We start from the raw sequence: 115,343 nt of genomic DNA, 5'->3' as shown, positions 1-115,343 counted from the left end.
GAGCCAGAGGGCGTCGATCCCGAGCCACTGCAGGTAGTCGAGCTTGGAGGCGAGCCCGTTGATGTCGCCGGCGCCGTCGCCGTTGGAGTCGTAGTACGACCGGATCATCACCTCGTAGAACACCGCCCGGCGGTACCACTGGGGGTCGAGGGCGAGTCCGGGGAGTTGGATCGGCGACGTGAAGCTCACGGTGCTCCTTCTGCTGCTGCCTGAGCGGATGACCGTCTCGCGAGACGGGTGGGCGGTGCGCCGTGTTGCGAGCGCGTGATCATGCTCCCGGCTCGGATCGAGGCCACGCAAGGCGTTGCGGCCAGATCTTCGACGGGCTTTCCCTACGATAAGGAACGCGATGACCACTCCCTCCCCCTACGCCTCCGATCTCGGCCGTGTCCCCGTCCGCGAGGCCGCGGTGGACGTCGCCGGATCCCGCACCGCCTACTGGACCTACGGCGCTCCGGACGCCTCGACCGTCCTCGTGCTGGTGCACGGGTTCCGCGGCGAGCACCACGGCCTCGAGCCCGTCGTCGCCCGTCTGCTCGCCGGGGGAGCGGACGTGCGGGTCGTCGCTCCCGACCTGCCCGGCTTCGGCGCCTCGACCCCGATGACGCGCCTGCCGCACGACGTGGACGGCTACGCCTCCTGGCTTAGCTCCTTCCTCGACACGCTGGGGCTCCGCGGCGAGGCGGCCGTCCTCGGCCACTCCTTCGGCTCGATCGTCGCGGCCGCGGCCGTCGCCGACGGGCTGCCCGCTCCGCTCCTGGTGCTGGTCAACCCGATCGGCGCGCCCGCCCTGCAGGGTCCGCGCGGAGTCCTGACCAGGCTCGCCGTCCTCTACTACCGGCTCGGCGCGCTCCTGCCGGGGCCCCTCGGACGCCGCCTGCTCAGCGACCCGCTGATCGTGCGGGTGATGAGCCTGGCGATGGTGAAGACGAAGGAGCCGGCGCTGCGACGCTTCGTGCACGACCAGCACGACCGCTACTTCAGCGCCTTCGCCTCCCGCGACACGGTCCTCGAGGCGTTCCGCGCCTCCGTCTCGCACGACGTCGGCGAGTACGCCTCCCGGATCGGCGTGCCGACGCAGCTGATCGCCGCGGCGCAGGACGACATCACTCCGCTCCCGGCGCAGTACCGCCTGCTCGAGAGGCTGCCGCACGCCCGCCTGCACGTCATCGACGGAGTCGGCCACCTGATCCACTACGAGACGCCGGACGAGGCCGCCGCCGTGCTGCGGACGGCCCTCGAGGAGGGGATCGACCGATGAGGATCGTCGTCGACTGCCGGTACACCCGGCTCGAGCGGCACGACGGGATCAGCCGCTACACCGCGGAGCTCGTCCGCGAGCTCGCGAAGCTGCACGACGTGACCATGCTGATCAGCGACCGCCGCCAGCTCGCGATGCTCCCGTCGCTCCCGTGGGAGCGCGTGACCGGGCCGACCAGCCCGTTCGAGCCGTTCGTCGCGCTGCTGGTGAACCGGCTGCGGCCCGACGTGGTCTTCTCGCCGATGCAGACCATGGGCTCGCTCGGCCGCCGCTACCGGCTCGTCCTGACCGTGCACGACCTCATCTACTACCGCCACCGCACTCCGCCGCGCGACCTGGCCGCTCCCGTGCGCGCGCTCTGGCGGCTCTACCACCTCGCCTGGTGGCCGCAGCGGAGGCTCCTTCAGCGCGCCGACGCGGTCGTCACCGTCTCGGAGACCACCCGCGACCTGATCCGCTCCCACCGCCTCACCACCCGGCCGGTGGTCGTCGTCCCGAACGCGGCGACCGAGCCCGACGAGGCGAGCGCCGCTCTGGCGGGATCGCTGCCCGACCGGTCGGCCGGGCGCTCGCTCGTCTACATGGGCTCGTTCATGCCCTACAAGAACGTCGAGACGCTCGCGCGCGCGATGCGGCTTCTGCCCGACTACGAGCTGCACCTGATGAGCCGGGCGAGCGACGAGACCGTCGAGACGCTCCGGGCCCTGGCGCCGACCGCGAAGCTGGTGTTCCACCAGGGGGCGCCGGACGCGGAGTACCGCGCGGTGCTCGCGCGGGCGACCGCTCTCGTGACGGCGAGCAGGGACGAGGGCTTCGGGATCCCGCTGGTCGAGGCGATGGCGCTCGGGACGCCGGTCGTGGTGAGCGACATCCCGATCTTCCGCGAGATCGCCCAGGACGCCGCCGTGTACGTCGACCCGTCGAGCGCGAAGGGCATCGCGGACGGTGTGCGGTCGCTCGAGGACGGCGCCGTGTGGCGGACGCACTCGGCCCGGGCGAGGGAGCGGGCCGCGGCCTTCTCCTGGCGCGACTCCGCCCGGGTGCTCTTCGGGCTCCTGCAGGACCTCGGCCGGCGCTGACGCGGGGCCGGCGATCGGACCGCCTCCGGGAGGCGGGCCGTCAGGCTCCCGGAGCCGGGCTGAGCACGTCGTCGAGGTCGACGTCCGCCACGACCACGTCGCCGGAGTCGTCGACGCCGACGATGCGCAGTGCCCCGTCGACGATCGCGAAGTCGTGCCGGGAGCCGTTGCCGACCGAGACGCCGTGCACAGGGAGGTCCTCGCTGCTGAGCGCGCGGATCAGGCTGCCGATGACCGCACCGTGCGTGGCGACGACGACGGACGCGTCGGGGAAGCGCTCGGCCACCTCGAGCAGCGCGGCGGTCGCCCGCTCGACGACCTCGGCGCGGGTCTCGCAGCCGGGGATCGGCGCGCGCTCGATGCCTCCGGGGAAGCGCTCGGCGAGCTCGGGACCGGTCATCCCCTCCGCCTCGCCGTAGGCGCGCTCGGCCAGGCCCGGCACCGCCAGCGGCTCGTCGAGTCCGAGACCGCGCGCAATGATCGCTCCGGTGTCGAAGGCGCGCTGCAGCGGACTGGCGACCACCGCGTCGAAGCGCCGTTCGGCGAGCAGCCGCGCCGCCGCCCGCGCCTGGGCGCGCCCGGTCGCGTTGAGCGGGATGTCGCTCCTGCCCTGGATGCGCCGGGCGGCGTTCCAGTCGGTCTGGCCGTGGCGGACGAGGGTGAGCTGGGTCACAGGGGCCTCTCGGGAGGTCGGGTGCGGAGCGGGCGGGAGCTCAGAGGGCGGCGGTGCGGCGCGCGGGCAGGCGCTCGGCGAGCTCGCGGAGCACCTCGCTGGTGCCGCCGTCGATCTTGATGCTCGCGCGCGAGTCACCCTTGGTGGTGCCGCGGTTGACGATCACGATCGGCATCCGGGCGCGACGGGCGATCTCGAGGAAGCGGATGCCGGAGTTGACCACGAGCGACGAGCCGGCCACGAGCAGGGCGTCGGCGCCCGCGACGATGGCGCGCGCCTCCTCGAACCGCTCGGTCGGGATGAACTCGCCGAAGAAGACGATGTCCGGCTTCAGGATCCCGCCGCAGACCGTGCACTCGGGGACGGTCATCGCCGAGACGTCGTGGACCTCGGCGTCGCCGTCGGGGTTGAGGGAGGAGACGTCGGGGTCGTCGAGCCAGGGGTTGAGCGCCTCGATCCGCTCGGCCACCGCGTCGCGGGCGAAGTACTGGCCGCAGGTCATGCAGCGCACACGGTCCGCCGAGCCGTGCAGATCCACGACGCGGCGCGAGCCGGCCCGGACGTGCAGGCCGTCGACGTTCTGGGTGACGACGCCCGTGAGCAGGCCGCGCTCCTCGAGCCGGGCCAGGGCCCGGTGGCCGTCGTTGGGGAGCGTGCTGGTGAAGCGGCGCCAGCCGAGCTGGCTGCCGGCCCAGTACCGGCGGCGGTAGTCGGGATCGGCGACGAACTGGGAGTAGGTCATCGGGCTGCGCACCGGTGCCCCGGCTCCGCGGTAGTCGGGGATGCCCGAGTCGGTGCTCATGCCCGCGCCGGTGACGGCGGCGATGCGGCGCCCGCTGAGGAGTTCGACGGCCTGCTCGACCGCGAGCGCCTCGGGGCCCTCGGCGACCGGTGTCGGACTCGACTCCATCCGCGCCTCCTTCGAGGGCCGTTCGAGCGGCCCCCGACGAGTTTAGTCCGCGCCGTGCCCTAGATTGCCGGGATGCCGATCGTGCACATCACCGACCTCGACCACCCGCTCCTCGCCGACTACCACCGCCTCACCGACGTGGCGCTGCGGCGGGTGCTGGAGCCGGAGGGCGGTCTGTACATCGCCGAGTCGGCCAAGGTGATCGAGCGGGCGCTCGACGCCGGGCACCGTCCCCGCTCGGTCCTGGTGCAGGAGAAGCGGCTGCCGGACGCGGCCGGGGTGCTCGAGCGTCACCCCGAGGTGCCGGTCTTCGTGGCGCCGGATCCGCTGATCGAGGAGCTGACCGGATTCCACCTCCACCGCGGAGCGCTCGCCTCGATGCACCGTCCGCCGTTGCGGCCGATGGCCGAGCTGCTGGAGGGCGCGCGCCTCGTCGTGATCCTGGAGGACCTGGTCGACCACACCAACGTCGGCGCCGTCTTCCGCGCCGCGGCCGGCATGGGCGCGGACGCGGTGCTCGTGACGCCGCGGTGCGCGGACCCCCTGTACCGGCGCAGCGTCCGGGTGAGCATGGGAACGGTCCTGCAGGTGCCGTGGACGCGCACCCCCGAGTGGGCACCGGCTCGCCGCGCTCTGGAGGAGGCCGGGTTCTCGGTCGCCGCCCTGGCGCTCGCTCCGGACGCGGTGCCGCTCGACGAGTACGCGGCGGCTCGCCCCGAGCGCGTCGCGATCGTCCTGGGCGCCGAGGGGGACGGGCTCAGCCGCGCGGCGCTGGACGCCTCGGACACCGTCGTCACCATCCCGATGCTGCACGGCGTCGACTCGCTCAACGTGGCCTCGGCGAGCGCCGTCGCACTGTGGGCGCTGACCCGCGGGCGCTGACCGCCCGGCTCCGGCGCTCGGCGGCCCCGCGGTGACCTGCTGCTGACGCTCCCGACGCTGGATCGGGGTCGGTGCCGCGCGTCACCCGCCGCGTCCGACGACGGGGCGGCGTCCGGGACGGGTGAGAGGCTCGCCCGTACGATGACGGGGTGACCTCCCCGACCCGATCCGACGACGCCCTCGACCTGTTCGGGGAGCCCGCCGCGCCGGAGCCGCGACCGCGTCGACGGCGCGGGGCGGTCGTCGCCGGTCTCGTCGCCGCGACCGTGCTGGTCGGCGGAGGCGGTGCCTACGCGACCAACGCGGCGACCGCGGAGCTGCCGACGGCGAGCGCCGTCGCGGTGGACCCCGTCTCGAGCACCGTCGACGCGCCCGCTCTGGCCTGGCCTGCCTACGGCTCCGGCGCCGTGGCGGCCGTGGGCATCGACGGGACGGAGGAGGACGGGCTGCTCGCCCGCTACGGCTCCACCGGAACCGTGCCGACGGGGAGCATCGCCAAGGTCGTCACCGCTCTCGTCGTCCTCGCGGCGAAGCCGATCGCGGCGGGGACGGACGGGGAGACCATCACCTTCACGAGCGCGGACGTGCAGTACTACAACGACACCCTGGCCGAGAACGGCTCGAACGCTCCGGTCACCGCGGGTCTGCAGCTGACCGAGCGGGAGGCGCTGACCGCCATGATGCTCCCGTCCGCGAACAACTACGCGAAGTCGCTCGCGATCTGGGCGTACGGCTCGGAGGACGCCTTCCTCGCCGCGGCGCGCGGCTGGCTCGACGGGCAGGGGCTCGAGCGGACCTCCCTCGCCGACACCAGCGGGCTCTCGCCGGCGACGGTCAGCACGACGGCCGAGATGGTGCGCCTGGGCGAGCTGCTGATCGCGGACCCGGTGCTCGCTCCGATCGTCGCGATGCCGACCGCGGTCATCCCGGGGGTCGGCGAGGTCGACAACACCAACTCGCTCCTCGGCCGCTCGGGAGTGGACGGGATCAAGACGGGGACGACCGACGAGGCGGGGTCGTGCCTGCTGTTCTCGCTCGACTCGACCGTCGAGGGCCGGCCGGTCACCCTGGTCGGCGTGGTGGTGGGCGCGCGTACGCACCCGCAGCTCGCCGCGGACGTGCTGACCCTCGTCCCGACCGTCGAGGCGGGCTTCCGGACCGTCCCGCTGACCGTCGAGGGGCAGGAGTACGGCACTCTCACGAGCGCGTGGGGGGAGACGGCGACGGCCGAGACCGCGGAGGCGCGGTCCGTGCTGGTGTGGGGCGCGGTCTCGACGACGACCACGGTCGCCCTCGATCCGCTCGAGACCGTCGCCGACGGTGAGCGCGTGGGGACCGCCGTCGTCGACGTCAACGGCACCCCGTACGAGCTTCCCCTCGTCGCCGACGGGTCGATCGAGGACCCGGGCTTCGCCTGGCGCCTCGGCCACCCGGCCGAGCTGTTCGGCTGAGCGCGGGGCGAGCTGCCGCCTCCCGGGAGCGGATCAGGCCAGGGGATCCGTGGCCCGGTCGTCGATGATCCGCACGCCCGCGGTCGCGATGTCCTCGGCGACCTCCTCCGGCGTCGCGTTGCCCGACACGACCGAGCCCGGCTCCGAGGCCGCGGGATCGGTGCTCCAGCGCTCGGCGGAGGGCCGCTTGGCGGTGATGAAGTCGCCGGAGGACTGGTGGCGGACGCGGCGCAGCACCCACGGCACGAGGTACTCCCGCGCCCACTGGATGTCCTCCGTGCGGGCGGCACGCCAGGTGCGGGCGTGCAGCGGCTCCGGGGCCAGGGGGCGCAGGTCGTTCTCGACGTTCAGCGACTCGAGGACCATGCGCGCGACCTCGTGGTGGCCGTGCGGGTTGAGGTGCAGGCGGTCCGGCGCCCACATCCGCACGTCCTGGATCTCCTGGAGGGACCACTGGTCGGCGACGATGCAGTCGTACCGCTTGGCCAGCGCCCGCAGGTTCTCGTTGTAGATCGCGACCTTCCCGCGGATCCGCCCGAACACGGGGGAGAAGCCCACATCCACTCCGGTGAAGAGGACGACGGTCGCCGCGTCGGAGCGGAGCCGGGCGAGGCCCGACTCGAAGCGGGACGCGATGTCGTCGGGGTCGGTCCCCGGGCGGATGACGTCGTTCCCGCCCGCGGAGATGGTGATGAGGTCGGGGCGCAGCTCCAGGGCGGGCTCGACCTGCTCGTCGACGATCTGCTGCAGGAGGCGGCCGCGCACCGCCAGGTTGGCGTAGGCGAAGTCCTCGTTCTGGCTGCCCAGGACCTCCGCCACGCGGTCTGCCCAGCCGCGGTGCCCGCCGGGGCTGCCGGGCTCGGGATCGCCGATCCCCTCGGTGAAGGAGTCGCCCAGGGCGACGTAGCGGGACCACGGATGACGCTGCTCGACCATCCCTCCATCATGCTCCGCACCCGGCCGCCGGTGGCACGGCGCGACACGCCGTGCGCCTCCCGGCGGGCCGCGGAGACCGAGCCGCTGTCGGAGGCGTCGGCTAGATTCGGTCCACGTGAACAGTCCCTCGAGCTTCGGTCATCAGGTCGGCACCTCCGCCGCTGAGCACCTGTCCCCGTCGTTCCCGGGCAGGGCACCGTGGGGTACCGCGAACAAGCTCCGCGCCTGGCAGGCGGAGGCGCTCGAGGCCTACTTCCAGCACGAGCCGCGCGACTTCCTGGCCGCCGCGACCCCGGGCGCGGGCAAGACCACCTTCGCGCTGCGGCTGGCCGCCGAGCTGCTGCACAACCGCACGGTCGACCGGATCACCGTGGTCGCTCCGACGGAGCACCTCAAGCGCCAGTGGGCCGAGGCCGCGCACCGCGTCGGCATCCGCCTGGACCCGACCTTCACCAACCGCATGGGCCGCCACGCCCGCCACTACCACGGCGTCGCCGTCACCTACGCGCAGGTCGCCGTCCGCGCCGAGCTCCACCGCGAGCTCACCCTGTCCGGCCGCACCCTCGTCATCCTCGACGAGGTGCACCACGCCGGCGACGCCCTCAGCTGGGGCGACGCGGTGCGCGAGGCCTTCGAGCCCGCGGTCCGCCGGCTCTCGCTGACCGGGACGCCGTTCCGCTCGGACACGGCGGCGATCCCGTTCGTCAGCTACCTGCCGGACGAGGAGGGCATCCGCACCTCGCTCACCGACTACGCCTACGGCTACGGCCGCGCGCTCGCGGACGGCGTCGTCCGGCCGGTGCTGTTCATGGTCTACGCCGGGCAGATGCGCTGGAAGTCGAAGGCCGGCGACGAGATGGAGGCGCGGCTCGGCGAGGGCAACACCAAGGACATCACCTCGCAGGCCTGGCGGACCGCGCTGGACCCGAAGGGCGACTGGATCCCCTCGGTCCTCCGCGCCGCCAACACCCGCCTCACCGAGGTGCGGCGCGCCGTGCCCGACGCCGGCGGCCTGGTCATCGCGACCGACCACTACACCGCGCGCGCCTACGCCGCGATGCTCCGCGAGATAAGCGGCGAGACCGTCACCGTCGTGCTCTCCGACGAGAAGGAGGCGAGCGACCGGATCGAGGAGTTCGCGAAGGACACCAGTCGCTGGATGGTCGCGGTCCGCATGGTCTCCGAGGGCGTCGACGTGCCGAGGCTCGCCGTCGGCGTCTACGCGACATCGGCGTCGACTCCGCTGTTCTTCGCCCAGGCGATCGGCCGCTTCGTGCGCGCGCGGCGCCGCGGCGAGACCGCCTCGGTGTTCCTCCCGAACGTGCCCGGCCTGCTCGCGCTGGCGGGCTCGATGGAGCTGCAGCGCGATCACGCCCTCGACCGCAGGACCTCCGACGACGAGGAGTACCCCGAGGCCGACCTGATGGCCGACGCCGAGCGCAGCGAGAAGGCGTCCTCGGATCTCCTGGAGGAGGGCCGCTTCGAGTCGATCGGCTCGGCCGCCACCTTCGACCGCGTCGTCTACGAGGGCGCCGAGTTCGGGATGGAGGTCGAGGTCGAGAGCGAGGAGGAGCTCGACTTCATCGGCCTGCCGGGGCTCCTCGAGCCCGACCAGGTGCGGGAGCTCCTCCAGCACCGGCAGCAGCGGCAGGCCAAGCGCGCCGGCAGCCGCGCGGGGGCGGCGGCCCCGGCCGAGCCGGTGAGCGAGATCCCGGCACCGCTCTACCGCACGCTCAAGGAGCAGCGCAGCCTGCTCAACTCCCTGGTCGGCCTGTGGGCACGGGGGACGGGCGAGTCGCACGGCCAGGTGCACACCGAGCTGCGCCGGCTCTGCGGCGGACCCGCGGTGGCGCAGGCGAGCGTGACCCAGCTGCAGGCGCGGATCGATCTCCTGCGGCGCAGGCTCGGCTCGCACTGATCGCGGTGCGGCGCCCCGGTCCGTGGCGACGTGGCCCTGACGACGGGGCCGATCGCTGCTCCCGCCCAGCCCGGCCGGCCCCTCCGCGTGCGCCGGACAGTCCCTCCGGCGCGTTCTAGCCGATGCACCCGGCGCGGCGCCAGCCCTCCCCGGCGGACCGGGCGCGACCGTACTGTTCGAGCGTGACCCACCGGAACGACCTGCCCGCTCACGCGCCCGCAGGACGAACCGGACGGCGGTTCCGGCCGCCGGTCGTGACCACCGGAGGAGGACCGCGCGATGAGCGCTGACCGTCAGGGGAATGCTCGAGACACGCTCGCTAAGCTGAGCAGTCGGTCCGTCGCGGAAGTGACGGACCATCACCCCCGACGTCGGGCATCCGCAGACCGCACATCGGCGTCTCCCGGACTGCCCGAGAACAATCCCCTGAGGAGTCTCGTGGAGACCTGGCCCGGAACCGCCTACCCGTTGGGCGCGACGTTCGACGGAAGCGGCACGAACTTCGCCCTGTTCAGTGAGATCGCCGAGCGCGTCGAGCTGTGCCTCTTCGAGGAGGACGGCACCGAGACGCGCGTCGAGATCCAGGAGTCGGACGCCTACGTCTGGCACTGCTACCTTCCGCAGGTCCAGCCGGGCCAGCGCTACGGCTTCCGCATCCACGGACCGTACGACCCCGATGCCGGCCACCGCTGCAACCCGAACAAGCTGCTGCTGGACCCCTACGCGAAGGCGATCTCGGGGGAGATCGACTGGGACCAGTCCCTCTTCTCGTACACCTTCGGCGACCCGGACTCGACGAACGACGAGGACTCGGCGCCGCACATGATGATGGGCGTCGTCATCAACCCCTTCTTCGACTGGGCCGGTGACCGCCGCCCGCGCACCTCCTACGACAGCACCGTGATCTACGAGGCGCACGTGAAGGGGCTCACCAAGACGCATCCCGACGTGCCGGAGGAGCTCCGCGGCACCTACGCCGGAGTCGCCCACCCCGCGGTGATCGACCACCTCAAGCACCTGGGCGTCTCGGCGATCGAGCTCATGCCCGTGCACCAGTTCGTGAACGATTCGACGCTGATGGACAAGGGCCTCTCGAACTACTGGGGCTACAACACGATCGGCTTCTTCGCTCCGCAGAACACCTACTCCTCCACGGGCGACCAGGGCCAGCAGGTCCAGGAGTTCAAGAGCATGGTGAAGGCGCTCCACGCTGCCGGCATCGAGGTCATCCTCGACGTGGTCTACAACCACACGGCGGAGGGCAACCACCTCGGCCCCACGCTGTCGTTCCGCGGCATCGACAACGAGGCGTACTACCGCCTCGTCGACGACGACAAGCGCTACTACATGGACTACACCGGCACCGGGAACACCCTGAACGTGCGCCACCCGCACTCGCTCCAGCTGATCATGGACTCGCTGCGCTACTGGGTGACGGAGATGCGCGTCGACGGCTTCCGCTTCGACCTCGCCTCGGCGCTGGCACGCGAGTTCTACGACGTCGACCGGCTCTCCACCTTCTTCGAGCTCGTCCAGCAGGACCCGGTGGTCTCGCAGGTGAAGCTGATCGCCGAGCCGTGGGACGTCGGGCCGGGCGGCTACCAGGTGGGCAACTTCCCGCCCCAGTGGACGGAGTGGAACGGCAAGTACCGCGACACGGTCCGCGACTTCTGGCGCGGCGAGCCGTCGACGCTGGGGGAGTTCGCCTCCCGCCTCACCGGCTCGGCCGACCTCTACGCGCACTCGGGCCGCTACCCGGTCGCCTCGATCAACTTCGTCACGGCGCACGACGGCTTCACCCTCCGGGACCTGGTCTCGTACAACGAGAAGCACAACGACGCCAACGGCGAGGACGGCAACGACGGCGAGTCGCACAACCGCTCCTGGAACCACGGCGTGGAGGGGCCCACGGACGACCCGCGGGTGCTCGCGCTCCGGGCGCGCCAGCAGCGGAACTTCCTCGCGACGATGCTGATCTCCCAGGGCGTTCCGATGATCCTCCACGGCGACGAGCTGGGCCGGACCCAGAACGGCAACAACAACACCTACGCCCAGGACAGCGAGCTGACCTGGATCGACTGGGCGCACGCCGACCGGCCGCTGCTCGAGTTCACCGCGGCGCTCATCCGCCTGCGCGCCGAGCACCCGACCTTCCGACGCATGCGCTTCTTCGACGGCCGCCCCGTCCTGCGCGGCGACGGCGAGCCCCTGCCCGACATCGTCTGGTTCACCGCTGCCGGCACCGAGATGTCCCCGTCCGACTGGGACTCCGGTCTCGGCCGATCGGTGGGCATCTACCTCAACGGCAACGGGATCCGCGAGCGCGACCAGCGCGGACGCCCCGTCACCGACGACAGCTTCCTCCTGTACTTCAACGCCGACGACGTCGACGTCGAGTTCGCGATCCCGAGCGACGAGTACGCGCTCGAGTGGAGCGTCCTCGTCGACACCGCCGGCGCCGAGGCGGACTCGATCCCGCGTCCGGCGGGGGCGGTGCTCACCGTCCAGGCGAAGTCGCTCGTCATCCTCCAGGAGCACAGCACCCCCGAGCCCGAGGTCGACCACTCGGTCGCCGCCTCGCTCGCGTCCCTGGCCGCCACCTCGGCCATCCCGATCGTCTCCTCGACGGGACCCACCAGCCCCCACGCCGAGTCGACCGACTCCGCGACCGCACCCTCGACAGGAGCCTGACGTGCGTCTGCCCGCCTCCACCTACCGCCTCCAGATCCGGTCGGCGTTCGACCTCGACGACGCCGCCCGCGTCGCCGACTACGTGCGCGCGCTCGGAGCGGACTGGCTGTACTTCTCGCCGCTGCTGAAGGCCGAGCCCGGCTCGGACCACGGCTACGACGTGGTGGACCACACCGAGGTCGATCCCGACCGCGGTGGCGCGGCCGGCCTGGCGAACGCCTCGGCCGCGGCGCGGGCGGAGGGCCTCGGCGTCCTCATCGACATCGTCCCCAACCACATGGGCGTCGCGACCCCGAGCGAGAACTCGTGGTGGTGGGACCTGCTGAGGAACGGGAAGTCCTCCCGCTACGCCACCGCCTTCGACATCGACTGGGAGGCGGGGGGCGGGAAGCTGCGCGTGCCGATCCTCGGCGACGGTGCGAGCGAGGGAGACAGCGACAGCGAGCTCGACGCGCTCGAGGTCGTCGGCGACGAGCTGCACTACTACGAGAACCGCCTGCCGATCGCGCCCGGCACCGCCGAGCCCGGCGACTCCGGCCGCACGGTGCACGAGCGCCAGAGCTACGAGCTCGTGAACTGGCGCCGCGCCGACGCCGAGCTGAACTACCGCCGCTTCTTCGCGGTGAACACCCTCGCCGCCATCACGGTCGAGCGGCCCGAGGTGTTCGACGCCTCGCACGCCGAGATCGTCCGCTGGTTCACCGAGGGGCTCGCTGACGGCCTGCGCGTCGACCACCCGGACGGCCTGGCCGACCCGGGCGGATACCTCGACGACCTGGCCCGCGCGATCGGCGGCGCCCCGGTCTGGGTCGAGAAGATCCTCGAGGGCGACGAGGAGCTCCCGCCGCACTGGGCGACCGTCGGCACCACGGGCTACGACGCCCTGGCCGACGTCGACCGCATCCTGGTCGACCCCGACGCCCGCCCCGTGCTGGAGGGCCTCGACGCCGAGCTCACGGGAAAGGGCGCCCCGCTGCAGTGGGCCGACCTCATCCACGACACCAAGCGCGGCATCGCCGACGGCATCCTCCGCTCCGAGGTCCTGCGGCTGGCCCGCCTGATCCCCGGCATCGAGGGAGCGGACGACGCGCTGGCGGAGCTCCTGGCGACCTACCCGGTCTACCGCAGCTACCTCCCCTACGGAGCGGAGCACCTCGAGCACGCCCGCGTCGACGCCGTGCGCCGCCGTCCCGAGATCCGCGCGACCATCGACGAGGTCGCCGCGGCGCTCGGCGAGACCGGCACGCCGGTGTCCGTGCGCTTCCAGCAGACCTCCGGCATGGTGATGGCGAAGGGCGTCGAGGACACGGCGTTCTACCGCTTCAGCCGCCTCACCTCGCTGAACGAGGTCGGAGCGGACCCGGACGAGTTCGCGATCGACCTGGTCGAGTTCCACCGCCGCCAGGCCGTGCGCCAGGCCTCGTTCCCCGCCTCGCTCACCACGCTCTCGACCCACGACACGAAGCGCGGCGAGGACACCCGTGCCCGCATCACCGCACTGGCCGAGGACCCGGAGGCGTGGGCGGCGACGCTCCGCGAGCTCCACGACCTCGTCGGCTTCGGCGACGGCCCGATCGAGCACCTGCTCTGGGAGGCCGTCGTGGGGACCTGGCCCGCCAGCCGCGAGCGCCTGCACGCCTACGCCGAGAAGGCGTCGCGCGAGGCCGACGACTCGACGCACTGGACCGCTCCTGACGAGCAGTTCGAGAAGCGGATGCACGCGGCGATCGACGCGGCGTTCGACGAGCCCGCCGTCCGCCGGCTGGTCGAGCAGACCGTCGAGCGGGTGTCGGCCGCCGGCTGGTCGAACGGCCTCGCCGCGAAGCTCGTGCAGATCACCGCCCCGGGCATCCCGGACGTCTACCAGGGCAGCGAGCTCTGGGAGACCTCCCTCGTCGACCCGGACAACCGCCGCGAGGTCGACTTCGGGCAGCGTCGAGCGCTGCTGGAGCGGATCGACGGCGGCTGGAGGCCCGCGATCGACGCCGAGGGAGCCGCGAAGCTCCTCGTCATCTCGCGCGCCCTCCGGCTCCGCCGCGACCGCCCCGAGCTGTTCACCCGCTATGCCGCCGTCCCCGCGATCGGGCCCGCCGCCGAGCACGCGATCGCCTTCGACCGCGGCGGCGCGCTGACCGTCGCGACCCGGCTCCCCGAGGGCCTCGCCGCTTCGGGCGGGTGGAACGGCACGGTCGTGGTCCTGCCCGGGCACCCGATGGAGGACGTCCTCACCGGCCGCACCTTCGCGGGAGGAGTGACTCCGGTCGCCGAGATCCTCGCCGACTACCCCGTGGCACTGCTCGCCCCGGTCTCCTGACCGGTTCCGCCACCGCACCGCAGACCGATCCGACCCCTCCTGGAGACAGCAGTGATCAGCACGACTCCCTACCGCTACGCACTCCCGACGACCGGGCCCGAGCGGTTCGACGTCTGGGCCCCCGAGGCCTCGACGGTCGAGCTCCTTCTCGGCGACGACTCGTCGCTGACGATGACCCGCCACGGAGACGACGGATGGTGGCGGGCGCCCGCGTCGGCTCCGGCCACCGGCGAGGTCGACTACGGGTACCGGGTGGACGGCAGTGGTCCGCTGCCGGATCCCCGCTCGCGCCGCCAGCCGAAGGGCGTGCACGAGCTCTCGCGCACGTTCGACCCCTCGGCGCACGAGTGGGGCGACTCCGCCTGGACCGGGCGCGAGCTCGCCGGCGCCGTCATCTACGAGCTGCACCTCGGCACGTTCACACCCGAGGGCACCCTGGACGCGGCGGGGGAGCGCTTCGAGCACCTGCGCTCGATCGGCGTGGACTTCATCGAGCTGCTGCCGGTCAACGCGGTGAACGGAACGCACAACTGGGGCTACGACGGCGTCCTCTGGTACGCCGTGCACGAGCCGTACGGCGGACCCGAGGCGTACCAGCGCTTCGTGGACGCCGCCCACCGTGCCGGCCTCGGCGTGGTCCAGGACGTCGTCTACAACCACCTCGGCCCGAGCGGCAACTACCTGCCGGAGTTCGGCCCGTACCTCAAGAACGAGAAGGCCAACACCTGGGGCAGCTCGATCAACCTCGACGGCGAGGGTTCGGACACCGTCCGCGGGTACATCATCGACAACGCTCTGATGTGGCTGCGCGACTACCACGTCGACGCCCTGCGCCTGGACGCGGTGCACGCCCTCTCGGACGAGCGGGCCGTGCACGTGCTCGAGGAGATGGCGAGCGAGGTGGCCGTGCTGTCGGCCCACGTCGGGCGCCCTCTGACGCTGATCGCCGAGTCCGACCTCAACGACCCGACGCTGATCACTCCGCGGGAGGCGCACGGCTACGGGCTCGACGCGCAGTGGAGCGACGACTTCCACCACGCGGTCCATGTCGCGCTGACCGGGGAGACCACGGGCTACTACGAGGACTTCGCGCCGCTCGGCGCCCTCGCGAAGGTGCTGACCCGGGGCTTCTTCCACGACGGCACCCTCTCGACGTTCCGCGGCCGTCACCACGGCCGTCCGGTGGACACCGAGCACATGCCGACCTGGCGCCTGGTGGTCTGCAGCCAGAACCACGACCAGATCGGCAACCGGGCGGTCGGCGACCGTCTGACGGCGTCCCTCGACGAGGGCCGTCTCGCGATCGCCGCTGCTCTGACGCTGCTGGGCCCTTTCACTCCCATGCTGTTCATGGGCGAGGAGTGGGCGGCGTCGACCCCGTGGCAGTTCTTCACCTCGCACCCGGAGAAGGATCTGGGCGAGGCGACGGCGAAGGGCCGCATCGAGGAGTTCGCGAAGATGGGCTGGGACCCGGAGGTCGTGCCCGACCCGCAGGACCCGGAGACGTTCCTGCGCTCGCGGCTCGACTGGTCCGAGGTCGGGGAGGGGCGTCACGCCCGCACCCTCGAGGTGTACCGCGAGCTGGCGGTGATCCGCCGCCGCTACCCCGAGCTGACGGACCCGCGCTTCGGGTCGCTCCGCGTGGAGTTCGACGAGGAGGCCCGCTGGCTTACTCTCGGCCGCGGTCGGGTGACCGTGGCGATCAACGTCGGCGAGTCCGCCGCCCGCATCGCCCTGCCGGAGGTGGCGGAGACGCTGCTCGGCGTCGGGGAGTACGCGGTGCAGCCCGGGGACACCGAGGTGGATCTCGGCGCCTCCTCGCTGCTGGTGACGCTGAGCGCCTGAGCGCCTGAGCACCTGAGCTCCGTGGCGGCAGGCTGTTCAGGTGGCCGGCCGCCGATGTCCTGAACGGCCGCCTGGGGCCCGAGCGCTCAGAGCGTGACCGCGGCGTACTCCGTCGCGGTCACGACCCGCACTCCCTCGTCGTGGACGAGCAGGAGCGCGCGGAGGGGGATGGCCCGCTTGTGGCACGCCGCCGCCAGGTGACGGGCGAGGACCCGATCGGTCTCGCCGAGGAAGGCGCGCCCGGGACGTTCCAGGGCGAAGGCGAGCGAGCCCACGTCCTGGTGCGCCACGGCCTTGGCGAGGGTGGCGACGATCCGCTCGGTCTTCTCCTCGTCGGGGTGCACGGGGAGTCCGTCCACCGGGTAGAGGATCGGCAGCTGCACGCCGTCGCGGTCGAGGAAGATCGGCCACAGGGCCCGGCGGTAGGCCGGTCCGATCAGCGAGGAGACGCGCTCGCGCAGCTCGCGGTCGTTCAGGAGCGGCGCATCGAGGTGCGGAGCGGGGGCGGCGTGGTCGAGAGTGGTCATGGTGTCGCTTTCTCGTGGGGCGAGCGGGCGGTGCCGCTGAGGGGTCATCGGAAGTTGCGGGAGGTGGTGCGAGCGCCGACCTTGAGGGTCTCGAACCTGTCGGCGATGAGGTTCGTCACCCCCTCGTCGGAGCGCTCGAGGATCCCCCTGACCAGCAGGGCGGGTGCCTCGCGGGCCACGCGGCGGTAGCGGTTCCATACTCCGACGGAGCAGATCACGTTGAGGATCCCGTGCTCGTCCTCGAGGTTGAGGAAGGTCACTCCACCGGCTGTGGAGGGACGTTGGCGGTGGATCACGACCCCGCCGACCTCGATCCGGGTCCCCGAGGGGATGGCGGGGAGATCGGCCGAGGAGCGGGCGCCGCGGCGAGCGAGTCCCTCGCGGAGGTGGCGCAGCGGATGGTCGTCGGGCGAGATGCCGGTGGCCCAGAAGTCGAAGACCACGCGCTCCTGAGGGGAGAGCATCGGCAGGAGCGGGGGCTGCACGACGACCGTGGAGCCGGCGAGGAACTCCTCGCGGTCGCCTGCGGCGGTGCCGGCCTCCCAGAGCGCCTGCCGGCGCTGCAGACCGAGCGAGTCGAAGGCGCCCGCGGCGCCGAGGGCCTCCAGCTGAGCCGCGGTCGTGCCGACCCGACGCGAGAGGTCGGCCATGCTCGCGTAGGGTCCGCCGCGTTCGCGCTCGGCGACGATGTGCTCGGCGAGCGCGGTGCCGATGCCCTTCACCCCGGCCAGCCCGAGCCTGATCACGAAGCCGCTGTCGCGCCTGTGGTCGTCCGTGTGGAAGTGCTCGGTGCGGTCGAACAGTCCCGTGGGCGGCTGATCGGCGCGGAGGCAGTCGTCGCTCCCGTAGGCGGCGCCGCTCCTCCGGCGTGCGGGGGCATCCTCCTTCGCCTCGAGCCCAGGAGGCGCCAGGGAGCGGTTGACGTCGGGCGAGACGACCTCCACTCCGTGACGCCGGGCATCGGCGACCAGGGTGTGCGGGGCGTAGAAGCCCATGGGCTGCGCCCTGAGCAGCGCGGCGGTGAACGCGGCGGGGTAGTGCAGGCGGAGCCAGGCGCTCGCGTAGACCAGCAGGGCGAAGCTGATCGCATGGCTCTCGGCGAAGCCGAAGTTCGCGAAGGCCTGGATCCGGAGGTAGATGTCGTCCGCGACCTCGCCCGTGATGCCGTTGCGGGCCATCCCCTGGTAGAGCCGCTCGCGGAGGGTCTCGATCTTCTCGGTGCCGCGCTTGGACCCCATCGCCCGGCGCAGCAGGTCGGCGTCCTCCGCGTTGCAGTCGCCGACGGCCACGGCCACCTGCATGAGCTGCTCCTGGAAGAGCGGCACGCCGAGGGTGCGCTTGAGCGGCGTCACGAGGAGGGGGTGCTGGTACGTCACCGGCTCCTCGCCGAGCTTGCGGCGGATGTAGGGATGGACCGCACCGCCCTGGATGGGGCCGGGGCGGATGAGCGCTACCTCGATCACCAGATCGTAGAAGCGGCGCGGCTGCAGCCGGGGGAGGGTGCCCATCTGCGCCCGGCTCTCGACCTGGAACACCCCGATCGAATCGGCGCGGCAGAGCTGGTCGTAGACGCCCTTCTCCTCCCGGGGGAGGGTGGAGAGGTCCCACTTCTCGCCGACGTGCTCGGCGACGAGGTCGAACGTGTACTGCAGGGCGGCGAGCATCCCGAGCCCGAGGAGGTCGAACTTGACCAGGCCCATCCAGGCGCAGTCGTCCTTGTCCCACTGCAGGACGGTGCGGTCCTCCATCCGGGCGGGCTCGATCGGGCAGACCTCGCCCACAGGCCGGTCGGTCAGCACCATGCCGCCGGAGTGGATGCCCAGGTGCCGGGGCGTGCCCAGCACCCGGGTGGTCAGGGCGACCACGTCCTCGGGGATGTCGTGGTCGGTGCTCTCGGTGACGGACCCCCACCGCTCGACCTGCTTCGACCAGCCGTCCTGCTGCCCGGCGCTGTATCCGAGGGCCTTGGCCATGTCGCGCACGGCGAACTTGGGCCGGTAGGTGATGACGTTGGCGACCTGGGCCGCGTTCAGACGTCCGTACTTCCGGTAGACGTACTGGATCACCTCCTCGCGCCGCTCCGAGTCGAAGTCGACGTCGATGTCGGGCTCCTCGTCGCGGATGCTGGAGAGGAACCGCTCGAACGGCAGGTCGTAGAAGATCGAGTCGACCGCCGTGATGCCCAGGACGTAGCAGACCGCCGAGTTGGCGGCCGAGCCGCGTCCCTGGCAGAGGATGCCGTTCCGCTTGGCGTAGTGGACGATGTCGTGGACGATCAGGAAGTAGCCCGGGAAGTCCTTCTGCTCGATCACCGCGAGCTCCTTCTCGAGGCGCGCGAGGACGTCGGCGTCGGCGCGGGGGTACTTGGCCGGCACGGCCTCGCGCACGAGCTCGCGCAGCCAGCTCATCGAGGTGTGCCCCTCGGGGACCTCCTGGCGCGGCAGCCGGGGCCGGACTCGGCCGAGCTCGAAGGCGATCTCGTCGGCGACGCGCACCGTGTTCTCCACGGAGCCGGGGTAGCGGCCGAAGCGCTCGGCCATCTCGGCGCCGGAGCGCAGGTGGGCGCCGCCCGCTGCGGGGAGCCACCCGTCCATCTCGTCGAGGCTCCGGCGTGCTCTGACCGCGGCGAGGGCCGTCTGGAGGGGGCGCTCCTCCGGCCGGGCGTAGTGCACGTTCCCGGTGGCGACCGTCCGCAGCCGGAGCTTCTCGGCGATCGCCGCCAGCTGGTCGTTGGCGCGCGAGGCGAGGGGATCCCCGTGGTCGTACAGCTCCACGAGGACGTTGGCGGGACCGAAGAGCCGGACGAGCTCGCGGACCTCCTGCTCGGCCGCGGCCACTCCTGCGGCGGCGAGCGCTTGACGGACCGCTCCCTTGCGGCAGCCCGTCAGCACGATCCAGTGGCCGTCGGCGGCGCGCGCGAGCTCCTCGAGGTCGTAGCTCGGCTTGCCCTTCTCGGCTCCGGCGAGCTGGGCGGTGGTGATCGCACGGGCGAGGCGGTGGTAGCCCTCCTCGCGGCGCGCGAGGACGAGCAGGTGGGTCCCCTCCGGATCGGCGACCCCGTTCTGAGGCGAGGTGAGCCCGATCGAGAGCTCGGCTCCGAAGGCCGTGCGGACGGCGTGCCCCTGCGCGGCCTCGGCCATCCTCACGATGCCGTAGAGGCCGTCGTGGTCGGTGAGCGCGAGAGTGTCGATGCCGAGCCGGACCGCCTCCTCGACCAGCTGTTCCGGCTTGCTCGCCCCGTCGAGGAAGCTGAAGTGGGAGTGGGCGTGCAGCTCGGCGTAGGGCACCGGATGAGCCGGCGGCCGGACGTCGTCCCCTGCCACGTAGGCGGGGCGCTTGTGCGACCAGGCCGGACTGTCGCCGCCGTCGCCCCGGACGACCGTGCCGTCGGCGCGCTTGCCGCTGGAGAGGCGGCGCTCGAACTCCGACCAGGGGATCGGTGGGTTGTTCCAGCCCATCGGGGCTCCTTCGGTGCTCGTTCGCGGTGGTGGAGGGATGCTCCGGTTCAGTCGTAGCGGGCCTCTGCGGCCCAGACCCCGTCGAGGCAGAGCAGCAGCCAGGCGACACCGGCGGCGTCGACCACCTGGAAGCGGTCGTAGCGGACGGCGGTGCTCGGATCCCACCAGCGCTCGTCGATCGGCCAGGGACCCGCCCATCCGGCGAGGGGCTCCAGGCGTGCCTGAGAGGTCCCGGGGGTGAAGTAGGCGGGCACGGAGCTGAGGGCGCCGCGCTCGTCGACCGCGACGGGTTCGCCCCTCGATCCGCAGACCAGCACGGCCGCGGGCTCCGCGAAGACCGTCGGCGGGAGGGGCGGCGGCAGGGAGCCGGGCCAGGGCAGGGTCCTCGGCCGTGCGTCGCCCGGCTCCCGGTCGCCCCAGGGGATCAGGTGCTGGCGGTCGCGGAGGGATCGACCCCCTCCGATCGACGCGGTCATCACGGCCTCGTGCCCGAGCATGCTCTGCACGCGGCTCAGCCCGTGGTGGACGCGCTCCTCCGGAGCGGTGCCCCAGAGACCCTGCTCGTGGTTGCCGATCGCGTCGACCGCCTCGGGCTCGACGCACAGCCGCGAGATCGGCGCTCCGAGACCGGTGTCGATCTCCCCGCTGCCCTGCAGCTGCCAGCGGACCCGGTCGAGCACGTCGCCCGGGGTGAACCATCTCGGGTGCAGCCAGCTCCGGGAGGAGACCTCACCGCGCTCGCTGACGACCTCGATGCGGATGGCGGTCGCGACCAGCTGTGCGCGGGTGAGCCCGGCGACGAACTCCTCCGCGGGGACGCGGAAGGCGAAGGCGGCCTGGTCGATGCGGTCCAGAGGGGGCTCGAACTCCATCGCCCGGTCGAGACGCTCCGGCGGGAGCCGGGGCACCACCGTCTCCGACTCCGCACCGGCGGCGAGGAGGTGCGCGTGGGCGCCCTCCGGTCCGAACCGGGCGGCGACGTCCTCGCGAGGGAGGGCGGCGAAGGCGCCGAGGGTGCTGACGCCGAGTCTGCGCAGGAGCGCCACCAGGTCGTCCCCCCGGCGGGGAACACGGGCAGGGGCTGCGACGGACTCGGTCTCGAGGGCGTCGAGCGGGAGAGGAGCGAGGAAGCCTGCCGCTGCTCCTGGGGGCACGACGGCGACGGGGCGGCCGGAGTGCTTCGCGGCGAGCTCGGAGGCGAAGAGCCCGTCGGCGATCCCGATGCGGGCGTCGGGGAGACCCAGCTCGGCCAGCCGCTGCAGGATCGCCTCGGCCGCGCTCTGCTCGCTCCCGTAGTAGCGGCGCGGACCGCGGGCGCGGATCGCGCACAGACCGGGCCTGATCAGCTGGACGCCCGGGGTGATCTCCTCGAGCGCCTGGATGAGCGGCTCGAACGCCCGGTGGTCGAGCACCGGGTCGTACGGGAGGACGGCGAGACCCGTGCAACGGGACTGCGCCTCGCGCACGCGCATGCCCCGCCGGACCCCCTCCGCCCGGGCAGCGGGGGAGGAGGCGAAGACCAGGCTCTTCTCCGTGAGGGCCAGGGGGTGCTCGGCGCCCAGGCCGGCGTCGGCGGCGGCCGCGAGGAGGGGCCAGTCGGGGCACCAGACGAGGATCGTCCGCCGCAGCTCGGGTGCGCTCGCCATCTCAGACCGCCCGCTCGTGCAGGCGGCCGTGCTCGACCCGGGAGCCGAAGGCGCTCTCGACGCCGGGCATGCTCATCCGCACCGTGCGCACCCGGGTGCCGGCCCGGCCGACCACATCGACCATCGCCTCCCGGGAGCGCAGGTAGCCGTGGCCGTCGCCGAGCCCCTCCCAGCGGCTGCTGCGGATGCTGAGCCGCGCCTCGGCCTGGGGCCACTCGCCGAGGACCACGAGCGCGGCACCCCGCTGGCGCAGTCGTGCTCCCAGACGCGAGACGTCGGCCGAGGAGACGGAGGCGGGCGGACGGGTGAGCACGACGGTCAGCACATCGACCAGAGCGGCGGTGACGGTGAGCCAGTGCTCGGCCGGTGCGGGCACGAGCACCAGGCGCTCGAGGTCGATCCCCATGCCGGCCGCGGCCTCGGCCCCGAACTCCGGGACGCCCACCACGCCGCACCACGAGCCCTCGGCGGACGGGCCGGCGAGCAGCCCCATCGCCAGACTCATCGAGCCCTCCACCGAGTAGGCGGCACCCTGCTTGAGCGAGCCGCCCGGGAGCACGGAGGAGAAGGCCGGCAGGGTGGCGAGGCTCCTGGTCTCGAGAGTGGTCGCCTGCATGTCCCGGATGCGGGACTGCAGCTCCTTCACCGACGCGAGCTGCCGCAGAAGGGGCTCTGCGGCCTCGGCCGTCTCCGCGGAGACGAGGGATGAAGGGGGGCTCATCTGCCCATGTTCGAACATGTGTTCGAGTATGTCAATCGCCACCGACATCCACCGGCGAGCCGCTCGGACCCTTCCGCGACCGCCCGGCGAGGCGCACTGAGGAGGAGGTTCCAGACGTCCCGGGCAGTCTCGCATCCGCCTCCGACATCCCCGTCCGGGGGCGTTCTCCACCGGGTCTCGGCGAGGGAGGGCCTCCTGCCGCGCCTCTACCATGGGAGCCATGTCCGACGCCCTGCCCGACCCCGCCGACTCCGACGCCACCGCCCCGGCCGCGCCGCGCAGAAGGACCCTCGTGGTCAAGATGGGGTCCAGCTCGGTCACCAAGCAGTCGGGTCCGGATCCAGTTCTCCTGGCCAGCGCGCTCGAGAGCGCCTTCGCCGCCCGCGCGCTGGGCTGGGACGTCGTGCTGGTCTCTTCCGGCGCCGTCTCCTCGGGCCGGGCGCTCTTCGCCCGCTCACAGGAGGAGCCGATCAGCGCCCGCCTGGCGGCAGCGGTGGGCCAGACCGTCCTGATGGGCTTCTACCGCTCGGTGGCCGAGCTCTCGGGCGCCCTGGTCGCGCAGATCCTCATCGGCGAGTCCGACCTCGCCTCTCCCCGGCAGATGGCACACGTCGCCGAGGCGATCTGCCACGCCCTCGACGCCGGAGTCGTGCCCGTGGTCAACGGCAACGACACGATCGACTCCGCCGGCTCGGACAACGACGGCGTCGCCGGCGGATTGGCGATGCTCCTCGGTGCCGACCTTCTGCTGCTGCTCACCGACGTCCCCGGCGTCTTCGCCGGCAGCATCGCCGAGGGCGTGCACCTCGAGGAGCTGGGCATCTCGGAGCTGCGCCGCATCGGCGTGCAGAAGGGCGGTACCGGCCGAGGGGGCATCCGCTCCAAGCTGCGGGCCGCCGAGCTCGCCGCGCACAACGGCGTCTCGACCAGGATCGCCGGGGCGCGCACCCCCGAGGTCATCCTGGGCGCCCTGGGAGGGCCGGGCCCGGGCACCCTCGTCCGCGCCGTGCACGCGCATCCGCCCGTGGAGCAGCGCTGGATCTCCGGAGTGGCCACCGGCCGCGGCCGCGTCGAGATCAACCTCGAGGCCGAGCGGAGCATCGGAGCCGGCTCGAGTCTGTTCGCCTCGGGCATCAAGCGCGTCTCCGGCGAGTTCGGCGGCGGCGACGTGATCGAGGTGCGCGCCCTCAGCGGAGAGCTCCTCGCGCGCGGCGTCTCCCGCGTCTCCTCGCGTCTGCTGACCCTGGTCCGCGCACTCCGGGTCGACGAGATCGCCCGCGTCTTCGTGGCGGTCCTCGGGCATGCCGCCACGACGGCGCCGTCGGCGAGTCCGGAGGGGGAGGAGAGGCCGCAGCTGACCCGCGCTCTGGAGTACGCGCGCACTCTCTCCTCCGAGCACGCGCGGGCCGTCGCGATGGAGATCGTCTCCCTCTTCCCCGCCGAGAGCATCTCGGCCCTGCTGGGACAGGGCGCGGGGGAGGGCGAGCTCGTCGAGCGCTACACCCGCCTCGTCCGCACCCTCGCCATCGTGGAGAACGAGAACCTGGCCGTCTTCCGCTCCTGACCGCCGGTGGCACGCCACTTCTCAGTGCATTTCGCGCCTTCGCGTCATGATCGCCGTTCTCCGGTGTCTTCCTGGTGATGGCGCCGCTCCTGGGCGCCCCCGACGGAACGGATCATCGATGAGCGTCCCCACTTCCACAGCCGGCCACTTCCGCGAGTCCGACATCACGCCCGAGAGCTTCGAGACCGAGAGGCTCGAGCGGCGGCTCGCCCTGCTCGAGGCCTCGATCGCCCAGGGGGAGCGGGCACTGCTGGGCCGGGTCGACCCGAGCAGCGGAGCTCCCCTCCCGGGCGCCTGCGGGGGGCACCGAGCCCAGCTGGTCAGCAACCTGACGACGGAGCGGGCCCTCGCCGACCGCATCCGGGAGATGCTCGCCGCTCGGAGCTGACGGGGTGCTTACGGCACGATGGGGCCATGGTCACCATCACCGTCGCCGGTCTCGCCCAGCACTTCCACCCCGCCGAGCGGGGCACCGTCCGCCTCGAGATCCGGCGCGAGTCGCGATCCCGGCCCCAGGCGCTCGCCGAGGTCACCGCTCTGCACGCGCGGGTCCGTGAGGAGGCGGCCGCCGAGCAGGCGTCCGGCGCCGCCACCTGGTGGTCCTCCGATCAGATCTCGGTCTCCTCGATCCGCCGGTACATCAAGGACTCGGACGTCACGCAGCTGTTCCATGTCGCGGCCGCCGGGGTCCGGGTGAAGTACCGGGACTTCGCGGCTCTCGGGCGCTGGGTCGGCTCGATCTCGGAGGTGCCGGGGATCCAGATCTCGGGGGTCGACTGGGACGTGACGGCGGCACGACGTGCGGGCATCGAGCGCGAGGTCCGCACCGCTGCCGTCCGCGACGCGCGCGAGCGGGCCGAGGCCTATGCGGCGGCTCTCGGCCTGACCGAGGTGCGGGTGCTGACCCTCTTCGAGCCGGGACTGCGGCCGCATACGCGCATCGAGGGCGGCTCGGCGATGATGAGCCGCGCCAAGGCGTTCTCCTCTCCTGAGGAGCCGCTGGCCCTCAAGCCGGAGGACATCGAGGTCACCGCCTCGGTCTCCGCCGACTTCGAGGCGCACTGACGCGGAGACGCGACCGGGCGACCGGTTCCGCTGCGGACGGAGAGCGCCTGCCTGCACCTGCGACCCGCTGATCGTCTGCATGGCGACCCCGAGAGTCGCCCCGAGGCGACCGACCATCGGCTCCACGACGACCCCTCTCCGCCCCGATCAGCGGGCACGCGACCACCATACGTGTATTGAGTACTCCTCGGGAGCGCTGTCGCGGTTCGGCGACCGCCGTGCACACCCTCCGGGAATAGCGGGGGACCCCCGGGCGCTGAGGCAGGCATGGTCTCGCGCATCGGCTTCCTCTCCTTCGGCCACTACCAGTCCGTCCCCGGGTCTCAGACCCGCTCTGCTCGCGACGTCCTCCTCCAGACGATCGAGCTCGCGGAGGCGGCGGAGGAGATCGGCATCGACGGCGCCTACGTCCGCGTGCACCACTTCGCGCCGCAGCTCGCCTCGCCGTTCCCGCTGCTGGCGGCGATCGCCGCGCGCACCCGCCGCATCGAGATCGGCACCGGGGTCATCGACATGCGCTACGAGAACCCGCTCTACATGGCGGAGGAGGCGGCCGCCACCGACCTGATCTCCGACGGCCGGCTCGAGCTCGGGGTCAGCCGGGGATCGCCCGAGACGGCCCTGCGCGGGTCCGAGGCGTTCGGCTTCGTCCCCCCGGAGGGGATGACCGACGCCGACCTCGCCCGGCAGAAGGTGCGGATCCTCCGGGAAGCGCTCGCCGGGGCGCCGGTCGCGCAGTCCGATCCTGCGATGACGCGCCAGTCGCTCCCGCTCTCGATCGAGCCGCGCTCGCCCGGCCTCGAGGACCGGATCTGGTGGGGTGCCGGCAGCTTCGCGACCGCGCGCTGGGCGGCCGAGCAGGGCATGAACCTGCAGTCGTCGACCCTGCTCCTGGAGGAGGAGGGCGTGCCCTTCGACGAGCTGCAGGCCCGCCAGATCCGCGAGTACCGCGCCGCGTGGAGCGAGGCGGGCTGGGAGCGCACCCCGCGCGTCTCCGTCTCGCGCAGCGTCCTCCCGATCACGAGCGATCTCGACCGCCTGTACTTCGGCGGCCGCGGCGAGCAGGACCAGGTCGCCACCCTCGAGGGCGTCCGCGCCCGCTTCGGCCGCAGCTACACGGGCGAGCCGGACGCCGTCGCCGCCGAGCTCGCTGCGGACGCCGCCGTGCAGGAGGCGGACACGCTGCTGCTCACCGTTCCCAACCAGCTCGGGGTCGAGTACAACGCGCGGCTCCTGCGCACTGTCGTGGAATCGATCGCTCCGGCTCTCGGCTGGTCGCCGGCAGCAGTGGGCGTCTGACACCGAGGCTCGGTCCGTGCGGGAGGGCCCTGCGGTGCAGGAGCGCCCGTCCGCTGCAGAAGCGCCGTCCGATGCAGCAGCCGCCCCGTCTCCTCGTGAGGAGCCGGGGCGTCTGCACTCTCCGCCCACAGCATCCCTCCCGCCGGCGCGAGGAGGGAGGTGCCGGAAACGACGGAACCCCCCGCCTCTCCGAGGAGAGACGAGGGGTTCCGATCAGTGTGTCCGAGGGGGGACTTGAACCCCCACGCCCTATACGGGCACTAGCACCTCAAGCTAGCGCGTCTGCCATTTCCGCCACCCGGACGAGTGTTTCCTTCGACCTGCGTTTCCGCGGCCGAAGAAGACATTAGCACGGTTCCGGAGCCTCTCACGCCACCTCCCGGCCCACCGTCCTCCGCGCGCCGTCGAGCCCGCGCCGGTACCGTTGCCCGCATGTCCGACAGCATCGACAGCGCGCCCGTGACCGACAGCACCCTCGACGAGACGGCGCTCATCGCGCGCGATCTCATCCGCTTCGACACCAGCAACTACGGCGACGGGAAGGCGGAGCCGGAGCGCCCGGCCGCGGAGTACGTCGCGGCGAAGCTGCGCGACCTCGGCCTCGAGCCCGAGCTGATCGACTCCGACCCGGGACGCACGAGCGTCGTGGCGCGGGTCGCCGGGGAGGACCGCGAGCGCGGCGCCCTCGTCGTCCACGGGCACCTCGACGTGGTGCCCGCCATCGCCGACAACTGGAGCGTCGACCCGTTCGGCGGCGAGATCAAGGACGGCATGCTCTGGGGCCGCGGCGCGGTCGACATGAAGAACATGGACGCGATGATCCTCGCCTCGCTCGGCGACATCCTCCGCGAGGGGCGGCGCCCCTCCCGCGACCTCGTCATCGCCTTCTTCGCCGACGAGGAGGCGGGCGGCGTGCGGGGATCGGGATTCCTGGCCCGTGAGAGGCCCGAGCTGTTCGCCGGAGCGACCGAGGCGATCAGCGAGGTCGGCGGCTACTCGATCGAGCTGGCCGGCAAGCGCGCCTACCTCGTGCAGACGGGCGAGAAGGCGCTGATGTGGCTGACCCTCCGCGCGCACGGCACGGCGGGGCACGGCTCGCAGATCAACTCCGAGAACGCCGTCACCCGGCTGGCGCAGGCGATCGCCCGCATCGGCAGCGAGGAGTGGCCCACGCGCCTCACCGACACCACGCGCGAGCTGCTCGACGAGGTCGCCCGCCTGCTCGGCCACGACCCCCAGCGCAGCACTCCGGAGGAGCTGGCACTCGCCACCGGCACCGCCTCGCGCTTCATCGCCGCGACGCTGCGCACCACCGCCAATCCGTCGATGCTGTCGGCCGGCTACAAGGCCAACGTCATCCCGGACACCGCGGAGGCCACCATCGACGTGCGCGTCCTCCCCGGCGAGGAGGATTCCGTGCTCGAGCGCCTGAAGGTCCTCGCGGGCGAGAACGTCGAGATCCTCGTCCAGCACCGCGACATCGGACTCGAGGTGCCCTTCGCCGGCCCCCTCGTCGAGAGCATGGCCGCCTCGATCCGCCGGTTCGATCCGGGCGCCGAGGTCCTCCCGTACCTGCTCTCCGGAGGCACCGACAACAAGGCGCTCTCGACGCTCGGCATCACCGGATACGGGTTCGCGCCGCTCCAGCTGCCGTCGACCCTGGACTTCCCGGCGCTGTTCCACGGGGTCGACGAGCGCGTTCCACTGGACGCACTAGTGTTTGGCAGGAAGGTCCTGACCGATCTCCTGCTGAGCTCCTGACGGCGCCGCGGACCGGGTCAGCACCGACCGATCCCGACCGACTGCTGGCCGACGACGCCCCAGCCCTCCTCGAAAGTGACGCATGGGCCTGCTCGACGCGCTGATCCTGGGACTCGTCCAGGGTCTGACCGAATTCCTCCCCATCTCCTCCAGCGCCCACCTCCGGATCGTCAGCGAGCTGCTGCCCGGTCTCGGCGGCCGCGACACCGGAGCCGCGTTCACCGCGATCACGCAGCTGGGCACCGAGACCGCCGTCATCATCTACTTCTGGCGCGACATCGTGCGGATCGTGTCGCACTGGGCGCGCTCCCTCGTCGGCCGGATCCCGCGCTCGGACCCGGACGCCCGCATGGGCTGGCTCATCATCCTGGGCAGCCTTCCGATCATCGTCCTCGGCCTCGTCTTCCAGGACGCGATCGAGACGACCCTCCGCTCCCTGTGGGTGGTGGCCACCACCCTCATCCTCTTCGGCATCCTGCTCGGCATCGCCGACGCGGTCGGCGCGAAGAAGCGCCGCCTGCGCGACCTGGGCGTCCGCGACGGCCTGATCTTCGGAGGCGCGCAGGCGCTCGCCCTGATCCCCGGCGTCTCGCGCTCGGGAGGCACCATCACCGCCGGCCTCTTCCTCGGGTACGAGCGCAAGGCGGCGGCGCGCTACTCCTTCCTCCTCGCGATCCCCGCGGTGTTCGGCAGCGGTCTCTACCAGCTGTACAAGAGCATCAGCGACCCGGTCGTGCTCCCGAACCAGGTCCAGGTCGGCGGGCTCGAGACCCTCGTGGCGACCATCGTCGCGTTCGTGGTCGGCTTCGTCGTGATCGCGTTCTTCATGAGCTACATCTCCCGCCGCAGCTTCCTCCCGTTCGTCGTGTACCGCATCGTGCTCGGCGTCGTCCTGATGGTCGCGCTCGCCACCGGCCTGATCGCCGCCTAGATGCGCGCCTGGACCGCCGCCGACGTCCCCGCCCTGCCCGGCCGGGGGAGCGCACCGCGCCTGCACGACACGGCGACCGCGGGCCCCGTCGAGCTCGACGCGCCCAGCGGAGTCGCGAGCCTCTACGTCTGCGGCATCACGCCCTACGACGCCACCCATCTGGGGCACGCGTCGACCTACCTCGCCTTCGACACGGTCCAGCGTGTCTGGCTCGACGCGGGCTACACGGTCGAGTACGCCCAGAACGTGACCGACGTCGACGACCCGCTGCTCGAGCGTGCGACGGCCACCGGTGTCGACTGGCGCGACCTCGCCGAGGAGCAGGTCGAGCTGTTCCGCGGCGACATGGCCGCCCTGCGCGTCCTGCCTCCGCAGCACTACGTCGGAGTCACCGAGACCGTGGATCCCATCGCGGAGGCGGTCGCCCGCCTGGAGCGCGACGGCGTCGCCTACCGCGTCGCTGCTCCGGACGCGGCGGAGGAGGGCGCGAGCGACCTCTACTACGACATCGCCGCGGCCGAGAGCGCCGTCTGGCACCTGGGCAGCGAGAGCCGGCTCGACGCGGAGTCGATGGCCCGCTTCTCGGCGCTGCGCGGGGGCGACCCGGAGCGCGCCGGCAAGCGCGACCCCCTCGATCCGCTGCTCTGGCGGGCCGAGCGCGCCGGCGAGCCCGCCTGGGACGCCGAGGTCGGCCGCGGCCGTCCGGGCTGGCACATCGAGTGCTCGGTGATCGCCCTCGACCGGCTCGGACCCGAGTTCACCCTGCAGGGCGGCGGCAGCGACCTGGTCTTCCCGCACCACGAGTTCAGCGCAGGCCACGCCGCTTCGCTGTCCGGCCGTCCTCTGGCCCGCGCCTACGCTCACGCCGGGATGGTCGCCTACCAGGGCGAGAAGATGAGCAAGTCGCTCGGGAACCTGGTGCTGGTCTCCCGTCTGCGGAGCGAGGGCGCGGACCCGCGGGCGATCCGCCTCGCGCTCCTCGCGCACCACTACCGCTCCGACTGGGAGTGGCTGCCCGAGGACCTGCCGTCGGCCGAGGCGCGCCTGGCGCGCTGGGAGTCGGCCCTCGCCGCCGTCGGACCGCGCTCGGCGCTCGAGGTGCTGGCGCAGCTGCGCGAGGCGCTGGCCGACGACCTCGGCACTCCGGCCGCCCTCGCCGTCGTCGACGCCGCACTGACCGAGGGCGTGGACGACCCGTCGCTCCTGCGCGACGCGGTCGACGCCCTGCTCGGGGTGCGCCCGGCCTGAACCCCGTCAGGCTCGAGTCCCGGACGGCTCGAGTCCCGAACGGCTCGAGTCCCGTCAGAGCGGCCCGGAGTGTCATCGGTCGGGAACAGTCCAGTGATCGACGACCGTCTCGGACGAGCGGGCGCCGGCGGAGGCTACGGCCGCCAGGGCTCCTCGCCGGAGCGGCCGTCGCCGCGCCGGCGCAGGTAGCGCTCGAACTCCTGGGCGATCGCCTCGCCGCTCGCCTCGGGCGAGTCGACGGTGTCGCGCGCCTGCTCGAGCTGGGCGATGTACGACGCCATCTCCTCGTCCTCGGCGGCGAGGGCGTCGATGCCGCGCTCCCACTCCTCCGCCTCCTCGACGAGGTCGCCGCGGGGGATCGCCAGGCCGACGACCTCCTCGAGCTTCTCGAGCAGCGCCAGCATCGCCTTGGGCGAGGGCGCGTTGTGCACGTAGTGCGGGACGGAGGCCCAGATCGAGACGGCCGGGATGCCGACCTTCTGCGCGGCCTCGCCGATCACGCTGAGGATGCCGACCGGCCCCTCGTAGCTGGAGCGCTCGAGCTCGAACGAGCTCCGCAGCTCCGCGTTCTCGCTCGAGGCGAAGATCGAGATCGGCCGGGTGTGCGGGACGTCGGCGAGCATCGCGCCGAGGAAGACGACGGCGGAGATGTCGATCGCGAGCATGGCGTCGACGACCTCGGCGGCGAAGCTCTTCCAGCTGCGCGAGGGCTCGGTGCCGATCATGAGGTACAGCGCGCTCTCGGCGTCGACCGAGGTGTCGGCCGGGCCGAAGATCTGGGTGCCGGGCCAGGCGAGGCTGCGGCGGCCGTCCTCGCCGATCGAGAGCATGGGGCGGGTGTACTGGAAGTCGTAGTACTGCTCGGCGTCGACGGCGAAGAGGGGCACGTACTCCCCGGCGTCCTTGACCAGCCGCAGCGCGCCGCTGGCGGCGTCCCCGGCGTCGTTCCAGCCCTCGAAGGCCACGACCAGGACGTTCCCCGTGATCACGTTCATAGGCAGGATCTCCGCGTTCGGCTCGATGTGCGGGGAGCGCACACCGCGCCTGTCCCTCCGTCCAGGATAGGACCGCCCCCGGCCCCGCCCGTCCCGTCCGGCGGGATCGGCCGCGCTGTTCGCTCTCGGCCCGCGGCCGGGGAGGGGCGCGGCCCTGCCGGTACCATGGTCGCTCGTGACTCCCGAGACCTCCGCCCGGCCGCTGTCCTCCGAGCCGCTCGGAGGAGCGTCCGCCCCCGCCGCCGTCCTCTGGGACATGGACGGGACGCTCGTCGACACCGAGCCGTACTGGATGGCGTCGGAGCACGCGCTCGTCTCCTCCTTCGGCGGAGTGTGGACCCACGAGGACGCGATGGGACTCGTCGGCTCGGGCCTGCCCGCCGCCGCCCGCATCCTGCAGGGCAAGGGCGTCGACCTCTCCGTCGACGCGATCATCGACCGGATGACCGACGAGGTCGTCGACCAGCTGGCCGTGAGCATCCCGTGGCGACCGGGCGCGCTCGAGCTGCTGCACGCGGTGTCCGAGGCGGGTGTGCCGCAGGCGCTGGTCACGATGTCGATCTCGCGGATGGCCGCGGCCGTCGTGGACCGGATCCCGTTCCCCGCCTTCGCCGCCGTCGTCAGCGGCGACATGGTCGAGCGCAGCAAGCCCCACCCCGAGGCGTACCTCCTCGCCGCGAGCACCCTCGGCGTCGACATCGCCGCCTGCGTCGCGATCGAGGACTCCCTCACGGGCCTCGGCGCGGCCGTCGCCTCCGGAGCCGCGGCGATCGGCGTCCCGCACCAGCTGGAGCTCGACCCCGCCGCCCCCTACGCCCTCTGGCCCACCCTCGCGGGCCGCACCGTCGCGGACCTCGCGACGGTGTCCTCCGAGCACCGCGGCTCCGGCCCGGCCACGACCGAGACGGAGGCCCGCCGATGACCGGTGAGGCACTGCAACATTCCGGACCCTTCCGCGCGGGGGACCGCGTCCAGCTGACGGGACCCAAGGGGCGGATGAACACCATCACGCTCGTTCCCGGCAAGGTGTTCCACACGCACCGGGGCGGCATCGAGCACGACACGGTGATCGGGCTGCCCGACGGCTCGGTGGTGACCAACACCGTCGGCGTCGAGCACCTCGCGCTGCGACCCCTCCTCGCCGACTTCGTGATGTCGATGCCCCGCGGCGCGGCGATCGTGTACCCGAAGGACGCGGCCCAGATCCTCGCCCTCGCCGACGTCTTCCCCGGCGCCCGCGTGGTCGAGGCCGGTGTCGGCTCCGGCGCGCTCTCGCTCTGGCTGCTGCGGGCGGTCGGTCCGACCGGCCGGCTGTCGTCGTTCGAGCGGCGCGAGGAGTTCGCGGATGTCGCACGGGCGAACATCGAGACCTTCCTCGGCTACACGCCCGACAACTGGAGCGTCACCGTCGGCGACCTCGTCGAGGCGCTGCCCGGCACGGTCCCGTCCGGCGAGGCCGACCGCGTCGTGCTCGACATGCTCGCGCCGTGGGAGTGCCTCGACGTCGCCGCCGAGGCTCTCACGCCCGGGGGAGTGCTCCTCTGCTACGTGGCCACCGTCACGCAGCTCTCGCGGACGGCGGAGGCGATCCGCGCCTCGGGCCTGTTCACGAACCCGTCGTCGAACGAGACCATGGTCCGCGGCTGGCACGTCGAGGGCCTCGCGGTCCGGCCGGACCACCGGATGATCGGCCACACCGGCTTCCTCATCACCGCTCGCCGGCTCGCTCCGGACACCGTGCTCCCCGAGCTCAAGCGGCGCCCGTCGAAGACGGACTTCAGCGACGAGGACGTGGAGGCCTGGACCCCCGGCGCGCTCGGCGAGCGCGCCGTGAGCCCCAAGAGCCTGCGCAAGCGGGTCCGCGAGTCCGCCACCAGCGCCGAGCTCTCCCGGGCCCGCGGGTTCGGCGAGGAGACCGCGGAGCCCGACGACGAGGGCATCCTCTAAGCTGTTCCCGGCCTCCGGGCCGTCTCCACCCCGGGCGTCACCGCTCCCCTTCTCTCGAATCGAGGACCCGTGCGCAGGACCACCGCGCTCATCGCCGGCATCGGCATCGTCGCCGCTCTCACCGGATGCACCGCGTCCTCCTCGCAGGCGGACTGCGACGCTCCGTTCTCCTCCGGCGACTCCTCGGCGGCGGTCAGCGCCACGGGCGACTTCGGAGCGAAGCCGGACGTCAGCGTCCCGACGCCGCTGAAGGCGGACGGCACGCAGGTCAGCACCCTCATCGAGGGCTCGGGCGCACCCCTCGAGAAGGGCCAGCTCGTCACCATCGACTACACCCTGGTCAACGGAGCGGACGGCACGGTCCTCGAGACCTCGCCCTACGACGGGTCGAGCACCGCCCGCTTCGGCGTCGGCGGAGCCGGGCTCGTCGGCCTGAACGAGGGCCTCCTCTGCACGCAGGTCGGCTCGCGCGTCGCCATCGCGATCGCCCCCGAGGACGGCTTCGGCCAGTCCTCGTCGCAGCTCGGCATCTCGGAGGACGACACGCTCGTGCTCGTCGCGGACGTCCGCGAGGCCTCGCTGGCCCGCGCGAACGGCGCCGTCCAGCCCGCGCCCGACGGCTTCCCGACGGTGACGCTCGGCGACGACGGACGCCCGGGGCTCGCGATGCCCTCGGGCGACGCGCCGTCCGACCTCCGCATCGCCCAGCTCAAGAAGGGCGACGGCGACGTCGTCGCCGAGGGCGACCAGGTCGTCGTGGCCTACACCGGCTGGCAGTGGAGCGACGGGAAGGTGTTCGATTCCAGCTGGGAGAAGGGCGCTCCCGCCGTCTTCACGGCCGCCGACGGCTCGACCACGCAGGGCGGAGTCATCGCCGGATTCGCCGACGCCCTCATCGGCCAGCCCGTCGGATCCCAGGTCATCGCGGTCATCCCGCCCGACCAGGGCTACGGCGACCAGGGCTCCCCCCAGGGCGGGATCCCCGGCGGCGCGACGCTGATCTTCGTCGCCGACATCCTCGGAAAGGTCTGACCGGGCCCGGCCCTAGACTGGAGGGCGTGCCTTCCGACGCCCCGTCCTCGAGCCGCGTCCCGGCCGAGGAGCGTCTGTTCAACCTCGTGCTCGCGCTCGTCGCGGCCAAGAACGGACTGACGAAGGCCGATGTCCTCTCCACGGTGCAGGGCTACCGGCAGCGGGTCGGCCGAGGCGACCGGACCTCGCTCGAGCGCCAGTTCGAGCGCGACAAGGACGACCTGCGCGAGCTCGGCATCCCGATCGAGACGGTCGACGCCCCGGGCGACCCGGGCAACACCCAGACCGTCCGGTACCGCATCGCGAAGCGCAGCTACGACCTCCCGGCCGACCTGACCTTCGATCCGGAGGAGCTCGCGTTGCTCCGCCTGGCCGGGGCGGTCTGGCGCGAGGGGACGCTCTCGGCGGAGTCGCGGCGCGCGCTGATCAAGCTGCGCTCGATCGGGGTCGAGTCCGTCGACCCCGTCATCGGCATCAGCCCCTCGATCCGGGTCCGCGAGGCTTCGTTCGAGCCGCTCAACGCCGCGCTCGACCGCGGCCAGGTCGTCCACTTCCCCTATCTGAAGCCCGGCGGCGAGGAGCCGCGCGTGCGCACCGTGCAGCCCCGCGCCCTGGTGAACCACCAGGGGCGCTGGCACCTCCACGGCTGGGACGAGGGCGCCGAGGGCACGCGGACATTCCTCCTGTCGCGGATCGTCGGGCCGGTCGCGTCCACCGGCCGCACCGCGCCTCCCGCGGAGGGGGACCACGCGGCGACCGCTCTCGCCCAGCTCGACGAGATCCTGCAGCGCAACAGCGCGCTCCTGCGCGTCGCCCCCGACTCCGACGCCGCCCTCCGTCTCGGCGGGCGTGCCGAGGCCGAGGGCGAGGGCCAGGGCCTGCTGCGCCTGCACTACACCGACCCGGACGTGCTCGCGGACGAGCTCGCCGGTCACGGTCCCGAGGTGCGGGTGCTCGAGCCGGAGGAGCTCCGCCGCCGCGTCCTCGACCGCCTCCGCCGCACCCTGGACGACCATGGAGGGGATCCCCGTGGCTAGACCCCGCTCCCTGCAGGCGCGCGACCGCCTGGCCGTCCTCCTCTCCCTCGTTCCCTATCTGCTCGACCGGGGTCGCGTCTCCGTCGCCGAGGTCGCCGCGCACTTCGAGATCCCGGAGGAGGAGGTGCGCCGCGCGGTGCGCCTCATCGCCGTCTCGGGCATCCCCGGCGAGACCGCGCAGTACCAGGCGAACGACCTCTTCGACATCGGCTGGGACGACTTCGAGGAGAACGACCACGTCGTCCTCACCCACCAGGTCGCGATCGACGACTCGCCGAGGTTCTCGGCGCGGGAGGCCGCCGCCCTCATCGCCGGCATGCAGTACCTCGCAGCGCTGCCCGAGAACCAGGGCAACGACCGGATCGCCTCGCTGATGGGGAAGCTCGCGCGCGGCGCCTCCTCGGCCCCGAGCGCGGTGGCGGTCTCGCGCGGCACGGGCGCGGACAGCGCTGTGGCGCTCCTGCGGACAGCGATGGGCTCGGCGACGCAGGTCGCTTTCGACTACCGCAGCGCCCGCGGCGAGACCGAGTCCCGGCTCGTCGACCCCTTCGTGCTCGAATCGGTCGACCGGGACTGGTACCTGCGCGGATGGGACCACCTCCGCGAGGGCGTCAGGACGTTCCGGGTCGACAGGATGCGCTCCCTCCGCGACACGGGGACGCCGATCGTCCGGCGCCGCAACGAGGTGACCCTCTCGGAACGGCTCTTCGAGGCCTCCGCCTCGGATCTCGTCGTGGACCTGCGCGTCGCCCCCAGCGCCGTCGTGCTGCTGGGCGACTACGCGGCCGACGCCGAGTTCCCCGATCCCGTGCCGGGGGAGGAGGACCACGGTGTCCTCGTCCGTCTCCGCGTCGCCCATCTGGAGGGACTGACGCGCCTGGTGGCGTCGTTGGCGGGTCTCGTCACCGTGGTGGCACCCCCCGAGGCGCGCACCGCGGTCGCGCACTGGGCGGCCTCCGCGCTCGCCGCGAACGAGGGGGAACCGTCGTGACCTGGTGGTCGTGGATCCTGATCTGGCTCGGCCTCGCGCTGGGGGCTCTGACGATGCTGGTCCTCTTCGCCCTCTCCTACTGGCGCAAGGGGAAGGTGCTCCTCGGACAGCTGTCCGAGGTCACCGCGAAACTCGAGACACTGAGTCCTGGAGTGACGGACGACCTGCCGCCCCGGCCGCCCTCGTCGCTGTTCGCCGATCGCGACGACGTGAGGCGTGCGCATGAGGGCCGGCGTGACGCACGTCGCGACAGGATCGATCTCCGCCGGTCAGGACGGGTCGAACGGGGTAAGCTCCTCGTACACCGCAACCGACAAGTGAAGTGAGTCTGCAATGTTCGCTGGCCTCCAGGGGTGGCACCTCCTCATCATCCTCGCCGTGATCCTCCTCCTGTTCGGTGCGCCCAAGCTCCCGCAGCTGGCCCGCAGTGTCGGGCAGTCGATGCGGATCTTCAAGAGCGAGGTCAAGACCATGAAGGACGAGGACGGCACCGAGCGCCGTGAGTCGACCGAGGGGACCACCGGCACCGTCGCCGGATCCACCGGCACGACCACCGGCACCGGCACCACCACGCCGCCCGAGTCCCCGCTCAAGTAATGACGTCCGTGGCACCGAAGAAGCCACGGACGAAGCGGACGAAGAACCCCGACGGGCGCATGTCGCTCGGGGCGCACCTCGTCGAGCTTCGCAACAGGCTCTTCAAGTCGGCGATCGCGATCGTCATCGCGTGCGTCGCGGGGTGGTTCGTCTCGGAGTGGGTCTTCGAGGCCCTCAAGGCTCCGATCTCCGAGGTGGCCTCCACCCAGGGCAAGGAGGCGATCCTCAACTTCCCGACGATCGCCGGTGCCTTCGACCTGCGGCTGCAGATCGCCATCACGGTGGGCATCGTCCTGGCGAGCCCGGTCTGGCTCTACCAGATCTGGGCGTTCCTCGTCCCGGGCCTGACCCGCAAGGAGATGCGGTACGGCCTCGGCTTCATCCTCACCGCCATCCCGCTGTTCTTCGCGGGCTGTGCGGCCGGCTGGTTCGTGTTCCCGCACATCGTGGAGCTCCTGACGAGCTTCACCGGCAGCAACGCGGCGAGCTTCCTCGACGCCAAGATCTACTACGAGTTCGTTCTCAAGCTCGTGCTGGTCGTCGGCATCGCCTTCGTGCTGCCCGTCTTCCTGGTGCTCCTCAACTTCCTCGGCATCCTCCCCGGCATGCTGATCCTCAAGTCGTGGCGCATCGCGATCATGGCGATCGTGCTCTTCACGGCGATCGCGACCCCCGCGGCCGACCCGATCTCGATGTTCCTCCTGGCCATCCCGATCATCTTCCTGTTCTTCCTCGCCTGCGGGATCGCGATCCTGCACGACCGGCGCGCCGCCAAGCGCCAGCTGGTGTTCGACGGCAGCCCCTCCGACCTGCCCGCGTGACCGGACCGTCTCCCGCCGAGCGGTTCGCCGCGTTCCGGACGCGCCAGGGCCACGCGAGGGTCGAGGCGTTCCGCTCGACCCTCGCGTTCGACCTCGACCCCTTCCAGTACGAGGCCTGCAGCGCGCTCGACGACGGCCACAGCGTCCTCGTCGCCGCGCCCACCGGTGCCGGCAAGACCGCGGTGGCCGAGTTCGCGATCCACCTGGCCATGCAGGACCCGACGGCCAAGGTCTTCTACACGACGCCGATGAAGGCGCTGAGCAACCAGAAGTTCCAGGAGTTCGTCGAGGACTACGGAGCCTCCGAGGTCGGCCTGCTGACCGGCGACTCCAACGTCAACGCGCGCGCCCGCATCGTCGTGATGACGACCGAGGTGCTGCGCAACATGCTGTACGCCGACTCGGACCTCCTGCGCGACCTCGCCTACGTCGTGATGGACGAGGTGCACTACCTCGCCGACCGCTTCCGCGGCGCCGTCTGGGAGGAGGTCATCATCCACCTCCCGCAGCGCGTGCGGCTGGTCTCGCTCAGCGCGACCGTGTCGAACGCCGAGGAGTTCGGCGACTGGCTCCAGACCGTCCGGGGCGAGACCGAGGTCATCGTCTCCGAGGAGCGCCCCGTCCCGCTCGACCAGCACGTCCTGGTGGGCGGCAAGCTGGTCGACCTCTTCGACTCCTCCGGTCGGGCGGCGACGAACCGGGTGAACCCCGAGCTCGCCCGCATGGCCCAGGGCGGCTCCCGGGTCGAGCGCGGCGGCAGGGGCGGCCGCAACGGCCGAGGCGGTCGCGGCCGCTACCCGGAGCAGCGCAGCGAGGAGCTCGTGCTGCGCTCGGAGGTCGTCGAGATCCTCCGCGGCAAGAACCTCCTCCCCGCGATCTTCTTCGTCTTCAGCCGTGCGGGCTGCGACCAGGCCGTGCGCCAGGTGCTGCGGTCGGGCGTGCGCCTCACCGAGCGCCACGAGCGCGACGAGATCCGCGCGATCGTCGAGGAGCGGTGCCGGACGATCCGCGACGAGGACCTCGCGGTGCTCGGCTACTGGGAGTGGCTCGACGGACTCCAGCGGGGCGTCGCCGCGCACCACGCCGGGATGCTCCCCGCCTTCAAGGAGGTCGTCGAGGAGCTGTTCCTGCGCCGGCTCGTGCGGGTGGTCTTCGCGACCGAGACGCTCGCGCTCGGCATCAACATGCCGGCCCGCACGGTCGTCCTCGAGAAGCTCGAGAAGTTCAACGGCGAGGCGCGCGTCCCGATCACACCGGGGGAGTACACCCAGCTCACCGGCCGGGCGGGCCGACGCGGCATCGACGTCGAGGGCCACTCGGTGATCCAGTGGCGCGGCGGGATGGACCCTCAGGCGGTCGCGTCCCTCGCCTCCCGGCGGACCTACCCGCTCAACTCCAGCTTCCGCCCCAGCTACAACATGGCCGCGAACCTGATCGAGCAGTTCGGGCGGGTGCGCACGCGCGAGATCCTCGAGTCGTCGTTCGCGCAGTTCCAGGCCGACCGGTCCGTCGTCGATCTCGCCCGCCGGGTCCGCCAGCAGGAGGAGTCGATGGCGGGCTACGTCACGGCGATGCAGTGCCACCTGGGCGACTTCGAGCAGTACGCGGCGATCCGCCGCGAGATCGGCGACCTCGAGCGCCGGGGCGCGGTGCGCGGCGAGTCCGCGTCCCACGCCGAGCGCGAGAAGCGCCAGGGACAGCTCACGAGCCTGCGGCGCCGGATGAAGGCGCACCCGTGCCACGCCTGCTCCGACCGCGAGCAGCACGCGCGCTGGGCCGAGCGCTGGTGGAAGCTGCGCCGCGAGACCGACGAGATCGAGCGCCAGATCCGCTCGCGCACCGGCGCCGTCGCCCGCATCTTTGACCACATCACGGACGTGCTGCTCGAGCTCGGCTACTTCCGCCGGGACGAGGTCGGCGAGCTCTCGCTGACGCCCAACGGTCGCACGCTCCGCCGGATCTACGGGGAGCGGGACCTGCTCGTCGCCGAGTGCCTCCGGAAGCAGGCGTGGACGGAGCTCGATCCGGCCGGCCTCGCGGCGATGGCGTGCTGCCTGGTCTTCGAGCCGCGACGCGAGGAGGGGACGCTCGGCGAGCAGTTCCTGCCCCGCGGCGCGTTCCCCGAGGCGCTGGAGAAGACCCAGCTGCTGTGGGCCCGGCTCGACGACGTCGAGCGGGAGCACCGCCTGCCGGGCAGCAACCCGATCTCGACGAGCCTGGCGCTGTCGATGAACATGTGGGCCAAGGGCATGCCGCTCGACATGGTGCTCCGCGAGTCCGACATGGCCGCCGGCGACTTCGTGCGCTGGGCGAAGCAGACCATCGACCTCCTCGATCAGCTCTCCGTCGTCGCCGAGGGCAAGGTCGGCCGCGCGGCCCGGACCGCCCTCGACCTGGTCCGCCGCGGCATCGTCGCGTACTCGACCGTCGCATGACGCCGGTCGCTCCTCCGCCCGACGGGCGGACCGTTCCGCTGTGGGTGGCGCTGCCCCTCGCCGCCCTCGGCGGCGCCGTGCTCGACCGCGGCTTCCCCGACTCCGATGTCTGGCCGCTGGCGATCGTGGGCGCCGCGGCGATCCTGTTCGCGCTGGCGGGGCGCGGCTTCTGGAGCGGAAGCCTCGTCGGCCTCGTCGGCGGAGCGGTCTTCTGGGGCGTCCACATCGAGTGGCTGACCCTCTACCTCGGTCCGGTCCCGTGGGCGGCCCTCGCCGGCCTGCAGGCGATCTTCTTCGCGCTCTCCGCGGGGCTGATGGCGGTCGTCTCCACGCGCGGCCACCGCGTCTGGACGGGACCGCTCGGCCGGATGGTCGGCCTCCCCGCCCTCGTGGCGGCGCTCTGGATCGGGCGCGAGTCGATCACCAGCGTCTGGCCCTACGGCGGCTTCGCCTGGGGCCGCCTCGCGATCTCGCAGTCCCTCGGCCCGCTCGCCGGTCTCGCGGCGTGGATCGGCTTCGCCGGCCTCGGCTTCGTGGTGGCGTTCCTCGCGGCCGTGCTCGCGCAGGCCGTCCGCGAGATGTCCGTCCCGGCCTCCTCTCGCGTCAGCGCTCTCGCGGGCTTCGCGATCGTGGCGCTGGTGTTCCCCGCCTGGCCGGCACCGACGGAGGGCACGACCCGGATCGCCGCCGTCCAGGGCGACTCCGATGCGGGCCTGTTCTCACAGAGCTACCGCGGGCAGATCCTCGAGGACCACACCTCGGCGACGCTGCCGATCCTCGACCAGGACGTCGACATGGTGGTGTGGCCCGAGAACGGCGTCGACATCGATCCGACCCGGAACGCCCAGTCGGCCGCCGTCCTCGACTACCTCAGCCGGACGATGGACGCGCCGTTCGTCGTGGGCACGATCACGAACCCCTCGGACGACGTCTTCTACAACAGCTCGCTGCTCTGGAAGGCGGGGGAGGGGGCGACGCAGGTCTACGACAAGGTGCATCCCGTCCCGTTCGCCGAGTACATGCCGGACCGGGCGTTCTGGCGGATGTTCGCTCCGGACCTGGTCGACCTGGTGAGCCGCGACTACTCGATCGGCACCCGTCCCAACGTCTTCGACGTGAACGGCGTCCTCGCAGGCATCGCGATCTGCTTCGACATCTCGGACGACGCGCTGACGAACGCGATGGTCGACGGGGGAGCCCAGGTCATCCTCGGGCAGACCAACAACGCCGACTTCGGCCGGACCGACGAGAGCGTCCAGCAGCTCGCCATCGCTCGCCTGCGGGCCATCGAGACCGGGCGCAGCGTGGTCAACATCTCGACCGTCGGGACGAGTGCGATCATCGGGCCGGACGGCGCGACGATCGACTCCCTGACATGGTTCGAGCCGGGTGCCATGGTGGACGAGGTCCCCCTCAGCTCCACCACGACCCCGGCTCTGGTGTGGGCGCGAGACCTCGGCTGGTACTTCCTGGCCGCCGGTCTCATCGGCATGGTCTCGTTCGTCCTCAGGACGCGCGAGCCGCGACGCCGTTACCGCTGACCGGCGCTACGCGCCGATCTTGTGCTCGCCGCGCCTGGCGCGCAGATAGGCGAGCCGCTCCTCGAGCAGCTCCTCCAGCTCCGCGCGGGTCCGACGCTCGAGCAGCATGTCCCAGTGGGTGCGCGGAGCCTTCTGCTCGCCCTTGTCCACGACGACCGGCTTCGAGTCCACCATCAGAGTGGCCTCGTGACCGCAGGAGCGGCACTCCCAGGACTCCGGTGCTTCCGCGTCGGCCGAGAACACCATGTCGGTGTCGTGGCCGCAGTTCGCGCAGTGGTACTCGTACGTCGATCGCGGGGAGAAGACGACGCCTTCTTCGCTCTGCAGGCTCTGGGATCCGAGCCGCATTCCTCGCAAGCTTCGATCTGCCATTGTGTGGTCTCCTCTCGCTGTGCTTCCCCAGTGTCAACGTCGTACCTGGAGGTGGTCTTCCCGTCCCTGCCATTGCCAGAGAATCCTCAGGTCGGAGGCGTATTCCGCGGCTCCTGAGGGCGTGGCCGACGGGCGCTGAGGAAGGCGTCGACGGCCGCTCGGGCGAGGTCGGTGCGGTCGGTCACGAGCCCGTCGATCCCGAGCGCGAGGAGCTGCTCCATCCGCTCCGGATCGTCGATGGTCCAGAGGTGGATCTCGCAGCCGGTCACCCGCAGCCGGGCGAGGATCCGCGGCTCGGCGACGCGGAGGCCGAGCGCGCGCTCGGGCACCTGGAGCGCGTCGATGCCGCGGAGAGCGAGACGCACGGGGAGGGCGGCGCCGAGGTGGGCGGCGACCAGGGCGACGACGAAGCGGACCGCCGACGCCGAGGTCGCGGCGCCGGGAAGACGGCGGAGGGCCGCTGCTCGACGGATCTCGGAGAACGAGGTGATCAGGACGCGCTCCGCGGCGGCGGCGCCGGACACCGCCGCGACGACCGGGTCGATCGCGTCCCGCGACTTCACGTCGATGTTGAAGCGCGCGCGGGGGAGTGCGGCGAGGGCCTGCTCGAGAGAGGCGAGCCGGGCGCCGCCCGCCAGTCGGAGGTCGGCGAGCTCCTCCCACCTGGTGGCGGCGACGACGTGGCGGCGGCCGGAGCGGTCGATCACCTCGGCGTCGTGGACGAGCACGGCGACCCCGTCGAGGGAGGCGCGCGCGTCCGTCTCGAGGAGGTCCGCACCCGCGGCGAGGGCGCGTTCGAAGGCGGCGAGCGTGTTGCCCTCGGCCTGCGGGCCGAACCCGCGATGCGCGATCACCCGGGGGGTCGGCCCGCTCAGGGCGAGGGGTCGCTCAGGGGTGCGCATCGCGGACCGGGTCCGTGGCTAGACGGCCGGCGGCGGGGGAGTGGGCGCGGAGTCCGGGGTTCCGTCGGTCGTCGCGGCCGCCAAGGGGGCGGACGTATCGGATCCGGGCACGACAGGCGTGGAGCCGACGGACCCGGATGCGGCAGGCGCGGAAGCCGCAGGCGCCGACGTGGGTGCCGCGTCCTGCGGGCGGACCGCCGGGGCGGACTGGCCGCGCTGGCCGAGCGCGCCTCCGATGCCCTTCAGCGCCTCGGTGAGCTCGCTCGGGATGACCCAGAGCTTGTTCGCGCTGCCCTCGGCGATCTTGGGGAGTGTCTGGAGGTACTGGTACGCGAGGAGCTCGCTGTCGGGGCGGCCCTCGTGGATGGCGTGGAAGACGGTGGTGATCGCCTTGGCCTCACCCTCGGCCCGCAGGACCGCCGCCTTCGCCTGGCCCTCCGCCGCGAGGATCGCGGCCTGGCGCTGACCCTCGGCGTTCAGGATCTGGGACTGCTTGGTGCCCTCGGCGGTGAGGATCACGGCTCGACGGTCGCGCTCGGCGCGCATCTGCTTCTCCATCGAGTCCTGGATGGAGAGGGGCGGGTCGATGGCCTTGAGCTCCACGCGTCCGACGCGGATGCCCCACTTGCCGGTGGCCTCGTCGAGGACGATGCGCAGCTGCCCGTTGATGTTGTCGCGGGAGGTCAGCGCCTCCTCGAGGTTCAGGCCGCCGACGACGTTGCGGAGCGTGGTGGTGGTCAGCTGCTCGACCGCGCCGAGGTAGTTGGCGATCTCGTAGGTCGCCGCGCGGGCGTCCGTCACCTGGAAGTAGACGACCGTGTCGATCGAGACGACGAGGTTGTCCTCCGTGATCACGGGCTGGGGCGGGAACGAGACGACCTGCTCGCGCAGATCGATCAGCGGGCGGACCCGGTCGATGAACGGCACGACGAGATTGAGGCCCGGCAGCAGGGTCTTGTGGTACTTGCCGAGGCGCTCCACGACCCCGGCGGTGGCCTGGGGGATGATGCGGACCGCTCGGAAGAGGACGACCAGGGCGAAGAGGACGACGGCGGCGACGACGACGATCGTCACGACGGAGGACGGTGTCACGGTGTGCTCCTTTCGGCGGGGACGACGACCGCGGTCGCGCCCTCGATGGCGGTGACGACGACTCTCTCGCCGACTCCGAGTGTGCGGTCCTCGACGAGCGGGGACAGGCGGACGGTCCAGGTCTCGCCGTTGGCGAGCTTGACCTGGCCGGCTCCGGGACCGGCGAGGACGACGCTGCCGGAGAGCCCGAGGAGAGCGTCTGCTCCGCTGGGGGTGGGATCGCCGCCCCGCTTCAGCAGCCGCAGCAGCGGCGGACGGACGGTGAACAGCAGGAGGGCGGCGAGGACGGCCGCGACGGGGACCTGGACCCAGAAGGGAGCCCCGACCAGCCCGGTCAGCAGTCCGCCTATGCTGCCGACGGCGAGCATCAGGAACGTGAACTCGAGAGTGATCATCTCGACGATCACGAAGATGAGGATCAGCGCGAGCCAGAGGATCCACGCGTACTGGGTGACAGCGTCCATGCTGTGTGCTCCTTCCCCTCGACGAGCATTCCCAGGCTATCAACGCCCCCCGGACGAGGGCTGGGAGAGGGGGTGCGCCGACGATCTCGAGGCCCTTGGTAGACTCCTCCGTCGGGCCGTGGCCCGTCATCGTGCCCGATCCGGTCTCCGAGCCGGCGTTCTGGAGGAATACCCGTGTCCAATCCCCTCGCCCCCGGCTCCTTCGACGGCAAGCGCGCTCTCGTCACCGGGTCGTCCCGCGGCATCGGCGCCGACACGGTCCGCTACCTGGCCGAGGCCGGAGCCCGCGTCGTCGTCAACTACCGCTCGAAGGCGCCGCGCGCCGACAAGCTCGTCGCGCAGATCGTCGAGGCCGGCGGCACCGCCATCGCCGTCGGCGCCGATCTCACCGACGCCGACTCGCGCGCCGAGCTCTTCTCCCGCATCGAGAAGGAGTACGGAGGACTGGACGTGCTCGTCCTGAACGCCTCCGGCGGCATGGAGAGCAACATGGGGGAGGACTACGCGATGGTCCTCAACCGCGACTCGCAGGTCGCCGTGCTCGACGCGGCGCTGCCGCTGCTCTCCGAGGGCTCCCGTGTCGTGTTCGTCACGAGCCACCAGGCGCACTTCATCCGGACCACGCCCACGATGCCCGAGTACGAGCCCGTCGCGCTCTCCAAGCGCGCCGGCGAGGACGCCCTGCGCGAGCGGATCGGTGAGCTCGCCGAGCGCGGGATCGAGTTCATCGTCGTCTCGGGCGACATGATCGAGGGCACCATCACCGCGACCCTGCTGGAGCGCGCGAACCCGGGCGCGATCAGCTCGCGTCGCGAGTCGGCCGGCAAGCTCTACAACGTGCAGGAGTTCGCGGCCGAGGTCGCTCTGGCGGCCGTCGAGCCGATCCCCGCGGACAACACCCGCCTCGTCGGCGACATCTCCGACTTCGCCTGATCGCCTTCGCGGAATGACCCCGGCGCGCGGGTCTGCGATCCTCGACGGATGACTCCGATGGACGGCAGCGGACCGGTATCGGGGGAGTCCGACGCCGTCGTGGGCGCAGGCCGTCCGCCGGCGGACGCCGGGCGGCGTGAGCATCCTTCTCGATGCCGTCGCGGTGATGGTGAACCGGCGGGAGCGCTCGCAGGGCCGCTGACGCGCGTTCCGGCAGGCGCCCGAGAGGATCGGGCCGACGACGGCGTCCGCGGAAAGGTGACCGTCGATCCGCGGCTGCGGCTGCGGCTGGTCACGCGCTTCGACACTCCGACCGAGACGTGCTGGTACGAGGACGTCGAGCCGTGGGTGGAGCATTCGCCGATCCGCTGATGACGTGCCGGACCGTCGGGCGGCCTCAGTCCCGGTCCGTCCGGCCCTTTCGCCGTTATCCGATAATGCACATTATGTCAGTTCGACCGATGTCCCGTTCTGCAGGGATGGCGATCGGCTCCCCTCAACGCTCCTGCGACAGGACGTCATCGATCGCCGCCGCGCTCCGATGGCAGACCGGGCGCTTCGACGGTGAGGCCTCGGATCACCGCGGCGACGACCAGGCGCTGCGTGAGTTCGGCGCTGGTGTCCACGGGCCACTGGCTCACCGACCCGACGTGCGCCGCGACGACCGCCTTCGCCAGGACAGCGGACTCGACGGCGGGGACGCGGCCGTGCACGGCGGCGAGGGCGGCGAAGCGCTCGCCCAGCTCGCGCGAGACGCGGTCGTCGTCGATCATCATCCGCTCGGCGAACTCCGGGTCCGCGGCAGCGCGTGCCAGGAGCACCGACCGCAGGGAGAACCACTCGCGGCTGGACGGGAGCGCGTCGAGGAGAGAGCGTACGGCGCCGTCGAGGGTCGCCGCGCGGTGCTCCTCCTGCAGCTGGACGTCGAGGGCCTCCTGCAGGCTCCCCCACACTCTCGCGGCCTGCTCCTCGTGGAGTGCGAGGAAGAGCTGGTCGACACCGGCGAAGTTCGAGTAGAACGCGCCGCGGGTGAAGCCCGCCTGCGCGCAGATGTCCTCGACGCGCTGGCCGATGGTGCCCGTGCTCTCGAAGAGCTCGGCGGCCGCGGCGAGGAGACGTCGTCGCGTCTCGCTCCTCCGCCGGACCGGAGCCTGCTCGCCTGTGACCACGCCCCCAGCCTATTCGGATCCTTGCGCTGGATGGGCCTTTTCAGTACGTTTCGTTTCCAATGCATACCGTATCGAGAACTGGAACGCCCGAACCTCGACGGCGACGGTCCCCGTGGCTGCCGGCCGCGACCGTCGTGCTCATCGGGGCGGTCCTCGCCTGGCTGAACCGGCTGGAGTGGTGGGGGTGGCTCGTCGTCGCGGCGGCCGCGGTCCTGATCGCGGCCGTCTCGAGGAGCTGGCGGCACCGGCACTGGATGCTGCGTACGGCGGCCTGGGTCGCGTCCGCAGGGCTCGTCGGAGCCGTCGCCCTCGCCGCGGGTCCTCTCCCGGCGACGCGGACGCTCGCCGGTCCGCACACCGCCCCGGTCACGACCCGGCAGGGCGACGTCGTCGGTGTGCACGACGCCGCGGCCGGGGTCGACGCCTTCGCGGGGATCCCCTACGCCGCTCCCCCGGTCGGCCCGCTGCGCTGGGAGGCGCCCCGCCCGGCCCCGCAGCGGTCGGCGACCCTCGTGGCCGACGACTTCGGCCCCTCCGCCGTTCAGCCGGAGCCGACGTTCCTCTCCCGAGCGGCGACCCGCGTGCTCGACCTGCCGCTGGAGGAGACGCTCCTCGGCGGGTACGCGACGGACGAGGACAGCCTCCGCCTGAACATCTGGACGCCGGCCGGCGGGGCGGGCGACTCCAGCCCGGTCCTCGTCTACCTCCACGGCGGCGCGTTCGTCTCGGGGTCCGGCGCCCTCCCCGCCTACGACGGCGCGGCGCTCGCCTCCCGGGGCGCGGTGGTCGTCACCGTCGCCTACCGTCTGGGGGTCCTCGGTTTCCTCGCCGGTGATGTGCTCGGCGGCGGCACCCCGGGGAATCAGGGACTGCTCGACCAGGTCGCCGCTCTGCAGTGGGTGCAGGACAACATCGCCGCTTTCGGCGGGGACCCGGGGCGGGTGACGGTCGCCGGCCAGTCCGCCGGCTCCGGCAGCGCCTGCATCCTCGGGGCCTCGCCCCTCGCGGCCGGCCTCCTCCACGGGATCATCGGGGAGAGCGGAGGATGCCTGGGGTCGGCGGGAGACCGCGAGGCCGGCGACCTCTACGACGACGCCGCCACCGCACGGGAGGCGGCTGCGCGCCTGAGCGAGGCCCTCGGCGGGGCGAGCCTCGCCGAGATGAGAGCCCTGCCGGCCGAGCGCGTCGTCGCGGCCGCCGCGGGCCTCTCGCAGCACTGGTGGCCCTCGATCGACGGCGTCGTCCTCCCCGACACGCCGCTCGCCGTCTACGAGGCCGGTCGGCAGAACGACGTCCCCCTCCTGCTCGGCAGCAACTCCGACGAGACCTCGCTCGATCTGCTGGGAGGCGTCGACCCGGATCCGAACGCCTACGAGCAGGAGGTGCGCCGGGAGCACGGAGACGACGCGGACCGATTCCTCGCGCTGTACCCGGGTGCCGTCGAGGACCAGGTCGTCGACTCCCGGCTGCGCGCCGGCAGCGACCGGACGATGACCGCCCCGATGCGGCTCTGGGCGCTGACGGCCGCCCGGACCGGGCGGGCGGGCGTCCACGCCTACATCTTCACGCGCACTCCCCCGGAGAGCGGACTCGAGCGGTTCGGCGCGTACCACGGCGCCGAGGTGATGTACGCGTACGGGAACCTCGGGGCGGACGGCGACGCCGACTACACGGACGTCGACCGCCGGCTCGAGCAGGAGATGACCGCGCGCTGGCTCGCATTCGTCTCCCACGGCGATCCGGACGCCGCCGGCCGCGAGCGGTGGCCGGCCGTCCAGGAGGATCCGGACAGCGTGCTCGAGTTTGGCGACGTCGTCCGGGTCGCCGAACGCCCGTCCCCCGACGCGGTCGACTTCTGGCTCGAGGGGACGGGCTGACGCGGGGGAGCTCCTCGCGGCGGAACCTCCGGACAGCGGGGAGCCTTCGCTCAGAGCTGCCCGACGAGGTGCGCCTGCCGACCGTCGCGCGCGAAGACCGGGATGACGGCCAGGGGCGCGTCGGCGACGATCCACTGCCCGCCCTCGTGCTCGGCGCCCGTCGAGAGCTCCGTCCACCGCGCCCCGGCGGGCAGGTAGACCCGACGGGAGACGGCTCCGGCGTGCGTGACCGGAGCTACGAGCAGGTCCGAGCCGAAGAGGTACTGGTCGGCCAGATCCCAGGCCTCCGGGTCCCCCGGGAACTCGTGGAACACCGCTCGCAGCACCGGCTGGCCCAGCTCGTGCGCCTCCCGCATCGCCGCGCGCGTGTACGGGCGCAGGGTCTCGCGAAGATGCAGCAGGCGGGTGAGGATCGGCGTGGCCTCCTCGCCGAAGCTCCACACCTCGTTCCCGGCTCCGGTCGCGGCGCGGCGGCTCCCGTCGGCGGCCGTGACCGGGGCCGACGGCGCGCGGTCGCCGTGCAAGCGCATCACGGGGCTGAACGCGCCGAACTGGAACCAGCGCACGAGGAGCTCACGGAACTCCGGATCCGACGGGTCTCCCCCGGCGAATCCTCCGATGTCGGTCGTGAACCACGGGATCCCCGCGACGCCCATGTGGATGCCGGCCGTGATCTGGTGGCGCAGGTCCGCGAAGGTCGAGTGGATGTCGCCCGACCACACGAGCGCGCCGTAGCGCTGACTGCCCGCCCACGCGGTGCGGACGAGGTTGACGATCGCGGTCTCCCCGCCCTCGCTCTGCCCCTCGAAGAAGCCGCGGGAGAACGCCTGCGGGTAGAGGTTGCCGACTTGGACGGCGGGGCCGGCGGCGTAGCGGTAGTTGTCGAAGTCGTAGACGCCGTACTCGGGCTCGGCCTCGTCGAGCCAGAAGAGCCGGATCCCGTGCTCGCCGTAGTTGCGCCGGCACGCCTCCCAGACGAACCTCCGGGCGGCGGGACTCGTCGCGTCGTAGAACGCGCTCGGACCCTCGAACTGCATGTGCAGGTCCAGGCCCCGCTCGGCCTTGACGAGGAGGTTCCCCTTCTTCATCGCGATGTAGTTCTCGGACTCGACCGACACCTGCGGCCAGACCGAGACCATCAGCTCGATCCCGAGCTCGCGCAGCTCGGCGACCATGGCGGACGGATCCGGCCAGAACTCCTCCTCGAAGCGGAAGTCGCCCATGTGCGGCCAGTGGAAGAAGTCGGCCACGATGACGTCCATCGGCAGGCCGCGGCGCCGGTGCTCGCGGGCGACCTCGAGCAGCTGCTCCTGGTTCCAGTAGCGCAGCTTGCACTGCCAGAAGCCGAGGCCGTGCTCGGGCATCATCGGGACGTGCCCGGTCGCGTCGGCGTAGGCCCGGGTGATGTCGGCCGGGGTCTCCCCCGCGGTCACCCAGTAGTCGAGCTGCTGGGAGGACTCGGCGGACCACTCCGTGCGGTTGGCTGCGAAAGTCGCGCGGCCGATCGCGGGGTTGTGCCAGAGGAACCCGTAGCCGCGGCTCGACAGCACGAACGGGACGCTCGACTGGGAGTTGCGGTGCGCGAGCTCGAGCGTGCAGCCCTTCAGATCGAGGATGTCCTGCTGGTACTGCCCCATCCCGTACAGCTTCTCGTCGGGGGACGTCTCGAACAGCGCGGTCAGCCGGAAGTCGCCGCCCAGGTGCGGACGCTGCTCGCGGGCGCGCAGCTTGAGCGCTCCCCCGCTCCCGAGCTCTCGGAAGAGCAGCTCCCCCCGACGGTCGTAGAAGGAGAGGGAGCAGGAGAGCTCGTGGTAGCCGGTCTGGTACCCGTAGCCCTCCTGCTGCTCGAGGACGACGGTGATGCCGCCGGCGCGCAGCGTCGCCCGCGGTCCCTCGATCGAGACCTCCGGCGCGTGGCGCTCGGGGGCGATCAGCGCCCAGTCGGTGTCGAGGACCTCCCCGGACCGGCGGGCGCGGACCCGGACGCTGTCCCTCCCCCACGGCTCGACGACGACGGTCTCGCCGTCGCCGCGCCAGACGAGGCGGTCCCCCTCGAGGGCGAACGCGTCGGTGTCCATGTGCTCCTGCTTCCTCGAGTCGGGCACGGCGCTCAGTCCTTGACCGCGCCGGCGGTGACCCCGGCGGCGACGTAGCGCTGGGCCACGATCAGCAGCACGGCGGCCGGGATGGAGGCGATCACGGCGGTCGCCATGATCCCGTTCCAGTTGGTGGTGGTCGATCCGATGTAGCGGTAGAGGCCGAGGGTGAACGGCACGATGCTGTTGCCCGAGGTGAGCGAGTTCGCGTTGAGGAAGTCGGCCCAGGCGAACAGGAACGAGAACAGGCCCGCGGTCACGATCGAGTTCCGGCTCAGCGGGATGACGATCGAGACGAAGGAGCGCCAGTTGCTCGCACCGTCGATCCGCGCGGCCTCGATCAGCTCGTCGGGGATGCCGAGCATGAAGGCCCGGAGGATGATCACCGCGAACGGCACGGAGGCGGTCGCGTCGGCGAGGATCAGGCCCGGATAGGTGTTGAGCAGCCCCAGCGCGTTGTAGATCGCGAACAGCGCGGTGACCAGGACGATCCCGGGGATCATCTGGGCGAGGAGGAACACGAACATCACGACGCCGGTCCCCCGCACCCGGAACTTCGCCATCGCGAAAGCGGCGGGCAGGGCGATCGCCAGCGTCAGGATCACGCAGCCGATCGAGATCACGAGGCTCGTGATGAGGTTCGGCAGCTGCGTCGAGAACGCCTGCACGTACCCGTCGAGGGTCGGGTCGCCGGGGAACAGGCTCGGCGGGGTCTGGATCAGGTTCTGCGGCTTGGTCAGCGAGACGTTGACCATCCAGTAGAGCGGGAAGAGGAGGAAGCCGCAGAGCACGATCGCGATGACCACGTCGATCCCGCGGCGCAGCCCTGTGGTGTGCCGGTTCATCCGAGGTCCTCCTTGCGCTGGGCGCGGATGTAGATCACGCCGAAGACGAGGGCGACGATCACGAGGATCTGGCCGGCCGCCGCTCCGACTCCGAACTGCAGGTCGGTGAAGGACTGCTCGTAGGCCCACGTCGCCAGGGTGTGCGAGCTGTTGGCCGGGCCTCCCTTGGTGAGGATCCAGATGACGTCGAACACCTTGATCGTGTAGACGAGGCCGAGGAGGAGCGTGACGGAGGTCACCGGTCGCAGCAGCGGCCAGGTGATGCTCCAGAAGGACCGCCAGCGCGAGGCGCCGTCCAGTGCCGCGGCCTCGTAGAGGCTCTCGGGGATGCCCTGCAGGCCTCCGTGCAGCAGCACCATGTTGAACGGGATGCCCAGCCAGATGTTGGCGATGATGACCGCCCACAGCGAGACGGACGGATCGGTCAGCCAGCCGACCGGCGTGCCGATCGCGGCGTTCAGGATGCCGAACTGCTGGTCGAAGATCCAGCGCCAGGCCGTCGCCGAGACGATCAGCGGCAGGAGCCACGGCAGCAGGATGAGGGAGCGGAACGTCGCCGAGAGCGGGAACCGGCGGCTGAAGAACAGCGCCAGGGCCATGCCGATCGTGAACTGGCCCACCAGCGAGACCACGGTGAAGACCACGGTGTGCCAGGCGATGCTCGCGAAGATCGGATCGGTGACGACCGTGACGTAGTTGTCGAAGCCGACGAAGGGGGCGATCCCGGTCACGAAGGACGACGGTCCGAAGTCCTGGAGGCTGAGGACGACGCCGCGGATGATCGGGTAGACGAAGAAGACGGCGAGGAAGATCACCACGGGCGCCATGAAGGCGGCGGCGGCGAGGCGGAGGTGGGAGCGGGGTCGGCGGCGGGCGGGCGGCCTGGTGGCCGCCCCGCCCGCGACCGGCGCCGTGAGCACGGCGGGGTCGGTCATGCGGCCGCTACTTCAGGCTCGCCGCGGCGTCGTCGAGGGCCGCCTGCGGCGTCTTCGAGCCGGTCAGCGACTCCTGGATCGCGGTCCAGAGCGCCTTCGAGGTGTCGGGGTAGGCGACGCCGAGGTCGCTGGTGCGTCCCTGCGCGACCGAGATGGCCTCCACCCACGGCTGGAGCGCGGGGTCCTCGGTCGCCTGTTCGGCGGCCGCGTCGGCGTACGGCATGATGTACGACTGGCCGGCCGCCCAGGCCTTCAGGCTGTCGGGCTGGATGACGCACTGCGCGAACTCCGTGGCGAGGGTCTGCTTCGCGGCGTCGGAGGCGACCACCTCGACGAACTCGCCGCCGAGCGGGCTCGGTGCCGCTCCCCCGTCCTTCGCCGGGATCGGCACGACGCCGTAGTCGATGCCCGCCTCGTCGAGGGCGGAGAGCTGCCAGGTGCCGTTGACCATCATCCCGAGCTTGCCCGCGAGGAACTGGTCGCGGACGTCCTGCTGGTTGGCGTTGACGTTCGCCTGCGAGGCCGAGCCGCTCTTCACCAGGTCGGTCCAGAGCGCGAGCGCCGAGACGGCGTCGTCGGAGGAGATGTCCTCGAGGGTCGCACCGGAGCCCCAGAAGAAGGGCAGGAACTGGAAGGTGCCCTCCTCGGTGCCGACCGCGGAGAAGCCGAGCCCGGTGACGTCGCCCGCGGTGAGGGCCTTCGCGGCGGTGGTCAGCTCGTCCCAGGTCGTCGGCGGAGTGACGCCGGCTGCCTCGAAGAGCGCCTTGTTGTAGAAGAGCGCGAGGGTGTTCGAGCCGATCGACGAGCCGTAGGTCTTCCCGTCCAGCTGGCCGGCGGCGAGCACGTTCGGGAGGACGTCGCTGGTGTCGAGCCCGGAGGCGGCGTTGTCGACGAGCAGGCCGGTGTCGGCGAACTTCGCGACGTTGGGGTTGTCGAGGACGACCAGGTTCGGCGTGGTCTTCGACGCGGCCGACTGCAGGAGCTTGGTGGTGAGGTCGGGGTCGGAGGTGCGCTCGAGGGTGATCCCGGTCGAGGCCTCGCAGCCGGCCAGGAGCTGGCCGTAGGGGGAGGACGCGTCGTACTGGGTGAAGCTGTCCCAGAGGGTGAGCGACTTCGACGAGTCGTCGCCCGCTCCCTGTGCGCTGCACGCGCTGAGGGCGACTCCGGCGATGAGGACGAGGGAGGCGGCGCCTGCGGCTCGTCGGATGCTGTTCTTCACGGTATTCCTCTCTGAATACGGTCGGAACGAGCGGAGCGCTCGCGCCGGGAAGACCCTCCGGGGGCGCCCGCTGGGGCGGTCCGTCCGGAAGTCGTGGCGAGCCTAACCGAGTCGGAGAACCGGTTCAATAGATTTCGGAGAACCGGTTCACCGATCGCCCGGGGAACGCTCCGGACGACCCGGCGACGTCAGCCGCGCGCCCGCCGCCACGAGGGGACGACGCCCCGGCTGGTGCCCGGCGAGAAGGGCGCGGTGGTGCCGAGGTCCACGACCACCGCGGGCAGCAGCTCCGTCACTCCCGGAGTCGCGGTGCCGGCGAGCTCGTCGAGCACCAGGTCGACCGCCCGCGAGACCATCTCGTCGCCGGGCAGGTCCACCACGGTGACCGGCTGGTCGGCGTGCCGCATCACCGCCTCCGGGGCGATGGTCATGATCGAGCAGTCCTCCGGGACGCGCAGGCCCAGGCCACTGAGGCGCTGCAGGAACGGCTCGAGCACGCCCGGCCCGTGAGTGACCACGGCGCTCAGGCCGGGGAGCTGCTCCTGCGCCTGCTCGAACCAGTCGTCGACGTCGTCGGTGCTGGGGATGACGGCGCCCCGCACGCCGCGCAGGCGGCACTGGTCGAGGAAGCCCTCGCGGAACCGCAGGGCGAAGGCGTAGCCGCTCTCGTAGGCGTCGGGGCCCATCCCGAGGACCGCGATCTCGACGTGCCCGAGGTCGGCGAGGTGGTCGACGGCGACCCGCGCCGCGCCGTCGAAGTCGAGGTCGATCGCGCTGAACGGGCTGCCCTCGCCCGGGTAGCCGACCAGCGCGGTCGGCAGGCCGATGCTCGCGAGGACCGGCAGCCGGGGGTCGTCCCGGCGGATGTCCATCACGACGAGCGCATCGGCGAGGACGTCGCGCGCGAGCTCCCCCTCGCCCGTGCCCATCATCAGCAGGTCGAAGCCGCGGGCGCGGGCCGCGTACATCGCCGCCCGCACGAAGCGCATGAAGACGTCGACATCGGTCTGCCGCGACTCCGGATCGACGGAGGCGAAGAAGCCGAGGATGTTCGTGCGCCGCAGCGCCAGGGCCCGCGCCATCGGGTCGGGCCGGTAGCCGAGCCGCTCCACGCTCGCGAGCACGCGCAGGCGGGTCGCCTCCGGGAGCTTCTTGTTGCCGGAGAGCACGTAGGACACCGTGCTGCGGGCCACCCCCGCATCGGCCGCGACGTCGCGAATGGTCACCATGGGCTCAGCGTAGTGAGGGCCCGGCGACGGGAGGGCCCGCCGGCGACTCCCTCGACCGGTGGGCAGCAGCGTGCATACCAGGGCGGTCCGGCCGTCCCGCCGTGGGTGGAGAGCCGTCCGCCGCGAGCCGCGCGACGGCGCCGACGGACGCAGGCCGCGGACGAGCAGTCGGTCACGGTTGCGCGTGTATCGACGGGCACGTACGGTCGTCGGGTACCTCGTCGCGAGCCGCGACGTCGGTGCGGCCGCCACACCGGCCGATCCAGCGGCTCGCGGTCACGGGGGCCCCCCGCACGGAAGACGGACTCCTGCGCTCCAGCACCGGTACTGCGTCCACGACGCAGCAGCTGCTCTCGCACTGACGTCCCCCGTGCCCGCCCCTCAGGGGCGAGGCCCTGCTCCCTCGGAGCCCGGTGGTCGTCGTGCGCCGACACCGACCACTGGAGCACCGTGCCCTCCTCGTCCCGCACCACCCCGCCCGCCGTCGTCCTCCACGACTGCACGTTCGCCTGGCCCGACGGCTCCGTCGTCCTCGACCGCGTCACCGCTGCGTTCGGACGCGGGCGCACCGGTCTCGTCGGCGCGAACGGCGCCGGCAAGTCGACCCTCGTCCGCCTCGTCACCGGCGGCCTCTCCCCCACCGCCGGGAGCGTCTCGACGACGGGACCCGTCGACCTGCTGCCCCAGCGCCTCCGGCGAGGGCCCGACGACACCGTCGCCGATCTCCTCGGGATCCGGCAGCGCCTGGACGCTCTGCACGCGATCCTCCGCGGCGACGCGGATCCGCGGCACTTCGAGGTGCTCGCGGACGACTGGGACCTCGAGGCCCGGGCGCTCGCCGCACTCGGCGACGCCGGTCTCGACCTGGAGGAGGCGGACCTGCTGCGGCCGGTCGCGACCCTCTCCGGAGGGCAGGCCGTCCTCACGGCCGTGACCGGCGTCCGGCTGCGCGGCCGGCCGATCGCCGTGCTCGACGAGCCGACGAACGACCTCGACCGGCGCTCCCGAGGGCTTCTGCTCGACCTGGTCGACCGGTGGCGCGGGACGCTCGTGCTCGTCAGCCACGACCGGGAGCTGCTCGAGCACGTCGACGAGATCGCGGAGCTGCGCGACGGGGCGGTCCGCACCTCCGGCGGGACGTTCTCGGCGTTCGAGGAGCGGCTCGCCCTCGAGCAGGCGGCCGCGGAGCGCGATCTGCGCGACGCCGACCGGCTTCTCCGCGCCGAGCGGCGGCAGCGCATCGAGGCCGAGACGACCATCGCCCGCCGCGCGCGGGCGGGGGCGCGATCGGCGGAGTCGATGCCCGCGATCCTCGCGAACGCGAGGAGAGGACGAGCCGAGGCGACCGCGGGACGGCTGCGCTCCGGGCACGGGGCCGCGGAGGCGCGGGCGCGCGAGCAGGTCGACGCAGCGTCGCGAGCAGTCCGGGACGACGACCGGGTCCGCCTCGACCTGCCGGACCCCGGGGTCGCGGCCGGGCGCCGGCTGGCGGAGGTGACGGTGCGCGGCCGGACGACGGTGCTCCAGGGGCCGGAGCGGATCGCCGTGGTCGGCGCGAACGGGACGGGGAAGACGACCCTGCTCGAGCACCTCGTCGGGGCGCCGGGTGCGCGGGAGCATCCGCTCGCCGGCACCACGGCCCGAGCGCTGACGGAGCGGGTCGGCTGGCTCCCCCAGCGCCGCGAGGGACTCCTCGACGAGGAGGCCACCGTGCGGGAGCACGTCTCCCGGGCCGCGCCGGATCGTCCGGCGGTCGAGCTGCGGAACGCCCTCGCGCGGCTCCTGGTGCGCGGCGACGTGGTCGATCGGAGGATCGCGTCGCTCTCGGGGGGCGAGCGGTTCCGCGTCGCGCTCGCCGGGCTCGTGCTGGCGCAGCCCGCTCCGCAGCTGCTCGTGCTGGACGAGCCGACGAACGACCTCGATCTCGCCACGACCGACCACCTCGTCGACGTTCTCGCCGCCTGGCGGGGCGGCCTGGTCGTCGTCAGCCACGACGAGGCGTTCCTCGACCGGCTCGGACTCCACTCCCGAGTGGTGCTCGACGCGGAGTGACGGCTGGTCCCCCGGCCCCCGGCGGTTCTGGCCTCGACCGGGCCCCTGCCGCCGGGGAGACTGGCCGGGCCCCTCCCGCCCCCAGCGAACGGACCGACGTGCTCACCGGACTCAGCGCCTTCCCCCTCACACCGCTCCGCGACGACAGCATCGACGAGCGGTCGTTCGCCGCTCTCGTCGAGCGGCTCGCGCGGGCGGGAGTCGACTCGATCGGCGCCCTGGGCTCGACCGGCTCGGCTCCGTACCTGGACCGCGGCGAGCGCCGGCGCGCAGCAGAGATCGCCGTCCGCGGCGCCGGCCCGGTGCCGGTCGTGGTCGGGATCGGGGCGCTGCGCACCTCGCAGGTGCTGGCGCTCGCCGAGGACGCGCAGAGCGCCGGAGCGAGCGCGGTGCTCCTGGCGCCGCTCGGCTACCAGCCGCTGACGGACGAGGACGTGCTGGGGCTCTACGAGGACGTGACGGCTCAGCTCTCGGTGCCGCTCGTCGTGTACGACAACCCCGGGACGACGCGCTTCTCCTTCTCCGACGACCTCTACGGGGCCGTCGCCCGGCTGCCGCAGGTCGCCTCCCTCAAGATCCCCGGCGTGCCGGAGGGACCGGGCGCCGCGGCGGCGCGCGTCAGCGAGATCCGGGAGCGGGTGCCGGAGGGGGTCACCGTCGGGGTCTCGGGGGACGCCGCGGGTGCGCGCGGGCTGCTCGGCGGCTGCGACGCCTGGTACTCGGTGATCGGCGGCCTCTTCCCGCGGACGGCGCTGTCGATCGCCCGGGCGGCGCAGTCGGGCGATGAGGCGGCCGCGATCGCGGGATCGGCACGCCTGCAGCCCGTCTGGGACCTCTTCGCGGAGCACGGCGGCAGCTACCGCGTGGTCGCGGCGATGGCGGAGCAGCTCGGTCTCGCCGAGGCGCGCTGCCTCCCGCGTCCGGTCCGCGGGCTCGGTGCACGGGCGCGGGCCCGGGTCGCGGAGGTCCTGGCGGAGCTGGGGCCTGTGCTGGAGTGATCCGCGGGCGGGTCGGCGGGAGGACGGCTCGGACGGCGTGGTCGTTCCGGACAGCTGGAGGGGCGGGCCGGGATGTCCCCGACCCGCCCCTCCGGCGGAGCACGCGACCTCAGCAGGCCTTGGACGCGCGGTAGGTGTTGCGTCCCGCCGCCACGAACAGCGCGTCGAGGACTCGGGCCTTGCCCGGCGCCACGGAGTAGCAGCTGCCGTCGAAGTCGGCGATGATGTCGGCCTTGCGCTCGACCGTGCTCGACCCGCAGTTGCGGAAGACGAGAGCGCGCTGGCGCAGGACGCCCTCGGGTCCGAGGGTGGCGCCGGTGGCCACCTCCTGGGCTCCGCACGCGTAGTTCCCGGCGCTCACGTACTGTCCGTTCGCGACCTCGGCCGCGGAGGCGGGCGTCGCGACAGCGACGACGCCGACGGAGGCGATGGCGCCCGTGAGGGCGAGGGTGGCAAGAGTTCGTCGAAGAGTCATGGTCGTTTCTCCTTCTGCTTCTCGGTCTCTTCACGCTGGCACCGGTCCGCCGACGAGCGCGAGGAACCTGGGAGCCTTCACACCGGGGGGCCAGACCGGTGCGGGGAAGTGCTCCCGAACGGGGCGAAAGGGTCGGAACCGGCGGGGCGGACGATCAGGAACGGGCCTCTCCTTCGCTTCCTGAGCGCCTCGATCCGCCGCCGATGCGGTCGCCGAGCCGCCGACCGTTCCGTCCGTGCGGCGTCGTCCCTCCGCCGTCCCGCGACTGGCGCGCATCGACGGGTCGTCCGGCCGGTCCTCCGGCTAGCGTTGCAGGCACACCCCCCCCGCCGACCCGGACCGCTCCGCCGACCTCGTCGGTTCGCGGTCCCTGCACGAGGAGCCCCCGTGTCCCCCGACGATTCAGCAGTACCCCCCTCTCGAACTCCCGGCCTACGGCGGCGCGCCGTCATCGGCGGCGCCCTCACGGGTGCTCTCGCTCTGGGCGCGGCGACGCTCCCGGCCGCCTCCGCCTCCGCCTCCCCCGTGCCCGGCCTGCCCGGGGAGAGGACCCGCACGATCAACGTGAGGACGAAGAACCGCGGCGTGCTCTACGACGTCCTCACGGTCTCGATCGCGGGCGACCTCGCGCGGATCTTCGTGCCGCAGACGGTGAAGCCGCGGCAGGCCGCGGCGGTACCGGTGATCTGGTTCATCCACTCCGCGCAGGCCGACCACACCTCGCTGTCCAGCGTCTTCGCGTACCCGGCCGAGCTCGCCGTCGAGCGGGGCGCCATCGCGATCTGCCAGACGCTCGGCGGAACGATCTGGACCAACGACACCGCTCAGAAGCACCAGCGGAACGGCTACGCCTACCTCTCCGGCCAGTTCCCGATCGCCGCGAGCTACCTCTGGGCGATGTCGGCCGGCGGTGCGCTCGCCTGCGAGGACTACGGCGCGCGGGTCTTCCCCGGCATCAACGGCGTCTACCTGGTCAACGGCGTCTACGACCTCCGCGACACCCACGACCGCACGACGCGGGGCCGCTTCTCGATCGGCGGTGCCTTCGGCGGCAGCACCGCTCAGATCGACTCCCACAACCCGAAGCGGCTGCCCGCCTCCGCCTGGGCCGGCGCGAACATCCGCGCGGTGGTGTCCGACACGGCCCACCCGGACCCGAGCGTGCCGCCGGCACTGCACGGGCTCGCCCTCGTGAAGAAGGCGACGGCCACGGCCAGGGAGGCGACCGTCCGGACGCACGCGCTCGGCCACAACGCGCCGTCGTGGGTGAACCAGGACGGCATCGACGCGATCTTCCGCTGGCACGCCGGGCTGGCCGCCGCACCGGCGCCGTCCGCGACGCCGACCCCGACGAAGACGCCCGTCGTCCGCCCGTCCACCGCGGGCCGCTGGGACTTCGACCAGGCGGACGCCCCGTACGCGGGAGAGCCGGGGTCTCCGTTCCGACCCCGCTGAGCGGTCCGGACGCGACGGCGTCCCTCGGGAAGCGCTGACCGTCACATGCGCTCGGCGCGGCGATCGGCGCAGCTGCGCGGGCCTGCCGCGGGACCGGGCGAGCCCTCCTCCGCGGAGCTCCGCGGCGCCCTCTTCCGGACAGGGCCGCTAGAGGACATTGTCAGCGGCGGGACGGCCGTGCCACGGTTCGAGGACGGCCGATGGGGGCCGTCCCGATCGAAGGCAGCACATGCGCTCCAGCACCGTCCCTCGTCCGCCCGCCGTCGAGGACGGCACGTCGCAGCCGCGGGATCCAGGAGCGGCGCGGCGGCTCCGGCGGGGTCTGCTCGGGTTGACCGCGGCCGTCGCGCTCCTCGTCGGCACCGCCGTTCCTCTCGCGGCGGTCGCCGCTCCGTCCGCCCCTGTCCTCGGGGTGGCGGCCTGGGGAAGCGGCACCGACGGGAAGACCACGGTCCCGGCCGGGGTCGAGGGTGTCCTCTCCCTCGCCGCGGGCCGGACCCACAGCCTCGCCGCGAACGGCGACGGCGGGGTCGTCGCCTGGGGCCGCGGGTCGTACGGGCAGACCAGCGTCCCCGACGGTCTCACGGGGGTCGTCGCGGTCACCTCCGGCGACTACAGCAGCCATGCGCTGAAGAGCGACGGGACCGTCGTCTCCTGGGGCTACGACGGCGACGGGCAGGTGTCGAGGAGTGCCGCGCTGACCGGGATCGTCGCGATCTCGTCCTCCCGCGACAACAGCCTCGCGCTCGGCAACGACGGCACCGTCACGTCGTGGGGCAGCAACGGGCTGGGCGAGGGCCTGGTCCCGGCCGGCCTCGGAGGCGTCACGGCCATCGCCGCGGGCCAGCGCCACAGCCTCGCCGTGTCCGGCGGAAGGGTGGTCGCCTGGGGCTGGGACCTCTACGGGCAGACCGACGTCCCCGCGGGGCTCGAGGGCGTGGTGGCCGTTGCGGCCGGAGAGACCCACAGCCTCGCGCTGAAGGAGGACGGCACCGTCGTCGCCTGGGGCGCGAGCTCCGATTCGGTCGTCGTCGACTACGGCCAGACCACGGTGCCGGAAGGCCTGTCCGGGGTCGTGGCGATCGCCGCCGCATCCGACTACAGCCTCGCGCTGAAGGGCGACGGCACGATCGTCGGGTGGGGCCGGAGCTCGGCCGGGCAGCTGCAGTTCCCCGCCGGCCTCGCCGGCACGACGGCTCTCGCAGCCGGACCCGATCACGTGCTCGCCCGGGGCCCGCGTCCCGTCCTGACGGCGGACGCTCCTCCCGCGTCCGGGCCGCTCGGAGCGGCCGCCTCGTACACTTTCGCGGCCGACCGCCCCGCCTCGTTCGCGATCGCCTCCGGCTCCCTCCCCGACGGCCTGACCCTCAGCGCGTCCGGGGTCCTCTCCGGCACGCCGACGACCGCGGGGACGTCCACCTTCGCCGTCTCCGCGCGGAACCCCTTCGGCTCCACCGTCGGGGCCTCGCACACGTTCGCCGCGGCGGAGACGACGGTCGCGCCGACCCTGGCCGGCGACCCGCCCGCCGCGACGGTGGGCACCCCGTACGACTTCGACTACAGCGTGACGGGCACACCGGCGCCGACGGTCTCGCTCGTCTCCGGAACGCTCCCCGCCGGCCTGAGCCTCGATGATCGTGGCGGCCTGACCGGGACGCCGACGACCGCCGGCCGCTCCACCTTCACCCTGCGGGCTCAAAACGCTGCGGGGAGCGCGGAGACCACCAGCACCGTCGTCGTCTCCCCCGCCGCCGCTGCACCGGCGATCTCCGGCACCCCCGGGCCGGGCGTCGTCGGCACCCCCTACGACTTCGGCTACACCGTCTCGGGCTTCCCCGCGCCGTCGGTGGCCGTCTCCTCCGGTGCGCTCCCGTCCGGCCTCACCCTGACTCCGGCCGGGCGCCTGACCGGGACTCCGTCCGCGCCGGGCACCTTCACGTTCACGCTGACGGCCCGCGCCGGCACCGCCTCCGCGGAGACCACCAGCACCGTCACCGTCTCGTCGCCGACGGTCGCGCCGACCCTCTCCGGGACGGTCGCGGCCGGCGTCGTCGGCTCGGCCTACGACTTCCGCTACGCGGTGAGCGGGACGCCCGCTCCGTCGGTCTCCCTGGTCTCCGGCGCACTGCCCGCCGGGCTCACCCTCGACGCGACCGGGCGCCTCTCCGGGACGCCGACCACGGCCGGGACCACCACCTTCAGCATCCAGGCCGCGAACTCGGCGGGCACGGCTCGGGCGACGAGCACGCTGACGGTCTCGCCGAAGCAGGTCGCGACGAAGGCCGATCTGCGCGTCTACCTCTCCGGGCCGGCCTCGGCGGTGAAGGGGAGGACGCTCACCTACACCCTCATCACGACGAACGCCGGTCCGGTTGCGTCTGGGTCGGTCTTCTCGCAGGTCGTCCTGCCCGCGGGTGTGCAGTTCGTCTCGGCGACCGGCTCGTACACCAGGGTCGGGAACGTCGTGGTGTTCCAGCGGGCCGGCCTGGCGGACGGGCGGACCGTGTCGGAGAAGATCACGGTGAGGGCGGCCGTCTCGGGCACGGCGACCGCGCTGGCGGCGGCGTTCTCGACGAAGACGCCCGACCCGTCCATCCGCAGCAACGCGGACACGACGAGCACGACGATCCGCTGACCGCGGGAGCGTGACGGCGGGCGGTCCCTCGCGGGCCGCCCGCCGTTCTCGGTGCGGGAGCGTCGAGGTCCGCCGCGTCCGCGCCTCGTCTTCGACCGCTAGCCGGCCCGAGGGCGGTAGAAGCGCACGACCGGGAGGGCAGCCGTCGGAGCCTCGCGCACGACGATCTCGAGGCGCTGGATCAGGGCCGGGACGGTCGGCGTGGTCTCGAGCCGGCACTCGAGCTCTCCGTCGCGGCCCGGCAGGAGGAAGGCCGCCTGCGCCGCGGAGGCGCTCCAGAGCAGCCGCTCCACCAGCGGCCTCGCGGTCGGGTCCTCGGCGAGCCCGCCGATCTCCGCGATCGCAGTGGCGAGGCGGCCGGCGCGCACGTCGGCCGGCACATCGCTCAGCAGGTTGGGGCTGAACAGGGCGCCGCTGCCCGGCTCCCCCGCCCGGGTGAGGTCTCCCGCGACGATCGCGGCCTCGACGGCGGCGGCCGCGGCGAGCGTCGACGGGAGGAGGGTGATGATCCGCGCCGGAGGAGCGGTGTCCTCGAGGGCGGCGCGGAGCAGTCCCGTCGCGGCGGCGGCGAGCTTCGCCCCGTTCGCGGTCGCGAAGACCACGGCCCCCAGGCCCGACTCCAGATGCCACCGCATGTTCGACGACCAGCCCGGCAGGCCGCCGGAGTGGTGGGCGATCCCGCCGAAGCGGACGTCGTGCTCGACGACGAGGCCGAACCCGTACGCGGAGCCGTCGAGCGTGCTCTCGACGGCGCGAGGGCTCAGCGCGGGGACCGGCGTCCAGCCGCGCTGCATCTCGCGGCGGGAGGCACGGCTCAGCACCGGGTCGTCGTCCGCGCCGTCCTCGCCCTCGAACGCGGAGGAGAGCCAGCCGCTCCAGCGGGCGATGTCGCCGACCGTGCTGAGCATGCTCGCGGCGCAGGCGCCCGCTCCGGTGCCGGTGACGGGGCGGGGCACCCAGGTCGCTCCGTCGTCGAAGGTGCTGAAGCCGGCCGCGAGGTCGGTGCCGTCAGGGTAGTCGCCGCTGTCGTAGCGGGTGTCGTGGAGGCCGAGCGGCTCGAGGATCGTCCGCGTCGCGAAGGACGGGAAGTCCTCCCCGGTCACGTTCTCGACGAGCACGCCGAGCAGCCAGAAGCCGATGTTGGAGTACTGGTAGACCTCACCCGGCCGCTCCGTGAAGGTCAGCCCGCGGCGGACGACCTCGAGGAACTCCTCCCGCGTCAGAGCCATGACGTCGTCGGCCCAGCCGTTGTCCTCCGGGAGCCCCGAGCAGTTGCTGAGGAGCATCCTGACCGTCACGGGCAGCGGCCGGCCCGCGGAGTCGAGCGGGTCGGTGAACTCCGGCACGTGGTCGGCGACGCGGTCGTCGAGGCGGAGCAGCCCGCGGTCGCGCAGGATCAGCACCGCCGCCGCCTCGAAGCTCTTCGACATGGAGGCGATGCGGTGCACGGTCCCGGGCCCGGGAGCGGCGCCGTCGAGGCGGTGCTCGCCGCGGCCGTGGTGGACGAGCAGCCCGCTGCGGTCGAACAGGGCCCAGCTCAGCGAGGGGGCCGGCGGCGCCTCCTCGTCGAACCACCGGGCCAGCCGGTCCTGGAGCGGCGGGGAGAGGAGCGTCGGCCGAGGGAGCGTCATGCCCTCATCCTCCCGCACGCGGCACAGGCCGCCGCGGTCCCGCGGGTCACCGCGGAAGGACGCCGTCCGGGCTCAGCCAGTCCGGGCGGCTCCCCTCGACCGCGTCCAGGACGTCCTCCTGCGGGCCGGTCGCCGGTCTCCGCGGCGACGATGATCCGGTCGTCGACGGGAGCGGAGGGGCCCGCTGTGCATCCGGCGAGCATCCCGATCAGCAGCACTCCCCCGGCGACGCGCGCCCGTCCGCTCACCGTCGAGCGTCGCGGCGACGGCCGCTCCGGCGGGCTGACGAGTCCCGGCGAGAGCCCGAGCGACCGCCGGCACCTGCGAGCCGGACGAGGAACTTCTCAGGTCCTCTTGCGTGTCGCAGGCGCGGAACCTAGTTTTGTCGAACCGGTTCGAAGCACTGTTGCTCCGACCCCGGACCGACGCCCGCCGTCGTCCGGCCGGCTGTCCCCACAGAAAGTGACCAGCGTGACAACGATGTCCTCCCCGAGGCGCGGCACCCGCTCCCTCGCCCTCGCGCTGAGTGCCGCGACACTCGCCGCCCTCGCCGTCGCTCTCCCGAGCGCCGAGTCCGCCTCCGCGGCCGACACCTCCGTCCCCGCCGACGCGCTCATCCTCCAGTACGACTTCGAGCAGGGGCAGGTGTCCGGATCCACGGTCGCCGACCTCTCGTCGAAGAAGCTCGACGGCACCGTCGTCAACAGCGCGAGAGCGACGTACGTCGCGGGTCGGAAGGCCGGTACGACCGCGATCGACCTTCCCGGGGGCGCGGCGGACTCGACCTCCGCGCCCTACCTGACCGTGCCGAACGGGCTCTTCCAGGGCGTGACGCAGACCACCGTCTCCGCCTGGACGAAGTGGTCCGGCACCGGAGGCTTCCAGTGGCTGTGGTGCCTGGGCATCAGCCCCGACGCCGCGTCGGCCTTCGCTCCGTCGTTCGACGGCGGCAGCGCCCGCGCGATCATCAAGCAGCTGAAGGACGGCGGCGAGACCGGAGTCTCCAGCTCCTCGCCGCTGCAGAAGGACCAGTGGGTCAACGTCACCGCGACGATGGACGGCACGACCGTGACCCTGTACCTCAACGGTCTGCAGGTCGCGACGGCTCCCGCCTCCGTCGACCTCGCGAAGCAGCTCTACTCCGCCTCCGCCTCCAAGAGCGGCAACATCGGCCGGGCGCTCTGGAACGTGCACCCCTACTTCGACGGAGCGATCGACGACTTCCGCGTCTACAACCGGGCTCTGACCGCCGCTCAGGTCCGGGGTCTGGCGGGCGACGCCGCGCCGGCCGTCACCGGCGTTCTCTCGACGAGCGTCGCGGTCACCACCGGCATCGGCGTCGCGCCGGCCCTGCCGGGGGTCCCCGCCACCTACTCCGACGGCGTGAACCGCGACGCCCCGGTCACCTGGGAGAGCGTCCCCGCCTCCGCGTACGCGAAGCGCGGCACCTTCACCGTGAAGGGCACCGTCACCGGCCTCGGCACCGCGGTCACGGCGACCGTCACGGTGCGCGCACTCGACGAGATGACCATCGACCTCGGCACGAGCACCGGGGAGTTCATGGGCGGCGCGTCCGGCACCCTCTACGGGGTCTACGGCGAGGGCCTCCCCTCCGACAACCTCCTCGAGGGGATCGACCTGCGCACGGTCTCGACCAAGGCGCAGGACGGGCCGCAGCATCCGGGCGCGGACGCGTTGAGCGTCGCGAAGGCCGTCGCCGACACCTCGGACGGCGACACCTACATCTACATGACGGACATCTACCGCGGCTTCCCCTACGAGTGGCCGGGCAGCACTCCCCAGGAGAAGCTGGCCGACTACCAGGCGAAGATCGCCACGCAGGTCGACCAGGTGCTCGCGCTCCCCGAGGAGTACCAGGACAACATCGTGTTCGTGCCGTTCAACGAGCCCGAGGGCAACATGTTCGGCAACGGGAAGTGGAGCTACAACGGGAAGAGCTGGCTGGAGGACCCGACCGCGTTCTTCGCGGCCTGGGACAGCACCTACGCGCTGATCCACGACAGGATGCCCGACGCCCGCATCGCCGGACCGAACACCAGCGTCCTCTACGACCAGGTCCGCGGGTTCATGACCCACACGCTCGAGCAGGACACCGTCCCCGACGTGATGACCTGGCACGAGCTGAGCGCCCCGGGTGAGATCCGCACCAACGTCGACCGCTTCCGGGCCTGGGAGGACGAGCTGTACGCGGGCACGTCCTACGCCGGGAAGCACCTGCCGGTGAACCTCAACGAGTACGCCTTCAACTACCACACCTCCGTGCCCGGCCAGATGGTCCAGTGGATCAGCGCGCTCGAGGACAAGAAGGTCGACGGCGACATCGCCTACTGGAACATCGACGGCAACCTCTCCGACTCCGCGGTGCAGGCCAACCGCGCCAACGGCCAGTGGTGGCTCCTCAACGCCTACGCCTCGATGACCGGCGACACCGTCGCGGTCACGCCGCCCAAGCCCGGCCAGAGCTACACCCTCCAGGGCGTCGCGACCCTCGACACCGCGGCCAAGCAGGCGAGAGCCCTCTTCGGAGGCGTCGGCGGCTCGCAGAAGGTCGCGTTCGAGCGCATCCCGGCCGCCACCTTCGGCTCGAAGGTCCACGTGGAGGTCAGCGAGATCCGCTGGACCGGCCAGGTCGGCGACTCGGGAGCCCCGCAGACGGTGAAGGAGTTCGACGCGTCCGTCGTGGACGGCGCCCTCTCGCTCGACTTCGGAGGATCACTGCCCGCGCTCGACGTCGACTCCGCCTACGAGGTCGTCCTGACCCCGGGCGCCAACGCGTCGTCGCCGTCCGCCTCGCCCGTCGACTTCCGCCAGAAGTACGAGGCCGAGGACGCCCGCTACACCGGATCGCGGAACCTCAACGGACCCGAGGGCTCGCCGACCAACGTCGGCGGCTTCTACACCTCGGGCGGACGCAACGTCGGCGGGATCCGCACCGGCGGCGACCTGAAGCTCGACTTCGCGGTCACCGTCCCGAAGGACGGCGAGTACGACCTCAGCGTCTTCGCCAACTCCCTCAACACCTACGCCGCCAACGCCCAACAGGGTCCGATCAACGCGTTCCTGAGCGTCGACGGCGCTGCGGAGCAGGAGATCCTCCTTCCGCTGGCCTACAAGTTCGTGGTCTGGGACCACGCGGACACCAAGGTGAAGCTGACCGCCGGCACCCACACGATCTCGCTCGCCGCGAAGAACCTCGCCGGCACGAAGTCGACCGTAGGCGACGCGATCGTCGACAAGATCGAGCTCTCCCTCCCGAGCGCGGCCGCCGCGACCTCGATCCACGAGGCCGAGACCGGCACGCTCGAGAACGGAGCGACGGCCGACTACTCCCGCGCCGGCGTCTCCGGCTCGGGCACGGCGACGCTCACCAGCGGCGCCTCCACCACCGTCTGGGGCTACTCCGCGAAGGACGCGCCGTCCTCCGTGACCGTGGACACCCTGGGCGGCGGCACCGGCGACCTCTACGTGAACGATGTGAAGGTCGGGCCGGTGGGCGCGAGCTCGACCCGTCAGGTCTTCCTCTCGGGCGGCGTGAACAAGATCGAGGTCGTCGGCACGAGCGGCACGCTCCTCGTCGATCGGATCGTCATCGGAGCGAGCGCGAACCCGCCCGCGACGACGAGCTATGAGGCGGAGGCGGCCACGATCACCGGCCCCGCCACGGTCCGCGACCTGTCCTTCGCGTCGGGCGGCAAGGCCGTCGGGAACATCGGGGGCGGACGCGACGGCGACTCGACCCTGACCTTCGGCGACGTGAAGGCCGAGCAGGACGGGACGTACGCGCTCACGCTGCGCTACTCCAACGAGGAGCAGTCCCCCGCGACGCACTACAACCCCGACCCGCTCGCCCGCCACGCGGACATCACGGTCAACGGAGTGACGCAGCGCGTGCTCTTCCCGCACACGTTCCACCAGAACCAGCTGTGGGACCTGAGCGTGCCGGTCACGCTCAGGAAGGGCTCGAACACCATCGCGATCACCTCGAAGGAGCTCCCGGGCTTCGACGGGACGACCTACCTCTCCGACACCTTCCCCGGCGTCCTGCTCACCTCGCAGTACGCGCCCAACATCGACAGGATCTCGGTCACGCCCTTCGTCGGGCGGACCACGGGCCTGACGGTGAGCGGCACGGCGGCCTCGCGCTGCACCGCGGGGAAGGTCACGATCACGGGGACGGCGACCAACACCAGCGCGGTCGCCGCTGACATCACGATCGGCTCGGCCTGGGGCACGAAGACCTTCACCGGGGTCGCTCCCGGCAAGACGGTCTCAGCCGCCTTCAGCACCCGCGCTGCGAGTGTCGGAGCCGGCGCTCTCGACGTGCGGATCGCGGGGACGGTCGACGGCGCTGCGGCGAGCGGATCCACGGCACCGGCCTACGGTGCGGCGCGCTGCGGCTGATCCGTCCAGAACGCCCTGACGCGGCCGGGCACCTCGTGCGCCCGGCCGCGTCGGCGTGTCGTCGGGACCGGAGGTTCCCCGACGGGGACGAGCGCGCCGTGGACGAGCAGAGCGCCGGAGCCGCAGCGTCCGGTCCTCGCTCCGGGGACGCGGCGCCCGAGTTGCGTGCGCCGCGCCGCACTGCCACTCTCGACACGGTTCGAGCGGGGGTGGAGATGGCCACGATCGGAGACGTCGCGAAAGCGGCAGGGGTCTCTCGCAGCACGGTGTCGTACGTCCTCTCCGGCAAGCGCAGCATCTCCCCCGAGACGCGCAAGCGCATCGAGGACGCGATCGCCGAGCTCGACTTCACGGTCAACGCCGGAGCACGGGCGCTCGCGACGCGCCGCACCATGGCGCTGGGCCTGCTCGTCCACTTCGACCCGGACGAGTTCGCGCCCGCGATGGTCGAGTACGTCCTCCCCATCACGGCCCGCGCCCGCGAGCTCGGCTACGACGTGCTGCTGGCCACCGAGGCCGACGGGGCGGCTGCCGTCCGCCGGCTCACGCGCTCCGGCCAGGTCGACGGACTGATCCTCCTGAGCGTCGCGGACGACGACGACCGGCTGCCCGTCCTGCGCGCCTCGCGGCGGCCCGGTGCCGCCCTCGGCGTGCCCGCGGACGCCTCCGGGGTGGACGTCTTCGACCTCGACTTCGGCGACGCGGCCCGCCTGCTGATCGAGCACCTGGGCGCCCTCGGGCATCGGAGCATCGGTCTCGTCACCCCTCCTGAGCGCGTCTTCGACCGCGGAGGGACCTACGGGCTCCGGTTCCGCGAGTCGGCTCTCGAGACCGCCGGTCGGCTCGGGATCGAGCTGGTGCTGCGCCCTGCCGCCACCGCCGCCGACGCCGTCGAGCCGATGGTCACGGCGTTCCTCGACGACCACCCCGGTCTCACGGCGCTGGTCGTCCACAGCGACCGGACCATCGCGATGCTTCCCGCGATCCTGGGCCGACGCGCTGTCGCCGTGCCCGGGCAGCTGTCCGTCGTGAGCCTGTACTCGGCCGAGTTCGCCCGCGACTTCTCGCTCCCCTACAGCTACGTCGAGACGGGTGCCGCCGAGCTCGGCGCGCACCTGGTCGACACGCTCGTCGAGCGGATCGAGCAGCCGTCCCGCGGCGAGAAGCCGTCGATCCGCCTCCTGCCCGCGCGTCTCGTCGACCGCGGGAGCGCCCGCGCGGTCTGAGGACCGCTCCGGAGCCCCCGAGGCCCGGTCAGAAGCGCGAGGCGACCTCGTAGAGGACCTCGTCGTCGCCCGCGTAGACGCCGTCGCGCCGCGGCCAGTGCGCGATCACGTCCGTGAAGCCGAGCTCCTCCGCCCGGCCGGCCATGTCCTCGAAACGGGCGACGCTCTCGAGGGAGTAGTCGCCCCCGGAGTCGAGCGAGAGGTGGCGCTCGACGGTGCGCGGGTCGCGCCCGGCCACCTCGAGCGCCGCATCGAGCCGCCGGGAGAGGGACGCGACCGCCCGCCACCACTCCTGGCTCGACACTCCCTCCGGGCCGGTGGTGACCCAGCCCTGCCCGCGCTCGGCGACGAGCGCGAGGCCCTTCGGCCCGTTCGCGGCGAGGACGAACGGGACGCGGGGGCTCTGCACGGGCTCGCCCACCATGCGCGCCGAGCGGGCGGTGAACCACTCCCCCTCGAGGTCCACTCCGCCCGAGCCGGGCTCCTCGAAGCGCAGCAGCGCGTCGAGGGCTGTGACGAACTCAGTGAAGCGCTCGTGCCGCTGCCGGGGCGAGTAGTCGGGCTGCCCGAGCACGCGCGCGTCGAAGCCCGTGCCGCCCGAGCCGACCCCGAGGATGGTCCGACCGCCCGAGATCTCGTCCAGCGTCGCGATCTCCTTCGCGAACGGCACTGGGTGGCGGAAGTTCGGGGAGGCCACGAACGTGCCCAGGCGGAGCGTCTCCGTCACCATCGCGGCAGCGGTGAGGGTGGGGACGGTCGCGTGCCACGGCTGGTCGGCGAGGGAGCGCCAGGAGAGGTGGTCGTAGGTCCACGCGTGGTCGAAGCCCAGGCCCTCGGCCGACTGCCACTTCCGGCGGGCCTCGGCCCACGGGTCCTGCGGGAGGATGACGATGCCGTGTCGCATCGTCCGAGTGTACGAGCGCCGTCGGGTCAGAGCGCGGCGGGCGGCACCGGGGGCGGATCGGGCACCTCGTCCACGACCGAGCGCGGGACCATCAGGGTCGGCATCCGCACGCGCAGGCGCAGCGGTTCCCGCTCCGACGCGCCGAGCAGCTCGCGGGCGGCGCTCCGCACCTGCCGCGCCAGCGCCGGGTGCACGGCCCCCGGATCCTCGAACGCGGCGACCAGCTCGCGCAGCACTCGGGTGGTGCTCCGCGGGTCGCCGTCCTGCCTGGGCATCGGATCGGCCCCTCACTCTCGGCACGGCCGTCAGGGTCCCGGCGGTGCAGCGGATGTCTCGCGCCGACGGTAGGGCCGGGGACGGCCCCGTGGCACTGAGGTTGACAACGGGAGGACCCGGCGGATCGCGGTGCGCGGGGTGCGATCCGGGCGAGGGCGGTCCTGCTGGGGATCGACGGCCACCGCCGGGAGAACCCGCTTCCCACGATCGCGCCCGTCCGGTCGCGGCTGCTCTCGGGGCGTGATCACGACGACGGAGCGGGTGGACGACTGGATCGAGGGCTGGTGCCGGCACGCGGCGTGCAGCGCGTCCGCGAGGACGGGGCCTGGCTGGTCGATGTCGGAGCGGAGTCGCGAACGCGGGAGCGGATCCTGGTCGATCCGTCGCCCTCCGCGCTGCAGGCGGGCGCCGAGCAGACGGCCGGGCCCCGGGAGTGGATGACGGTCATCGGCCTGGGCGACGACGCCCGCCTCGCGCCCGCCGCCGGGCTGGAGCTCGTGTCGGGCGACGAGAGCCTGATGGCGGCGTCCCTCGGCCCGATCCGCACCTCCGAGGGAGCCCTGCTCGTGGGAGCCGTGCTCGAGGCCGCCGACGGAGTGGCGAGCGTCCGGCTGCTGGTCGACGGAGTCGTCGCCGCTCAGGGCACCGCCGCCGTGCACGGGACGGTCGCGGTCCTGGACAGGATCGAGACCGATGCGCGGTTCCGCCGACGCGGGCTGGGACGGCGGGTCGTCGACGCCCTCACCGCCTGGGCCCGGTCCGAGGGTGCACGGAGCGGTCTCCTCGTCGCCAGCACGGACGGCCGCGCCCTCTACCTCACCCTCGGCTGGGAGGTGGTCGCGCCGGCGCGCATCTGGCGCGGGGCCGCACTCCGAGATCCGGGACAGGGCTGCGCGGCCGCCGGGCGATGAATTCCCGGTCCGCCCCTCCGGGAGCGCACGTCCGCGTGAGTGCGGAATCCCGCGCAGCGGATACAGGCGGCGGAGAACGGCGGAGCAGCCGTGAAGCGGCCGCCCGCCGATCTGTATTCAGCCGATAACACCACCCTCGAAAGAGGGACGCTCGCTATCGCTCGAACGGCCTTGTCCGAGAAGCGGATCATCCGCTTCTCGGACTCGTGTCACCGCCCTCGGGTCGTCAGCCGAGTGCGCCCTTCTCGGCCGAGTAGAGCTGCTTCACCTGCTCCGCGGTCAGCGCCCGGTCCCACACCCGCAGTCGGGCGAGGGAGCCGGCGAAGCGGTTGATCATCGTGCCGTCCCGGCCGACCGCTCCGACCACGAAGTCGCCCGGAGCCGCGTTGAGGCCGTCGGGGTAGACGTAGGGGTTCTTGGCGTAGGTCGCGCCGAGCTTGTCGGTGTACACCGGGTACGCGGTGGCGGCGCCGTCGAGGTACGAGACCGCGACTGCGCCGTCATACGTCCCGACGTGCAGCTGCCACACGCCGCGCGTGATCCGGCGGGGCTCCACCGAGTAGTCGCGCGAGTACGGGTAGCCGGGCGTCGGCCCGCCGAGCTTCGAGACGTGCATGCACACGCGCTCCCAGCCGCCGTACTCGGGGAGGTTGTTGAACAGCGCATAGGAGCGCAGCGGCCCGACCGTCGACTCCTCCCAGACGCCCGCGATGCAGGCGCCGTCCGCGTCGGAGTTGAGCACCCACACCGCGATCGTCACCTGGCCGGTCGAGGCGCCCAGGTTGAGCGGGCCGACCTCGTCCTTGGGGACGACCAGGTGGTCCGTCGTCCCGTTGAGGGCGACTCCGGTGCCGAACGGCGTGGCGACGGCGCGGGCGGAGGAGCCCGCGCCCTGCCGGAGCGCCGGAGCGCCCGCGACGGCCGAGGCGAAGGGGGCGGCGCTCTCGGCGAAGGACCACTCCGCGATCGGCGTGGGCACGGTGACCGTGGGGACCGGAGCGGCGTCGCCGACCACGAACGCGTCGAGGATCAGGTTGGTGCCGCTCGAGGCCGGGTTGCGGCCGCTCCCGCGGCGGATGGTCACCGTGTGCGGCCCGGGCGCGAGCTGTCCGCTGCTCCAGACCGTCTGCTTCGACCGCGTCGCGGCGCTGTAGCGGTCGACGGACGCGACCGTGACTCCGTCGAGCTCGACCTCGTTGATGCCGGAGGAGCCGGTGAGGCGGCTGATCCAGCTCACGCTGGTACCCGTGAAGGCGAGGGTGGCGGAGGCGCCCGCGGTGGTCGAGTAGGCGATGCTGCCGCCGCTGTCCGTGCTCGCCTTCAACGTCGACCAGGTGCCGGTCGTGACGATCGGGGCGGCGCCGTTCTCGTAGGTGCCCGCTCCGGGCAGCGTCGTCGCCGGCGGAGGCGTCGCGTCGCCGACCACGAAGGAGTCGAGCAGCAGGTTGGTCCCGGTCGAGGCCGGATTGCGGCCGCTCCCCCGGCGGATCGTCAGCGTGTGCGGCCCGGCGGCGAGCTGTCCGCTGCTCCACACCGTCTGCTTCGAGCGGGTGGACGCGCTGTAGCGGTCGACGGAGGCGACCTTCACACCGTCGAGCTCGACGTCGTTGATCCCGGAGGACGACGTGAGTCGGCTGATCCAGGCGATGCTCGTGCCGGTGAAGGCGAGCGTCGCGGAGGCGCCGGAGCTGGTCGAGTAGGCGATGCTCCCGCCGCTGTCCGCGGTGGCCTTCAGCGTCGTCCAGGTGCCGGTGGTGACGATCTGCGCGGCGCCGTTCTCGTAGGTGCCCGCGCCGGGAAGCGTGGACACGGGTGGCGTCTCGGGCTCGGGCTCCGTCTGCGGCACGGGGCCCTCGGCGATCCAGCGCTGGAAGGTGTCGAGCATCTCCTTGTTGGTGAAGCTCGGGACCTTGTGCCCGTCGGTGCCCTCCCCCGGGTGGGTGCGGACCGTCGCCTCCTTCGCCAGGGGCAGAGCCGCGGCATGGAGGGCGGCGCCGTGCAGGGCGAACGGCACGACCTTGTCATCGGGCGATCCGGTGATCCTCAGCCGCGCACCGCGCCACACCGACGCGGGCAGCCGCGCCGGGTTGGTGGCGGCGATGGCCGCGGCGTCGGCGTACTCGGGGCCGATCCGGTCCGGTTCGCTCGCCGCCCGCTCCTCCATGTCGTAGGAGCTGTTGCAGAGGTACGCGCCCCGGATGTTCGGCACCATCCGCTTCCCGTAGGCCCAGGTCAGAAGCGGCCCGCCCCCGGAGTCGGAGCGCAGGAGGCTCGCGTCGATCCGCCACACCGACGAGGCCCAGGCGACGACAGCGGCCTGGATCTCGATCGCCCGCGGGCTCGACCAGATGCTGCCGCCGTAGGTCGGGCAGATGCTGACGATGCCGCGGTCCACGGCGAGGTCGGCGGAGTAGGCGAAGGCGCTCGAGAGCGCCGTGTGGGTGCCGTTGCGGGCGTGGTAGTACCAGAGCATCGATGCGCCCCTGGTCTGCGACGGAGGTGTCGCGTGCGGCACGAACAGGCGCGCCCGGTCCCCCGCGACGACGACGTCGATGATCTCGTAGCGCTTCCCGCCCGTCTTCGACGTGGCGGTGGACAGGCGCGAGACCTCGCCGGGCAGTCGGGGCACCGCGGTGAGGTCGCCGGCCGCGAGGGCCGGCGTCGCGAAGGCGATCGCGCCCGCGCCCGCGACGGATCCGGCGAGGATCGTGCGGCGGGAGAGAGCGGAGAGGGCCTTCGCGCCCGATCGGGAGCCGGTGCGGGAGGAGTCGGCGGAGTCGCCGACGGCAGTGTCCTGAGGAGTCACGGAAGAGAGAGCCTTTCCGATCGTCACCGTTACTGGTACACCGATCGAAAGAGGAGGAGAAGGCGTTCAGTGAACGAGCGGCAGTGCTCGCGCTGCTGATGCGGATCGCCTTCTCCTCGAGAAGGAAAGGGAAGCCGGATCAGGCTAACAGAGGGGATGAGAAAGGGTTCAGTATTTCTACCCACCGCTTTATCAACGGGAAGAGGACTCGCCAGTAATCGCTTATCCGGTCGGTTATCGTCCCTTTTCCGGTGACACGACGCGTGCCGGACACCGCCGTCTGGCAGGATGCCCCCGTGTCGGAGACGGGTCGGCTGCAGCGGGGCGGCGCCCTCTCCGTGCTCCTCGTGTTCCTCCGCCTCGGGCTGACCTCGTTCGGCGGGCCGATCGCGCACCTCGGCTACTTCCGCGAGGAGTTCGTGGTGCGCCGCGGCTGGCTGACCGATCGCGCGTACGCCGACCTCGTCGCGCTGTGCCAGTTCCTCCCCGGACCCGCGTCCAGCCAGGTCGGGATGGCGGTCGGCCTGCAGCGCGCAGGACTCGCCGGACTGGTCGCCGCGTGGTGCGGATTCACGCTCCCCTCGGCGATCGCGCTGGTCCTCGTCGCCGGTCTCGTCGCTGGTGCGGGCGACGTCGCCTCCGCCGGCTGGCTCCTGGGCCTCCAGGCGGCGGCGGCCGCGGTCGTCGCGCAGGCCGTGCTCGGGATGGCGCGCTCGCTCGCACCGGACCGCCGACGCGCGACGATCGCCGGTGCGGCGGCGGTCGCCGTGCTCCTCGCCCCGGAGCCCGCGCTGCAAGTGGCGGTGATCGCGGCGGCGGGCCTGGCCGGCGTCCTGTGGCTGCGCGGCGAGGAGGCGGCTCCGGACGAGGGCTCGGGCTTCGCGGTCCGGATCCCGACGGCGCTCGCGGTCTCGGCCCTCGCCCTCTGGGGGCTCCTCCTGGCCGGCCTCCCCCTGCTCGCCGCTCTCACCGGCGAGGGAGCGGCGGGTCTCGCCTTCGTCTTCTACCGCGCGGGCGCTCTGGTGTTCGGGGGCGGCCACGTCGTGCTGCCTCTGCTGGAGGCGCAGACGGTCGGCGCCGGCGCGGTCGGGCAGAGCGAGTTCCTGGCCGGCTACGGCGCGGCGCAGGCGGTGCCGGGCCCGCTCTTCACCTTCTCCGCGTTCCTCGGTGCGGTGGGCGCGGGGACGCCGGACGGTGTCGCGGGGGCGGCGATCGCGCTGGTCGCGATCTTCCTGCCGGGCGCTCTGCTCGTGGTCGGCGTGCTCCCGTTCTGGCAGCGGCTGCGGCACCTGCCGGTCGCGCAGAGGGCGCTGGCCGGCGTGAACGCCGGCGTGGTGGGACTGCTCGGCGGCGCCCTCTACGACCCGGTGCTGACCGAGGGCATCGGCTCGACCGGCGCTCTGGCGCTCGCGATCGGCGCCTTCGTGGCGCTGACGCGCTGGACCGTGCCCCCGTGGATCGTCGTCCTCGCCGCCGCGGGCCTCGGCGCCCTGCTCCTCTGACTCCCTCCGGGGACGACGATCCGGACCAGCCCTGGCAGTCTGGACGCATGAGGGCTCGGGGGACGACAGCGGCAGTGGCGACGACGGCAGCGGCGGGGCTCCTGCTGCTGGGCGGGTGCACCGCCGGCGGCGGGGCCGAGGCGGGCGCCACGGCGTCCGCGCCCGCCTCGCGGACGCCGAGACCCGCCATCACCGACTTGATCACTCCGAGCCCGACCCCCTCCGCTCCGGCGACCGCCGAGCCGGTCGGAACCGTCGTCGACGCCGGGCCGGTCGGCGAGGGAGTCCCCGCCACCGTCTCGGGCACCGGCCCGGCCGACGTGTCGTTCCAGCGGCAGGGCGAGTTCGCGGTCGTCCTGAGCCTGGACTGCTCGGCCTGCACCGGCACGGCGATCGTCACCGCCGCGGGCCGGATGACGCCCTTCGGCGAGGCCGCCGCCCCGATGACGGGGTCGTTCCTGACCGGGATCTTCCGCGACGACCCCGTCGAGCAGCAGGTGATCGTCCGAGCCGACGGGCCGTGGACGCTCGGCCTGCAGAGCTGGAACGACCTCGCGACGGTGAGCGGTGCGCAGTCCGGCACCGGCCCGGCCGTCCTGTTCTTCTCCGACGACGTCCCGCGCGTGACGGTCGACTACACGCCCGCGGGTCCGGACGACTCGTTCTCCGGCCGCGTGTTCACGACCTCCGATCAGCCGCAGCTGTTCGGCGACTCCGTCGCCTTCTCCGAGGTGTTCGAGGCCGACCTGCCCGGCGTCATGGCCGTCCAGACCGAGGGGACCTGGACCGTCACGCCGACGCCCTGACCCGGGGTCGCGTCGCGCCGGCCGCGGAGTCGGGGAACGGGCGCCCTTCGGCCCAGACCCGCTGCACGCGGAGCGATGCGTCGAGCAGGACGACGTCGGCGCGGTACCCGGGGGCCAGCAGGCCGAGGTCGCCACGGCCGAGCACGCGGGCGGGAACGGCGGTGAGGGCGGCGACGGACGCCTGCAGCCCGAGCCGGCCGGGCCCGACGGCCCGCCGCAGGGCCTCCTCCTGCGTGAGCGTGGATCCGGCGAGCACAGCGGTGCCCGCGAGCCGGGCGACTCCGCCGAGCACCTCGACGTCGAGCGGGCCGAGGCGGTGCGCTCCGTCGCCCGCCCCGGCCGCCGCCATCGCGTCGGTGACGAGCGCGATCCGCCCGGGAGCCGCCGCGAACGCGAGCCGCACCACCTCGACGTCCACGTGCCGGCCGTCGAGGATCAGCTCGAGCGCGACCCGCTCGTCCCCCAGGGCCACCGGGATCGGGCCCGGGGAGCGGTGGCCGATCCCGGGCATGGCGTTGAACGCGTGCGTGACCAGCCGGGCTCCGCGGTCGAACGCTGCCCGCGCCTGGTCGGCGTCCGCCTCGGTGTGGCCCACCGCGACCACCGTGCCGGCGCCGGCGAGCCGCTCCACCGCGGCGAGGGCTCCCGGCAGCTCGGGCGCGAGCGTGATCTGCGCGAGGCGTCCGCGGGCGGCGTCCAGCAGCCGGCCGACCGCGCCGGAGGAGGGGTGCACGAGAGCCGCGGGGTCGTGCGCTCCCCTGCGCGAGGGCGCGAGGAACGGGCCCTCGAGGTGCGCGCCGAGCACGAGCGGGTCGGTGACCGCGAGGGCCGAGACCGCGTCCAGAGAGGACTCCAGCTGCTCCAGCGGCGCCGAGACCAGGCTGACCAGCGAGCGCGTGGTGCCGCGGGAGCGGTGCAGCGCGAGGCCCGCGCGGATCGCCTCCGCTCCTCCGTCGAAGCCGTGACCGCCCCCTCCGTGCACATGGAGGTCGAGGAAGCCCGGGACAGCGGTGAGGCCCCGCGCGTCGTGCAGCTGCGCCCCCTCCGCCTGCGCCTGCCAGCCGGTGCCGGTGCCGGTCGCCGTGATCGCGCCGTCCCGCGCGAGGAGCCAGTGGTCCTCCACCGTCCCGGCCGCGTCGACCTTCCGTGCGCTGTGGATGATCAGCGCGGCGTGCGCCATGCGGTCGTCTCCTGGGTGTCGTTTCCGGATCGGCGGGGACTCCGCCCCCTCCCGACGATGGCACAGCCCTCGCCGGTCGCGCCGGTCCGACACCGATCACTGCGCCACCCCGAACGCATTCCGCGCCTCCGCGTCACGAACAAGGACCTCACGCGTCTCCTGTGCATGCCTGCCCTGGACCCCCGAACCCCCGCCCCCCGCCTCGCCGCCTCCCGCCGGCCGCTCGACGTCGTCGCCATCGCGGCGGCCGCCCTCGTCAACGAGCGCTACCTCGATCGGCGCTTCACCGTCCACCACCTCGCCGCCGAGCTGCGGATGCCCGCCCTGCTGCTGCGGCTGCGGTTCCGCCGCTGCTACGGGCTCGGCCTCGACGAGCACCTCGCCCTCCGCCGACTCGAGCTGGCCGCCGTCCTGATGGCGAGCACCCCCGTCGCTCTCGGCGGCCTCGACCGCATCGCCCGGGGCTCCGGCTACCGGGGCACCGCCGAGCTGGACCGCGACCACCGGAGGCACCGCCGGTCCTCCGCGCTGGCCGCCTGGTTCCGGGCCGCCCCGCGTCCCGAGCGCGAGCATCGGCCCGGCACCCGGCCCGAGGAGGAGCTGCTCGCCGCAGCGCCGGGCGCTGCGACTCCGGCCCGCCCCAGCAGCATCCGCTCGGCACCGGTCACCCCGCTGAGGCGCCGCGCCTGAGCCCGGCCGCGGAGCGGTACAGTGCCACGATGCGCACCTCCGGAACCCGCCGATGACGGCCGTCCGCTACGTCGCGATCGGCGATTCCTTCACCGAGGGCGTCGGCGACGAGCGGCCGGACGGCACCACGCGCGGCTGGGCCGATCTGACGGCCGCGGGATGGGCGGCGGCCACGGGCGAGCGGATCGAGTACGCCAATCTCGCGATCCGGGGCCGGCTCATCGCGCCGATCCTCGCCGAGCAGCTCGAGCCCGCGCTCGCCCTGGGCCCGACCCACCTCTCCTTCAACGGAGGCGGCAACGACATGCTGCGCCCGCGGGCCGACATCGAGCGGATCGCCGACGCCTACCTCCGCGTCCTCGAGCGCTGCGACGAGCAGGGCGTCGTGCTGATCGCCCTGGCCGGCGCCGACCCGTCGCCGCGGCTCCCGCTCGGCTCGCTCATCCGCCGCCGCGGGGACGCGCTGACCGACGCCGTCCTGCGCCGGACGAGCCACCGGACCGACGTGGTCGTCGCCGACAACTGGCACGACCCCGCTTTCGCCGATCCGGCGCTGTGGTCGGAGGACCGCCTGCACCTCGGCCCGCGGGGGCACCGTCGGGTGGCCGACCGGGTCCTGCGGGCGCTCGGGCTCACGCCGCCCGCCGCGCTGCCCGACGCTCCCGAGGCCGCACTCCGGCGCGGCGGAACCGTGCAGTACTACCGGCAGCACGTCGCGCCGTGGGTGCAGCGCAGGCTCACCGGCACGTCCTCCGGGGACGGCCGCGCCGCGAAGTACGCGGGCTTCGTGCCGATCGACCCGGTCTGACGCCTCCTCCGAGGAGCACGGCCCTCGTTCGACGGGCAGGGATCTCCCCTGAGGCGCTCAGCGGCGACCACTCATGGCCGCTCAACGGCGTCGAGCGCTCAGTGCCAGCCGTACCGCGCCGAGAGCACCCGGGCGACGGCGTCGTACCGAGCACGCTCCAGAGCTGCTCCTTCGCGGCGCATCCCGGCGGGGTGCACGCGGAACACGCGCTCCGGGTCGACCCAGCTGGGGCGCCCGTCCGGGTCCCAGCCGCCGGTCCCGACGGCCAGGTAGTCGGAGTGCTCCTTCGAGCTCAGCCGCACGGCGAGCACTGTCCCCGACTTCTCGACCGCGAGCACGAGCACCGGGCGGTCCTTGCCGCGGCCGTCGTCCTCCTCGTACGGCACCCAGGTCCAGACGACCTCGCCCGGGTCCGGGTCGCCGTCGGGCGTGGGCGCGTAGCCCAGGCGGACCCCGCGGAGCCGCGACGGGTCGACCTCGACGGTGCGGCCCACTCCGCTCGCGCCCGGGGTCGGCGCCGTCGTGCTCAGGTACGGGCGCTGCGGGCGGGGCCCGGCGTCCGGCCGCGGGGCGACCGCGCGGCCGAGGAGTCGGAGGAGCAGGGACACGACCGAGCGCGAGGAGGGCACCCCGGAACCCTAGCCCGGATCCGCGGCCGCCCGCCCGCGGGGGCGCGCCCGGCGGTCGCCCGGCCCGGACGCGCCGACGGGGTGCCGGCTCCGGAGAGCCGGCACCCCGTCGGGTGCTGCGGAGGAGGGGGTCAGTCCGCCAGGACGTAGCCCGCCTCGCCGTGGATGGCCGTGTCGATGCCGGCGATCTCGTCCTCGTTCTTCACGCGGAAGCCCATCGTCTTCTGGATGATCCAGCCGATGAGGAGCGTCATGACGAAGGAGTAGGCGAGGACGGTGAAGGCCGCGAGGGCCTGCTTGCCGAGCTGGCTCGCGTCGCCGGTGAGGAACAGGCCCACGCCGGTGCCGAAGAAGCCGATGTAGAGCGTTCCGATGAGGCCGCCGACCAGGTGCACGCCGACCACGTCGAGCGAGTCGTCGTAGCCGAGGCGGTACTTGAGGTCGATCGCCAGGGCGCAGACGGCTCCGGTGATGACGCCCAGGACGATCGCCCAGAACGGCGACAGGCTGGCGCACGCCGGGGTGATCGCGACGAGGCCCGCGACCGCGCCCGAGGCGGCGCCGATCGAGGTGGGCTTGCCGTCCTTGATCTTCTCGACGACGAGCCAGCCGAGGATCGCGGCGGCCGGAGCGGCGATGGTGTTGAGGAAGGCGACGGCCGCGATGCCGTCGGCGGCGAGCTCGGAGCCGGCGTTGAAGCCGAACCAGCCGAACCACAGCAGTCCGGCGCCCAGGAGCACGAACGGCGGGTTGTGCGGCTGGTGCGCGCCCTTGGTGAAGTTGACGCGCTTGCCGAGCACCAGGGCGAGGGCGAGGGCCGCCGCTCCGGCGTTGATGTGGACGGCGGTGCCGCCCGCGAAGTCGATCGCGCCGACGCCGTAGGCGATCCAGCCGCCGTCGACGACGGTGGCGTCGTCGCCGAGGGTGAAGTTGAAGACCCACGAGGCGACCGGGAAGTAGACGACGGTGGCCCAGACGCCGGCGAAGACCATCCAGGCCCCGAACTTCGCGCGGTCCGCGATGGCGCCGGAGATGAGCGCGACGGTGATGATCGCGAACGTCGCCTGGAACGCGGCGAAGGCCAGCGTCGGGTAGGCCGTCGTCTGCTCGCCGAGTGCGTCGTTGTAGATGCCCTGCAGGCCGATCTGGGCGGTGTCGATGCCGAGGACGCCGTCGATGCCGACGAAGGTGTCGGTCCCCGCGGGGCCGGACGGGCCGTTGCCGAACGCGATCGCGTAGCCGTACAGGACCCAGAGGACCCCGATGAGGCCCATGGCTCCGAAGCTGAGCATCATCATGCTGATGACGCTCTTCGCACGCACCAGGCCGCCGTAGAAGAAGGCGAGCCCGGGGGTCATGAGCAGGACCAGCGCGGCTGCGATGAGCAGGAACGCGGTATTGCCTTGATCCATTGTTGAACCTCTCGTGAGTGTGCAGAGAAAAGCCCGGAGCGAGGACGCTGCGTCGGAGCACGGCCTGGAGACACGCGGGTGTCGGGTCACCTCGGGTAGCCGACAGTCTGGTGGCGCGAGGTTTCGTCCCGTGAGGCACCGCGTTTCGCGGAGGTTACGGCCGAGGCCCCTGTGTAAAAAGCGCGTTACGGCGCGCTGGCGGACGGCACGACGACGACCCCGGGAACGCCGGGAGGAGAGCGGATCCGCCCCTAGGAGCGGGGCGCCATCGAGGTGAGCGCGATGAGCCGCGACATCGAGCGCAGGTACTTCTTGCGGTAGCCGCCGCTCAGCATGTCGCCGCCGAAGACCTCGTCGAGGGGCGTCCCGGAGGCGAGGACCGGGATCTGCGCGTCGTAGACCCGGTCGATGAAGGCCACGAGGCGCAGGGCGTCGGTCTGGTCGGTCAGAGCGGTGACGCCCCGGAGCACGATGGTGTCGACGCCGTCGATCACCTTGATGTAGCGGGAGGGGTGCACGGTGCCCAGGTGGTGCACGGCGTCCGCGAACGGGTCGTCGGTGACGACGGAGCCGGCGGGGGCGGCCGCGACGAGAGCGTCGATCTCCTCGTCGGTGCGCACCACGGCGTGGCCCTCGATGTCGCGGCGCCGGTAGTCGGTGCCGTCGATCCGCATCGTCTCGAAGTGGGCGGCCATCGACTGGATCTCGCGGAGGAAGTCCGCTGCGGCGAAGCGCCCCTCGCCCAGCGCGTTGGGCGGGGTGTTCGAGGTCGCGGCGATGCGGGTCCCGGAGGCGACCAGCTCGCCGAGGAGCCGCGTCATCAGCATCGTGTCGCCCGGGTCGTCCAGCTCGAACTCGTCGATGCACAGCAGCGCCGAGCCCTTGAGGAGCGAGACGGTCGCCGCGTAGCCGAGCGCGCCGACGAGTGCGGTGTACTCGATGAACGTCCCGAAGTAGGTGCGGCCCGGCACCGCGTGCCAGATCGCCGCGAGCAGGTGGGTCTTGCCGACGCCGAAGCCGCCGTCGAGGTACACGCCCGGCTTGACCGCGGGGGCCTTCTTCCGGCCGAAGCCCAGGAAGCCGCCTCCGCCTCCCTTGGATCCGCCGCCGGCGGCGAACGCGCGGAGAGCCTCCACCGCGTCGGCCTGCGAGGGGTACTCCGGGTCGGGACGGTAGCTCTCGAAGGTGGCGCCCTCGAACTGGCGCGGGGGCACCAGCGTCGTCGCGATCTCGTGCCCGCTGATCTGGGGCGAGCGGGCGGTCAGGCTGCTCGTCGATCGGACGTCGTCGGGGCTCACTCGCGTCTCGCATCCTGCGCACGGCGGGGTCCGTGCGCTCAGTGGCGGCGGCCGCACCGGGCACGGAGCCGCCGCGGTTCTGTGTCGAACTCTTACGGCGCCCTCCGTGCGGCGTCGTCCGCGGACGCGTACTGTCGCTGAAGGGCGGGCTCCAGCGTAGCCCGCCGTGGAATCACGCCCGCGCTCCGCGCACCATCCTGGAGGTCCTCCTTGTCCGTCGAAACCGATCCGTCGCCGAAGTTCGCCTCCTACGCGCACCCCGAACGGCTCGTCAGCGCCGACTGGCTCGAGCAGCGCCTCGGCACTCCCGGTCTCGTCGTCGTCGAGTCCGACGAGGACGTCCTGCTCTACGAGACCGGCCACATCCCCGGCTCCGTCAAGATCGACTGGCACACCGACCTCAACGACCCGGTGCAGCGCGACTACATCGACGGTGCCGCGTTCGCCGCGCTGGTCGGCGGCAAGGGCATCGCCCGCGACACCACCGTCGTCGTCTACGGCGACAAGAACAACTGGTGGGCCGCCTACGCGCTCTGGGTCTTCACCCTCTTCGGGCACGAGGACGTCCGTCTGCTCGACGGCGGCCGCGACAAGTGGCTCGCGGAGGGCCGCCCGACGACCACGGACGCCTCCTCCCCGGAGCCCGCCGAGTACCCCGTCGTCGAGCGCAGCGACGCCGAGATCCGCGCCTTCAAGGACGACGTCCTCGCGCACTTCGGCAACCCGCTGATCGACGTCCGCTCCCTGGAGGAGTTCACCGGGCAGCGCACCACGGCGCCGGCCTACCCGGAGGAGGGCGCCCTGCGCGCCGGTCACATCCCGAGCGCGCAGAACGTGCCCTGGGGCAGGGCCGCCGCCGAGGACGGCACCTTCCGCCCCCTCGACGAGCTGAACGGCATCTACCGCGAGGGCGCGGGGCTGAAGGACGGCGACTCCGTCATCGCCTACTGCCGGATCGGCGAGCGCTCCGCCCACACCTGGTTCGTGCTGACCCACCTCCTCGGCTTCGAGGGCGTCCGCAACTACGACGGCTCCTGGACCGAGTGGGGCAGCGCCGTCCGCGTCCCGATCGTGCAGGGCGCCGAGCCCGGCGAGGCCCCCGCGGCCCGCTGACGCGTCACGACGGAGGCCGGGAGCGCCGATCCGCCCGTCGACGGGCCGGATCCGGGCCCCGGCCTCCGCTGCGACCGCCCGCCGCCCCTCCCCCGATGAGACACTGGACCGGATGACCGACACCACGCTCCCCGACGCTCTGCGCGACATCCGCGAGGAGTTCCTCGCCCTCGAGAAGCCGGAGCGCCTGCAGCTCCTGCTCGAGTTCTCGAACGAGCTCCCCGACCTGCCCGAGCGCTACCGCGACCACCCGGACCTCTTCGAGCGCGTGGAGGAGTGCCAGGCGCCCGTCTTCATCGTCGTCGACGTCGAGGGCGGGATCGTGCACCTGCACGCCACGGCTCCCCGCGAGGCGCCCACGACGCGCGGCTTCGCGTCGATCCTGGCGCAGGGCCTGGCCGGGCTCACCCCCGAGCAGGTGCTCGCCGTCCCCGATGACTTCCCGCAGACCATCGGCCTCTCGGAGGCGGTCTCGCCTTTGCGCCTGCGCGGCATGACCGCGTTGCTCGGCCGCACCAAGCGGCAGGTCCGCGCGCACCTGGCCGCATGATCCTCCGGCCGCTCGTCCCCGCCGGTCCGCCGATCGTGATCGGCGAGGAGGGCGCGCGAGCGGCGGTCGCGGACGCCTGGCGTCCCGACGAGGCGGTGCGCGTGCGCCTGAACATGATCGCGAGCGTCACCGGCTCCAGCACCGGCTCCGACGGAACCAGCGAGACGCTCACCAACCGCGTCGACCGCACGATCCTCGGAGTCGTCCGCGAGCAGGCCGACGTCGTCCTCGTCGGAGCCGCCAGCGTCCGCGCCGAGGGCTACCGCGTCCCCCGGCGGGTCCCGCTCGCCGTCGTCTCCGCCTCGGGCGATCTCGCCGGGCACCGCCTGGAGCTGCAGGAGGGCTCCCGGGTCCTGCTGCTGGTGCCGGAGTCGCGCGGCGCGGTGGAGGGGCTCCCCGCCGGCGTCGAGGTCGTCCCGGTCCCGTCCTCCTCGGAGCGGATCGGCGTCGACGAGCTCCTGGAGGCTCTCGCCGGGCTCGGCCTGCACCGCGTCGTCTGCGAGGGCGGCGCCTCGCTCTCGGGCCAGTTCCTCGCCTCGGGCCGGGTCGACGAGCTGTGCCTCACCACCTCGCCGCGCGTGGTCCTCCCGGGCCTCCCGGTCGCGACGGGCACGGCCGTCGTCGACGACGCCTACGCCCTGACGCTGCTGGCCGCGGACGATTCCGGGGCCGTCTACGCCCGCTGGAGCCGCACGCGCTGAGAGCCGCCCACCCGGCGTGCCTCCGCGTCCCGGGCGCGTCGGAACCCTAGTCTGCGATCGTGCCCGAATTCCCAGCGTCGTCCCAGCTCCCCGAGGAGTTCCGGGTCGCGACGGAGTCGATCCGCGTCGCTGCCACGCGCGCCGAGCTCACCGTCTCCGAGATCGCCTCGCCGTCGGGTCTCGCGCCCTGGGCCCTCGCCCTGTCGGGCGACGTCGCGCCGCACGCGCACGGACGCGACTCCGAGCTGGGCACGGGGCGCTTCATCCTGCTCTACGACCCCGAGGAGCCCGAGCAGTGGGGCGGCCCCTTCCGTGTCGTCTGCTTCGCCCAGGCCCCGCTCGAGGTCGAGATCGGCACCGATCCGTTCCTCGCCGAGGTCGCCTGGTCCTGGCTCATCGACGCCCTCGGGGCGCGGGGCGCCTCCTATTCCGCCGCGTCCGGCACGGCCACCAAGGTGCTCTCCACCGGTTTCGGCGAGCTGGCCGCTCAGGGCGACGGTGCGCAGATCGAGATCCGCGCCTCCTGGAGCCCGGATGATGCGCAGCTCGCCGCTCACGTGGAAGGGTGGGGGGAGCTGTTGTGCATGCTCGCGGGTCTCCCGCCCGTATCGAGCGACGGTGTGACCCCGCTCGCCTTCCGACGGAACAACCGTGACTGATTACCGTGTCCTCTCCACGCCCGACGAGTTCCTCGCCGCGGTCGACGCCCTCGCCGCCGGCGAGGGCCCCGTCGCCGTCGACGCCGAGCGCGCCTCCGGCTTCACCTACTCGCAGCGCGCGTACCTGATCCAGGTCTACCGGCGCGGTGCCGGCGCGTTCCTCTTCGATCCCCCCGCCATCGGCCGGATGGACGCCCTGCAGGCGGTCATCGGCCAGGAGGAGTGGGTCCTCCACGCCGCCAGCCAGGATCTCGCCTGCCTGCGCGAGGTGGGCCTGGACCCGGTGCGGATCTTCGACACCGAGCTCGCCGCCCGGCTCCTCGGACTGCCCAAGGTGGGCCTCGGCGCCGTCGTCGAGGACCTCCTCGGCATCCACCTGGCCAAGGAGCACTCGGCCGCCGACTGGTCGACCCGCCCCCTCCCCCAGAGCTGGCTCGTCTACGCCGCGAAGGACGTGGAGCTCCTCGTGGACCTCCGCGACCGCATGGAGGAGATGCTCATCGCCGCGCGGAAGACGCGCATCGCCCGCGAGGAGTTCGAGGCGACGCTCGCGCGCGCCCCGAAGGCGGTCCCGCCGGATCCGTGGCGCCGCCTCTCCGGCATGCACTCGCTCCGCGGCCCGCGCCCCCTCGCCGTGGCGCGCGAGCTCTGGCTGGCCCGGGACGCGTTCGCCCGCGAGCGCGACATCGCTCCCGGCCGCCTGATCCCCGACTCCTCGATCATCGCGGTCGCCCGCAACATCCCGACCAGCATCGGCCAGCTCTCGGGCCGCCGCGATTTCACCGGCCGCGCCAGCCGCGGCGAGGTCGAGCGCTGGTGGGCCGCGATCGAGCGCGGGACGACGACCGAGGACCTGCCGAGCCCGACCCGCCCGGCCGCCGACACGCTCCCCCCTCCGCGCGCGTGGGGCGATCGCAACCCGGCCGCCGACGCGCGCCTGAAGGCGGGACGCGCCGTGGTCACCGAGATCGCGGAGCTGCTCTCGCTCCCGGTCGAGAACCTGCTCACGCCGGAGCTGCTGCGCCGGGTGGCCTGGAACCCGCCCGAGCCGCTGACCGCGGAGTCGGTCGCCGCGGAGCTTACCCGCGCCGGCGCCCGCGCCTGGCAGGTCGAGGCCACATCGGGCTCGATCGCCACCGCGTTTGTCGAAGCGGCCCAAGCGCCGGCCGAGGGCACCGAAACCCCTTCGTAGGAAGCGGCAAAGGATTCCGGCTGCGCGGTGCCGGTTCCTACGATCGACGGCGACCGTCAGTTCCTGGGAGGCATTGTGGCCGAGAGATCCGAAGTCGTGTTCGTCGACGGAGTCCGTACTCCGTTCGGACGTGCCGGCGAGAAGGGCATGTACTGGCAGACCCGAGCCGACGACCTCGTCGTCAAGGCGATGATCGGTCTGCTGGAGCGCAACGGCGCGCTGCCGAAGGAGCGGGTGGACGAGGTGGCGATCGCCGCCACCACCCAGCAGGGCGACCAGGGCCTGACCCTCGGCCGCACGGCGGCGCTGCTCGCAGGGCTGCCGAAGTCGGTGCCCGGCTTCGCCGTCGACCGCATGTGCGCCGGAGCGATGACCTCGGTCACCGCGACCGCGGGCGGCATCGCGTTCGGCGCCTACGACGTGGTCCTCGCCGGCGGCGTGGAGCACATGGGCCGGCACCCGATGGGCTTCGGCGCCGACCCCAACCCGCGCTTCCTCTCCGAGCGTCTCGTCGGCGAGGACGCGCTCAACATGGGCCGCACGGCGGAGCGGATCCACGACCGCTTCCCGCACCTGACGAAGGAGCGCGCCGACCACTACGCCCTGCGGAGCCAGCAGAAGCTCGCCGCCGCGTACGCCACCGGCAGCATCCAGCCGGACCTCGTCCCCGTCGCCACGCGCAGCGCCGCGGGCTGGGGCCTCGCGACCGCCGATGAGGCACCGCGCCCCGAGACGACCCTCGAGGGCCTCGCGGGCCTGCGGACCCCGTTCCGCCCCCACGGCCGGGTGACCGCGGGCAACTCCTCCGGGCTCAACGACGGAGCGACGGTGTCGCTCCTGGCCAGCGCCGAGGCCGCGCAGGAGCTGGGCCTGTCCGCGAAGATGCGGATGGTGAGCTTCGCGTACGCCGGCGTCGAGCCCGAGATCATGGGCATCGGCCCGGTCCCCTCGACCGAGAAGGCGCTCCGCAAGGCGGGCCTGGGCATCGAGGACATCGGGCTCTTCGAGCTCAACGAGGCGTTCGCCGTGCAGGTGCTCTCCTTCCTCGACCACTTCGGCCTCGACGACGACGACCCGCGCGTCAACGAGTACGGCGGAGCGATCGCGATCGGCCACCCGCTCGCCTCCTCCGGGGTCCGGCTGATGATCCAGCTGGCCCGGCAGTTCGAGTCGCACCCCGAGGTGCGCTTCGGAGTGACGGCCCTCTGCGTCGGGCTCGGCCAGGGCGGCACGGTGATCTGGGAGAACCCGCACTACGACGGCAAGCGCGGACGACGGAAGGGACGCTGACCCATGCTCGACGGATTCGAGAACCTCGTGGACCTCGCCGAGGGCGAGGTCGTCACCCACTCCTACGTCCGCGACGTGCCGCTGCCCAGCGGCCGCACGCTCGCCCTGATCACGCTCGACAACGACCGCGACCACACCCGCCCCAACACCTTCGGGCCGGCGTCGCTCTTCGAGCTGGCGGACGTCCTCCTGGCGCAGAAGGAGCGCGCCTCGCGCGGCGAGATCCAGGCGGTCGGCATCACCGGCAAACCGTTCATCCTCGCCGCGGGAGCCGACCTCAGCAAGGTCGGGGCCATCCCGAGCCGTGAGCTCGGCCGCCAGCTGGCGCGCCTGGGCCACCGCACGCTGGGGATGCTGGCCGAGCTGGGCGTGCCGTCCTTCGCCTTCATCAACGGCCTCGCCCTGGGCGGCGGCACCGAGATCGGCCTGAACGCCGACTACCGCACGGTCGACTCCTCCATCCCCGCGCTCGGGCTCCCCGAGGTCTTCCTCGGCATCATCCCCGGCTGGGGCGGCGCGTGGCTCCTGCCGAACCTGATCGGCATCGAGAACGCCCTCAAGGTCGTCGTCGAGAACCCACTCAAGAACAACCGCACGCTCAAGGGCCAGGAGGTGTTCGACCTCGGCATCGCCGACGCGATCTTCCCGCCCGCCGCCTTCCTCGAGGACTCGCTCCGCTGGGCCGACGGTGTGATCGGCGGCTCCGTGAAGGTGGAGCGGCCGAACGCGCCCGGCAAGCTGGAGCGGCTGGTCAAGTGGGACGTCGCGATCTCGATCGCGCGCAAGCAGCTGGAGTCGCGGATCGGCACGGTCGCGGCGTCTCCGTACCGCGCGCTGGAGCTGCTCAAGGCCGCGAAGAACACCACCCGCGAGGAGGGCTTCGCCGCCGAGGACGAGGCGCTGGCCGACCTGATCTCGGGCGACCAGTTCCGCGCGAGCATCTACGCGTTCGATCTGGTGCAGAAGCGCGCCAAGCGTCCCGCGGGAGCGCCCGACAGGGCGCTGGCCAAGCCCGTCACCAAGGTCGGGGTGGTCGGCGCGGGCCTCATGGCCTCGCAGTTCGCGCTGCTCTTCCTCCGCCGCCTCCAGGTGCCGGTGGTCATCACCGACCTCGACCAGGAGCGGGTCGACAAGGGCGTCGCGGGCATCCGCGCCGAGATCGACGCGCTGCTGGCGAAGGGACGCGTCTCCCCCGACGACGCGAACCGCCTCCGCGCGCTGATCACCGGCACGACCGACCGCTCCGACTTCGCCGACGCCGACTGGGTGATCGAGGCGGTCTTCGAGGAGCTGTCGGTGAAGCAGGAGGTCTTCGCCGATATCGAGCGCTACGTCTCGCCCACGGCGGTGCTCGCGACCAACACCTCGTCCCTCTCCGTCGAGCGCATCGGCGAGCGGCTGGAGCACCCCGAGCGCCTCATCGGCTTCCACTTCTTCAACCCGGTCGCGGTCATGCCGCTGATCGAGGTGGTCCGGACACCGCACACCGACGACGAGACCCTCTCGACGGCGATGGTCACCGCCGCGAAGCTCAAGAAGAACGCCGTCATCACGCGCGACACCCCGGGCTTCGTGGTGAACCGCGTGCTGGCGAAGGTCCTGGGCGAGGCGATGCACGCGGTCGACACGGGTACTCCCTTCGAGGTCGTCGAGCAGTCGCTGGCTCCGTTCGGCCTGCCGATGACCCCGTTCGAGCTGCTCGAGCTGGTGGGCCTCAAGGTCGGCGCGCACGTGCTCGACACCCACCACGCCGCGTTCCCCGACCGCTTCTTCGACAGCCCCAACCTGCACCGCCTCGCCGAGCTCGGCCACGTCTTCGAGCGCGACGCGAAGGGGCGTGTGAAGGGCGTCGACAAGCGCGCGGTCGCGATCGTCGCCGGGGGCACGGAGCCGATGACGGCCGAGCAGCTGCGGCTGCGCGTCGAGACGGGTCTCGCGGACGAGGTCAAGCGGATGCTGGACGACGACGTCGTGCACGCCGCCGAGGACATCGACCTCTGCCTGATCCTGGGCGCGGGCTACCCGTTCCAGATGGGTGGGCTCACGCCCTACCTCGACCGGGTCGGCGCGAGCGAGCGGGCGTTCGGGGACACGTTCCACCACCCCGCCATCCGCGGCGTCGACTGAGGCCGAGTGCAGTGACGCGGAAGGGGCGCCGGATCGGATCCGGCGCCCCTTCCGCGCGTCGCCTGCGGGACGGGTCCCGACGGACGATCAGTCGCTGCGGGCGTCGTCCCGGGCCTCGACCTCGTCCGGGAGCGGGCGGGCGACCGGGATCTTGCTGCCCAGCACCTGCGCGACGACGTCGCGGGCGATGTGCTGGGGAGTGAGCCCGACGTCCTCGAGGATCTCCTCGCGCTTGGCGTGGTCGAGGAACTGGTCGGGCAGCCCGAGCTCGGTCACCGCGGTGTCCACGCCGGCCTCGCGCAGGTCCTGGCGGATGCGTGTGCCGATCCCACCGACGCGCACCCCGTCCTCGATCGAGACGACGATGCGGTGCTCGCGGGCGAGCTCGATGATGCTGGTGGGCACGGGCACGACCCAGCGGGGGTCCACGACGGTGGCTCCGATGCCCTGGGCCGCGAGCCGCTCAGCGACCTCGAGACCCATCGCGGCCATCGGCCCGACCGTGACCAGCAGAACGTCCTTGCGCTCGGCGCGGGCGAGCACGTCGACCCCGTCGCCGAGACGCTCGACGGCGTCGATCTCGTCACCGACGCTCCCCTTCGAGAAGCGCACCACGGTCGGCGCGTCGGTGACGCCCACGGCCTCGCGCAGCTCCTCGCGCAGACGCACGGAGTCGCGCGGAGCGGCGAGGCGGATGTTCGGGACGACCTGCAGGATCGCCAGATCCCACATGCCGTGGTGGCTCGGACCGTCGGGCCCGGTGACTCCGGCGCGGTCCAGCACGAAGGTGACGCCCGCTCGGTGCAGTGCGACGTCCATCAAGACCTGGTCGAAGGCGCGGTTCACGAAGGTGGCGTACAGCGCGACGACCGGATGCAGCCCGCCGAAGGCGAGACCGGCGGCCGAGGTCACGGCGTGCTGCTCCGCGATGCCGACGTCGAAGACGCGCTCCGGGTACTTCTCCGCGAGGCGGTCGAGACCGACGGGCCGGAGCATGGCGGCCGTGATGCCGACGATCGTCGGGTCCTCGTCGGCCAGGGTGACGATCTCCTCGGCGAACACCGAGGTCCACGAGCGGGCCCCGGCCGCGCTCAGCGGCTCGCCCGTCTCGGGGTCGATCTGCCCGACGGCGTGGAACTGGTCGGCGAGGTCGTGCACGGCCGGACCGAAGCCCTTGCCCTTCTGGGTGATCGCGTGGACGATGACCGGCTGGCCGTAGTCCTTCGCCTGCTGGAGGGCCTCCTCCATCGCCGTCAGGTCGTGTCCGTCGATCGGCCCCAGGTACTTGATGTCGAGGTTGGAGTAGAGCGCCTCGTTGTTGATGAAGCGGCTGAGGAAGCCGTGGAGCCCGCCGCGCACGCCGCGGTAGACGGCGGCGGCGGGGCCGCCCAGCCGCTCCGAGACGGCCCGGGAGCCGCGGTGCATCGTGCGGTAGGTCGGCCGCGTGCGGACGCCGTTGAGGAAGCGGGCCATGCCGCCGATGGTCGGGGCGTAGGAGCGCCCGTTGTCGTTGACCACGATGACGAGCCCGCGGGAGTTGTCGTCGCTGATGTTGTTCAGCGCCTCCCAGGTCATGCCGCCGGTGAGGGCGCCGTCGCCCACGACCGCGACGACGTGGCGGTCGGTCTGACCGGTCATCGTGAAGGCGCGGGAGATGCCGTCCGCCCAGGACAGCGAGCTGGAGGCGTGCGAGCTCTCGACGATGTCGTGCGGCGACTCCCTCCGCTGCGGGTAGCCGGCGAGGCCGCCGCGCTGCCGGAGCTTCGAGAAGTCCTGGCGACCGGTGAGCAGCTTGTGGACGTAGGACTGGTGGCCGGTGTCGAACACGATCGCGTCGTGCGGCGAGTCGAAGACCCGGTGGATCGCGATGGTCGTCTCGACGACGCCGAGATTCGGCCCCAGGTGGCCGCCGGTCTTCGAGACCTCGCGCACGAGGAAGTCGCGGATCTCCTGCGCCAGCGTCTCGAGCTCGGCCGCGGTCAGGCGATCGAGATCGCGAGGACCGCCGATGGTCTCGAGAACAGCCATGCGCGCCGCCTTCCGGGGTCGTGAGCGAGGTGGGGACGTCTCCCGAGTCTACGCACGGGGCCCCCGGGAACGCGTGTGCGCCTCCCCCGCAGGGAAGGCGCACACGCTCTGCGGCTGATCTAGACGAGCGAGCGCAGCACGTACTGCAGGATGCCGCCGTTGCGGTAGTAGTCCGCCTCACCGGGGGTGTCGATGCGGACGACCGCGTCGAACTCGACGGTCTGCTTGCCCTCGGCCGAGTGCTCGGTCGGCTCGGCGACGACGTGGACCGTCTTGGGGGTGACGCCCTCGTTCAGCTCCTCGATGCCCGAGATGCTGATCGACTCGGTGCCGTCGAGGCCCAGCGACTCCCAGCTCTCGCCCGCGGGGAACTGCAGCGGGACGACGCCCATGCCGATGAGGTTCGAGCGGTGGATCCGCTCGAAGCTCTCGACGATGACCGCCTTGACGCCCAGCAGGCTCGTGCCCTTGGCCGCCCAGTCGCGCGACGAGCCGGAGCCGTACTCCTTGCCGCCCAGGATGACGAGCGGGGTTCCCTCGGCCTGGTAGTTCTGCGACGCGTCGTAGATGAACGACTGCGGGGCGTCCGGCTGAGTGAAGTCGCGGGTGTAGCCGCCCTCCACGCCGTCGAGCAGCTGGTTGCGCAGGCGGATGTTCGCGAACGTGCCGCGGATCATCACCTCGTGGTTGCCGCGGCGCGAGCCGTAGGAGTTGTAGTCCTTGCGGTCGATGCCGTGCTCGTCGAGGTAGCGGCCGGCGGGGCTGTCGGCCTTGATCGAGCCGGCGGGGCTGATGTGGTCGGTCGTGACGGAGTCGCCGAGCTTGGCGAGCACGCGGGCACCGGCGATGTCGGTGACCGGGGTCGTCTCCATCGTCATGCCGTCGAAGTACGGGGGCTTCCGCACGTAGGTCGACGACTCGTCCCACTCGAAGATCGAGCCCTCGGGGGTCTGCAGCGCGCGCCAGCGCTCGTCGCCGTCGAACACGCCCGCGTACTGCGTGTCGAACATCGACTTGTCGATCGACGAGTCGATCGTCGCCTGCACCTCGGCCGCGTCGGGCCAGATGTCCTTGAGGAACACGTCGTTGCCGTCGGAGTCGGTGCCGAGCGCGTCGACCTCGAAGTCGAAGTTCATCGAGCCGGCGAGCGCGTAGGCGATGACGAGCGGGGGGCTCGCCAGGTAGTTCATCTTCACGTCCGGGTTGATGCGGCCCTCGAAGTTGCGGTTGCCCGAGAGCACGGCGGTCACGGCGAGGTCGTTGTCCTGCACCGCGGCCGAGATCTCCTCGAGCAGCGGGCCGGAGTTGCCGATGCAGGTCGTGCAGCCGTAGCCGACCGTGTAGAAGCCGAGAGCCTCGAGCGACTCGGTCAGGCCGGCCTTCTCGTAGTAGTCGGTGACGACCTTCGATCCGGGCGCCAGCGTGGTCTTGACCCACGGCTTGGCCTTCAGGCCCTTCTGCGCCGCGTTGCGGGCCAGCAGGCCGGCCGCGAGCATGACGGACGGGTTCGACGTGTTCGTGCACGAGGTGATCGCCGCGATCGCGACGGCGCCGTGATCGATCGTGAAGGTCCCGCCCTCGCCGAGCTCGACCGTGGTCGGCTTGGAGGCGGTCGCCGGCGCGTGCGAGCGGTGGGTGTGCTCGTGGCTGCTGTGCTCGTCCTGCGGCTGCAGCTCTCCGGGGTCGGAGGCGGGGAACGACTCCGCGATGGTCAGGTCGACGATGTCGTGCGAGACGTCCGCGTAGTTGGTGAGGTCCGACTCGAACTGCGTCTTGGCGGACGAGAGCTCGATCCGGTCCTGCGGGCGCTTCGGGCCGGCGATCGAGGGGACGACGGTGCCGAGGTCGAGCTCGAGGTACTCGCTGAAGACCGGCTCGACCGCGGGGTCGTGCCAGAGCTTCTGCAGCTTGGAGTACTGCTCGACGAGGGCGATCTGCTCGTCGCTGCGGCCGGTGAGGCGCAGGTAGTCGAGGGTCACGTCGTCGATGGGGAACATCGCGGCGGTGGAGCCGAACTCGGGGCTCATGTTGCCGATGGTGGCGCGGTTCGCGAGCGGCACCGCGGCGACGCCGGCCCCGTAGAACTCGACGAACTTGCCGACCACGCCGTGCTTGCGCAGCATCTGCGTGATGGTGAGCACGACGTCCGTCGCGGTCACGCCGGTCGGGATCGAGCCGGTGAGCTTGAAGCCGACGACCTTCGGGATGAGCATCGAGACGGGCTGGCCGAGCATCGCGGCCTCGGCCTCGATGCCGCCGACGCCCCAGCCGAGCACGCCGAGGCCGTTGACCATCGTCGTGTGCGAGTCGGTGCCGACGCAGGTGTCGGGGTAGGCGCGCAGCGCACCGCCCACCTCGCGGGTCATGGTGACGCGGGCCAGGTACTCGATGTTGACCTGGTGCACGATGCCGGTTCCGGGCGGGACGACCTTGAAGTCGTCGAATGCGGTCTGGCCCCAGCGGAGGAACTGGTACCGCTCGCCGTTGCGCTCGTACTCGAGCTCGACGTTGCGCTCGAGCGCGTCCTCGGTGCCGAAGAGGTCGGCGATGACGGAGTGGTCGATCACCATCTCGGCGGGCGCGAGCGGGTTGATCCGGTTCGCGTCGCCGCCCAGGGCAGCGACGGCCTCGCGCATCGTGGCGAGGTCGACGATGCAGGGCACGCCGGTGAAGTCCTGCATGACCACGCGGGCCGGCGTGAACTGGATCTCGGTGTCGGGCTCCGACTCCGGGACCCACTCGCCGAGGGCGCGGATGTGGTCGGCGGTGATGTTCGCGCCGTCCTCCGTGCGGAGGAGGTTCTCGAGCAGCACCTTGAGGCTGAACGGGAGCTTCTCGTGACCGGGGACCCGGTCGATGCGGAACACCTCGTAGTCGGTCGAGCCGACCTTCAGGGTGTCTTTCGATCCAAAGCTGTCTACCGCGGACACGTCGCCCTCTCCTTCGCTGACTGCAGCGTCCGCCGACGGGCGGCGCCGCTCTCCGTCCTCATCTTGACGACCGCGCACAGCGGCCTGCCACCAAGGAGGACCTAACTCCTCGACGCCGAGGCGCCCGGTCGACCTCGCCGCGACGGTGCGGGGAGGCGAGCGCTATTTATCTCGACGTCGAGACAATTCTACGCACGATCCGGAGCATCGCCCGCATCGGCGCGCTCGCCGGCTCCGCGGTACTCGGCCCGGACGGCGAGCACGGTGAGCACCAGCAGCGGCGCGTACAGGGGCAGGCCCAGCGCCAGCTTCCAGATGCCCAGCGCCGTGGTGTCCTCGGCGAGGAACAGCGGGTACTGCACGGCCAGGCGCAGGAGGAAGAGCCCCGCCCACGCGAGGGTCAGGGCGCCGAAGAGGCGGCGCTTGCGCCGATCGGATCGCCAGGCGGTGCCGTCCCCCATCAGGAAGCCGGCGGCGACGCCGATCAGGGGCCAGCGCACGAGGACGGAGAGGAGGAAGACGAGCCCGTAGACGAGGTTGGTGAGCAGCCCCAGGGCGAAGTTGTCGACGCCCCGCCCGGTGAACAGCGCCAGTGCGGCCGAGACCACCACGGCGAGCAGTCCGCCGACGGCCTGGATCACCGGCGTCCGGCCGAGCACCCGCGCCACCGTGAACGCCACGGCGAGCCCGACGGATGCGACCAGCGAGAGCACGAGCTCCGAGGTGACCGTGTAGAGCAGGACGAAGGCTATGCCGGGCACGACGGCCTCGAGGATCCCCCGGACGCCGCCCATGGTGCGCAGCAGCGCCTTCCCGTCGAACGGCTCGCCGTCGGCGACCGCGCCGAGTCCCGAGCGGCGGGCGGCCTGCGCGATCGCGTCGCCCACCTCGGGCCGGACCGGCTCCTCCGATCGGGCCGGGTCCTCGGGCCGCACCGGCTCCATGCCGGTCAGCTCGCGCTCTGCTGGGTCTGGCTGCCGGTCGGCACCTTCAGCGGGATCAGGTCGCGCGGAGGCATCGGGCCGCTGCCGCGGACCACGACGATGCTGCGGAAGAGCTCCTCGACCGAGGCGGCCGCCTGCTCGTCGACGGCTCCGGCTCCGGCGATCACGCCGCGGAGGAACCAGCGCGGACCGTCGACGCCGACGAACCGGGCGACGCGGGTCTGGCCGCCGGCGATCGGGAGCTCGGCGACGAGCTCCGGACCGAAGACGCCGTCGCGCTCCGTCGTCGATCCGCCCTGACGGCCGATCTGCTCGGCGATCTGGCCGCGGATCTCGTGCCAGAGGCCCGAGGAGCGCGGCGCGGAGAAGGGCTGCACCTGCAGCGTCGACCCGGCGTAGTCGAGGCCGACGGCGATGACGCGCTTGGTCCCCTCCTCGACCTCGAGGCGGATGTGCATGCCCTCGCGGGGAAGCACCTTCACCCCGCCGAGGTCGATGTAGGGGCGGACCGGGTTGGCCTCGCGCTCGTCCAGGGGCCCGGCCTCCGCGCGGTCCTCCGGCGCCGACTTCTCGAAGTCCTGCTGGACGGGCTCGGCGGCCTCGCCGGCCGTGGGCTGGATGTCGCTCATGCGCTCTCCTCGTGGATTCTGGTCTCCTGGGCGCCGGCGGCGTACCCGGTGGATCCGAAGCCGCCCGTGCCGCGGACCGACTCGGGAAGCTCGTCGACGGCCGTGAACCTCGCCTGGACGACGGGGACGATCACGAGCTGCGCGATCCGGTCCCCCGCCGAGACGCGGTACGTCTCGCGGCCGTCGGTGTTCAGCAGCGCCACCCGGATCTCGCCGCGGTAGCCCGCGTCGATCGTTCCGGGGGCGTTGACGACGGTGATGCCGTGCCTGAAGGCCAGCCCGCTGCGGGGGACGACGAAGCCGGCGTGGCCCTCCGGGAGGGCGACGGCCACCCCGGTGCCGACGGAGGCGCGCTCACCGGGGGCGAGCACCACGTCCTCCGTCGAGTGGAGATCGGCTCCCGCGTCGCCCGGACGGGCGTAGGAGGGGAGCCGGTCCGCGGTGATCGGGACGTCGACGGTTGCAGGCACGTGACGAGGGTAGACCAAACGTCTGATCCAATAGGGTCATGCCGTCCTACCGAGAGAGGCTGTGGCCAGCGCCCTGGCTCTTCGTCGCCACCGCCCTCGTGATCCCCGCCAGCATCCTGGTGTTCGCGCCCATCGACCTCGCGGTGGGGGTGATCGTCGCGGTCGTTCTGTACGCGGGCTGCGTGCTGTCGCTGCTGGCCCTCTCCCCCGTGATCGAGGTGGCGGAGGGGGAGCTGCGCGCCGGCCGCGCGCACATCCCGCTGGACCTCGTGGGCGAGCCGTCCTCCTACTCGGGGGACCAGGCGTTCGCCGAGCGCGGGACGCGCCTGGACGCGCGGGCGTACCTGGTCATCCGCGGCTGGGTGAAGGAGGTGGTGCGGGTCCCGATCGAGGATCCGGCCGACCCGACGCCGTACTGGCTGGTCTCCACCCGCCGCCCGGACGACATCGTCGCCGCGATCCGGGGATCACGGCGACGGAGCGGTCCTCCTTCGGAGCCGGGAGGCGCTTAAGCGGCGCACTCCAGGCAGATCGGTCCGAGCTTCTCCTCGTGGTCGATCTGCGAGCGGTGCTTCACGAGGAAGCAGCTCACGCACGTGAACTCGTCCGCCTGGGGCGGAAGGACCACGACGTCCAGATCGAGGTCGGACAGATCGGCACCGGGCAGTTCGAATCCGCCCGGGTTGTCGGCGTCATCGACGTCGACGACTCCGGACATCTTGTCGGGGACTCGCTCCTTCAGGGCCTCGATCGACTCGGAGTCGTCATCGGTCTTGCGGGGGGCGTCGTAGTCCGTAGCCATTCCCATCCACTTCTTATTTCTGCTGTTCAACAAATCGGCGGGGTCAGTGTGCATCACGACGCATCGATTCGCAAACCACCTCGAACGGCTCTTGACACCCGCTCGCCCCGCCTCCTTCCGCACCAACTTTCGACCCGCCCGGGGTATTCCCGGCCGATCGCCCGGGCGCGTGGCATCCTTGCCCGGTCCGCGTCCAGAAGGAGGGTCCCCACGATGATGGAACTGAAGGTGATCGGCGTCGAGGGCGGATCGCTCGTCCTCGTGTCCGAGGGCGGCGAGCGCTTCTCGGTCCGCATCGACGAGACGCTGCAGAGCCAGCTGCGGCCGCGGGTCCACACCCTCCCGCCGCGCGAGAAGCGCGTCTCCCCCCGCGAGATCCAGGCCCACATCCGCTCCGGGCTCTCCGCCGAGGAGGTCGCCGAGCTCACGGGCGCCGACCTGGGCTACGTCCAGCGCTTCGAGGGACCCGTCACGGCCGAGCGCGAGCACATCGTCGCGTCCGCCCTCGCCGTGCGCGTCTACACGACCACCGACCCCGATCCCCTCGAGGAGGGCACGCCCTTCGGCGACGTCATCCGCGACCGCCTCGCGTCGCTCGGCGCCGAGGGCGAGCAGTGGTCGAGCTGGAAGGAGGAGGAGGGCTGGGTCGTCAAGCTCCTCTTCCGCTCGGACGAGATCGACCACGACGCCCGCTGGCGCTTCGACCCGCGGAAGGCGCTGCTGTCGCCGCTGACCTCCGAGGCGATCACGCTCTCGCAGCAGGGCGAGATCCGGCCGACCCTCATCCCGCGCCTGCGCGCCGTCATCCCCGCCGCCGTCGACGAGCTCGCCACGCGCTTCGACCCGGAGTCCGCGGAGGCGCCGAGCCGCTCCGCCCGGGCCGACCACCCCACCGCCGGCCGCCCCGCCGCGATGCCGCACGCCCGACCGGCCGCCGTCCGCCCCTCCGACACGGAGCCGCAGCCGGCCCTCTCCGAGACCCCGCGCCCGATCTCGACGCTCCCCCGCCCCATCACGAGCACGACGGAGCAGCGCGAGCGCAACCTCAACGACACCGCCGACCTGCTCGACGCCCTGCGGCGCCGCCGGGGCGAGCGCGATCACGCCTCGAGCCTCCGCGTCCGCGAGGAGCCGGAGCCCGAGGCCGAGGCCGCTCCTCCGGTCGAGAAGGCACCGGAGCCGCCGCGCACCGCTCCCCCGGTCCCCGAGCAGCCGTCGGGCGTGCGCGGGAGCCTCCGCCGGGGGCGGGCGTCGATGCCGAGCTGGGACGAGATCGTCTTCGGAGCGCGCAGCGACGACTGAACCTCCGCCGGCGCGGCTCCGCCGGGGTGGACGGTGCCCCCGTGCACTCGGCCCGGCTCAGGCCAGCGCGCCGAAGCGGAGGAGCGGCACCTGCGTCTCCTCCGGGGTGAGCGACCCGTGCTGCCCGATCATGGAGCGGCCGGAGGAGTCGTCCGCCGCGTAGTAGGCGATGGTCCTCCGCGCCGCGACGAACACGTCGCCCATCCGCTCGGCCGCCGCCGGAGAGACCTCGCCGAACCAGCCGCTCGCGGCGACCTCGTCGCGCGTCGCGATCCAGGCGCGTGCGCCCTCCGCCTCGGTCCAGCGCCGCGCCACCTCGTCGGGGTCCACACCCGGCTCGAGGTGCAGCTGCAGGCAGCGGGGCTCTCCGCCGAGGTGCCGGACGCCCTCGAGCAGCGGTCCCCGCTCGACGAGCACGTGCGAGGACGCCGGGACGTCCACGATGCCGTGGTCGGCGGTGACCAGCACGCTCTCCCGGGCGGAGAGCCCGCGGACCGCTCCGCCGACCTCCCCGTCCAGGAGCTCGAGCGCTGCCGTCCACTCCGGCGACTCCCAGCCGCGCGCATGCGCCGCCTGGTCGAGCTCGGGGACGTAGAGGTACACGAGCTGCCGGCCGCCCTCGTCGAGCAGGGCGCGCGCCGCCGTGAAGCGCTCGGCGACGCCGCCGGCGGAGTGGTACTCGGCGCCGCGCAGGATCGCCCGCGTGAGACCGGAGCGGGCGTACCGCGCGGGGCCGATCACTCCGGCCCGGACACCGGCGGCCGAGGCCTGCTCGAAGACCGTGGGGTGGGGCTGCCACGTCTCGGGCACCATGCGCTCGTCCCAGCCGGAGAGCTGGTTGACCAGGCGGTCGGAGGCGCGGTCGAGCACGCGGTAGCCGACCATCCCGTGCCCGCCCGGGCGCAGGCCCGTCGTCAGGCTCGCCAGGGCCGCCGCGGTTGTCGTCGGGAAGCCCGAGACGAGCGTGGTGCCGCGGTTGAGGGCCGGAGCGAGCGTGCGCGAGTGGCCCCCGCGCTGGCGGAGGTTCGCGGCACCCAGGCCGTCGACGAGGACGACCACGATCCGCTCGACGCGGGGCGAGCCGAAGAGGCCGGGGCGGCCCAGGAGCGCGTCGAGGGCGCCCGGCAGGACGTCGGCGAGGCTCCGCCGCCCGTCGGGGGCTGGCGGTAGCATGTGGGTCATCGCGCCCAGTTTCGCACAGCGCCGCCGTCCCCGCCGGGCCGGTGCGGCGGAGCGTCCGCGTGAACGGGAGGGCCGGTCCCGTCCGCGAGGCGCCGTCTCCGCTCCGCCCGTCCCGTCGAGCGCCGCAGGGCGGTGCAGTCCCCCGCCGCCGCCCCGCGCCCGCCACCGAATCGAGTCATGAACGCTGCAGCCCCCTCCTCCGGATCCTCGCTCACCGAGCGCATCGAGGACGTCGACGTCTCGGCCGAGATGGAGGGGTCCTTCCTCGAGTACGCGTACTCGGTCATCTACTCGCGGGCCCTGCCCGACGCCCGCGACGGCCTCAAGCCGGTGCAGCGCCGGATCCTCTACATGATGAGCGAGATGGGGCTGCGGCCCGATCACGGCCACGTGAAGTCGGCCCGCGTGGTCGGCGAGGTGATGGGCAAGCTGCACCCGCACGGCGACGCCTCGATCTACGACTCGCTCGTCCGCCTCGCCCAGCCGTTCACGATGAGGGTCGCCCTCGTCGACGGGCACGGCAACTTCGGCTCCCTCGACGACGGCCCGGCCGCGGCCCGCTACACCGAGGCCCGCCTCGCCCCGGCCGCCACGGCCATGACCGAGCACCTCGGCGAGGACGTCGTCGACTTCGTCCCGAACTACGACAACTCGCACGACCAGCCCGAGGTCCTCCCCTCCGCGTTCCCGAACCTGCTGGTCAACGGGGCCAGCGGCATCGCCGTCGGCATGGCGACGAACATGGCGCCCCACAACCTCGTGGAGGTGATCGGGGCGGCCCGGCACCTGATCGCCCATCCCGACGCGTCCCTGGACGACCTGATGTCGTTCGTCCCGGGACCGGACTTCCCGAGCGGTGGCACGATCGTCGGCCTCGCCGGCGTGCGCGACGCCTACGCGACCGGCCGGGGCGGCTTCAAGACCCGCGCGCGCGTCTCGGTCGAGAGCATCACCGCGCGCAAGTCCGGCCTGGTCGTCACCGAGCTGCCCTACCTCGTCGGCGCCGAGAAGGTCATCGACAAGATCAAGGACGGCGTCCAGAACAAGAAGCTCAGCGGCATCTCGGACGTCACCGACCTGACGGACCGGGACAACGGCCTCCGGCTCGTCATCGGGATCAAGACCGGCTTCAGCCCGGAGGCCGTCCTCGAGCAGCTCTACCGCTACACGCCCCTCGAGGACGCGTTCTCGATCAACAACGTCGCGCTGGTCGACGGCGGCCCGCGCACCCTCGGCCTGAAGGAGCTGCTGCAGGTCTACATCGGCCACCGGGTGCAGGTCGTCACCCGGCGGACCCGCTACCGACTGCGCAAGCGCCAGGAGCGGCTGCACCTGGTCGAGGGCCTGCTCATCGCGATCCTCGACATCGACGAGGTCATCCAGCTGATCCGCGGGAGCGACGACACCGCGGCGGCGCGGGCCCGGCTGATCGAGGTCTTCGACCTCAGCACCCTGCAGGCCGACTACATCCTCGAGCTCCAGCTCCGCCGCCTCACGAAGTTCTCGCGCATCGAGCTCGAGACCGAGCGCGACACCCTCCTCGCCGAGATCGCCGCGCTCGAGGCCCTCCTCGCCAGCCGATCACGGATCGACGAGCTGGTCTCGGACGAGCTCGACGAGGTCGCCCAGCGCCTCGGGACCCCGCGGCGCACCCTGCTCACCGAGGCGCGCCCCTCCGTCGCCACCACCGGGCGGAAGGCCGCCGCGGTGCTCGAGATCGCGGACGTGCCCTGCCGGGTGCTGCTGAGCACCACCGGCCGCATGGTGCGGGTCGACCGCGACCCCGAGGCCGCTCCCCACCCCGAGCGCGCCACGCGCCGCTCGAAGCACGACGCCGTCCTCAGCGTGCTCGACACGACCAGCCGGACGGAGATCGGCGCGGTCACCAGCGCCGGTCGGCTCCTCCGCTTCTCGCCGGTCGACGTGCCCGCCGTCCCCTCCTCCTCGGTGCAGCTGGGCGCGGGCGTGCGCATGAGCGACTACCTCCCGCACCTGGCGAAGGACGAGCGGGTGCTCGCGCTCGTCGCCCTCGACGACGAGCGGCCGATCGCGCTCGGCACCCAGCAGGGCGTCGTCAAGCGCGTCGCGCCGGGCGAGCTGCCCAACCGCCCGGACATCGAGCTCATCGCCCTGAAGCCGAAGGACGCCGTCGTGGGCGCGGCCGCGTCGGCGGAGGAGGACGAGCTGGTCTTCGTCACCGGCGAGGCCCAGCTGCTGCGCTTCCCCGCGTCCGCCGTCCGCCCTCAGGGCCGGACCGCCGCGGGGATGGCCGGGGTCAAGCTGGCCGAGACCGACGACGTCGTGCACTTCGCCGTCGTCGCCGCCGAGGACCGGGACGAGGCCGTCGTCGCGACGGTCGCCGTCGACAGCTGGGCCCTCTCGGGGACCGACACCGGCAGTGCGAAGGTCTCGCCGTTCTCGGAGTTCCCCGCCAAGGGCAGGGCCACCGGCGGAGTCCGCGCGCAGCGCTTCCTCAAGGGAGAGACCGCCCTCGGAGTGGCGTGGGTCGGCCCCGGTCCCGCGCACGCCCTCGAGGCCGACGGCTCGGTGGCCGCGCTGCCCGACTCCGGGATGAAGCGCGACGGCTCCGGCGTGGCGCTCGCGGCGCCGATCGCGACGATCGGAGCGGCGCCCGAGGTGTTCTGAGCCCCGCGGCTCAGACGTCGATGCGGTCCCGCGACAGCGACTCGGACCCGCGGACGATGAACTCCTTGCGGGGCGCCACGTCGTTGCCCATCAGCAGCTCGAACACCCGGCCGGCGTTCTCGGCGTCGGCGACCCGCACCCGGCGGAGGGTGCGGCGGGAGCGGTCCATGGTCGTCGTGGCCAGCTGGTCCGCGTCCATCTCGCCGAGCCCCTTGTAGCGCTGGATCGGGTCCTGGTAGCGGCGGCCCGCCTTGCCGAGGGCCGCGAGGACGCTCTGCAGCTCCTTCTCCGAGTAGGTGTAGATCGTCTCGTTCGGCTTCTTCCCCGCGTTCATCACCACGAGCCGGTGCAGCGGAGGCACGGCGGCGAAGACGCGCCCCGCCTCGACGAGCGGCCGCATGTAGCGGAAGAAGAGCGTGAGCAGCAGGGTGCGGATGTGGGCGCCGTCGACGTCGGCGTCGCTCATCAGGATGATCTTCCCGTAGCGGGCGGCCGAGAGGTCGAAGGAGCGGCCGGAGCCGGCTCCGATCACCTGGATCATCGAGGCGCACTCGGCGTTCGAGAGCATGTCGGCGATGCTCGCCTTCTGCGTGTTGAGGATCTTCCCCCGGATCGGCAGCAGGGCCTGGTACTCGCTGTTGCGGGCGAGCTTGGCGGTGCCGAGGGCGGAGTCGCCCTCGACGATGAAGAGCTCGCTGTTCTCGACGTCGCTGCTGCGGCAGTCGACCAGCTTCGCCGGAAGGGAGGAGGACTCCAGCGCGTTCTTGCGGCGCTGGGTCTCCTTGTGCGCGCGGGCCGAGATCCGCGACTTCATCTCGGCGACGACCTTCTCGAGGAGCTGGGAGGTCTGCGCCTTGTCCTCGCGGCGCGTCGAGGAGAACACCGCGCCCAGCGTCGAGGCGATGGTGGAGGCGACGATCGCGCGGACGGCGGGCGTGCCCAGCACCTCCTTCGTCTGGCCTTCGAACTGCGGCTCCGGGAGCCGCACGGTCAGCACGGCGCTGAGCCCGGCGAGGACGTCGTCCTTCTCGAGCTTGTCCGAGCCGACCTTGAGGCGGCGGGCGTTCGCCTCCACCTGGGAGCGGAGCAGCTTCAGCAGGCCCTGCTCGAAGCCGGTCTGGTGCGTCCCGCCCTTGGGCGTCGAGATGATGTTCACGAAGCTGCGCATCACCGTCTCGTAGCCGGTGCCCCAGCGCAGGGCGATGTCGACCTCGCAGGTGCGCTCCACCTCGGTGGGCACCATGGCGCCGCCGGGGGTCAGCACCGGCACGGTCTCGGTGAAGGTGCCGGAGCCGGTGAGGCGCAGCACCTCGGTCACGGGGGCGTCGGGGGCGAGGAACTCGACGAACTCCGAGATGCCGCCGTCGTAGCGGAACATCTCGGCGCGGCGCTCGTCCGCCCGGTCGTCGACGATGTCGATCGTCAGGCCGGGGACGAGGAACGCGGTCTGCCGGGCGCGCGTCACCAGGTCGTCCGTCTGGAACGAGGCGCCCTTCGTGAAGATCTGGCGGTCGGCCCAGTAGCGCACGCGCGTTCCGGTGACGCCCTTGGCGACCTTCCCGACGACCGTCAGCTCGGACCCGTTCTCGAACGGCGTGAACGGAGCGTCGGGGGTGGGCTCGCCCGCGTCGGCGAAGCGCCCGGGCTCCCCCCGGTGGAACGACATCCGGTAGGTGCGGCCGTTGCGGTCGACCTCGACGTCCAGGCGCTCCGAGAGCGCGTTGACCACGGAGGCGCCGACGCCGTGCAGACCGCCGGACGCCGCGTAGGATCCGGAGCCGAACTTGCCGCCCGCGTGCAGCTTCGTGAACACGACCTCGACTCCGGAGAGCCCCGTCTTCGGCTCGATGTCGACCGGGATCCCGCGCGCGCGGTCGCGCACCTCGACGCTGCCGTCGGCGTGCAGGAGCACGCTGATCTCGGTCCCGTGCCCGGCCAGCGCCTCGTCGACGGAGTTGTCGATGACCTCCCAGAGGCAGTGCATGAGGCCGCGCGAGTCGGTCGATCCGATGTACATGCCGGGCCGCTTCCGGACCGCCTCGAGACCCTCGAGGACGGAGAGGTGACGGGCGTTGTAGTCGGTGGAGGCCATCCGCCCAGTCTACTTTCGGGAACCGCTCCGGCCGCGGTGGCGCGGCACCCGGCGACAGCACGATGGCCGCTCGGCGCGGGGCCCCTACGCGCAGAGCGAAATGCCGACCGATCGACTCCGTGCGGAAACAATCGCGTGCTTGGATGGGTTCCACTAAGCAGAGATCGAAGACCGAGTGCAGGAGGCCAAGTCATGTCGACCACAGCAACCCAGAACGGCGTGGACGAGCTCGCCGGTGCCCACCAGCTCTCCGCCGCCGACCGCTGCGACAGCTGCGGTGCCCAGGCGTACATCCGAGTGGTCGTGAACAACGGAGAACTGCTGTTCTGCGCACACCACGGGAAGAAGTACCAGGAGAAGCTCTCCAGCATCGCCCAGAGCTGGCACGACGAGTCCGCCCGACTCTTCGAGGAGCAGCGCCCCTAGCGCGTCCCCGATCAGCCCGGACGGCGCGTCAGCGCCCTACAGACCGACACCGAGCCGCTTCGCGATCACTTCGCGAGCGGCTCGTGCCGTTTCATCGACCAGGCGGAGACGCTCGTCCGACGGGGAGTAGGCGTCGCCGAGGGCGCGCCGCAGGATCGCGTCCGCGAGCGACGGGTTCTTCGCGAGGACGGGGCCGTGCAGGTGCGTGCCCAGAAGGCCTCCCACCGCGTAGCCCTCGTGGCCGGCGCCGTCGCCGGTGCCGTGCAGCACTCGGCCGAGCGCGTGCTCGGGCGCTATCCCGGTCATCCGGCGCTCGTGGTTCTCGAATCCGACGAGGACGCCGCCCGGCGTCTCGACGAGGAGGTCGTCGGTCGCGCGCTCGCCCGTGACCGAGTCTCCGGGGAACAGCCCGATCCCCCGGGCTCCGCCCGCGGCCGTGCTGATCGAACCGGCCAGCATCTCCCAGCCGGCTCCGACCGCGACGACCTGGGTGCCCTGGTCGACCCAGGCCCGCAGCGTCGGCGCGATCTCGTGGAGGAGTGCCAGGACGCCCGGGAGGTCCTCGTCCGCTCCCGTCCCGGCGACCAGGACGTCCGGATGGACCTCGGCGTCGGAGGCGGTCATGAGCGGCACGACCTCCGCCTCGACACCCGACCAGCGCGCCCGAGCCGCGAGGACCCGGGCGTTCGCCGCGTCGCCGTTGCTGTCCAGGACGTCGGGAGCGAGCACGGCGATGCGGAGGGTGGTCACGCGGTCTCCTCGCGGTTGGTGACGAGCTGCAGGTGCGCACGGGTGCGGCGCATCGAATCGGCCGAGAAGACGATGGTCTTCCGGCCGGAGGCGGGGGTCGGCAGAGCGAGGAACGCGTCGAGCGCGCGACCCAGGTCCTCGTCGACGGAGTCGACGCGCACGCCGTCGTAGCGCAGGTGCAGCGCCGCCTCGTGCGCCTTCGACCCCGAGACGACACGGACGTGCCCGAGCACGGAGGTGTCCACGGGCCAGAAGTAGGAGGGGTCTCGGACGTCGGAGCCGATCGCGAGCATGATCTGCTCGGTCCCCTCGGGGATCTCCGCGATGTTCAGGCGGTAGCTCGCCGGGTTCTGAACCAGGACGAACTCGACCTCGTGGCCGCGCACGGTGACGATCTCGCCCCGCCCGAAGACGGGGTCGATGCTCGAGAGCGCGGAGGCGGCGAGGGCCGGGTCGAAGCGCTCGGCGAGCACGGCGCGGGCCGTGGAGACGGCCGCCGCGGCGTCGACCGCGTAGTGGACGCCCCGCGCGGGGAGCCGGACCTCGAGCGGGTCGCCGTCGCTGACGATGCGCGCGGCCGCTCCCGTCGTGCTCTCGACGACGGTGGTGGCACGGTCGGTCCCGGCCTCCGCCTCCGCGGCGTAGCCGAGACCGCCCGACGCGGAGTCGCGGACGGAGGAGGAGACGCCGTACCAGCGGATCCGCTCGTCGGGGAGGGAGGTCGCGACATCGGCGACGTGGCGGTCGTCGGCGTTCAACACGACGGGACCGGTCGCGCGGGAGGCGATGGTGCCGAGCATCCGGGCGACCATGGCCGGATCGAAGAAGCGGTCGATCTGGTCGACCACCACGTTCGTCAGCAGGACGACGCGGGGGCGCATCCGGGGCGCGAGGCGCGCGCCGTGACCCTCGTCCATCTCGAGGACGGCGATGTCGGCGTCGATCCGTCCGCGGAGGTCCGCCTGCTCCAGGAGCGCGGAGGTCAGCCCCTGGGCGATGTTGGCCGTCGAGGGGTTGGTGAAGACCCGGAGCCCGTGCGCGCGGAGCACCGCGACCAGCATCTTGGTCGTGGTCGACTTGCCCGCCGATCCCGTGACGACCACGAGGCCGTCCCGGAATCCGTCGAGCACCGCGGGCAGGAATCCGGGCGCGACACGGTTCACCACGAGTCCGGGCACGGCGGATCCCCCGCCGGGCTTCCGGACCCGCGCGGCGAACCGGGCGGCCCTCCCGAGGAGGACCGCCGGCGCGTAGCGGATCACCGGCCTACTCGAGGTAGTCGCGGAGCGACTGCGAGCGGGACGGGTGGCGGAGCTTGGCCATCGTCTTGGACTCGATCTGGCGGATGCGCTCGCGCGTCACGCCGAAGGTGTCGCCGATCTGGTCGAGCGTCTTCGGCATGCCGTCGCCGAGGCCGAAGCGCATGCGGATCACGCCGGCCTCGCGCTCCGAGAGCGAGTCGAGCAGCGACTCCAGCTGCTTCTGCAGCATGGTGAAGCCCACGGCGTCGGCCGGGACGACCGCCTCGGTGTCCTCGATGAGGTCGCCGAACTCGCTGTCGCCGTCCTCGCCCAGGGGCGTGTGCAGCGAGATCGGCTCGCGCCCGTACTTCTGCACCTCGATGACCTTCTCGGGGGTCATGTCGAGCTCGCGCGAGAGCTCCTCGGGCGTGGGCTCGCGGCCCAGGTCCTGGAGCATCTGGCGCTGCACGCGGGCCAGCTTGTTGATGACCTCGACCATGTGCACCGGGATGCGGATGGTGCGGGCCTGGTCGGCCATCGCGCGGGTGATCGCCTGGCGGATCCACCACGTGGCGTAGGTCGAGAACTTGAAGCCCTTGGTGTAGTCGAACTTCTCGACCGCACGGATGAGGCCCAGGTTGCCCTCCTGGATGAGGTCGAGGAACTGCATCCCGCGACCGGTGTAGCGCTTCGCGAGGCTGACGACGAGCCGGAGGTTCGCTCCGAGCAGGTGGCTCTTCGCGCGCTGGCCGTCCTTCGCGACCCAGCGCAGCTCGCGGACGAGCTCCGGGCTGAGGTCGGTCGAGTTGGCGAGCTTGTCCTCGGCGAACAGGCCGGCCTCGATGCGCATCGCGAGCTCGACCTCCTCGGCCGCGTTCAGGAGCGCGACCTTGCCGATCTGCTTCAGGTAGTCCTTGACCGGGTCGGCGGTGGCACCGGTGATCGCGGTCGAGTAGACCGGGACCTCGTCGTCCTCTCCGCCGAACGATAGGACGAGCGCACCGCTCGGGAGCGGCTCGGCCGGAGCGGCGACGGCGGCGGCGGCCGGGGCCTCCGGCGTCTCCGCGTCGTCCTTGGCGTCGGTCTCGGTGTCCTCGGCGACGACCTCGGTCTCCTCCTCCTCCGCTGCCTCGTCGGGCTCGACGGCGTCGGTCGGCTCCTCCTCGGTGTCGGCGGGAGCGGCGGCCTTGGTCGTGGCGCGCGAGCGGGTCGTCTTGGCCGCGGTGGTCTTGGCCGCCGTGGTCTTCGCCGCGGGCTTGCGCGTCGCGGGCTTCTTGGTGGTCGTCGTCACGTCGTCGTCGACGGCGTCGAGCGTTGCGGTCTTGGTAGCTCTGGTGGCCATGGCGGCACCTCTCCATCCGTTGCGTCCCGGGGGCGGGCGGCGCGGGAGGGCGTCGTCCGTCGGTGGGCATTACGAGGACCCATGTCAAGTCGAGGACGTCGCACGCCCGACGTGGGCCTGGTGCTCCTCGACCCGAACGGGTCCTATTGACAATTATTGCACGTCTGAGTAGTGCAGCCGTGCGGTGCGGTGCTAGTGGGGCTCGATCCGGCGGGATCCGGGCCGTTCCGCTGGGACATCGCGTCTGCAGAAGGGCGGATCGACGGACGACCGTCAGCGCCCCGCGCGGCCGCGGCGCATCCGGTCACTCAGTGCAACCCAGAGAGGGGCCACGGTTATTCCCTCGTCCTCGGCCAGGCGGCGGCGGGTCCGGCGGCGCGCGACGACGAGTGCGACGACTCCGGCGCCGACCACCACGTACTGCACGCACCACGCCAGGCGGAAGTGCTCGAGCGAGTAGGTCTGCTCGGAGGAGGCACCGGGACCGGCCAGTGCGTCGAGGATCAGGCCGATCGCGAACATCATCGTGAAGCTGGCCAGGAACCCGCCCACGTTGACGACTCCGTTCGCCGCGCCGAGGCTCCGCGAGGGGTTGAACGTGCGGGCGAAGTCGAACCCGATCATGGAGCCGGGGCCGCCCGCTCCGACGACGATCAGGAGCAGCACCACGAGCCAGTACGGCGGGACGCCGGGCCAGAGCAGCACGATGGTCCAGGCGACCGCCATCGCCGAGACGATCCCGAGCACGAGGTTGCTGCGGCGCATGGGGTGGCGGGCGGTCAGGACGCCGAGCACCGGCCCGACGACGATCCCCGCGATCACGACGATCGTGAGGGTCGGCGCGGCGACGGTCGGAGGCAGGCCGATCGCGTACACGAGGAAGGGGTAGCCCCAGAGGAGCGTGAAGACCGTGCCGGAGGACTGCGTGACGAAGTGCGACCAGAAGCCGAGCTGCGTCCCCGGCCGGCGCAGGCTCACTCCGAGCTGCGCGATCGTCGCCCGGAGCGTCGGCGGCACCAGGGTGATCGGCTCGGTGCGCGGCGGGACGTCGGCGACCAGGAGGAGCACGCCGAGGAAGGACACGGCCCCGAGGCCGGCGGCGCTGAGGAACGCGGGCTCCCAGCCGAACGTGTGGAGGATCGCCGCGAACGGGAGTGCGGAGAGGATCTGGCCCACCTGGCCGATGTTGCCGATCCACTGCGAGAGCTGCGGCACGATCGGTCCGCTGAACCAGGTGACCGTGAGGCGGATCACGGAGGTGAAGATCGCGGCGTCCCCCGCTCCGAGCAGAACCCGCCCGACGATCGCGACGCCGATGCCCGGCGCGATCGCGACCACGACCTGGCCCGCCATCATCAGTGCCGTGCCCGAGAGGATCAGGGTCCGCGGGCCGAACCGGTCGATGAGGATCCCGACCGGGATCTGCATCCCGGCATAGACGATCAGCTGGACGACGGCGAGCGACGAGAGGACGGCGGCGGCCACCCCGAACCGCTCCGCGGCGTCCACTCCTGCGACGCCCAGCGTCGTGCGGTCCAGGACCGCGACGAGGTAGGCGAACGCTCCGGCACCGAAGACGAACCAGGCTCGACGATCACGCACTCGTCCGATCCTACGGCCGCTCAGGAGGCGGTGGGCTCCTCGCCCGGGCGGCGGATCGCGAGGAACTTCTCGAGCTCGGCGGCGATCGCGTCGGCGCTGGGCACGAAGCCATCCTCGTCGGTGAGCGGCGAGCGGAGGCTCGTCCCCTCCATGTAGGTGTCGTGCCGCGCCTCGAGGGCCGAGACCAGCTTCTGCAGCTCGTCGTTGCCGCCGACCTGCTCGTCGACCTTGCCGAGGAACTCCCGCCCGCTCTCACGCAGGCGGTCCGTCGGGAAGATGAGGCCGGTCGACGCCGAGATGCTCTCGAGCGCCGCGACCGCCGCCTGCGGGTACTCGGTGTCCGACAGGTAGTGCGGGATGAGCAGCGCGAAGCCGACCACGGTCAGACCGCGCTCGTAGAGGCGCAGCTCGAGCAGGTGGAGGACGTTCGAGGGCACCTGCGTGTGCGGCTTCCAGACCGACATCGCCTCGATCAGGTCCTCGCGGTTCCCGCTCACGGTGACGCCGACGGGCCGGGTGTGCGGCACGGGCATCGGGATCGCCTGGACCCACGTGGTCGAGGCGACGTCGAGCCGCTCGAGGAGGGAGACCACCGCGCGGGTGAACCGCTCCCACTGGAAGTCGGGCTCGAAGCCGGTGAGCAGGAGGAACGGCTGGTGCAGCTCGTCGTGCGCGAGCGAGAGCCGGAGCATCGCAGGACGGTAGTCCGTCAGGTGGTCCTGGTCGAAGGTGATGATGGGGCGGCGGGCCCGGTAGTCGAGCAGCTGATCCTGGTCGAAGACCGCGACCTCGCGGTGCTCGAGGGTCTCGAAGAGGTACTCCCCCAGCTGCCCCACCGCTCCCCCGGCGTCGGCGGAGCCCGTCAGGCCCGCGACGAGGTGCAGCCCGCGCGGGATCTCGGAGAGGTCGCCCTCGATCTCGAACAGGTCTTCCGGATCCAGCATGCGTCCAGTCTAAACGGGGGTCCCGGCACCCCGTCCGGGTCCGCTGAGCCCTCAGCGAACAGCGCCTAGCATTGCCGCCATGCCCCTCTCCTCTCTCGAGTACTCGACCGTTCCCGCCTCCGACATCGACACCGACGCCCTCGTCCTCGGCGTCGCCCCGGGACCCGACGGTCCCCGGCTCGTCGGCGCGGAGGGCTTCGAGGAGCTGGCCCCCGCGCTGACCGCGCTCGGCGCGACCGGCACCGCCGAGACGCTCGTGCGCGTGCCGTCCTCGGTCCGTGCCGGAGTGATCGTCCTCGTCGGACTCGGCTCGGCGGAGCCCGACGACACCGCGCTGCGGAACGCCGCGGGCGCCGCCGTCCGCCTGCTCGCGGGGTCCGCCTCCGTCGCCCTCTCCCTCCCGGCCGGCTCCGACGGCACGCTCGCCGCGGTCGCCGAGGGCGCCGCGCTCGGCTCCTACTCCTTCACCGCCTTCCGCGGCAGCACCGCCGCCGCGGCGAAGGCGCCCGTCGAGCACGTCGTCCTGCTGGGCGGCGGCGAGTCGGCCGACCCCGCCGTCCTGGACCGGGCGCTCGTGCTCGGCCGCGCGGTCGGCACGGTGAAGGACCTCGTCAACACTCCCCCGTCGCACCTCTACCCGCAGACGCTGGCCGAGGCCGTGCAGACCGGCGCCGAGGGACTGCCGCTCGAGGTCACCGTCTGGGACGAGGAGGCCCTCGCGGAGGAGGGGTTCGGCGGCATCCTCGGAGTCGGCAGCGGCTCCTCCCGCCCGCCCCGCCTCGTGAAGGTCGCCTACGCGCCCGAGGGCGCGAGCACCCACCTCGCCCTGGTCGGCAAGGGCATCACCTTCGACAGCGGCGGACTCTCGCTCAAGCCGCCGGCCTCGATGATCGGGATGAAGACCGACATGGCGGGCGCGGCGACCGTGTACGCCGTCGTGCGCGCCATCGCGGAGCTCGGCCTCCCACTCCGCGCGACCGCCTGGCTCTGCATCGCCGAGAACCTCCCCTCCGGGACCGCGATCCGCCCGGACGACGTGCTCACCGTGCGCGGCGGTACCACGGTGGAGGTGCTGAACACCGACGCCGAGGGCCGGCTGGTGCTCGCCGACGGCCTCGTCGCCGCCAGCGAGGAGCAGCCCGACGCGATCATCGACGTCGCGACGCTGACCGGCGCCTCCGTGGTCGCCCTCGGCAACCGGACCGTCGGCGCTCTGGGCGACGACGAGCTGGTCTCCCGCGTCCTCGAGGCCGCCCGCACGGCGGGAGAGCCCTTCTGGCAGATGCCCCTCCCCGCGGAGCTGCGACCGCTGCTCAACTCGGACATCGCCGACATCGCGAACGTCAAGCCGGGCAACACCGCCGGCGGCATGCTCCTCGCCGGCCACTTCCTCCGCGAGTTCGTCGGGAAGCGCGGCGAGGGCGAGGACGCGACCACGATCCCGTGGGCGCACCTCGACATCGCCGGCCCCTCGAGCAACGGAGGCGGTGGCTACGGCTTCACCGGAGCCGGCGCCACGGGAGTCTCGGTGCGCGCGCTGATCGCTCTGGCCGAGGGCTTCGCGAGCGCGTAGTAGGGTCGACGGGGCGGGAGATCCCGCCTCGTCCCCCCTCCCGATCCGCTCGGCGCTCAGCGCCGGAGCCGATCGGCCGGGAAGCGGGACCGCACGTCGCGAGGGAGTCACTGGGTGTCGGAAGAGCGCTACGACCTGGTCGTGCTCGGAGGTGGCAGCGGCGGGTACGCGGCGGCCCTCCGGGCGACGCAGCTCGGGATGAGCGTCGCGCTCGTGGAGCGCGACAAGCTCGGCGGCACCTGCCTGCACCGCGGGTGCGTGCCCACCAAGGCCCTGCTGCACGCCGCCGAGCTGGCGGACGGCGCCCGCGAGGGAGAGAAGTACGGCGTGCTCTCGAGTTTCACCGGGATCGACATGGCGGGCGTCACGCGCTACCGCGAGGGCGTCGTCGCCGGCAAGTACAAGGGGCTCCAGAGCCTCGTGTCCTCGCGCGGCATCACGGTCGTCACGGGCGAGGGCCGTCTCACCGCGCCCGGCACGGTGACCGTCGGCGAGCACGTGCTCCACGGCGCGTCGGTCGTCGTCGCCACCGGGTCCGCCTCCCGCACCCTCCCCGGCATCGAGATCGGCGGCCGGATCCTGACGAGCGACCAGGCTCTCGAGCTCGACCACGTGCCCGCGAGCGTCGTCGTCCTGGGCGGCGGAGTGATCGGCGTCGAGTTCGCGAGCGTCTGGCGCTCGTTCGGCGCCGAGGTCACGATCGTCGAGGCCCTCCCCCACCTCGTCCCCAACGAGGACGAGAGCGTCAGCAAGCAGCTGGAGCGCGCCTTCCGCAAGCGGGGCATCGCCTTCCAGCTGGGATCCCGCGTCGCGTCGGTCTCCCAGAGCGGGGACGGCGTCTCCGTGTCGCTCGAGAGCGGCGCCACGGTGGAGGGCGAGATCCTGCTGGTCGCCGTCGGCCGCGGCCCGGTGACCGCGGGCATCGGCCTCGAGGAGGCCGGGGTCCGCCTCGACCGCGGCTACGTGCTGACCGACGAGCGCCTGCAGACCTCCGTCCCCGGCGTGTACGCCGTGGGCGACATCGTGCCGGGGCTCCAGCTCGCGCACCGGAGCTTCCAGCAGGGGATCTTCGTCGCGGAGGAGATCGCCGGTCTGGGCCCGCAGGTCGTCTCGGACGTCAACGTCCCGAAGGTGACCTACAGCGACCCCGAAGTGGCCTCCGTCGGCCTCGGCGAGGCCCGCGCGATCGCCGAGTACGGCGCCGAACGCGTCGCCGTGTACGACTACGGCCTCGGCGGCAACGCCCGGAGCACGATCATCGGGACCACCGGCTCCGTGAAGGTCGTGCGCCTGGTCGACGGCCCCGTCGTCGGCGTGCACATGGTCGGAGCCCGCGTCGGCGAGCTGATCGGCGAGGCTCAGCTCATCGTGAACTGGGAGGCGCACCCCGAGGACGTCGCGCCCCTCGTGCACGCGCACCCCACTCAGAACGAGGCGCTCGGCGAGGCGCACCTCGCTCTGGCGGGGAAGCCGTTGCACGCCCTGTAGAACCACTGCGGTGCGGCGATCCGCCGCTTCCGCATCAGTAAGCTGGACATCGAAACACAAGCGTCTTAAGGAGACAGGCTCATGAGCGAATCCGTCAGCCTCCCGGCACTCGGAGAGAGTGTCACGGAAGGAACGGTCACCCGCTGGCTGAAGAACGTCGGGGACCGCGTCGAGGTGGACGAGCCCCTGCTCGAGGTCTCGACCGACAAGGTCGACACCGAGATCCCGTCGCCCGTCGCGGGAGTGATCGAGGAGATCCTCGTCCAGGAGGACGAGACCGTCGAGGTCGGTGCTGAGCTGGTGCGCATCGGCGACGGCTCCGGAGCCGCGTCGGCGTCCGAGCCCGAGGCTCCCGCCGAGGAGGCCCCCGAGGTCCAGGCCGCCGAGACCGAGGCCACCGACGAGGTGACCCCGTCGGTCGACGCCGAGAGCACGCGGATCCCCTCCGCGACCGAGACGTCCGGCGGAACCGGACCCCAGCCGACCCGGGAGTAC

General features: G+C 72.5%; 94 protein-coding genes and 1 tRNA gene (1 of these 95 running past the window's edge). 53 read left to right on the top strand and 42 right to left on the bottom strand.

Annotated features, from left to right (window positions below):
- Positions 1-189 carry the beginning of a maltose alpha-D-glucosyltransferase gene (treS, locus tag C5B93_RS06990; protein WP_104221970.1) on the bottom strand. Its footprint begins 1,527 nt before the window's first position, so 189 of the gene's 1,716 nt are visible here — the first part of the coding sequence; the start codon lies at positions 187-189; its stop codon lies off the left edge, out of view.
- A 160-nt stretch (positions 190-349) separates the two neighbouring features.
- On the opposite strand from treS, the gene C5B93_RS06985 reads away from it, so the two are divergent.
- On the top strand, positions 350-1,261 hold the full coding sequence (locus C5B93_RS06985; protein WP_104232623.1) for an alpha/beta fold hydrolase: 912 nt from the start codon (positions 350-352) through the stop codon (positions 1,259-1,261).
- A complete protein-coding gene (locus tag C5B93_RS06980) occupies positions 1,258-2,340 on the top strand; it encodes a glycosyltransferase family 1 protein (RefSeq protein ID WP_104292105.1) in 1,083 nt (360 codons plus the stop codon). Before C5B93_RS06985 ends, C5B93_RS06980 begins: the two co-directional genes overlap by 4 nt.
- Before the next feature lie 40 nt (positions 2,341-2,380).
- Here C5B93_RS06980 and C5B93_RS06975 read toward each other — a convergent pair whose 3' ends face one another.
- Together C5B93_RS06975 and C5B93_RS06970 are read right to left on the bottom strand one after the other, a co-directional pair.
- On the bottom strand, positions 2,381-3,013 hold the full coding sequence (locus tag C5B93_RS06975; protein WP_104257555.1) for a histidine phosphatase family protein: 633 nt from the start codon (positions 3,011-3,013) through the stop codon (positions 2,381-2,383).
- A gap of 40 nt (positions 3,014-3,053) precedes the next feature.
- Entirely contained in the window at positions 3,054-3,923 is an 870-nt protein-coding gene (locus tag C5B93_RS06970; RefSeq protein WP_104250355.1) for a Sir2 family NAD-dependent protein deacetylase, read from the bottom strand.
- A gap of 72 nt (positions 3,924-3,995) precedes the next feature.
- Here C5B93_RS06970 and C5B93_RS06965 point away from each other — a divergent pair, with 72 nt between their 5' ends.
- Positions 3,996-4,805 carry an RNA methyltransferase gene (locus C5B93_RS06965; RefSeq protein WP_104232619.1) on the top strand — a complete coding sequence of 270 codons (810 nt, stop codon included), beginning with the start codon at positions 3,996-3,998 and terminating at the stop codon, positions 4,803-4,805.
- A 149-nt stretch (positions 4,806-4,954) separates the two neighbouring features.
- The gene (locus C5B93_RS06960) at positions 4,955-6,256 is read left to right on the top strand and encodes a D-alanyl-D-alanine carboxypeptidase family protein (protein WP_104292104.1); all 1,302 of its coding nucleotides are present in this window, start codon (positions 4,955-4,957) and stop codon (positions 6,254-6,256) included.
- Positions 6,257-6,289: 33 nt separating this feature from the next.
- Here the strand turns inward: C5B93_RS06960 and C5B93_RS06955 are convergent, their stop codons facing one another.
- Complete coding sequence (locus tag C5B93_RS06955) at positions 6,290-7,192, bottom strand: SGNH/GDSL hydrolase family protein (protein WP_104292103.1); 903 nt, start codon at positions 7,190-7,192, stop codon at positions 6,290-6,292.
- A gap of 115 nt (positions 7,193-7,307) precedes the next feature.
- On the opposite strand from C5B93_RS06955, the gene C5B93_RS06950 reads away from it, so the two are divergent.
- The 4 genes from C5B93_RS06950 (at position 7,308) to treZ (ending at position 15,960) form a co-directional block, all read left to right on the top strand.
- Positions 7,308-9,110 (top strand): DEAD/DEAH box helicase, encoded by a 1,803-nt coding sequence (locus tag C5B93_RS06950; protein ID WP_104292102.1) that lies wholly within the window; start codon positions 7,308-7,310, stop codon positions 9,108-9,110.
- A gap of 438 nt (positions 9,111-9,548) precedes the next feature.
- On the top strand, positions 9,549-11,801 hold the full coding sequence (gene glgX / locus C5B93_RS06945; protein WP_104232615.1) for a glycogen debranching protein GlgX: 2,253 nt from the start codon (positions 9,549-9,551) through the stop codon (positions 11,799-11,801).
- A gap of 1 nt (position 11,802) precedes the next feature.
- Positions 11,803-14,115, top strand: a complete 2,313-nt coding sequence (gene treY, locus C5B93_RS06940; protein ID WP_104292101.1) for a malto-oligosyltrehalose synthase — start codon at positions 11,803-11,805, stop codon at positions 14,113-14,115.
- A gap of 51 nt (positions 14,116-14,166) precedes the next feature.
- Positions 14,167-15,960 (top strand): malto-oligosyltrehalose trehalohydrolase, encoded by a 1,794-nt coding sequence (gene treZ, locus C5B93_RS06935; RefSeq protein WP_258065368.1) that lies wholly within the window; start codon positions 14,167-14,169, stop codon positions 15,958-15,960.
- An 86-nt stretch (positions 15,961-16,046) separates the two neighbouring features.
- Here the strand turns inward: treZ and C5B93_RS06930 are convergent, their stop codons facing one another.
- Genes C5B93_RS06930 through C5B93_RS06915 form a run of 4 tightly spaced genes read right to left on the bottom strand, consistent with a single transcriptional unit; the run spans position 16,047 to position 22,312 of the window.
- Positions 16,047-16,487: a hypothetical protein gene (locus C5B93_RS06930; protein ID WP_104221992.1), complete on the bottom strand. Its 441-nt coding sequence runs from the start codon at positions 16,485-16,487 to the stop codon at positions 16,047-16,049.
- Positions 16,488-16,531: 44 nt separating this feature from the next.
- Positions 16,532-19,945 (bottom strand): error-prone DNA polymerase, encoded by a 3,414-nt coding sequence (locus tag C5B93_RS06925; protein WP_104292100.1) that lies wholly within the window; start codon positions 19,943-19,945, stop codon positions 16,532-16,534.
- A 47-nt stretch (positions 19,946-19,992) separates the two neighbouring features.
- On the bottom strand, positions 19,993-21,591 hold the full coding sequence (locus C5B93_RS06920; protein WP_104292099.1) for a DNA polymerase Y family protein: 1,599 nt from the start codon (positions 21,589-21,591) through the stop codon (positions 19,993-19,995).
- A gap of 1 nt (position 21,592) precedes the next feature.
- Entirely contained in the window at positions 21,593-22,312 is a 720-nt protein-coding gene (locus C5B93_RS06915) for a hypothetical protein (protein WP_104292098.1), read from the bottom strand.
- Positions 22,313-22,532: 220 nt separating this feature from the next.
- Here C5B93_RS06915 and proB point away from each other — a divergent pair, with 220 nt between their 5' ends.
- The 4 genes from proB to C5B93_RS06895 all read left to right on the top strand — a co-directional run bounded on the left by proB (position 22,533) and on the right by C5B93_RS06895 (position 26,240).
- Positions 22,533-23,876: a glutamate 5-kinase gene (proB, locus tag C5B93_RS06910; protein WP_181068353.1), complete on the top strand. Its 1,344-nt coding sequence runs from the start codon at positions 22,533-22,535 to the stop codon at positions 23,874-23,876.
- A 118-nt stretch (positions 23,877-23,994) separates the two neighbouring features.
- Positions 23,995-24,264 (top strand): hypothetical protein, encoded by a 270-nt coding sequence (locus tag C5B93_RS06905; protein ID WP_104254998.1) that lies wholly within the window; start codon positions 23,995-23,997, stop codon positions 24,262-24,264.
- Between the two features lie 26 nt (positions 24,265-24,290).
- Positions 24,291-24,941, top strand: coding sequence for an SIMPL domain-containing protein (locus tag C5B93_RS06900; protein ID WP_104225267.1), 651 nt, complete (start codon positions 24,291-24,293; stop codon positions 24,939-24,941).
- A gap of 267 nt (positions 24,942-25,208) precedes the next feature.
- Positions 25,209-26,240: an LLM class flavin-dependent oxidoreductase gene (locus C5B93_RS06895; protein WP_104232608.1), complete on the top strand. Its 1,032-nt coding sequence runs from the start codon at positions 25,209-25,211 to the stop codon at positions 26,238-26,240.
- A 219-nt stretch (positions 26,241-26,459) separates the two neighbouring features.
- On the opposite strand, the gene C5B93_RS06890 is transcribed toward C5B93_RS06895, so the two are convergent.
- Positions 26,460-26,544, bottom strand: a tRNA-Leu gene (locus tag C5B93_RS06890).
- Between the two features lie 128 nt (positions 26,545-26,672).
- On the opposite strand from C5B93_RS06890, the gene C5B93_RS06885 reads away from it, so the two are divergent.
- The 3 genes from C5B93_RS06885 to mshC all read left to right on the top strand — a co-directional run bounded on the left by C5B93_RS06885 (position 26,673) and on the right by mshC (position 30,180).
- On the top strand, positions 26,673-28,001 hold the full coding sequence (locus C5B93_RS06885; protein ID WP_181067716.1) for a M20/M25/M40 family metallo-hydrolase: 1,329 nt from the start codon (positions 26,673-26,675) through the stop codon (positions 27,999-28,001).
- 82 nt (positions 28,002-28,083) lie between these two features.
- Positions 28,084-28,932, top strand: a complete 849-nt coding sequence (locus C5B93_RS06880; RefSeq protein WP_104222008.1) for an undecaprenyl-diphosphate phosphatase — start codon at positions 28,084-28,086, stop codon at positions 28,930-28,932.
- On the top strand, positions 28,933-30,180 hold the full coding sequence (mshC, locus tag C5B93_RS06875; protein WP_104222010.1) for a cysteine--1-D-myo-inosityl 2-amino-2-deoxy-alpha-D-glucopyranoside ligase: 1,248 nt from the start codon (positions 28,933-28,935) through the stop codon (positions 30,178-30,180).
- 134 nt (positions 30,181-30,314) lie between these two features.
- On the opposite strand, the gene C5B93_RS06870 is transcribed toward mshC, so the two are convergent.
- Positions 30,315-31,175, bottom strand: coding sequence for a proteasome assembly chaperone family protein (locus C5B93_RS06870; protein ID WP_104222142.1), 861 nt, complete (start codon positions 31,173-31,175; stop codon positions 30,315-30,317).
- Between the two features lie 175 nt (positions 31,176-31,350).
- Between C5B93_RS06870 and C5B93_RS06865 the strand changes: the two genes are divergently transcribed.
- The 10 genes from C5B93_RS06865 (at position 31,351) to lnt (ending at position 41,576) form a co-directional block, all read left to right on the top strand.
- Entirely contained in the window at positions 31,351-32,097 is a 747-nt protein-coding gene (locus tag C5B93_RS06865; RefSeq protein ID WP_258059822.1) for an HAD family phosphatase, read from the top strand.
- A complete protein-coding gene (locus C5B93_RS06860) occupies positions 32,094-33,122 on the top strand; it encodes a tRNA (adenine-N1)-methyltransferase (protein ID WP_104222012.1) in 1,029 nt (342 codons plus the stop codon). The genes C5B93_RS06865 and C5B93_RS06860 overlap by 4 nt, the downstream gene beginning before the upstream one ends.
- Before the next feature lie 69 nt (positions 33,123-33,191).
- The gene (locus tag C5B93_RS06855) at positions 33,192-34,154 is read left to right on the top strand and encodes an FKBP-type peptidyl-prolyl cis-trans isomerase (protein WP_104292096.1); all 963 of its coding nucleotides are present in this window, start codon (positions 33,192-33,194) and stop codon (positions 34,152-34,154) included.
- Between the two features lie 26 nt (positions 34,155-34,180).
- Positions 34,181-35,191 carry a YafY family protein gene (locus tag C5B93_RS06850; protein ID WP_104292095.1) on the top strand — a complete coding sequence of 337 codons (1,011 nt, stop codon included), beginning with the start codon at positions 34,181-34,183 and terminating at the stop codon, positions 35,189-35,191.
- Positions 35,184-36,182 carry a YafY family protein gene (locus C5B93_RS06845; RefSeq protein ID WP_104283651.1) on the top strand — a complete coding sequence of 333 codons (999 nt, stop codon included), beginning with the start codon at positions 35,184-35,186 and terminating at the stop codon, positions 36,180-36,182. The genes C5B93_RS06850 and C5B93_RS06845 overlap by 8 nt, the downstream gene beginning before the upstream one ends.
- The gene (locus C5B93_RS06840) at positions 36,179-36,508 is read left to right on the top strand and encodes a hypothetical protein (protein ID WP_104292094.1); all 330 of its coding nucleotides are present in this window, start codon (positions 36,179-36,181) and stop codon (positions 36,506-36,508) included. The genes C5B93_RS06845 and C5B93_RS06840 overlap by 4 nt, the downstream gene beginning before the upstream one ends.
- 7 nt (positions 36,509-36,515) lie before the next feature.
- Complete coding sequence (gene tatA / locus C5B93_RS06835; RefSeq protein ID WP_104222022.1) at positions 36,516-36,779, top strand: Sec-independent protein translocase subunit TatA; 264 nt, start codon at positions 36,516-36,518, stop codon at positions 36,777-36,779.
- Complete coding sequence (gene tatC / locus C5B93_RS06830) at positions 36,779-37,600, top strand: twin-arginine translocase subunit TatC (RefSeq protein WP_374952911.1); 822 nt, start codon at positions 36,779-36,781, stop codon at positions 37,598-37,600. Before tatA ends, tatC begins: the two co-directional genes overlap by 1 nt.
- Positions 37,597-40,035 carry an RNA helicase gene (locus C5B93_RS06825; RefSeq protein WP_104292093.1) on the top strand — a complete coding sequence of 813 codons (2,439 nt, stop codon included), beginning with the start codon at positions 37,597-37,599 and terminating at the stop codon, positions 40,033-40,035. The genes tatC and C5B93_RS06825 overlap by 4 nt, the downstream gene beginning before the upstream one ends.
- The gene (gene lnt, locus C5B93_RS06820; protein ID WP_104292092.1) at positions 40,032-41,576 is read left to right on the top strand and encodes an apolipoprotein N-acyltransferase; all 1,545 of its coding nucleotides are present in this window, start codon (positions 40,032-40,034) and stop codon (positions 41,574-41,576) included. Before C5B93_RS06825 ends, lnt begins: the two co-directional genes overlap by 4 nt.
- Before the next feature lie 6 nt (positions 41,577-41,582).
- Here the strand turns inward: lnt and C5B93_RS06815 are convergent, their stop codons facing one another.
- The 4 genes from C5B93_RS06815 to C5B93_RS06800 form a co-directional block, all read right to left on the bottom strand.
- A complete protein-coding gene (locus C5B93_RS06815) occupies positions 41,583-41,948 on the bottom strand; it encodes an RNA polymerase-binding protein RbpA (protein WP_104292091.1) in 366 nt (121 codons plus the stop codon).
- Positions 41,949-42,034: 86 nt separating this feature from the next.
- Positions 42,035-42,850 (bottom strand): glycerophosphodiester phosphodiesterase family protein, encoded by an 816-nt coding sequence (locus tag C5B93_RS06810; protein ID WP_104267343.1) that lies wholly within the window; start codon positions 42,848-42,850, stop codon positions 42,035-42,037.
- A gap of 18 nt (positions 42,851-42,868) precedes the next feature.
- A complete protein-coding gene (locus C5B93_RS06805; RefSeq protein WP_374953135.1) occupies positions 42,869-43,924 on the bottom strand; it encodes an SPFH domain-containing protein in 1,056 nt (351 codons plus the stop codon).
- 14 nt (positions 43,925-43,938) lie between these two features.
- Positions 43,939-44,406 (bottom strand): NfeD family protein, encoded by a 468-nt coding sequence (locus C5B93_RS06800; RefSeq protein ID WP_104222034.1) that lies wholly within the window; start codon positions 44,404-44,406, stop codon positions 43,939-43,941.
- Between the two features lie 174 nt (positions 44,407-44,580).
- Between C5B93_RS06800 and C5B93_RS06795 the strand changes: the two genes are divergently transcribed.
- The gene (locus tag C5B93_RS06795) at positions 44,581-45,339 is read left to right on the top strand and encodes an SDR family oxidoreductase (protein ID WP_104292090.1); all 759 of its coding nucleotides are present in this window, start codon (positions 44,581-44,583) and stop codon (positions 45,337-45,339) included.
- Between the two features lie 48 nt (positions 45,340-45,387).
- A complete protein-coding gene (locus C5B93_RS16935; RefSeq protein ID WP_146078456.1) occupies positions 45,388-45,711 on the top strand; it encodes a hypothetical protein in 324 nt (107 codons plus the stop codon).
- A gap of 146 nt (positions 45,712-45,857) precedes the next feature.
- Here C5B93_RS16935 and C5B93_RS06790 read toward each other — a convergent pair whose 3' ends face one another.
- Complete coding sequence (locus C5B93_RS06790) at positions 45,858-46,508, bottom strand: TetR/AcrR family transcriptional regulator (protein ID WP_104250336.1); 651 nt, start codon at positions 46,506-46,508, stop codon at positions 45,858-45,860.
- 134 nt (positions 46,509-46,642) lie between these two features.
- On the opposite strand from C5B93_RS06790, the gene C5B93_RS06785 reads away from it, so the two are divergent.
- Positions 46,643-48,385 (top strand): carboxylesterase/lipase family protein, encoded by a 1,743-nt coding sequence (locus C5B93_RS06785; RefSeq protein WP_219813822.1) that lies wholly within the window; start codon positions 46,643-46,645, stop codon positions 48,383-48,385.
- A gap of 50 nt (positions 48,386-48,435) precedes the next feature.
- Here C5B93_RS06785 and C5B93_RS06780 read toward each other — a convergent pair whose 3' ends face one another.
- The 5 genes from C5B93_RS06780 to C5B93_RS06760 form a co-directional block, all read right to left on the bottom strand.
- Positions 48,436-50,463 carry a TIM-barrel domain-containing protein gene (locus C5B93_RS06780; protein WP_104292088.1) on the bottom strand — a complete coding sequence of 676 codons (2,028 nt, stop codon included), beginning with the start codon at positions 50,461-50,463 and terminating at the stop codon, positions 48,436-48,438.
- Between the two features lie 32 nt (positions 50,464-50,495).
- Positions 50,496-51,326: a carbohydrate ABC transporter permease gene (locus tag C5B93_RS06775; RefSeq protein ID WP_104222044.1), complete on the bottom strand. Its 831-nt coding sequence runs from the start codon at positions 51,324-51,326 to the stop codon at positions 50,496-50,498.
- Positions 51,323-52,261, bottom strand: coding sequence for a carbohydrate ABC transporter permease (locus C5B93_RS06770; protein WP_104225253.1), 939 nt, complete (start codon positions 52,259-52,261; stop codon positions 51,323-51,325). The genes C5B93_RS06775 and C5B93_RS06770 overlap by 4 nt, the downstream gene beginning before the upstream one ends.
- A gap of 7 nt (positions 52,262-52,268) precedes the next feature.
- On the bottom strand, positions 52,269-53,480 hold the full coding sequence (locus C5B93_RS06765) for an extracellular solute-binding protein (RefSeq protein ID WP_104232593.1): 1,212 nt from the start codon (positions 53,478-53,480) through the stop codon (positions 52,269-52,271).
- A 188-nt stretch (positions 53,481-53,668) separates the two neighbouring features.
- Positions 53,669-54,709 (bottom strand): LacI family DNA-binding transcriptional regulator, encoded by a 1,041-nt coding sequence (locus tag C5B93_RS06760; RefSeq protein WP_104222050.1) that lies wholly within the window; start codon positions 54,707-54,709, stop codon positions 53,669-53,671.
- Positions 54,710-55,159: 450 nt separating this feature from the next.
- Between C5B93_RS06760 and C5B93_RS06755 the strand changes: the two genes are divergently transcribed.
- Together C5B93_RS06755 and C5B93_RS06750 are read left to right on the top strand one after the other, a co-directional pair.
- Complete coding sequence (locus C5B93_RS06755; RefSeq protein ID WP_104292087.1) at positions 55,160-56,761, top strand: ABC-F family ATP-binding cassette domain-containing protein; 1,602 nt, start codon at positions 55,160-55,162, stop codon at positions 56,759-56,761.
- Positions 56,762-56,859: 98 nt separating this feature from the next.
- Positions 56,860-57,759 carry a dihydrodipicolinate synthase family protein gene (locus C5B93_RS06750; protein ID WP_104292086.1) on the top strand — a complete coding sequence of 300 codons (900 nt, stop codon included), beginning with the start codon at positions 56,860-56,862 and terminating at the stop codon, positions 57,757-57,759.
- Positions 57,760-57,868: 109 nt separating this feature from the next.
- On the opposite strand, the gene C5B93_RS06745 is transcribed toward C5B93_RS06750, so the two are convergent.
- Complete coding sequence (locus tag C5B93_RS06745; protein ID WP_104222056.1) at positions 57,869-58,234, bottom strand: hypothetical protein; 366 nt, start codon at positions 58,232-58,234, stop codon at positions 57,869-57,871.
- 387 nt (positions 58,235-58,621) lie between these two features.
- Between C5B93_RS06745 and C5B93_RS06740 the strand changes: the two genes are divergently transcribed.
- Positions 58,622-59,689, top strand: a complete 1,068-nt coding sequence (locus C5B93_RS06740; RefSeq protein WP_104246834.1) for a hypothetical protein — start codon at positions 58,622-58,624, stop codon at positions 59,687-59,689.
- A gap of 229 nt (positions 59,690-59,918) precedes the next feature.
- A complete protein-coding gene (locus tag C5B93_RS06735) occupies positions 59,919-62,324 on the top strand; it encodes a putative Ig domain-containing protein (protein WP_146078455.1) in 2,406 nt (801 codons plus the stop codon).
- A gap of 98 nt (positions 62,325-62,422) precedes the next feature.
- On the opposite strand, the gene C5B93_RS06730 is transcribed toward C5B93_RS06735, so the two are convergent.
- Positions 62,423-63,955 (bottom strand): serine hydrolase, encoded by a 1,533-nt coding sequence (locus C5B93_RS06730; RefSeq protein ID WP_104292084.1) that lies wholly within the window; start codon positions 63,953-63,955, stop codon positions 62,423-62,425.
- A gap of 480 nt (positions 63,956-64,435) precedes the next feature.
- Here C5B93_RS06730 and C5B93_RS06725 point away from each other — a divergent pair, with 480 nt between their 5' ends.
- Together C5B93_RS06725 and C5B93_RS06720 are read left to right on the top strand one after the other, a co-directional pair.
- The gene (locus C5B93_RS06725) at positions 64,436-68,377 is read left to right on the top strand and encodes a LamG-like jellyroll fold domain-containing protein (RefSeq protein ID WP_104292083.1); all 3,942 of its coding nucleotides are present in this window, start codon (positions 64,436-64,438) and stop codon (positions 68,375-68,377) included.
- A gap of 215 nt (positions 68,378-68,592) precedes the next feature.
- Entirely contained in the window at positions 68,593-69,603 is a 1,011-nt protein-coding gene (locus C5B93_RS06720) for a LacI family DNA-binding transcriptional regulator (RefSeq protein WP_104292135.1), read from the top strand.
- 28 nt (positions 69,604-69,631) lie between these two features.
- Here C5B93_RS06720 and C5B93_RS06715 read toward each other — a convergent pair whose 3' ends face one another.
- On the bottom strand, positions 69,632-70,507 hold the full coding sequence (locus C5B93_RS06715; protein ID WP_104292082.1) for an LLM class flavin-dependent oxidoreductase: 876 nt from the start codon (positions 70,505-70,507) through the stop codon (positions 69,632-69,634).
- A 26-nt stretch (positions 70,508-70,533) separates the two neighbouring features.
- Positions 70,534-70,782: a hypothetical protein gene (locus tag C5B93_RS06710; protein WP_146078454.1), complete on the bottom strand. Its 249-nt coding sequence runs from the start codon at positions 70,780-70,782 to the stop codon at positions 70,534-70,536.
- Between the two features lie 285 nt (positions 70,783-71,067).
- Between C5B93_RS06710 and C5B93_RS06705 the strand changes: the two genes are divergently transcribed.
- Complete coding sequence (locus C5B93_RS06705) at positions 71,068-71,694, top strand: GNAT family N-acetyltransferase (protein WP_219812345.1); 627 nt, start codon at positions 71,068-71,070, stop codon at positions 71,692-71,694.
- Between the two features lie 226 nt (positions 71,695-71,920).
- Here C5B93_RS06705 and C5B93_RS06700 read toward each other — a convergent pair whose 3' ends face one another.
- Positions 71,921-74,500, bottom strand: coding sequence for a LamG-like jellyroll fold domain-containing protein (locus tag C5B93_RS06700; RefSeq protein WP_104292081.1), 2,580 nt, complete (start codon positions 74,498-74,500; stop codon positions 71,921-71,923).
- A 296-nt stretch (positions 74,501-74,796) separates the two neighbouring features.
- Here C5B93_RS06700 and chrA point away from each other — a divergent pair, with 296 nt between their 5' ends.
- Both chrA and C5B93_RS06690 read left to right on the top strand, forming a co-directional pair.
- Entirely contained in the window at positions 74,797-76,002 is a 1,206-nt protein-coding gene (chrA, locus tag C5B93_RS06695; RefSeq protein ID WP_258068165.1) for a chromate efflux transporter, read from the top strand.
- 74 nt (positions 76,003-76,076) lie between these two features.
- The gene (locus C5B93_RS06690) at positions 76,077-76,808 is read left to right on the top strand and encodes a hypothetical protein (protein WP_104225243.1); all 732 of its coding nucleotides are present in this window, start codon (positions 76,077-76,079) and stop codon (positions 76,806-76,808) included.
- Here C5B93_RS06690 and C5B93_RS06685 read toward each other — a convergent pair.
- Entirely contained in the window at positions 76,792-77,988 is a 1,197-nt protein-coding gene (locus C5B93_RS06685; protein WP_104292080.1) for an N-acetylglucosamine-6-phosphate deacetylase, read from the bottom strand. The two genes, C5B93_RS06690 and C5B93_RS06685, sit on opposite strands and share 17 nt — an antisense overlap.
- A 165-nt stretch (positions 77,989-78,153) precedes the next feature.
- Between C5B93_RS06685 and C5B93_RS06680 the strand changes: the two genes are divergently transcribed.
- Together C5B93_RS06680 and C5B93_RS06675 are read left to right on the top strand one after the other, a co-directional pair.
- Positions 78,154-78,678 carry a hypothetical protein gene (locus C5B93_RS06680; RefSeq protein ID WP_104251220.1) on the top strand — a complete coding sequence of 175 codons (525 nt, stop codon included), beginning with the start codon at positions 78,154-78,156 and terminating at the stop codon, positions 78,676-78,678.
- 52 nt (positions 78,679-78,730) lie between these two features.
- Positions 78,731-79,486 carry an SGNH/GDSL hydrolase family protein gene (locus C5B93_RS06675; RefSeq protein ID WP_104292079.1) on the top strand — a complete coding sequence of 252 codons (756 nt, stop codon included), beginning with the start codon at positions 78,731-78,733 and terminating at the stop codon, positions 79,484-79,486.
- Positions 79,487-79,584: 98 nt separating this feature from the next.
- On the opposite strand, the gene C5B93_RS06670 is transcribed toward C5B93_RS06675, so the two are convergent.
- From C5B93_RS06670 to zapE, 3 genes are all read right to left on the bottom strand, one after another.
- Positions 79,585-80,115 (bottom strand): type II toxin-antitoxin system PemK/MazF family toxin, encoded by a 531-nt coding sequence (locus C5B93_RS06670; RefSeq protein ID WP_167299028.1) that lies wholly within the window; start codon positions 80,113-80,115, stop codon positions 79,585-79,587.
- Positions 80,116-80,246: 131 nt separating this feature from the next.
- On the bottom strand, positions 80,247-81,527 hold the full coding sequence (locus C5B93_RS06665) for an ammonium transporter (RefSeq protein ID WP_104292078.1): 1,281 nt from the start codon (positions 81,525-81,527) through the stop codon (positions 80,247-80,249).
- Positions 81,528-81,778: 251 nt separating this feature from the next.
- Positions 81,779-82,825 carry a cell division protein ZapE gene (zapE, locus tag C5B93_RS06660; protein ID WP_104292077.1) on the bottom strand — a complete coding sequence of 349 codons (1,047 nt, stop codon included), beginning with the start codon at positions 82,823-82,825 and terminating at the stop codon, positions 81,779-81,781.
- A 210-nt stretch (positions 82,826-83,035) separates the two neighbouring features.
- Between zapE and C5B93_RS06655 the strand changes: the two genes are divergently transcribed.
- The 7 genes from C5B93_RS06655 (at position 83,036) to C5B93_RS06625 (ending at position 90,457) form a co-directional block, all read left to right on the top strand.
- A complete protein-coding gene (locus tag C5B93_RS06655; RefSeq protein ID WP_104292076.1) occupies positions 83,036-83,938 on the top strand; it encodes a sulfurtransferase in 903 nt (300 codons plus the stop codon).
- A 112-nt stretch (positions 83,939-84,050) separates the two neighbouring features.
- On the top strand, positions 84,051-84,488 hold the full coding sequence (locus tag C5B93_RS06650; protein WP_104222086.1) for a SufE family protein: 438 nt from the start codon (positions 84,051-84,053) through the stop codon (positions 84,486-84,488).
- Complete coding sequence (locus C5B93_RS06645) at positions 84,485-85,189, top strand: dihydrofolate reductase family protein (RefSeq protein ID WP_104222088.1); 705 nt, start codon at positions 84,485-84,487, stop codon at positions 85,187-85,189. The genes C5B93_RS06650 and C5B93_RS06645 overlap by 4 nt, the downstream gene beginning before the upstream one ends.
- A gap of 59 nt (positions 85,190-85,248) precedes the next feature.
- On the top strand, positions 85,249-85,848 hold the full coding sequence (locus C5B93_RS06640; protein WP_104257525.1) for a DUF3000 domain-containing protein: 600 nt from the start codon (positions 85,249-85,251) through the stop codon (positions 85,846-85,848).
- Positions 85,841-87,040, top strand: a complete 1,200-nt coding sequence (locus C5B93_RS06635; protein WP_104222092.1) for a ribonuclease D — start codon at positions 85,841-85,843, stop codon at positions 87,038-87,040. Before C5B93_RS06640 ends, C5B93_RS06635 begins: the two co-directional genes overlap by 8 nt.
- 75 nt (positions 87,041-87,115) lie before the next feature.
- Positions 87,116-88,330: a thiolase family protein gene (locus tag C5B93_RS06630; protein WP_104292075.1), complete on the top strand. Its 1,215-nt coding sequence runs from the start codon at positions 87,116-87,118 to the stop codon at positions 88,328-88,330.
- Positions 88,331-88,333: 3 nt separating this feature from the next.
- Positions 88,334-90,457: a 3-hydroxyacyl-CoA dehydrogenase NAD-binding domain-containing protein gene (locus tag C5B93_RS06625; protein WP_104292074.1), complete on the top strand. Its 2,124-nt coding sequence runs from the start codon at positions 88,334-88,336 to the stop codon at positions 90,455-90,457.
- Between the two features lie 87 nt (positions 90,458-90,544).
- Here the strand turns inward: C5B93_RS06625 and dxs are convergent, their stop codons facing one another.
- The 5 genes from dxs to dut form a co-directional block, all read right to left on the bottom strand.
- On the bottom strand, positions 90,545-92,485 hold the full coding sequence (gene dxs, locus C5B93_RS06620; RefSeq protein ID WP_104268674.1) for a 1-deoxy-D-xylulose-5-phosphate synthase: 1,941 nt from the start codon (positions 92,483-92,485) through the stop codon (positions 90,545-90,547).
- Between the two features lie 119 nt (positions 92,486-92,604).
- Complete coding sequence (gene acnA / locus C5B93_RS06615; protein WP_104267882.1) at positions 92,605-95,415, bottom strand: aconitate hydratase AcnA; 2,811 nt, start codon at positions 95,413-95,415, stop codon at positions 92,605-92,607.
- 188 nt (positions 95,416-95,603) lie between these two features.
- Positions 95,604-96,359: a DUF3159 domain-containing protein gene (locus C5B93_RS06610; protein ID WP_104222101.1), complete on the bottom strand. Its 756-nt coding sequence runs from the start codon at positions 96,357-96,359 to the stop codon at positions 95,604-95,606.
- 5 nt (positions 96,360-96,364) lie between these two features.
- The gene (locus tag C5B93_RS06605) at positions 96,365-96,988 is read right to left on the bottom strand and encodes a DUF3710 domain-containing protein (protein ID WP_104248032.1); all 624 of its coding nucleotides are present in this window, start codon (positions 96,986-96,988) and stop codon (positions 96,365-96,367) included.
- A complete protein-coding gene (gene dut, locus C5B93_RS06600; RefSeq protein WP_104267884.1) occupies positions 96,985-97,458 on the bottom strand; it encodes a dUTP diphosphatase in 474 nt (157 codons plus the stop codon). Before dut ends, C5B93_RS06605 begins: the two co-directional genes overlap by 4 nt.
- Positions 97,459-97,496: 38 nt before the next feature.
- Between dut and C5B93_RS06595 the strand changes: the two genes are divergently transcribed.
- Positions 97,497-97,970, top strand: a complete 474-nt coding sequence (locus C5B93_RS06595) for a DUF3093 domain-containing protein (protein ID WP_104267885.1) — start codon at positions 97,497-97,499, stop codon at positions 97,968-97,970.
- Here C5B93_RS06595 and C5B93_RS06590 read toward each other — a convergent pair.
- Positions 97,967-98,260, bottom strand: a complete 294-nt coding sequence (locus C5B93_RS06590) for a DUF4193 domain-containing protein (RefSeq protein ID WP_055792269.1) — start codon at positions 98,258-98,260, stop codon at positions 97,967-97,969. The two genes, C5B93_RS06595 and C5B93_RS06590, sit on opposite strands and share 4 nt — an antisense overlap.
- Before the next feature lie 213 nt (positions 98,261-98,473).
- Here C5B93_RS06590 and sepH point away from each other — a divergent pair, with 213 nt between their 5' ends.
- Positions 98,474-99,562 (top strand): septation protein SepH, encoded by a 1,089-nt coding sequence (sepH, locus tag C5B93_RS06585; protein ID WP_104267886.1) that lies wholly within the window; start codon positions 98,474-98,476, stop codon positions 99,560-99,562.
- Between the two features lie 57 nt (positions 99,563-99,619).
- On the opposite strand, the gene C5B93_RS06580 is transcribed toward sepH, so the two are convergent.
- Positions 99,620-100,744, bottom strand: a complete 1,125-nt coding sequence (locus tag C5B93_RS06580) for an alkaline phosphatase family protein (RefSeq protein ID WP_258068164.1) — start codon at positions 100,742-100,744, stop codon at positions 99,620-99,622.
- Between the two features lie 177 nt (positions 100,745-100,921).
- Here C5B93_RS06580 and C5B93_RS06575 point away from each other — a divergent pair, with 177 nt between their 5' ends.
- Complete coding sequence (locus tag C5B93_RS06575) at positions 100,922-103,390, top strand: DNA topoisomerase (ATP-hydrolyzing) subunit A (RefSeq protein WP_104267887.1); 2,469 nt, start codon at positions 100,922-100,924, stop codon at positions 103,388-103,390.
- A 10-nt stretch (positions 103,391-103,400) separates the two neighbouring features.
- Here the strand turns inward: C5B93_RS06575 and C5B93_RS06570 are convergent, their stop codons facing one another.
- Complete coding sequence (locus C5B93_RS06570; RefSeq protein ID WP_104225230.1) at positions 103,401-105,482, bottom strand: type IIA DNA topoisomerase subunit B; 2,082 nt, start codon at positions 105,480-105,482, stop codon at positions 103,401-103,403.
- 192 nt (positions 105,483-105,674) lie between these two features.
- Here C5B93_RS06570 and C5B93_RS06565 point away from each other — a divergent pair, with 192 nt between their 5' ends.
- Positions 105,675-105,908: a hypothetical protein gene (locus tag C5B93_RS06565; RefSeq protein WP_068212876.1), complete on the top strand. Its 234-nt coding sequence runs from the start codon at positions 105,675-105,677 to the stop codon at positions 105,906-105,908.
- Positions 105,909-105,944: 36 nt separating this feature from the next.
- On the opposite strand, the gene C5B93_RS06560 is transcribed toward C5B93_RS06565, so the two are convergent.
- The 5 genes from C5B93_RS06560 to C5B93_RS06540 form a co-directional block, all read right to left on the bottom strand.
- Positions 105,945-106,658: a type 1 glutamine amidotransferase gene (locus tag C5B93_RS06560; protein WP_104267888.1), complete on the bottom strand. Its 714-nt coding sequence runs from the start codon at positions 106,656-106,658 to the stop codon at positions 105,945-105,947.
- Positions 106,655-107,920, bottom strand: a complete 1,266-nt coding sequence (locus C5B93_RS06555) for a Mur ligase family protein (protein WP_104268678.1) — start codon at positions 107,918-107,920, stop codon at positions 106,655-106,657. Before C5B93_RS06555 ends, C5B93_RS06560 begins: the two co-directional genes overlap by 4 nt.
- A 4-nt stretch (positions 107,921-107,924) precedes the next feature.
- The gene (locus C5B93_RS06550; protein WP_104232561.1) at positions 107,925-109,241 is read right to left on the bottom strand and encodes an RNA polymerase sigma factor; all 1,317 of its coding nucleotides are present in this window, start codon (positions 109,239-109,241) and stop codon (positions 107,925-107,927) included.
- A 273-nt stretch (positions 109,242-109,514) separates the two neighbouring features.
- On the bottom strand, positions 109,515-110,843 hold the full coding sequence (locus tag C5B93_RS06545) for a nitrate/nitrite transporter (protein ID WP_104292072.1): 1,329 nt from the start codon (positions 110,841-110,843) through the stop codon (positions 109,515-109,517).
- A gap of 20 nt (positions 110,844-110,863) precedes the next feature.
- Positions 110,864-111,787 carry a proteasome assembly chaperone family protein gene (locus tag C5B93_RS06540; protein ID WP_104238748.1) on the bottom strand — a complete coding sequence of 308 codons (924 nt, stop codon included), beginning with the start codon at positions 111,785-111,787 and terminating at the stop codon, positions 110,864-110,866.
- A gap of 79 nt (positions 111,788-111,866) precedes the next feature.
- Between C5B93_RS06540 and C5B93_RS06535 the strand changes: the two genes are divergently transcribed.
- From C5B93_RS06535 to C5B93_RS06525, 3 genes are all read left to right on the top strand, one after another.
- Complete coding sequence (locus C5B93_RS06535; RefSeq protein WP_104292071.1) at positions 111,867-113,360, top strand: leucyl aminopeptidase; 1,494 nt, start codon at positions 111,867-111,869, stop codon at positions 113,358-113,360.
- Between the two features lie 114 nt (positions 113,361-113,474).
- Positions 113,475-114,848 carry a dihydrolipoyl dehydrogenase gene (gene lpdA, locus C5B93_RS06530; RefSeq protein ID WP_104292070.1) on the top strand — a complete coding sequence of 458 codons (1,374 nt, stop codon included), beginning with the start codon at positions 113,475-113,477 and terminating at the stop codon, positions 114,846-114,848.
- An 81-nt stretch (positions 114,849-114,929) separates the two neighbouring features.
- Positions 114,930-115,343: biotin/lipoyl-containing protein (locus C5B93_RS06525; RefSeq protein ID WP_308471250.1), on the top strand; the 414-nt coding region annotated here is incomplete at its 3' end.

Source organism: Rathayibacter sp. AY1A2, assembly GCF_002930935.1.
Taxonomy (GTDB): domain Bacteria; phylum Actinomycetota; class Actinomycetes; order Actinomycetales; family Microbacteriaceae; genus Rathayibacter.
Note: the sequence above shows the minus strand (reverse complement) of the source record. Positions and strands in the feature narration are given on the sequence as shown.

Bases quoted from the DNA above. Each gene is read 5' to 3' on its own strand.
- sepH (WP_104267886.1), top strand. From the start codon at position 98,474: ATGATGGAACTGAAGGTGATCGGCGTCGAGGGCGGATCGCTCGTCCTC.
- C5B93_RS06970 (WP_104250355.1), bottom strand. From the start codon at position 3,923: ATGGAGTCGAGTCCGACACCGGTCGCCGAGGGCCCCGAGGCGCTCGCG.
- C5B93_RS06745 (WP_104222056.1), bottom strand. From the start codon at position 58,234: ATGACTCTTCGACGAACTCTTGCCACCCTCGCCCTCACGGGCGCCATC.
- tatA (WP_104222022.1), top strand. From the start codon at position 36,516: ATGTTCGCTGGCCTCCAGGGGTGGCACCTCCTCATCATCCTCGCCGTG.
- C5B93_RS06810 (WP_104267343.1), bottom strand. From the start codon at position 42,850: ATGCGCACCCCTGAGCGACCCCTCGCCCTGAGCGGGCCGACCCCCCGG.
- C5B93_RS06870 (WP_104222142.1), bottom strand. From the start codon at position 31,175: ATGAACGTGATCACGGGGAACGTCCTGGTCGTGGCCTTCGAGGGCTGG.
- C5B93_RS06965 (WP_104232619.1), top strand. From the start codon at position 3,996: ATGCCGATCGTGCACATCACCGACCTCGACCACCCGCTCCTCGCCGAC.
- C5B93_RS06565 (WP_068212876.1), top strand. From the start codon at position 105,675: ATGTCGACCACAGCAACCCAGAACGGCGTGGACGAGCTCGCCGGTGCC.
- tatC (WP_374952911.1), top strand. From the start codon at position 36,779: ATGACGTCCGTGGCACCGAAGAAGCCACGGACGAAGCGGACGAAGAAC.
- dxs (WP_104268674.1), bottom strand. From the start codon at position 92,485: ATGGCTGTTCTCGAGACCATCGGCGGTCCTCGCGATCTCGATCGCCTG.
- C5B93_RS06920 (WP_104292099.1), bottom strand. From the start codon at position 21,591: ATGGCGAGCGCACCCGAGCTGCGGCGGACGATCCTCGTCTGGTGCCCC.
- C5B93_RS06985 (WP_104232623.1), top strand. From the start codon at position 350: ATGACCACTCCCTCCCCCTACGCCTCCGATCTCGGCCGTGTCCCCGTC.
- mshC (WP_104222010.1), top strand. From the start codon at position 28,933: ATGCGCGCCTGGACCGCCGCCGACGTCCCCGCCCTGCCCGGCCGGGGG.
- C5B93_RS06915 (WP_104292098.1), bottom strand. From the start codon at position 22,312: ATGAGCCCCCCTTCATCCCTCGTCTCCGCGGAGACGGCCGAGGCCGCA.
- C5B93_RS06760 (WP_104222050.1), bottom strand. From the start codon at position 54,709: ATGGTGACCATTCGCGACGTCGCGGCCGATGCGGGGGTGGCCCGCAGC.
- C5B93_RS06675 (WP_104292079.1), top strand. From the start codon at position 78,731: ATGACGGCCGTCCGCTACGTCGCGATCGGCGATTCCTTCACCGAGGGC.
- C5B93_RS06980 (WP_104292105.1), top strand. From the start codon at position 1,258: ATGAGGATCGTCGTCGACTGCCGGTACACCCGGCTCGAGCGGCACGAC.
- C5B93_RS06535 (WP_104292071.1), top strand. From the start codon at position 111,867: ATGCCCCTCTCCTCTCTCGAGTACTCGACCGTTCCCGCCTCCGACATC.
- C5B93_RS06930 (WP_104221992.1), bottom strand. From the start codon at position 16,487: ATGACCACTCTCGACCACGCCGCCCCCGCTCCGCACCTCGATGCGCCG.
- C5B93_RS06895 (WP_104232608.1), top strand. From the start codon at position 25,209: ATGGTCTCGCGCATCGGCTTCCTCTCCTTCGGCCACTACCAGTCCGTC.
- C5B93_RS06580 (WP_258068164.1), bottom strand. From the start codon at position 100,744: ATGACCCACATGCTACCGCCAGCCCCCGACGGGCGGCGGAGCCTCGCC.
- C5B93_RS06720 (WP_104292135.1), top strand. From the start codon at position 68,593: ATGGCCACGATCGGAGACGTCGCGAAAGCGGCAGGGGTCTCTCGCAGC.
- proB (WP_181068353.1), top strand. From the start codon at position 22,533: ATGTCCGACGCCCTGCCCGACCCCGCCGACTCCGACGCCACCGCCCCG.
- C5B93_RS06885 (WP_181067716.1), top strand. From the start codon at position 26,673: ATGTCCGACAGCATCGACAGCGCGCCCGTGACCGACAGCACCCTCGAC.
- C5B93_RS06570 (WP_104225230.1), bottom strand. From the start codon at position 105,482: ATGGCCTCCACCGACTACAACGCCCGTCACCTCTCCGTCCTCGAGGGT.
- C5B93_RS06900 (WP_104225267.1), top strand. From the start codon at position 24,291: ATGGTCACCATCACCGTCGCCGGTCTCGCCCAGCACTTCCACCCCGCC.
- C5B93_RS06925 (WP_104292100.1), bottom strand. From the start codon at position 19,945: ATGGGCTGGAACAACCCACCGATCCCCTGGTCGGAGTTCGAGCGCCGC.
- lnt (WP_104292092.1), top strand. From the start codon at position 40,032: ATGACGCCGGTCGCTCCTCCGCCCGACGGGCGGACCGTTCCGCTGTGG.
- C5B93_RS06780 (WP_104292088.1), bottom strand. From the start codon at position 50,463: ATGGACACCGACGCGTTCGCCCTCGAGGGGGACCGCCTCGTCTGGCGC.
- C5B93_RS06880 (WP_104222008.1), top strand. From the start codon at position 28,084: ATGGGCCTGCTCGACGCGCTGATCCTGGGACTCGTCCAGGGTCTGACC.
- C5B93_RS06550 (WP_104232561.1), bottom strand. From the start codon at position 109,241: ATGGCCACCAGAGCTACCAAGACCGCAACGCTCGACGCCGTCGACGAC.
- C5B93_RS06665 (WP_104292078.1), bottom strand. From the start codon at position 81,527: ATGGATCAAGGCAATACCGCGTTCCTGCTCATCGCAGCCGCGCTGGTC.
- C5B93_RS06800 (WP_104222034.1), bottom strand. From the start codon at position 44,406: ATGGACGCTGTCACCCAGTACGCGTGGATCCTCTGGCTCGCGCTGATC.
- C5B93_RS06860 (WP_104222012.1), top strand. From the start codon at position 32,094: ATGACCGGTGAGGCACTGCAACATTCCGGACCCTTCCGCGCGGGGGAC.
- C5B93_RS06905 (WP_104254998.1), top strand. From the start codon at position 23,995: ATGAGCGTCCCCACTTCCACAGCCGGCCACTTCCGCGAGTCCGACATC.
- C5B93_RS06575 (WP_104267887.1), top strand. From the start codon at position 100,922: ATGAACGCTGCAGCCCCCTCCTCCGGATCCTCGCTCACCGAGCGCATC.
- C5B93_RS06610 (WP_104222101.1), bottom strand. From the start codon at position 96,359: ATGGAGCCGGTGCGGCCCGAGGACCCGGCCCGATCGGAGGAGCCGGTC.
- C5B93_RS06770 (WP_104225253.1), bottom strand. From the start codon at position 52,261: ATGACCGACCCCGCCGTGCTCACGGCGCCGGTCGCGGGCGGGGCGGCC.
- C5B93_RS06590 (WP_055792269.1), bottom strand. From the start codon at position 98,260: ATGGCTACGGACTACGACGCCCCCCGCAAGACCGATGACGACTCCGAG.
- C5B93_RS06680 (WP_104251220.1), top strand. From the start codon at position 78,154: ATGCCTGCCCTGGACCCCCGAACCCCCGCCCCCCGCCTCGCCGCCTCC.
- C5B93_RS06715 (WP_104292082.1), bottom strand. From the start codon at position 70,507: ATGCGACACGGCATCGTCATCCTCCCGCAGGACCCGTGGGCCGAGGCC.
- C5B93_RS06605 (WP_104248032.1), bottom strand. From the start codon at position 96,988: ATGAGCGACATCCAGCCCACGGCCGGCGAGGCCGCCGAGCCCGTCCAG.
- C5B93_RS16935 (WP_146078456.1), top strand. From the start codon at position 45,388: ATGACTCCGATGGACGGCAGCGGACCGGTATCGGGGGAGTCCGACGCC.
- C5B93_RS06685 (WP_104292080.1), bottom strand. From the start codon at position 77,988: ATGGCGCACGCCGCGCTGATCATCCACAGCGCACGGAAGGTCGACGCG.
- C5B93_RS06540 (WP_104238748.1), bottom strand. From the start codon at position 111,787: ATGCTGGATCCGGAAGACCTGTTCGAGATCGAGGGCGACCTCTCCGAG.
- C5B93_RS06775 (WP_104222044.1), bottom strand. From the start codon at position 51,326: ATGAACCGGCACACCACAGGGCTGCGCCGCGGGATCGACGTGGTCATC.
- C5B93_RS06625 (WP_104292074.1), top strand. From the start codon at position 88,334: ATGCTCGACGGATTCGAGAACCTCGTGGACCTCGCCGAGGGCGAGGTC.
- C5B93_RS06955 (WP_104292103.1), bottom strand. From the start codon at position 7,192: ATGGTCGAGCAGCGTCATCCGTGGTCCCGCTACGTCGCCCTGGGCGAC.
- C5B93_RS06735 (WP_146078455.1), top strand. From the start codon at position 59,919: ATGCGCTCCAGCACCGTCCCTCGTCCGCCCGCCGTCGAGGACGGCACG.
- C5B93_RS06710 (WP_146078454.1), bottom strand. From the start codon at position 70,782: ATGCCCAGGCAGGACGGCGACCCGCGGAGCACCACCCGAGTGCTGCGC.
- C5B93_RS06645 (WP_104222088.1), top strand. From the start codon at position 84,485: ATGATCCTCCGGCCGCTCGTCCCCGCCGGTCCGCCGATCGTGATCGGC.
- C5B93_RS06725 (WP_104292083.1), top strand. From the start codon at position 64,436: ATGTCCTCCCCGAGGCGCGGCACCCGCTCCCTCGCCCTCGCGCTGAGT.
- C5B93_RS06730 (WP_104292084.1), bottom strand. From the start codon at position 63,955: ATGACGCTCCCTCGGCCGACGCTCCTCTCCCCGCCGCTCCAGGACCGG.
- C5B93_RS06650 (WP_104222086.1), top strand. From the start codon at position 84,051: ATGACCGACACCACGCTCCCCGACGCTCTGCGCGACATCCGCGAGGAG.
- C5B93_RS06595 (WP_104267885.1), top strand. From the start codon at position 97,497: ATGCCGTCCTACCGAGAGAGGCTGTGGCCAGCGCCCTGGCTCTTCGTC.
- C5B93_RS06815 (WP_104292091.1), bottom strand. From the start codon at position 41,948: ATGGCAGATCGAAGCTTGCGAGGAATGCGGCTCGGATCCCAGAGCCTG.